Raw genomic sequence first — 114,972 nt, forward strand, 5'->3', positions numbered from 1 at the left:
GGCTCATTCACCGCAACGACAGTCCGAACGGCAAGCGTTATGCCCGCAAGGACTCCAATGGTGCGATCGAGACCGCCTATGGCTTCAATCTGGCACCTTTGCTTGCCCGCGCCGAGGAACTGGCGGGCATGGCCCAGCAGGTCGCCGACGCGCAGCGTGCCCTCAAGCTGATCAAGGAACGGATCACGCTGGCGCGAAGGGACGTGCGCAAATTGATCTCCGCCGGCGTCGAAGACGCAGTGCCTGGCAATTGGCAGCGTATCGAGGCCCTCTACATCGCCACAGTCGCGCGCCTGCGCGTCGCAAAGCAGGCCGATGACCTGGCGGATATCCTCGAAGATCTGGAACTCCTGAGGGACGAATGTGTGAACCTGATGGAAAATCAGCTTAATTTGGTAAAATCCGTCGCCAATGGCGCCGTTATCCGTCAGCACATACAGAATTCAAATACCGAATCCACCAATGAATCTGAACCTCGCTCTGGAAAAGAGCAGGGCGAAAAGTCCAGGCAAGCCAAGAAAGGCCGGCAGCAGCCTGTGAAAGCCTTTGCTCTGTCCATGGTGCTTCGGGCCTGCCCGGAGATCGTTGCCTATGGACCCACGGGCGATATCAGTACCTGGCGGGAACTGATGGCGGCGGCCGTGACAGTTCGCTCGATGCTGGGCGTAAGCCCATCCGCTTACCAGCAGGCCTGTGAAGCGATGGGGCCGGAAAATGCCGCCGCAACAATGGCGGCGATCCTCGAAAGGGCTGGTCATATCTCGTCACCGGGCGGTTATCTTCGGGACCTGACGCGGCGTGCCGAACGCGGCGAGTTTTCACTTGGACCGATGCTGATGGCTCTGTTGCGTGCTCGAGGGACGGCCGTTTCAGTTGCCGCAGGATGACGTGACAAGGAGCCGGCCCGCGAAGCGGATGGTGGATGGAATATCCGTCAAGAATCGCCTGTCGTCAGCTGACAACGCGCTAAAACCTTGAATTTGATCGGCGCATCCGGAAAACCCGACCGAACCGGTGACACAACTTTGGCGGGGGAGGGCGTCGGCAAAAGGTGCGGCTAGAGATCGTCATTTCATTCCTGAGGGTGATGTCGATGATCTTTCTTGCCTTCGCCGCCCCCGGCGCGCCGGCCGGGCTGGAGGTGCTGACGCTGGCGACTCTCGCGGGGTCCTTCGGGCTCGTGGCAGGGGAGGGGGAGCCGATGCCGGTCGGACAGTTGCGGCCACTGGCGCATGTGATTGCGCGGCTGGCCGGTCTTTACGGGCAGACCTTCGTGATGGTGGAGACATCGAAGCCGCAGGAGGTGCTGCGGCTCGGCGGCGGTGGGCGCCTGCTGCTTGCCAATATCACACTCGGGCCGCAGTCCCTTCATTTGCCGTCGCGGCCGCAGTGCATCACCCGCATCGGCTTCGAAGGCGCGGCCTTGCCCGCACAAGGCACAGTGATGCTTCAGCCCTATGATTGCGTGGAGATCGTGCTCTGATACCAAAGATCAGTGATGATGACCCATTCGATGGCCTGGAAACGGACATCCGGGTAGGAGAAACCGCAGAGCGATGCTGTCGCATCGGTCGAGGATTTCGACGCCCTCCGGTGGCCGATTTCCAGGCCACCCCTTCGGGGCCGGTCGCTTTTTGCGTCCGGACTGCGTAAAAACAAATAGATAGAGCATTTCAGGTGCTCCCGTTTTCACCGGAAATGCTCTAGCCGGACGTCAAAATCGATCCGGTCGAGTGGGTCATCATCAATGATCTTTGGTATGAGCGGCGGCGTGCGAGGATTTGAGCGCGTAGAGGGCGCGGGAGCGTTCGAGGTGGACGACCATCGCGGCCTCGGCGGCGTCGGCATCGCGCGCCTCGATCGCCTCAATGATATCGGCGTGCTCGCTGAGGGTCACTTGTTCGCGTTCCGTCCAGATCAGGAGTTCCGTATGGTAGGATTTCAGCCATCCGAGCATGGCGCAACTGACCGCACCGAAGATCGGGTTGCCGGACATCCGGGCAATCTGATGGTGGAACTCCATGTCGATGCGGATGAAATGTTCGGCATCGCCGAGTTTGGCCCGCTGGGCCTCAAGCTGCGCGCGCAGCGCTGCGACCGTTTCCGGCGTTGCCTTGATCGCCGCTTCGCGCACCATGCCGCGTTCGAAGAAGATGCGGGCGCTCTTCAGGTGCTCCAGAGTGTCGGGGGAACCCGACAGCATCAGCGTGGCGGGAAGGTCCATCTGGCGGATGATCGTGTCGGCGGTGATGCGTAGCACGCGGGCGCGTTCGCCCTGCGAGATCTCCACCAGACCCTTGCCGGCCAGCGCCTGCATCGCCTCGCGGATCGCCGGTCGCCCGACAGCGTAGCGCGCCATCAATTCACGCTCGGAGGGCATTTCGTCACCGGCCTTCAGCTCGCCGGAAACGATCATCTGCTTCAGCCGTGCGAAGACCTCGTCGGAGAGCTTCCGCCGGACGATCGGTTTGAGGGATGGGAGCATGGCGGGCCTCGATCGGTTGCGACAGGCCGGCACCTGGGCATAGGCGCCGAGCGGCATACTGCGGCTTATGTCTGATGATTATACCAGCAATCGACCGGCCACAAGCGCAGGTGAGCGAAGATGACGAGCATGGAGATGAGCCGCATCACCTACAGGATCGAAACGCCAGGCCCGGCGGAGGCCATGGCGGCCAAGATCGCCAGCGACCAGTCCACTGGCACCTTCGCCGCCCTTCCCGGCGAGACGGAGGAGTTGAGGGCGCGGATTGCGGCGCGGGTCGCCGATATCCGGCTGCTGCCGCCGGTCGGGCAACCTTCCTTTCCGGGGAAGGGGCCGGTGCGGCGGTCTTTCACCGGGCGGACGTCGATATCGATTTCCCGCTGGATGCCGTCGGCGCGGATCTTTCGGCCCTCATGACGATTGCCATTGGTGGGGTCTTCTCCATCAAGGGGCTGACGGGTATCTGCGTCGTCGACATGCAGTTGCCGCGATGCATTTACGACAGCGCATCCCGGCCCGCAATTCGGCATCATCGGCAGTCTCGCTCTGACAGACGTGTCGGGCCGGCCGATTATCGGCACCATCGTCAAGCCGGCACTCGGCCTTCTGCCGCATGAGACGGGCGACATGGTCGGCGAGCTCATCGAGGCCGGCGTCGATTTCATCAAGGATGATGAAAAGCTGATGCGTCCCGCCTATTCGCCGCTCCACGCACGCATCAAGGCCATCATGCCGAAGATCCTCGATCACGAACAGAAACCGGCAAGAAGGTCATGTACGCGTTCGGCATCAGCCACGCCGACCCGGACGAGATGATGCGCAACCACGACCGCGTGCTTCAGGCCGGCGGCAATTGCACGGTCGTCTCCGGTAGCGTGTCGCCGACCACGGAACGGCAGATCCGCCATGCGCAGGAATCACGGATTTGGCGGCGTGCCGCTCGATCCGCTGGCGCTGTCGCGCACGGATTGCTCGGCGGTGATCGATGCTGCGGTTGAAGCAGGCCTCAGGCATCTGGCGGAGGGGCGCAGTGTGATGCTGTACTCGGCCCTCGGGCCGGCTGCCGATCGGGGCGGGGAACTCGACGCCGCGAGCGGCGGACGCCACAGACTTGGCCGGTCGCTTGGCCGCATTCAGGCCGGCCTCGTGGCCCGCGCCGGTTTGCGGCGTGCGCTGATTGCCGGCGGGGATACGTCGCGCCATGCGCTCGAGAAGATAGGTATAGCCACCCTGACACTGCGCATGCCTTTGCCGCAGACGCCCGGCTCCTCCCTCTGTGTCGCCCTAGGGGCGCGTGCGACGGGTTGGAAATCGCGCTGAAGGGCGGTCAGGTTGGTGGCGACGATTACTTCAGCATGATCCGTTCAGGCAGTATGGCCTGATGGTGCCTGTACAGCATGGTCACATCCGCCTCGGATCAAATAAAAATCTTGAGTGTATTAGAATTGAGATTGCAACGCGAGATAGATTTAGTCATCGCGTTTATATAGGAGCACGTCAGTTAGACTAAAGTTTCTCAAAGGTTGGCAAAATTGAAGTCCTCCCGTGAAGCAGGGCGGAGCTTATTAACGATTCACTATTCTTCGCCTGTTAAATTTTCCGTGAGCGATGATCCGGTGCCACATGCGGGGCAACCACAATCTTCGTCCTTTGCCGACCATCCGGGGGCGGGTGCGGCATGAAATGTTCTCGGAGAGGAATTCCACGCATGTTCGGCAATTGGAAGGCAGACAAAGCACAACTCGCATCGCTTGAAATCATCACTGCAAACGTGATGATCGCCGACAAGGATCTGCAGATCCGCTACATGAATACCGCCGTCAAAGGCCTTTTGCAGGAGGTCGAGGCCGACCTTCGCAAGGAACTGCCGCGCTTCGATATGCAGAAGCTGATCGGCAGCAACATCGACATCTTTCACAAGAACCCGGCCCATCAGCGCGGCATGCTCGCAGCGCTCCGCACGCAGCACCGTGCGTCGATCCGCGTCGGCAAGCACACATTCGACCTGATCGTCACGCCGATCACCAGCGGTGAAAAGATCACCGGTTACGTGGTTGAATGGGCCAATGCCCGCGACCGTCTCGGCAATCTCGATTACCGCAACCAGATGGAAGCGATCTCGCGCGTCCAGGCGATCATCGAATTCACACCGGATGGCCAGGTCGTGACTGCCAACCAGAATTTTCTCGATGCGCTCGGCTATCGGCTGGAAGAGATTGTCGGCAAGAACCACAGCCTGTTCGTCGATCCCGCCTATGCGGCCTCACCTGACTACCGCACCTTCTGGGAAGAGCTTCGTGCCGGCCGCTTCCAGGCCGACGAGTTCATCCGCATCGGCAAGGGCGGCAAACGCGTCGTCATCAACGCGTCCTACAATCCGATCCTGGATGACAAGGGCAAGGTTGCGAAGGTCGTCAAGTTCGCCACCAATGTCACCGAGCGTGTTCATGCGGTCGAGACAATCGGCGATGGTCTCTCGCGCCTCGCCGGCGGCGACCTGACGCTGCGCATCGATCGGCCGTTCGTGACCGAGTTCGAACCGCTGCGCAACAATTTCAACGAAGCGGTCGCCCAGCTTGGCGGAACGCTGTCCGCTGTTGCCCGCGCCATCGGCCAGATCGATTCCGGCACGCAGGAAATCAGCCACGGCGCGCAGGATCTTTCCAAACGCACCGAACAGCAGGCTGCCTCGCTCGAGGAAACAGCCGCTGCGCTCGACGAGATCACGGCCAACGTCAACAATGCCTCGCGGCGTGCCGACGAGGCACGCGGCGCGACGGAAACCGCCAATAACGGCGCGATCCATTCCGGCCGCATCGTGGCCGATGCCGTCGGCGCCATGGCGCGCATTGAGCAGTCGTCCAACCAGATTTCCAACATCATCGGGGTGATCGACGAGATTGCCTTCCAGACCAACCTTCTGGCGCTGAATGCCGGCGTGGAAGCGGCTCGCGCCGGCGAGGCCGGCAAGGGTTTCGCCGTCGTCGCGCAGGAGGTGCGTGAACTCGCACAGCGCTCCGCCCAGGCGGCCAAGGAAATCAAGGACCTGATCCGCAACTCCTCGGACGAGGTGAAGTCGGGTGTCAAGCTCGTCAGCGAGACCGGTGATGCGCTGAAGCTCATCCAGGGCAACATCTCCCTCGTCAATGAACATATGCAGGCCATCGCCAGCTCGGCGCGCGAACAGTCGGTCGGCCTCTCCGAGGTCAACAGCGCCGTCAACCAAATGGACCAGGTGACCCAGCAGAACGCGGCCATGGTGGAAGAGACCAATGCGGCCTCTGCAACTCTTGCGCAGGAAACCGAGACGCTGCGGCAGCTCATCGCCCGCTTCGAACTGTCCGGCACGGCCTCCCAGGCACCGCGGGCCGCCGCTCCGGCGCCTCGTAGCCAGCCGGAACCGCGCTCGGCCGCGCCCGCGCCGCGTCGCGCCGCCATTCCGGCGACCCGTGGCAATACGGCTCTGAAGTCGGACGACTGGCAGGAATTCTGATCCGGCTATCGCAAGAGCGCCTGACGCGCCGCTAAGAGCACCGCGCGCGTCAGGCCATCCAGCCGATCGGCCGTCAGCCGGTTGATCTGCCAGAAGAGTGGAATATCGAGCGGTGCCTCCGCGATCAGTTCCACCAGAGACCCGCTTTGAAGATGCGTTGTAACGAGCGTCTCCGGGTTCATCCCCCACCCCATGCCGGCAAGGCTTGCCTCGACGAAGGCATGCGTCGAGGGGAGGCAATGGGTGGGGCCCGCCATCTCGCGTCCGAACGCCGCCTCCATCCAGCGCGCCTGCAACCGGTCCTTCTGACTGAAGGTGAGACAAGGCGCACGGGCCAGCGCCTCGGCATTCACACCATCCGGAAAATAGCGACGAAGGAAGTCCGGGCTGGCGGTGGCGCGGTAACGCAACTTGCCCAGCGCATGGTGCCGGCAGCCCGGCACGGGCTTTTCCAGGCTGGTCACGGCCGCCAGCACCGCGCCGCGCTGTAGCCATTGCGCCGTATGGTCCTCATCATCGACGGAAAGATGGACAAGGTGAGCGCTGCTTTCGCCGAATGCGGCCAGCGGTACGAGAAACCAGGTCGCTAAGCTATCGGCATTCGCCGCAATCGACACCGTTACGCGATGCTCCGACCCTTCGACACCTCGCAGGGCCGGCAGGCGCTCCATGAGATCGGCCTCCAGAAGACCCACCGTCTCCATATGACGGCATAGCCAGTCGCCGTTTTCGGTCGCCCGGCACGGATTTCCGCGCACGATCAGCACCGTGCCAAGCCTGTCCTCAATCTGCTTGACGCGCTGGGAGACCGCCGAAGGCGTGATGTTGAGAAGACGGGCGGCCTTTTCGAAACTGCCTGTCTCGACGACGGCCGACACGGCGCGCAGGGCGGCATAATCGATCACGGTCTTAGCGTTCCTTCATTGCGATCAGGAAGATTAAGTACCCCAGAGATCGAAGTTGCGATAGTGAGCGAAGATGCGAGCAACGGATGGGGATCAGAATGCCGGTTTTTGCAACGGGCTTTACGATGGGGTTGAGCCTGATCGTGGCCATCGGTGCGCAGAATGCGTTTGTGCTCCGGCAAGGCCTGCGCAACGAGCATGTTCTGGCCGTCTGCCTCGCCTGCGCGCTCTCGGACGCGCTCCTGATCCTGATTGGCGTCACCGCCTTCGGCCGGATCGCGGCCGTCCTGCCCTGGCTCGATCCGGCTATGCGGTATGGCGGGGCGGCCTTTCTCATCTGGTACGGCATCCGCAGCGCTCGATCGGCGATCAGCGGCACTGGCGCTCTTTCGGTTGACGGCGGACAGGCTGCGAGCCTTCGCACCACGCTTTTGACCTGCCTTGCGCTAACCTGGCTCAATCCACATGTCTATCTGGATACGGTCGTCCTGCTCGGCACCTTGTCGACCCGTTTCCCCGGAGCCGAGACCGTTTTCGCTGCCGGGGCGATGTGCGCGTCGCTGGTTTTCTTCTTTGCGCTCGGCTTCGGCGCAAAGCGGCTTCGACCGATCTTTGCCCGACCAACCGCCTGGCGCATCCTCGAAGGCCTGATCGCCCTCGTGATGGTCCTGATCGCGCTGCAACTTCTGCGCGGTGGTTGAGGGTAAAAGCTATAAACGCAGATCCGGCGCTTCCGCTTGGCAATCAGCGATGGGATACCGAACGCCTGATGGGAGAGGGCAGGAGAGGCTGACAGCAAGGCCCGCGATCGGCGGGCGCCGATCGGTTACTGGCGAACGAGTGTCGCTTCGACGAAATGCGACATGTCCGGCCAGGGTGCCGCACGCTCGCGCATGTCCTTGGCCAGTTGCTGCAGCGCGAGATCAAGGCAGTAGACGACCTCTTCCGAGCAGATCGGTGCTGCCGTCGCGCGGGCGAAGAACACCAGCCTTGTCAGCGCCTGAAGCTCCTCGGTCTCGGGGTCGATCGTCGCGCTGTCCGCGAGCTGGGCCGGCTGGCGGGAATGGGTCATTGTGGAAGTCTCCGCTTTCGTTGACTTTCACAATATTCGCAGAAACGGCTTCTGTGGCGTGACATCAGCGTGACACGCCCTTAGATAGAAAACGATTGCACCTCTTTCGACTTGAGTAACTCTCTAAATTAACATCCGCTTTCAGTGTCTTGTCTTCGCGGCCGCGGGAGCAAAAGCATCTCTTCCCACAGGCTGGTGCGGATGAAGCGCCAGCCGGTGGGTTGCGGGTCCCGGTCCTCCGGCCAGCCGGCCAGGGTGGCGACAAGCTCCAGCGCATCGAGGCGCTTTTGATCGACACGGTGATGACGCAGCAGGCGCCGCAATCTTGCGCGCTGCTGATCCTCGACTGTCGTCACGGCGTTGACGATGGCAGCCCATGTCCGGTCCTTGAAGAAGAGGCGTTCTGCAGCGCACAAGAGTTCTGACGCCACGGGCTCATCCAGCCGTCCCTCGGCCACCAGGGCCTCCAGCGTCGCGCTGACATTGACGAGCGGTTCGGTCAGCGGCAGAAAGCCCAGCGCTTCCGGTCCGTGAAGCTGAGCGACGTCGCCGTCGTCGATGCGCCGACCGGCACGGTAGTCCTCGAAGACCCGGCCCACCCCCTGCATGCCGAAGGCCTCGCACTCCACGGCGCGCAGGGCCCCCATGCTGGCTGCACCAATGACGCGAACACCGGCCTCAAGAGCGAAGAGAATTTCCTTGTGCCAGACCGGCGCGGTAAACTCGAAGCCGCCGTCAATGATCCCTATGGCGCTTGCCCCGTCCTCGACAGCGGCGTGCACGTCCCCCTGCAGCACCGGCCCGCGGCAGACGATGCCGGATGGCACGCGCGCGGCAGCATCAGGAAGCGTCGGGCCGGCAAAGAGAATTTTCATCGCCCCGTCACCTCACGCGAACATGGCCTTGGCGAGGGCCCGAGATCCGTATCGCAGGGCGCGCCGGCCTTCCGGATTTTCAAGCGCGGGCATGATGACCTTGGCGACGGCGAAGGGCAGGTCCGCACCGCTCAGGCGAACCGCGATGACCGGCCCGAGCTTGAGGTCGGAAAGGCGCTCGATCAGGCGATCGAATCCACCCTCGAAACCCGGCCGCGCAGGCACCTCATGCGGCACGGCGGCCATGAGCCGAAGCGTCTCGTCAGGCAGCGCGCGCCCGTAGACGGCGGGAAAGGCATCGTCGCGTGCCCCGCCGATAAAGGTGATGCGGGACTGGACCGCCTCCGTCAGCGCACGCATCATGGCCCGGTGCGGCACAGGATGGCAGCCGGCCCCGTAGGTCACATCCACGAAGCGGGCCGTGCCGGATGCCAGCAGTTCGTCGGCCACGAGATAGGCGGTGAAGCAGGGAACGCCGATATCGCTGGTCATGTCAAAGACGCGCAGCGTCATGTCAGCGGCGGCCAGCCGGGAGAGGATAGCGGCAATCCCCGGATCGTCTGCATAGGTTTCGGGGGCAATGCAGCTTGCGGCGCGGCCCGCATGCGGACCGATCTGCCACAGCACCTGCGCGTCGCGTTCGATGCGCTCGTAGACGGCATGGCTGATGGCCTCGTCCAGCGTGTTGCCGGAGGCCAGTCCGTCGGAGGATTGCCAGTAGCGGGCGTCGAGCCGGCTGCGGTCGAGCACGACCGCCTCTTCCGGCAGGTGGATGAGGCTGCCGTCGACAAGGTCGGTCCCCGTGATCCAGTCGATCACCTCATCCGCGGCGGGCGCCGGCCGGTGCGGTGCCAGATACGATGTCAGCAAGAGGAAAGGCTGTCCTTCCGCCGCCAATTCGTCCGGTGATGCCTGGCGGATCGGGCAGTGCGGCGCGCCGGCGACGACCCGTTCCAGCGCCTCCATGACGGCCGATGTGCGGGCGTCCTCATCGGTCTGCCCCTTTCCCTGCGCGACGACGATGGAGCGCGCATTCGGGGTAAGCGCCAGCCAGACAGGCAGACCGATGCGATCAAGGCCTGTCTGGCGGGCAACACGGGTGATGCCGAAAGCGGGGAGCAGGCCGGCGACGCGTCCATAGGTCTCGGCCGGACTGCAGGCCCGATCTCCCCGCATCGGGCTTAATGCGTGTCGAAGACGCCGGCGGCTGCCGGTTCGATCGCGTCGACGGCGACGGCGAAGTTGACGCCCTTCACATAGGCGGCATCGCCGGCGCGCAGGCTGTTGGCTGCCGCCTGGCCGGCTTCGTCCATCGCGGTCACGGTCCCGGCCTTGAGGTCTGCAATATAGACTTTGCTGTCACCCGGTACGCCGATCATGATCACATCTGCCATTTGTGTCTTCCTTTCTCGGGGTTGGGCCGCTTCAAGAGCGGATCAGTTTTCATAGCCGGCCTTTGTGAGGCCTTCACGATAGAGATCCTTTTGCCAGCTTTCGCGGATCGGAACGACGGCAAGCCATTGTGTCAGGGAAAATTGCGGATTTTCCTGCATGTCCTTGCGCCGATACTGATGCGCCTTCTGTTTGTCGCCCGACATGGCGAGCGCGGCGGCAAGGAGACGATAGGCGCAGGAGGCATCGCCCATCCGCTGGACGTAGGCAATGCACGTCTCATAATCTTCGAGGAAGAAACTCGCGCCCGCCGCGCTCCAGAAATATTCGTCCGGCCCAAGCGGGTTGAGCGCAATGGCGCGCTCGATCTTTTCCAGTCCCTCACGCGGCCGAGAGGCATGCACGAGCGTGTCGGCATGGGTGGAGATCGCGTCGGCATAATGCGGGCTCAGTCGTTCGGCGTTCTCGAGCGCTTCCAGGCTCTCGTCCAACTGGCCGAGATAAAGGCGCACGCGGCCGAGCTCCTTGTGGCTTGAGGCAATCTCCGGTCCATGTGCGATGGCGGCAATGGCAGCCTCCTCCGCCTTGCGCAGAAGCTCGGTATCGCCGCGCGCCGTCAGGATCCATTCGCTGGTGAAGGTGCGGGCAAGGCCGCCATAGGCAAAAGCGAAATCCTCCCGCTCCTTCAGCGTATCGCGGAAAGTGCGCCGCGCCGCACGGATCGATGGCAGGGTCAACCGGTTCATTTGCTGCACGCCCATCAGGTAGCGGCGGTAGGCTTGCGGATTGAGCTCGTAGTCCACCCGCGCCGCCTCGTTCCGGGAGAGGGTCGACAGGATCGTGCTGCTGATGGCCTCGGCGAGCCCGCGCCGGCTGTGGGCGAGGTTCGCCTCGGAAATGTCGTAGCGTTCGGCAAAGATGATGCTGTCGGAGGGCACGAAGATGATCTGCATCACCAGACTTTGTTGCGACAGGCGCGTATCGATCACGTAGGTGATGTCGTGCTTGGCGAGCAGCCCCGCCTTGTCGTGGCTCCCGCGAATGCGCTCGGCCGTATAGGGCGCCACCATCGCGAAAGCCCGGAGCGCGCACAGGCAGATGGCGACGTCATCGACCAGCGCGGTGGAGAGGTTAAAATCCCTGTCCGCGGCGGGGTGGCCGGCTGGCGGGAGGAGCGCGACACGTGGCCCGGCGAAGCTCATCGCCTGCCTGGAAAGCGCAGCGGGTGCCGCCTCGCGCGGGGCGGCCGGCACCGACAGCTCGATCTTTGCCGGCGGTGACGGCGGGCTCCCGGCGGCGCCCGTGACGAGATCGCGAACTTCGTTGTCGTCGGGGAAACGGTCGAGAAGAAAATAGGCAGCCTTGCGCAGGCTGAGGAAATCCATGCCGGCAACGGAGGCCGCATTCAACAGGCGGGTCCGGATGATCGCGAGCTGCCGAAGACGCTGGCTTTCCGCCCACCGCTCGATCACGCCGATACCGTCGCAGGCCTCGCGCAGAAAGCCGCGATCACACAGCTCCACAAGAGTCGATGCGCCGACCTCGGTATCATCAAAGGCGTCTAGGTCAGAGGTGAAGGCACCGTCCGCCAGCTTCAGCCGACGACCGTCCGCCACGACGAAGGCACTTGCGAGTTCGGACTGCATGGTCTGGACGCGCGAAAGCATCTTGCGCAAGTTCGTCAGCGCAAGCGCGTGATCATCGACCGTCCAGAGAAAATCAGCCGCATCGTCGCGGCTGATGGCGCCGCCGTCGGAAAGCCGAAGTCTTGCCAAAAGCAGCAGGGCCTTCCGCGGCACGCGCACATCCCGGCCTCCCGTATCGACAAGGCGCAGCTCGCCGAAAGTGAGAAGCCGGTAGGGGCTCACGACAGACGCGGTGCCTCTTCGTGACGAGCATCGGCAGACGGCGCGACATCGTCGGCCATGCCGGACAGGCTCTTCAGAAGACCGAGCAGCTTGGTGCGCACGCGCTGGTCATGAATCCCGAGGATGGCGCGGTTGATGGCGAGGCCTTCGCGCGTGGCAATGAATTCGAGGACGTCGTCGCCAGCGTAGAAGCCGGAGTTGACTTCCTGAACCTGCGGCTGGCTGGTTCCTTCGAAGAAATAGGCGACCGGCACGCCGAGCACTTCAGAGGCCATTTGCAACTTGCTGGCGCTGATGCGATTCGTGCCCTTTTCGTATTTCTGGACCTGCTGGAAAGTGATGCCCAGATGGTCGCCGAGCTTCTCCTGGCTCATGCCGAGCATTGCACGCCGCAGGCGAAGCCTGTTGCCGACGTGGATATCAATGGCATGGGGGGATTTCTTGGTCATCGACACACCGTTTCATGTAAGATTTGTTTGTAGCTCAGTGTTGCGTGAAAAAGCGGCAATCTGCAACGAAAAATCGCGTCAATCCGCAAAACTGATACAGTTTACCCTTGCATTAGCGAAAAGTTGATCATTAAAATTTGACACAAATCAAATTTTGCCGAAACCAACGGGTTGATTGGCTTTTATTGTTGCACATCAATCAAGTGGCGTGACGTTTCTGCCTCCGGCATCACGAATTGTGATCTCATTCCTCGGGGAAATGGCAGGCTATTTGTCGCCCCGACTCACGTTCAACGAGCGCCGGCTTTGTCTGCCGGCACAGGTCCGCTGCCTTCGGACAGCGCGTGGAAAATGCGCAGCCTGGCGGCGGATTGAGGGGGCTCGGGATTTCGCCGGTGAGAAGGACACGCTCGCGCCGTTCCCGGTTGTGGGGCTGTGGGATCGCCGACAGAAGCGCTCGCGTATACGGATGGCGCGGTGTGGCATAGAGCGCTTCGGTCTCTCCGGTTTCCACGATCGAGCCGAGATACATCACCGCGACGCGGGTGGAAACGTGGCGCACGACAGCCAGATCGTGGGCAATGAAGACGTAGGTGAGGTTCAGCTTCTCGCGCAGTTCGTCGAAGAGGTTGACGACCTGCGCCTGCACCGAAACGTCGAGGGCCGACACCGGCTCGTCGGCCACGATCAGTTGCGGTTCGACGGCGAGCGCGCGGGCAATGCCGATGCGCTGGCGCTGGCCGCCGGAAAACTCGTGCGGATAGCGCTCGAGATATTCCCGCCGAAGGCCCACCAGTTCCATCAGTTCCTCCAGCCGTTCATTGACGGCGGCACCTTCGCGGATCTTGTGGACGGTCAGCACCTCGGCCAGCATGTCGCGGATACGGCGGCGCGGATTGAGCGAGGCAGACGGGTCCTGGAAGATCATCTGCATGCGCCGGCGCACAGGCTTCAAGTCCCGCGTCCCCGCCCTGGTGATGTCCTGTCCCTCGAAAGTCAGCGTTCCCCCGGAAATGTCGTAAAGGCGCGTGAGGCAGCGGCCGAGCGTGGACTTGCCGCTACCGGATTCGCCGACAAGGCCAAGCGTTTCGCCGGGACGGACCTCAAGATCGATCCCGTTGACGGCGTGCAGCAGACGGCCGGAACCAGGGCGCAGCGTCTTGCCGACGACGAAGGTCTTGGTGAGGTTCCTGGCGGTGAGGAGGGGGGCCGTCGTCGTGGCGGGGTGCGGGTTGGTCGGGGTCATGCCAGTTCCTCCTGCGGCAGGGCGCGCCGGCGCAGGGCTGGCCGTTCCGCATCGTCCAGCACGCAGAGAGCGGCCTGTTCGCCGGACTTGCGCAGCGGCGGACGATCAGCGCATTCGGGCCGGGTGAAGAGACAACGTGGGGCAAAGCCGCACCCCGGCGGGATGCTCTCCGGCGTTGGCGGCATGCCGGGGATCGAGGTGAGACGCGACAGCCGCTTGCCGGTCAGCGGCGGGATGGAGGCCATCAGGCCCCAGGTGTAGGGATGCAGCGGCGCATCAAAGACGGCCTCGGTCGGCCCGCGCTCGACGATGCGGCCGGCATACATGACCGCCACCTGTTCGGCCACCTCGGCCACCACGCCCATGTCGTGGGTGATGAGAATGATGGCGGAGCCGAAGTCCTTGCGCAGCCGAAGCAGGAGATCGAGCACCTGCGCCTGCACCGTCACGTCGAGCGCCGTCGTCGGCTCGTCGGCGACGAGGAGGGACGGATTGCAGGACAGCGCCATGGCGATCACGGCGCGCTGGCGCATGCCGCCCGAGAGCTGGTGCGGATAGCGGTCCACCGCTTCGCCGGGATTGGAAAGACCCACCTCGCCAAGCAGCTCGATGGCACGCAGCCGGGCAGCGCGGGCGGAGATGGTTTCGTGGGCCCGGATCTGTTCGGCAATCTGCCAGCCGATCGTATAGACCGGTGTCAGCGCCGTCATCGGGTCCTGCGAGATCAGCCCGATCTCCTTGCCGCGGATCGCGCGCATCTTGCTGGCGGGCAAATCGAGGATCGGCTGGCCCTTGAAGGAGACGGCGCCTTCGACGCGCGTCGTCTTGCGATCATGCAGGCCGAGCAGCGACAGCAGCGTCACCGACTTGCCCGAGCCGCTTTCCCCGACGATCGAGAGTATCTCGCCCTCGTGCACGCGGAAGGAAACGTCGCGCACGGCCTGGACCGGCCCGTTGTCGGTCGCGAACGAGACCGAAAGGCCGTTGACATCGAGAAGGATGGGTTTGGTGCTCATCTCAGGCTCCCCGGACGCGTGGATCGATCACAACATAGACGAGATCGACGAGCGCATTGGCGATCACCACGAAAAAGGAAGCGTACATGACGGTTCCGAGGATCATCGGCAGGTCGAGGTTGAGGAGCGCCTGATAGGTGAGGCGTCCGACGCCGTTGAGGCCGAAGACGACCTCTGTCAGCAAGGCAGAGCCGCCCACCAGCACGCCGAAATCGAGGCCGAACATGGTGACGAAGGGGATCAGCGAGGTGCGCAGCGCATGGCGCAGCATGACGCGGGCCGGCGAAAGACCCTTGGCGCGCGCCGTGCGGATGAAATCCTCCTGATAGGCCTCGACCAGATTGGCGCGCAGCACGCGGCCGTAGATGCCGATGTAAAGGGCGGCGAGCGTAAACCACGGAATGACCAGCGTCTTGAACCAGCCGACCGGGTCTTCCGTCAGCGGCTTGTAGCCAAGCGCCGGCACCCAGGAGAAGAAGATCGTGTCGTGGAAGCGACTCTGGCTGATGAGGTTCATGACCTCGCCCAGCCAGTAGACGGGCATGGAGACGCCGATCAGCGCCAGCACCATCAGGCCGCGGTCGATCAGCGTATCGCGCGTCAGCGCCGCCAGCACGCCGACGAAGATCCCGCCGATCACCCACAGCACCGCCGCCCCCGCCACGAGCGACAACGTCACCGGCGCCGCGTCCATCACGGCGGGCACCACGCGCAGGCCGCGATTGACGAAGGAAGCGAGGTCCTGCGTGATGAAGAGGCGCTTCATCATGACGCCGTACTGGATCGGCAGGGGCTGGTCGAAGCCGAATTCCTTGCGCACGGCTTCCACGGTTTCCTGCGCAGCATTGCGTCCGGCGATGCGGGCGGCGGGATCGGAGCCGGGCGTGGCGAAGAAGATCAGGAACACGAGCGCAGAGATGCCGAACATGACGAAAAGCATTTGTCCGAGGCGCTGGAGGATGGCGAAAACCATGGGCTGGACCCTCACACGAGCTTGGTGCGCGGGTCGAGCGCATCGCGCAGGCTGTCGCCGAGCACGTTGAGCGAGAGAACCGTCAGCACGATGGCGATACCCGGCGCGAGCGCCACGGCGGGGCGGGAGTAGAGCAGCGTCTGCCCATCCTGGATGATCGTGCCCCAACTGGCATCCGGCGCCTGCACGCCGATCGACAGGAACGACAGGGAGGATTCGATGATGATGTTGAGCCCCATCATCAGCGGCACGAAGACGATCAGCATGGTCGAAACGTTGGGCAGGATGTCATGCAAGAGGATGCGCCAGGCGGGAATGCCGAGGCCGCGGGCGGCCAGCACGAATTCACTCTCCTTCAATGCCAGTACGCGGCCGCGCACGGGGCGCGCCACGTAGGGCACGTAGATGATGCCGATAATGAAGATGGGCAGCAGCAGGCTGTCGGCACGAATCTCGATCGGGCCGATGACGATGCCCTGCGAGATGAAGACGATGGAGAGGGAAATGGCGAGCAGGTAGACCGGGAAGGCCCAGAGAATGTCGAGGATACGCGAGAGGACCTTGTCGACCCAGCCACCGAAGAAGCCGGCGGAAATGCCGACGATGGCCGCAAGACAGAGGCAGATGGCGGTGGAGGTTGCCGCGATCAGCAGCGAGTTGCGGCCGCCATAGAGAAGGCGGGCGGCCACATCACGGCCCTGCGTATCGGCGCCGAGCAGATATTGCGGGCCCCAGGTCGGGCCGATCGGACTCACGCCAAGGCCGAGGCCTTCCGTCGAGGCCTGCATGACCTTGACGCGCTTGCCATCGACCATGATGCGGGCGCTGAGCGAGGAGCGGAAGGGATCTGTGCCGGACACATAGGATGCATAGAGCGGGGCGCAGAGGCTGGAGAGCACGATGATTGCCAGCATCGCGGCCGCAAGAAGCGTGGGACGGTCGCGCTTGAGGATCCGCCATGCACGCGCCCAGGGGTTGGAGCTCGCGCGGCGGTTTTTGCTGCCGGTCGGCGCGGTTGCCGGAAGGTCTGCGAGCGGTTCAGCGGATGCGGTTGCGTCAGTCATCTCAATCCCGAGAAGCGGTTGCCGGGCGCCGGGCGCGACAGTTGGGGGCATGCCCGAAGCCAGCCGCAAGTGGCGGCTCCGGGCTCTCTGATCGGGGAAGTGCGGGCGGTGGTCCGCTGGCCGTCCGCCTTCCGATGGCGCCGTTGCCGGCGCCCCGGCTTCCCCGGCCTGTCAATCAGAGCCGGGGAAGCCCTTGTCGAAGCATCCGGCTTACTTCACCCAGGACTGGGAGATGAGCCAGCGGTTCTGCTTGTTGAAGACGTAGTTGTCGAGGCGGGCGGAGGTGAAGTTGACGCTTTTCGGCGTGAAGAGCGGAGCAAGCGGTGCCTGCTCCATGAAACCCTTGTCGACATCGGCCCAGAGGGCGTTGGCGGCGTCCGGGTCGGTCAGCGCCAGCGTCATGGCTTCCTTCATCTTGGCGTCCAGATCCTTGTTGCAGTAGCCGGAAATGTTGATGGAGGAATCGCTGCCCGGCACAAAGGACGCGCAGGAGAGCAGCACGTTCAGGAAGTTCGAGGCCGCCGGATAATCCATGTACCATTGCGAGATGCTCATCTGCACCTTGTTGTTGGTGTTCTGGATGTAGGTGAACTGGATGTTCGGCGAGATCGCCTTCATCGAGGCATCATAGCCGAGTTCGCTAAGCAGGCTCTGCAGATAGGTGCCGATGCCGCGCGACACGGCGTTGTCCTCGGCAATGACGGTGACCTTCTGGCCCTTGGTACCGCTTTCCTCAATGAGGGCCTTGGCCTTTTCCATGTCCGGGCCGACCCATTCCGGGCCGGGCTCGGCTGTGTAGCTGCAATCATCCACATGGCCGGGGAAGTCCGGCGGCAGGATCTGGCAGGTCGGCTGGGCCAGCGCTTCGCCGCCGAAGAGGCCGACGAGCGCATCGCGGTCGAGCGCGTAGTTGACGGCCTGGCGCACCTTCACATTGTCGAAGGGCGGCAGATTGGTGTTCATCGGCGCGTACCAGAAGGCGGCCAGCGGATCGATCTTGATCTGCGAGGCATATTTCGAGCCGATCTCCGCGAGGCGGTCGGACGGCGGCGCATCGAACATCCAGTCGATCTGTCCGTTGATGATGGCGTTGATGGTCGCCTCTTCCGTCAGACCGAACTTGTAGACGATCTCGTCCGCATAGCCGTCCGGCTGGGCGTCGACGCTCCACTCCTTGAAGTGCGGATTGCGCTTGATGACCATCTGTTCGTTGGGATTGTAGCTGTCGATGTAATAGGCCCCGGTGCCCGGGATCGGCGTGGTGCCGGCATCGGCCAGCGGCGCATCGGCCGGAAGGATCGAGGCGTGCGGCACGGCGAGCTTGGAGAAGATTTCCGCGTCCGGCGCCGTCAGGTTGATCGTCACGGTGCCGGCTGCCTCGTCGGCGACGACGCCGCCGTCCAGCGTGCAGGTCGCGGCATCCGCGATGCATGCGTCAGCGCCGACGAGGCCGTTGTAGAAGCTGCCCGTCGTCGGACCCTTGACCTTGAAGATGCGCTGGAAGGAGGCGACGACGTCGGCCGGCGTCACATCCTTGCCATTCGAAAACTTGATGCCCTTGCGGATCTTGAAGACATAGGTCTTGCCGTCATTCGTGGCCTGCGGGATCTCTTCGGCGATCGAGGGAACGATCTCGAAGCCGTCCGTACCGCCGGCCTGCTTGAACTTGACGAGACCGTCATAGGTCAACTGGTAGATCTGCCAGAACTGGGCCGTGTAGTTGATCATCGGATCGACGGTGCCGGCGGCCGAGACGGCGGCGAGCGTGATGGTGCCGCCGCGATGCTTGGCCATCAGGTCGGCGCGTTCGTCGGCCAGGGCGCCGCTCGATAGGGCGGTCTGGGCCAGCAGCATGCCGGCGGTGATGAGGCCTGCCCGGCGGGCGAGGCGCTTCAGGCGCATGGTCGTCATGTCTTCGTTTCCCTCTGGTTTCGTGGTTCGGTCTGCGCCCTTTGCGGGCGGCTTCTGGTTATGGGGTGATCAGCCTGCCTTCTCGTCCAGGAAGGCGCCGACCACGGCCATGCAGGCCTCGCGCTCTTCCACATGCGGCATGTGGCTCGACTGTTCGAAGATCGTCCAGCGCACGTCCGGGATCTCGTCGGCAAAGGGCTGCACGCAGGCTTCGGTCGCTTCGTCGAAGCGGCCGGAAATCAGGAGAACCGGCACGTTGATGGTGGAAAGGCGGCCTTCGATGGTCCAGTCCTTCATGGTGCCGATGACGTGGAATTCGTTTGGGCCGTTCATGGTGTGGTAGACGGTCGGATCGCTCGCAATCGCATCGAAGGTCCGCTTGACCTCCGGCGGCATCGGCACGATGCGGCAGACGTGGCGCTCGTTGAAGACATCCGTCGCGGCCATGTATTCGGCGCTGTCGGTGGTGCCGGCCGCCTCATGCTTCAACAGCGTCGCCTGTACGTCTTCCGGCAGTTCGGCGCGCAGGCGGTTGGCTTCGGCTACCCAGGTGCGCAGCGAGGCGGGCGAATTGGCAATCACGAGCGCCTTCAGGCCGGCCGGCTGGTCTACGGCAAATTCCGAACCGAGCATGCCGCCCCAGGACTGGCCGAGTACGCAATAGGCATCGCGAATGCCGAGATGGTCGATGAGATTGTGCATCTCCGCCTTGAAGAAATCGACGGTCCAGAAGTCGCCGCCCTTTTCCGGCAGATGGGTGGACTTGCCGTTGCCGACCTGGTCGTAGTGAATGACGGCGCGGCCCGTGGCGGCAATGTCCTTGAAGCTGTCGACATAGTCGTGCGTGCAGCCTGGACCGCCATGGGCAACGAGAAGCGGCGGCTTGCCGGACGTGAGGTCGCCCGTCACCCGGTACCAGGTCTTGTACTCGCCGTAGGGGGCAAAGCCCTCTGTGATCGTAGTCACGTCACTGTCTCCTTCAGTGTTGTTCACAAACCGCCCTTCAGGCGGCGTTCGTCCCGGCAGATCGCTTCTGCCGTCTCCTCGATGCTCATGCTCCAGTCCATGGCGATGCGGCGCATGCGCTTCCATGCGCCCGCCTCGTCCAGCCCCTCGCTCTGGATGAGCTTCAGCACGGCACGCACCACCACCGGGCGCTGGCGCAGGCGATCTTCCAGCGCGCGGATGTCGTCGGCCTGGCTGCGGGCCATGTCCCAGGCATGGCGGGCGATCAGCAGCGCGCTATAGGCACCGGTCGAGCCGATGGGCTTGAGAAGATGGGCGTTGGAGCCCTGCGCAAGTGCCCATTGCACACGGCCAGGCGCTTCCGTGCCGATCAGCGCGATCATCGGCATCGGCGCATAGCCCGCCGGCCAGGGAAACTGTCCATCATGGCCCATATCCGCATCGAAGAAGACGACATCGGCCGTCGCATGGGCTTCGTCGAGCTGCGGCCAGACCGTGACGACCTCGATATGCAAGAGCTCCAGCTGCCGGCGAAGCGCATCGATGGAGGGGTGGTCTCGATGCAGGATCACGGCACGCGAAAAGATTTGCGAGAGGGGCGCCTTGCGGTTCATTTGATCACCCTCAGGCTCGGAGTGCCAATCACCACCGGACCGACGCGCGGCAGGGAACGAACGAGATAGGGATCAGCATCGATCGGCGCCGCGGCGCTCTCGAAAATATCGAACGCGCCGTCGCGGTCCGAAAGGGCGAGATGCGGCACCAGCGCTGCATGCTGATTGCGGGCGTCGATGGTCAGTGCGCCGAGCGGTGTTTCGAACGCACGCGAGGTCACCACCTTCCGGATCGCCGCCGGCTCGTCCGTGCCCGCATCGACCATGGCGCGGGCGAGCACGGAAACGCCGGTATAGCCCGCCACGAACGCGGCCGACAGGCGCCGCTGCTGGCCGTGCCGCGCCAGCATGCGCGCCTTGAATGCCCGGTTTTCCGGCGTCTCCAGCCGGTGGAAATAGGTGGAGGTGGCGATATGCCCGGCCCGTGCGGCCGGCGAAAGCGTTTCGAGATCGATCTCCGTCAGGTTACAGGCCACCAGCGGCGGCGCCTCCGGTGTCTCGGCCCGGAACGTCCCATAGGCCGCGATGAAGGCCGCTGCGGAGGCGCCCACGAGATTGGTCAGCACGAAACCCGGCTTCAGCGTCGCGATCTCGCGGATCAGGTGATCGACCTCGATGGAGCCGAGCGGCACGAACCGGTCCGACAGCACGCGCCCGCCGTCACCCTCGACCAGTTCCCGCGCAATGCGGCTGACTTCCCAGCCCCAGATGTAGTTCGATCCGACGAAGAAGGCGCGATTGCCGAAACGCGGCTGCACATGGCCGAAGAGGGGCAGCAGATGCTGGTTCGGACAGGGGCCGAGATAGATCACCCGCTCATTGGCTTCATAGCCCTCATAGGGAAAGGCGTACCAGAGCTGTCCGTCGTGACGTTCGACGACCGGCAGAACATCCTTGCGGCTCCACGAGGTGATGCAGCCGATGATGTGTCGACAGCCATCCTGTACTGCCGCCTCCTTGGCCATTTGCGCGTAGCGTTCGGCATGGCCGCCGGGATCGCTGACGCGGGCCTTCAGCAAGAAGGGCAGGGAGGCATCGGCGTTGATCTCGGAAATGGCAGCCATGGCGCCAGCGGCCGCATCGCGCCCGTACGCTGCGTATGAGCCGGTGCTGGAGTAGAGAACCGAAACCGGTACCGTGTCGCGCGCCATGCGAAATCCGACTCCTTGATCCTTGCTCCGGCTGAAAAAACAAAAAGCCCCGAGCCGCTTTTCTAGCGGGTTCGGGGCTCGATTGCCGTCGGCCGGAAGGCCTTATGTATGGGAAAGGCTATGCGATGTCCTCTTTCGCGTCAATCGTCTGCGCTGCCTAAACTCTGGGCAATCAAAGCGAAAGTTCGCCGATAAGACAGGCGCCTGCCGCAGCTTTCAGCGATCTTCGCGACGTGATTGCAGTCGGCGGGCGACTGCGTCCGAAGGCGGTATTCGAGGGCGTCGGTTAGGCGTTTGTTTACCATACTCTCATATTTCTGGACGGGATCATGGAAAGGACCGTTCGCGCGCCGCGCCAGCCGGTCTTCTCCCGCCCAACAGTGGAGCGCGTTGCCGCATGACAACCCTGATTGCCTGGCGCAATCTCGTCCATGAGCCGGTTCGCTTCATCGCGACCCTGATCGGCGTTGTCTTCGCCGTGGTGCTCATGGCGATCCAGATGGGCATGCTGCTTGGATTTTCCGTAACGACCGCCGGACTTGTGGACAATGCGCGCGCCGATATCTGGATGGTGCCGCGCGGCACGACCAATGTGGACCAGGCCTCCCTCCAGCCGCAGCGCAGCGTCTTCCGCGCTCTCAAGACGGAAGGCGTCGAGACCGTCAGCCGGCATATTGTCCGCTTCGTCACCTGGCGGCGCCCGCAGGGGGGGGCCCAGCTCGTGATCATCGTCGGCTTCGATCCGCTGGGCGACCTGGCCAGTCCCTGGAATGTGGTCGAAGGCTCGGTGGCAGATCTTGCCGCGCCGGGCGCCGTCATGATCGATCGGCTCTATGCGGGCAAGCTTGGCGTCTCGCAGATCGGCGACCGGGTGGAGATCAACGGCCGGCGCGCAATCGTTGCCGGCTTTACCGAGGGCGCGCGTACTTTCACCCAGGCGCCCTACGTCTTCACGACCTATAACAACGCCCTGCGCTACACCGACGTGCAGGATGGCGATGCAAGTTATGTGCTGGTCAAGGCCGCGCCGGGCGTCGCCATTAATGATCTCGTTACCCGTCTGCAGGCCGTGGCGCCGGACACGGACGTCATGACCGCCGACGCCTTCGCCGACAAGTCGCGCAATTACTGGATCTTTACGACCGGTGCCGGAACGGCGCTGCTGCTGGGCGCCTCGCTCGGCGCCATCGTCGGCGTGGTCATCCTCGCCCAGACACTCTATGCCGCGACGCTGGAGCGGATCAGCGAATATGCGACACTGTCGGCGATCGGCGCTGGCCACGGCTATCTCAACGCCATCGTGCTGAAGCAGGCCCTCATCTGCGGTGGGGTTGGCTATGCGATCGCGGCGGTGATCGCCAGCGTCGTGGCCTTTCTGGCGCGCAATTCCCCGGCGGCCATCCTGCTCCCACCAACCGCCCTTGTCGGCCTTGGTCTTGCCGCCCTCGTCATGTGCTGCCTGTCCGCCCTCGTTGCGATCCGCAAGCTGATGACGATCGACCCGACGAGTGTGTTCCGATGACCGGTTTCGATCGTGCCATTCGTGTCGAGAACGCCCAGCTCTGGTATGGCAAGGGCGAGACGGGAACGCATGCCCTGCGCGGCGTCTCGCTGGTGGCGCAACCCGGCGAAGTGCTCATGGTGCGCGGTCCCTCGGGCAGCGGCAAGACGACGCTGCTGCAATTGATGGGCGCGCTCAAGGTGCCGGACAAGGGCCGCGTTACCATTTGCGGTGAGACGACCGAAGGTGCCTCCTCGGCCGAGTTGCGGCGCCTGCGTCTGAAGCGCATCGGCTTCGTCTTCCAGTTCTTCAACCTTTTCCCGACTCTCACCGCCTGGGAGAACGTTGCGATCCCGCTCGACATTCGCGGCGTCGATCGGCGCACCGCCGAACGGCAGGCACGCGATCTGCTGGCTGAAGTGGGCCTTGCAGACCGCGCCCACCACAAGCCCGGTCAGCTCTCGGGCGGCCAACGCCAGCGCGTTGCTGTCGCCAGGGCCCTGATGAACGAGCCGGACGTCATCCTCGCGGACGAGCCGACGGCCGCTCTTGACGGGGTGACCGGCGCGCTTGTCGTCGAGGCCTTCCGGCGGCTTGCCCGGGAACAGGATCGCGTCGTCGTGCTCGTCTCGCACGACCAGCGGGTGGAAAATCTGGTGGATCGCTCAATTACCATCGAGGACGGTCTCGTCGTGTCCGAGGCAGGCCCGGTTCATGCCGCGTCTTCGGGCCTCAGCAGGAGTTTGCGTTGATGTTTGCTGCGTCCAGAACCTCGGCAAGTTTCGCCGTCCTCTTTGTCGCAACGGCCACGGCGATTGCCGTCCTGCAGGATGTGCCGGAGCGTCCCTCCGTCACCATCGATCCGGTTGTGACGGGTGCCACGACGCCTGCCAATCCGCTGGTCGCCGCAGCTGAAAGCGAGACGGCGCCGCGCGTCGTGGCTGGCCTTGGTGTTGTCGAACCGAGCAGCGGCGCAACCGATGTCGCGCCCGGCATGGTCGGCGTTCTCGCGGCGGTTCTTGCCGACGAGGGCGACCGGGTGACGCGAGGGCAGGTTCTCGCCCAGCTCTTCAACGACGACCTCAAGGCGCGCGTTGCCCAGGCGGAAGCGACGGTTCAGATCAAGCGCGCACAACTGGCGCTGATCGAAAAAGGACCGCGTCAGCAGCAGATCCTCCAGGCGGAGGCGCAATTGCGTGAGGAGGAAAGCCGGCTGAAACTTCTCGAGGTGCAGTTCCAGCGCCGCCGCTCGCTGTCTGCCCAGGGCGCGGTGTCGCGCGAGACGATGAACCAGGCCTCCAGCGAACTCGCCGCCAGCCGCGAACGACGGGCTTCAGCCCTTGAGGCGGTCAAGATCCTGCGCGACGGTTCGCGTCCCGAAGAGGTGGACGCGGCACGCGGCGAAGTCGCACTCGCCGAAAACCAGCTCGCCGAAGCCCGTGCCGCGCTTGAAAAATCTTACGTCCGGGCGCCCATGGACGGCACCGTGCTGCGCCGCTACCGCGAGCCCGGCGAAGCGATCACGTCTCAGGCGGCAGCCCCCGTCATGCAGATTGCCGATACGGCGCGCCTTATCGTGCGCACCCAGATCGACGAAGCCGATATCGCGGCCCTTGCTATCGGTCAGACGGCCACGATTTCGGCCGCCGCTTTTGGTGCGCGCAAGCTCACCGGCACGGTCGAGCGTATCAGCCCGCGTCTCGGGGCCAAGACGGTTACCGCCGAGGGCCCCACCGAGAAACGTGACACGCGCGTTCTCGACGTCTTGGTCGCCCTGCCGGAAAACATCATCCTGCCCATCAATCTGAGGGTCGATGTTCTGATCGATCTTGCCTCCGCCGCTCCGGTCATCAAACCTGAACTGCGCGGCGCCATCTCCGCCTCTCCGGAAACGCTCGCGCTTCTCCAGGACCTCGATCCGGCGGCCTTGGTGCAGGAAGACACCTGCTCCCCCGACCTTGATCCCGAGACGGCGGCACGCCTTTGCCCGTCCGTCTCCGCCCCGGCGCTCATCGACGAGACGAAAACCGGCGCGATCCCGCGCCGCGACGAATAAAGCGCTCACATCCGGCAGGCTGACTCCTGCAAGATAATCCCAAATAGCCGGGCTTCAAGATTGCCGATTTGTCTCTCCCGCGCCGCGGTCTACTGGAAGAACCGGGCCAGCGTCGCGGCATTGTCGCGGTTGAGGACCGCGAAGTGGTCGACGTCCCAGGCCGGCTGGAGGTCCGGGCGGGCCGAACGGCTGGTCCAGTAGGCTTCGCGCGCCGGGTCAGGCGGTTGATCGCCGCGCCGCACGCGCAGGTAGGCGAGTGGCGTTTCGATCCGCTCAGGTTTGTAGGATTGCGACAGGCGCATATTGTTGGCGACGACGGCGGTGACGCGCTGTTCCTGCTCGGGATCGATCGGCGCGTCCGAGCCAGCGCGGTCGCGTTCGAGGCGCACGATGCGGGCGGCGGTGTGCTTTGCCATGTCCATTGTCCAGAACTCACCGGCCGGCGAGGTGTCGATCATGACGAGACGCTCGACGGCCTCGCCTGTCGCTTCCAGCCGCCGGGTGATCTCGAAGGCGAGGAGGCCGCCGAAGGAATGGCCGACCAGCGCGTAGGGACCTTTTGGCTGCACGCTGCGCATCGCCGCCATATAGTTCTCGACCATGGCATCCAGCGTCTCAGCCACCGCTTCACCCGCATCGAGTCCTGAGGCCTGCAGGCCGTAAACGGCGCGTTTGTCGGTGAGGGCCTCGGCAAGGCCGAGATAGCCGAAAGGCGCCCCGCCGACCGGATGGAAGGCGAAGACCGGCGGGCGATTGGTCGCCTCGCCGGGCCCGTCTCCAAGCTTGATAAGAGGGCCGCCCGTCTTCAGCGCCTTGCCGGAGCGGATGTCGTCGGCGAGCGCCCGCACCGTCTGGGCGCGGTAGAGAGCGCCGACCGGCAGGTCGAGCCCCAGCAGGCGCTTTACGCCGGCACACAGACGCAAAGCCTGCAGCGAGTGGCCGCCGGCGGCGAAGAAATTGTGGTCGATGCCGAGCGTGTCGAAACCGAGAAGCTCGCGCCAGAGGCCGAGCAGCGTGGCATCGAGGTCGTCGCGCGGCGGAGTCGCCGCTTCCGTATCCGTTCCGAAGACAGGAGCGGGAAGGGCGGCGATGTCGAGTTTGCCGTTGACAGTCATTGGCAGGACATCGACGCAGACGAGGGTGGCCGGCAGCATGGCGGCAGGCAGCCGCGCCGCAAGGTAGGAGCGCCAGTCGGCAGGCGTCTCCGCGCTGTCCTCGGTCACGGCATAGGCCACGAGCACGGTCTCGCCCTGTCGTTTCGCGGTGACGACAGCGGCGGAGCGCACCGCGGGATGGCTTCTGAGCGCTGCGGAGACTTCGTCAAGCTCGATGCGATGGCCGCGGATCTTCACCTGTGCGTCGGCGCGGCCGATGAACGCGATGTCGCCATCGGCGGTCCAGCGTGCGAGGTCGCCGGTGCGGTAGAGCCGCTCGCCCGGTGCGCCGAAGGGATCGGGAAGGAAGCGGGATGCGGTCTCTTCCAGCCGGCCGATATAGCCGTCGGCGACACTGTCGCCGCCGATGTAGATTTCGCCTGTGATGCCCGTGGGCACTGGCTCCATCCGCGCATCCAGGATCAATGTCCGGTAGTTGGGCAGGGGCCGGCCGATCGGCAGGACGGGATCCGTTTCGGTTCCGCGAAAACGATAGGCCGTTGCATCGATGACGGTCTCGGAGGGGCCGTACATGTTGAAGAGCGCGACGCCCGGAAGCGCCGCCGCGATGCGACGCGCCACCGCCGTCTGGAATGCCTCGCCGCCCAGCATCAGTTGCCGCAAGGCAAGCCCGGGCGGAATGGGCGCCTCGATGGCGGCATCCAGGAAGGCGGGACTGAAATTCATATGCGTGACGCCATCGCGCGCCAGCAGCCCCCAGAAGTCCGCACCCGAAAGCGTCGCCGGATCGTCGATGACAACAACCGTCGCACCGGACAGCAGCGGCGTGAGGATCTGGCCGATGGAGACGTCGAAGCCGATGGACAGCGTTGCGGCGACGCGGTCGCCGGGGCCGACCGGATCGTGGGCGAGACGCGCCGCGGCAAGGTTGGCCAGCGCAGCATGGCTGACGATGACGCCCTTGGGACGGCCGGTCGAGCCGGATGTGTGGATGATATAGGCGGGATCGGCCGGCGTGACGGCACGCGCGATGGCCGGCTCGTCATCCGGCCCATTATTTGGCCCACTATTCAGCCCACTATTCGGCATGTCTGCGGCGTCGAAAGCGTCCATGTCCAGCATCGCGCAAACGGCCGGATCGATGGCCGGAAGGCGCGGGCGGCTGGCGTGGTCGGTGATCACCACGGCCGGCTTCGCGGTTTCGAACACGCCGGCCATGCGCTCGGCCGGGTTGGCGGGATCGAGCGGCATATAGACGCCAGCGGCCTTCAGCACGGCGAGCGCGATCACCGGTAGCCGCTCGTTGCGCCCAACGATGACCGCGACCGGACGCCCGGCCGCAACGCCGAGGCCGATCAGATGATGGGCGAGGCGGTTCGCCCGCCGGTCGAGGGCCTCGAAGCTCAGGGTGCGATCGCCGTAGATGACGGCGGGCGCTTGCGGTTGCGCAGCGACCTGCCGGGCGAAGAGGGCCGGGACGGCGACGGTTTCGATGGCACGGCGCTCCCCGGTACCGCGTGAGATCATCGCGGCGCGCTCCTCGGCCGGGATCAGCGGCAGGTGGCGGACCGGCGTCTCGGGCGTCTTCAACGCCGCCGTCAGCAGCGTGACGAAGTGCCGGCCAAGCCGCTGGATGGTCGTGCGGTCAAAGATGTCGGTGGCGTAGGTAATGGTGCCAGAATAGCCGGCGGCGGTTTCGCTGAGCACCAGCGTCAGGTCGAATTTCGCCGCCGCTTCCGGCAGGGGCACGGCGTGGGCCGTCAGGCTCCCAAACGCGAAGGTATCCGGCATGGCCGGTTGCAGCGCAACCATGGTCTGGAAGACGGGGTGAAGACCGGGTTGGCGCGGCGGGCTCAGCGCATCCACCAGCTTTTCGAAGGGAAGCGTTGCATGGGCGAAGGCCTCGCTGGCACGGGCCGTCAGCCGCTCAGTCAGCGTCCTGAAGCTGGCCTCGCCGCTCAGATCGGCGCGCAGCACCAGCGTGTTGACGAGAAAGCCGACCATGCCCTCCAGTTCGGGTCGGTCCCGATTGGCGGCAGGCGCGCCGAAGACGATGTCGTCCTGGCCGGACCAGCGGGCCAGAAGCGCGCTCCAGGCGGCTGAGAGCACGAGGAACGGCGTCGTTCCGGCGGCCCGCGCGAAGGCGCCGACGGCGGCGGCCGTTTCCGGTGGCAGGTCGAGCGGCAGGCTGGCGCCGGCGCTGCGGCGCACGGCCGGGCGCGGCCGGTCGAGCGGCAAGTCGAGGGCATCCGGTGCATTGGCAAGCACGCCGCGCCAGTGGACGACTTCCTCTTCGACAGCAGCTTCGGTCAGGGCCTCGCGCTGCCAGAGCGCATAGTCGGCATACTGGATCGGCAGGGGAGTGAGGTTGAACGGCTGGCCGTCATGGGCGGCCTGATAGGCGGCGGAGAGTTCGCGCATCAGGATACTGGCCGAAAGCCCGTCGGAAACGATGTGGTGGGTGACGACGACAAGCAGGTGGGTGTCTGGCGCGAGCGACAGAAGCCGCGCCCGGATCAGGCAGTTCCGTTCAAGGCTGAAGGGACGAAGTGCCTCGGCCTCAATGGCGGCGTGAACGGCTCCGGCATCCGTCACCTCGTCGATGGCCAGCGTCATGCGCCGTTCCGCGTGAACGATCTGCACCGGCGTGCCGTCCACCTCGGCAAAGCCGGTGCGCAGGCTTTCGTGCCGGGCAACGACGGCGTCGAAGGCGGATGACAGCGCCGCCCGGTCGAGCATGCCGGCAAGCCGCAGCACGACGGGAATGTTGTAGGCTGCGCTCATCGGCTCCAGCCGGTCGAGGAACCACAGCCGCTCCTGCTCGAAGGAAAGTGGCAGGGTAGCGGGACGGGGCGCCGCAGGGATCAACCCGGTCGCTGCAGCCGCAGGCACGCCGAGCAGGGCGTCGATACGGGCGGCGAGATCGCCGAGCCGCGGCGTTTCGAACAGCATGCGCAAGGACAGATCGACATGCAGCGTGTCCCGCAGCTTCGAGGCCAGTTGCGTCGCCATCAACGAATGGCCGCCAAGCGCAAAAAAGTGGCTTGCCGTGGTGATCTCGGCCGCGCCGAGCAGGCTGGCGAAAAGGCCGGCGACGAGCACTTCCGTCGGGGTTTCCGGCGCCGCGCCCGCTTGGGCTGCGAAGGCCGGATCGGGCAGGGCCTTCAGGTCAAGCTTGCCGTTTGCCGTCAGCGGCAGTGCATCGAGCACCGTGATGGCGGAGGGGACCATATGGGCGGGCAGCGAAGCTGATAGAAAGCTTGCGAGCGCTTCGCCATCCGGCAGGGCGCCGGGCGCCGGCACGACATAGGCGAGGAGGCGCGGCTCGCCGCCACCGGCGCTGCGGGCGACGACGGCCGCCTGCGCGACGGTCGCATGGCGACGCAGCACCGCCTCGATCTCGCCGAGCTCGATGCGGAAACCGCGGATTTTCACCTGTGCATCGTGGCGACCCAGAAAGCCGAGCGTGCCGTCGCCGTTCCAGGCCGCGCGGTCGCCGGTGCGGTAGAGGCGGCCGAGGTGGGGATGGTCGATGAAGCGTTCGGCCGTCAGATCCGACCGGCCGAGATAGCCGTCCGCAAGGCTCGCCCCGCCGATGAAGAGCTCCCCTTCGAGGCCTGGGCCAACCGGCTGGAGCACGCCATCCAGCACGTGCGCGGTGTAGTTCGGCAAGGGACGGCCGATCGGCAGGGGTCGGCCGGCAAAACGATCGCGCGCCGGGCCGGCTTCGGGAAAGCGCCAGGCCGTCGCGTCGATCGTGGTCTCCGTCGGGCCATACATGTTCCAGACGGGGATGCCGAGCCGGTCGGAGAGCCGCGCGGCAAGCGATGCGGACAGCGGCTCGCCGCCCAGCATCAGTTGTTTCAGCGCGGTCTTTTCCGGCGCATCCGGCAGCACGGCCTCGAACAGCGAGGGCACGGAATTGACATGCGTGACAGCGTGACGGGTGAGGAAATTCCAGAAGGTGGCGGCGGCGATGCCCCGGATGTCGCCGGCCACCACCACGGCAGCGCCGGAGAGCAGAGGGGTCAGCATCTGGCCGAGCGAGACGTCGAACCCGATGGATATGGCGGCCAGAACCCGGTCGCCGGGGCCGATTGGATCGTGATCGAGCCGGGCAAAGGCGAGGTTGACGAGCGCCGTATGGCTGACGGCAACACCCTTGGGCGTGCCGGTGGAGCCGGAGGTGTAGATGACATAGGCGCGCGCGGCCGGGGCGAGGCCGGTGCGGTCGGGCGCGACGGTGGCCGGTCCCGTCAGAGGCCAGCCATCGGCCGCCAGAATGCGACGAGGCTCTGGCGGGAGGAGGCTTTCCTTGGCCACGTCCGTGATGAGGGCGACTGCCCGGGCATCGGCGATCATGCCGGCAAGGCGTTCGGCCGGGTAGGCGGGGTCGAGCGGCAGATAGGTTGCGCCGGCCTTGAGAATGCCGATCAGCGCGGCGATGCCCTCGACGGAGCGGTCCAGACAGACGCCGACCGTGTCGCCGTGTCGGATGCCGGCTTCGATGAGGCGGGCGGCAACGCGGTTCGCGGCCTGATCGAGACCGGCATAGTCGAGGCTGACGGTGTCGGAGACGGCGGCAAGTGCCGTCGGCGTCTCGGCCACCTGCCGCTCGAAAAGATCGGGAAGTGTGAGCGAGGGGATCTCGATCATCCGGCCAGCCGACCAGACGGCGATCGCCGCGCGTTCTGCCGGCTCCAGCCCGTCGATGCTGTCGAGGCGGCGGTCCGGATCGGCAAGGACGGCATCGATGACGTCCGCGAGAACGGTGGCAAAGCCGGCAACGTCCCTGGCTGCAAGAATGGCCGGATCGTGCCCGAAGCCGATCACAATTCCGGCCTGATCCGGTTCTTCATCCACATAGATGCCGAGCGGGGACCGTTCACGCTCGCGGATTGGCGCGGATGAAACGCTGCGCCCGCCAATCTGGACGGCAGTGCGGCGCATGGCGGGCATGATGGTGACGGCGACATCGAAGAGATTGCGGTCCGGCCGCGCATCGAAGGCGCCGGAGGCCGCCAGCGCCCGGCCGATCGTATCGACCGGCAGGCGCTGGTGGCGCAGGTCCGCATCCTGATCGGCGGCCAGCATCGTGATGGCCCGCCTGAGGCTCGTCGTGGCGTCGATCCGGCAGCGCAGAGGCAGGATGCCTGCCAGCATGCCGATCGTATAGCGCGTTGCCGCCTCACGCCGATGCAGGGCCATGCCGAGCGTGAAGTCCTCGCGGCGGTAGCGGCGGGCAAGCGCGATGGCAATGATGGCGAGCAGCACGCGAGGGGTTGTCGTGCCCAAGGCTTTTGCCTGTGCCTCCAGGGCTGCGTGGGTTTCGGCGCCGAGGCGCAGGGGCGCGGCAGGCTCGGCCTCCGGCGCGCTGCTGTCGGCTCGTTCGGCGATGCCAACCGGTGCGAGCCCATTGAGCACGAGTCCATCCAAGACGAGGCCGGGCATCGGCGAGAGCCGCGCTGTCCAGTAGGCAAGGTCGTCGGCGTGTCGGGGCGAGGCGGCATAGGCCTCGTCATCGGCAACGACGCTGCGATAGGTGGAGCGTGGCATGACGGTTTCGGTACCGCTGCCGTCGTCGTTCCCATCTCCGGAAAGCGTGCGATAGGCGGTCAACCAGTGGGCCTGCGCGATGCCGAGCGCCACGCCGTCGGCGATCAGGTGATGGGCGAGCAGCATCATCCGCCAGTGGCTTTCGCCGAGTTTCAGGAGATCGACGCGGAACAATGGCTCATCGCCGAGCGTGAAACCCTTGGCGTGGACGGCCTCGACATGGGCGCGGGCGGCGGCTTCAGGATCCGCCGCCTCCGTGAGGTCGATGAGGCGGAAGGGCGGGCGCCCGGCCGGCTCGATGCGCTGGCGCGGCTCGTCGCGGTCGATGCGCAGGCGCAAGGCCTCGTGCCGCCCGACCATCATGCGCACCGCCTGGCGTGCGAGATCCGGATCGATGGCGCTGCGGAACGTCACGACGGACCCCACCTGATAGGCGGTGGGATCCTCGATCAGGCGCATATCCAGCCAGACGGCGCGCTGGGCGTGGCTGAGGCCGAACCAGTCGGCGGTCTCGGCAGCGGTGTCCTGCGGTGCGGTGCGGGCGGCGGCGGTGTGCTGTGCGGTCATGGCGGTCACGCGGTCTGGGGTTCGGAAAGGCGAAGCGGGCGAAAGACGACGAAAAGACGGGCAAGAAGCAGGCCAAGCCGTAGCAGGCTTGTGGCGATGATCCCCTCCACAAGGCCGCTGACGCCGTGGTCGAGCCGGAAGGCGAGGACGCCGGCGAGCAGCACGGTCGCCACCATGCACCCGACCTGGATCAGCGTCGGCAGCGCCACATCCTTGCGGGCCCGGAGCGCGGCGAAGACGCCATAGCTCATGCCGTCGAGGAAGAGCACCACACCGGTGACCGGCAGCAGCATGGCCAGAAGTGCGGAAAGAGCCGCATCCGGCGTGTAATGCGCCGCGATCGGGCCGGCAAAAAGGACGATCACGGCGCTGATCGGCGCGAGCACGAAGGCAAGGCGGCCGAGATCACGCCACAGGCGCGCGCTCGGTCCATCGGCAGCGGCGGCGCGCATGGAGATGGCGTCGCCGATACCGGCGGCAAGCAGCAGGCCGGGCAGGTTCAGCACCCAGCAGGAGGCAAAGGCGGCGAGCGGGGCCGTGCCCAGCCAGCCTGCAAAGACGGTCAGCCAGACGCCGAGCGCATGCATGCCGGCGGAGGTACTGACGGCGCCAAAGGAGAGCTTCAAGTGATCCCGGCGGTTGCCCGCGGCCTGCACGGGATCGGTGATTTGAGCGGGCCGGAAGGCCCCAGGGCCTTCCATGCGCCTGACCGCAGCCACGAGCGCGATGGCGAGGCCGATGCGCACCATCGTGGTCGCGGTTGCCGAGCCGGCAGCGCCGAGCGCGGGAAGGGGGTCGAAACCGCCGATCAGCAGCGCGTTCAGCCCGGCATTGGCAAGGTTGGCGGCAATCATCCAGCGCGCCACGAGGCCCGCCTTGCCGATGCCTTCGAGGTGCACGGCGGCGGCGAGAGCAATGAGGCCGGCCGGAAGCCCGGCGGCGAGGATGAGGATGACCGTGCCGGCGCGGGCCGAAAGGGATGGTTCCTGTCCGATACCAGCGAGCAGCAGACCGGCGAAGGGCGCCAGTGCGAAGACGACAAGTCCGGCACAAAGGGCGACGAGGCTGGCGCGTTGCCAGACGGCGAGGCGCGCCGCTGCCTGCTCCGGCAGGCGGGCTGCGGCCGTCAGAACGAGGGCTGCATGCAGACCGGAAATGCCAATATCGACGAGCCGGCCGAAGGTGCCGTCGGACAGCGTCGTCGCCGCCAGTTCGCTCGACCCCAGCCGCGCCACCATCAGTGCATCGACGATCGCCATGCCAGCAATGCCGGCGCGCGAGATGATCATCGGCGCGGCCTGCCGGAAGAGACCGGAGGGCGCAGTGTCTGTGACAGGCAATGCTGCTGCAAGGCCATTATCGATCCGTTCAGCCTGTTCGCCCCCCGCCTGCTGCATGCCTCAGGCGGCCTTCGCAGACTCGGACGGCGTTTCTGCCGGTGCTGCGGCCTCGGCGGACCGCACACCGGCAAAGGCGCGCATGACCACCTCGACCACCCCTGCGACGGAGCCCGCCTGGATCATCTGCATGACCGAGACCGGTCGGCCAACCGTCTGTTCGAGGGCTTCGGCAAGTTCGACGGCCATGAGGCTGTCGAGGCCGAGTTCGGAGAGCGGTTTTGCCGGTTCCACCTGCGAGGCCGGCAGGCCGACGACGCGGGCGACGTTCTCGCTGACGATGGTCAGCAGCGCGGCGCGGCGGTCCTCCTCTGCCATGGCGGTGAGGGCCTCGGCCATGGAGTTGCCGCCCTCGGCCATCATCTGCATGCCCTCGGGGATCAGCATGGAGAAGCGGCGGGTGCGAGCGCCCGGCAGGCTCTGGCCAAGACGCAGCAGGTTGAACTGCGCGGCCGAGACGTTTGCTGCGCCGGCAGCGAGGAGACGGCCGAGTTCGGCGAGGATGACGCGGGTCGGTGTCGCCTCCATGCCGGCGCGCTGCTCCAGCATTTCCTCGACCTGCTGGTTGCGGGTGAGGAAGCCGGCGTCCTTGATGGCGCCCCATCCGGTGGCAAGCGCCGGCTGTCCCTCGGCCCGGCGCATTTCCGCCAGCGCATTGAGGAAGGCATTGGCCGCAACATAGGTGCCCTGGCCGGGATTGCCGACCATGACCGAAGAAGAGGAATAGAGCACGAAGGCTTTGAGCGGATCATCTTTCGTCAGCTCGTGCAGGTGCCAGGCGCCGAGCATCTTGGCGGACATGACGCGATGCATGAGATCGCGGTCGACCTTGATGAGCGGCGCATCCTCGATGAGGGCTGCCGAATGCACGATGCCGGTGAGCGGGGCCATGTTCGAGCGGATTTCGGCCAGAACCCGTTCCAGTCCGGCGCGATCGGCGACATCGACCGCGAAGGCGCGCACCGTTGCGCCGGCGGCGCGGATGCGGGCAAGCCCGGCCTGCGCTTCTTCCGTTCGGTCGCCGCGCCGGCTGAGAAGGGCAAGGGAGCGTACGCCGTTCGCCACCAGCCATTCGGCGGTGGAAAGGCCGAAGCCGCCAAGGCCGCCGGTGACGAGCCAGGTGCCGTCGCTGCCGGGAACCGCCGCGCCGGTCGCGACGATCGGCAAGGACTCATGCGGTTCGGCGTCGAGGCCGATGACGAGCTTTCCGACATGGCGGGCCTGCTGCATGGCGCGGAAGGCTTCCTCGGCACGCGAGATGGGCGTCACGATATGCGGCAGAGGGCGCAGCGCACCGGTCTCCAAGGCCGCGACGACCTCGCCGAAGACACGGGCGGCGAGCTTGGGACGTTCGACCAGCAGCGTATCGGCGTCGATGCCGAAGTAGCTGAGATTCTGGCGGAAGGGACGCAGGCCGATGCGGCTGTTGGCGTAAAGGTCGCGCTTGCCGATCTCCAGGAAGCGGCCGAAGGGTTTGAGCACCTGCAGCCCTTTGGTGATGGCTTCGCCGGCGAGCGAGTTCAGCACCACGTCGACGCCCTTGCCGCCTGTCAGACGCAGGACGTCGTCGGCAAATTTCAGCGAGCGGGAGGAGAAGACATGATCGGCGCCCATGGCGGCAACGAGCTTCTGCTTGTCGGCAGCGCCCGCCGTTGCGATCACCGTCGCACCCTTCAGCTTGGCGATCTGCAGGGCGGCGAGCCCGACACCGCCGGCAGCGCCGTGGATCAGCACGGTTTCGCCGGCCTCCAGGCGCGCGAGGTGATCAAGCGCATACCAGGCTGTGACGAAGGCCGTCGGGATGGTGGCGGCCTCGGCGAAGGAGAGCGAGGCGGGGATGAGCGCCGCACTGCCGGCATCGGTTGTCACATGCGTGGCAAAGCAGGACGACGCGAATGCGATGACGCGGTCGCCCGGCTTCAGATGTTTGACGTCGGGGCCGACCTCCACCACTTCGCCGGCACATTCCATGCCGATCGTCGGGCCGGAAAAGCCCTTTTCCACCGCTTCTTCCGGCAGCATGCCCATGGCCCAGAGTACGTCGCGGAAATTGAGGCCGGCGGCGCGGATGCGGATTTCGACCTCGCCGGCGCGCGGCGCGCGGCGGGCGATTTCGCGCAGGTGCAGCGAGTCAAGACCGCCGGACGGCAGGAAATCGAGGCGGAAGGGCCGGGCGGCCGGCTTCTCCGCAAAGCTGGCGATGCGGGTCTGTTCCGCGATGGAGGAGGCGCGGACGCGATGCACGTAGCGGCGGCCATCGACCAGCAGCGTCTCGGTTTCTTCGTCGCGGGCAAGCAGCGCCTCGGCGAGAACGGTTGCGGCGGTGGTATCGTCGGGTGCGGCATGGACGTCGATGAGGCGCATGCCAACGGCGACCTGCTCATTGGCGATGACGCGGGCCGTGCCGGCAATGGTTGCCTGGAACGGATCGAGCGGTCCTGCGCCGCCCGGCGTAACGAAGGCACCGCGCGTGACGATGGTCAGCGTGGGGGCAGGCGCTTCACCGGCGTCTTCCACCGGCCGGAGCTCAATGGCGCGGGACAGGGCGATGGCGGAGAGGCAGCGCATGTCCTGACGGTCGAGGATAGCGGCGAGGTCTTCGCCCGTCTCGGCAAAGCCGGCGAGGTGAATGAATTCGGCAGCGCCGGTTTCGGCCTTCACCAGAGCCGCGAAGGCTTCGTCGGAGAGGTCGGCGGGATCGAGCACGCGGACCTTCACCGTCTGGCCGGCAGCTTCGAGACCAGCGGTCAGGGCCGCAACGAAGGGGCTGTCCGCTTCGGAGGGACCGGTGACGAGCACGCGGGTGGCCGGAGCAGTGGCTGCGACCGGGACGGGCGTTGTTTTGGCGGCAGCGGGTTTGCGGGCGACCAGCAGGGCGAAAGCCGTCTGGGTCTCCCCGGCCAGCGCGCCGTCGCTGATCTCGGTCACGGCCTCGAAGCCGGCCGCTTCCATCTCGGCAACGACCGCCTCCATGGGTCGATGGTCGCGGGCTGGGTCGAGCAGACGGGCGACGCGGCCGGGCCGGGCAACGAGACGGATGGAGATGCCGCCCGCCGTCAGCGCTGCAAAGAGCGCAGCGGCCGGAACGTCGGCGGCGGAGAGTGCGATGTCGAAGCCGGTTTCGGTGAGTGCGTCCGGTGCGATGGCTGCGGTGCGCAGGATGTGGTGGGCGCCGAAGCGGTTGCCGGCGCGGGTGGTGGCCTGTTCGGAGGCATCGACGAAGAGATAGTCGCTCTTCGTCGGCGGCAGCACCGGCAGCACGGAGGCCGTAAGCCCGCCTGTGGCGCCGGCAAGCTCGACCACGCCGATGCCGCGCCCAGCCGGCCAGTCGGCCACGAGACTGCGCAGCGTTTCCGCGACCATGCGGTTGTAGACGAGGCGGAAGGGCGCCGTATCCTCCATGGCTTCAGGCATGGCGATGGCCGGAAAGGCCTCGTTCTCGCCGGTCAACCAGCCGGCCAGCGCACCGCCGGCGCGGCCGAGCGCAACGATCTCCGCGCTGTAGCCGGGGTAGGCGAGCATCAGTTCACGGCGCAGCAGTTCGGGCTCGACATGGCTCGCCTCGCCCGTCCAGGCATAGAGTGGGGCTTCGGCCGTGGCGCTTTTCAGCAGATGGCCATCGGCGGCCGCCATCTCGATAAAGGCGGTGAGCGCGTCGATGCGGTCGGCGGCAATGCCGGCTTCGCGCGCCAGGGTCGCGATGGTGAAGGGCTTCTCGGCTTTTGAAAGGGTCCGCAGCGCCTCGACGGCATAGGCGCCGACAAGCCGATCCAGACCCTCGGCCGGGCCGGCATAATGGGTGGCTCGTGCGGTGGCGTCGAGAACGGCGGCCAGCGCCGGCTGAGCATTGGTGGCAATCTCGTCGGGTGCTGGCAACACGAGTGGCGACGCATGGCGCACCACCCATGCCGGATCCGGGCGCCAGTCCTCGGCGGTGATCGGCAGGCTGGAGGGGCGGAACTCCACTTTCTGGAAGCGGCCATCCGTCATGGTCATGAGCACACGGCCATCCGTGTCGGTGACGATCATGTCGGCAACGCCGGTGCGGGCATTCTCGTGCGTGACGATCACCTGGCAGAAGACGTGGGCCGGCAGCGGCGCGAGGCTGCGGATCCGTCCGACCTGCACGGGGATCGTCGCGCAGTCGCGCGGATCGGTCTGGGCGATCATCGAGATCAGCAGTTGGAGGCAGCTGTCGAAAACGGCCGGATGCGAGCGGTATCCCTCCAGCTTGCCGTCAAGGTCGGGCAGGCGGATTTCGCCGAGACCGATGCGCTCGCCGCTCTCCGGATCCGACATGTTGAGCGAGACAACACCCTGGAAGGCCGGGCCGTAGGCCATGCCGCGTCGCGTGCAGCCCGCGTAGTGGCCCTCGGCGTCGAGGTCGATGGGGAGGCCCGCTGCAATCGCCGCAAGATCAATCCGCTCGTTCTCCTCCTCTGGTTTGTCCGGGCGGCTGATGCGGCCGCGGGCATGGTCGGTCCAAGCGGTCGCGGCCGTGTCGGGACGCGAGCGGATGGCGATGGTGCCGTCGGCGCTGTCCATGGAAACCTGCACGATCGGCTCTGCGCCTTCGCCGAGCACCATCGGCTTCAGGATCTCGAAATTCTCGAAATCGATCGGGCCTTCGCCGGCCGAAAGGGCGGCTGCAAAGGTCAGTTCCATATAGCCCGCAGCCGGGAAGATCGCCGAGCCCTGAACGACATGGTCTAGCAGGTAGCCGGTGTGCACGGCATGCAGCGTATTGGTCCACAGCCCTTCGGTGGCGGGGGTTCGATGGCCGAGCAGCACATGGTCGCGCTGCATGGGCGAGACAGCGTCCGGCAGGTCCCAGCCCCCGCGCCAGTGCACGATACGGTTCCAGGGATAGGCGGGCAGGCGCATCGGTCGGGCAGGGCGGGCGTAGAGCAGGTCGGGCGATCCGCCGCCCGCCGCATGGATGGCGCAGACGGCATTGGTCAGCGTCTCCACCTCCGGTGCCGGCGTCGTATCGCTCGGGCGGCGCAGCGTCTGGAGGGCCGTGATGCCGCTGCGCTCCGTTGTCTTGGCGGTCTGCAGCACATAGTCGCGCAGCACCGGATGCGGGCCGAGTTCCACGAAGACGTCGATCTCGTGTTCGGTGATCGCCTGGCGCACGGCCGCCTCGAAAGCCACGGGGGCGCGGATGTTGCGCCACCAGTAATCGGCGTCCAGCGTCTCGCCGGGCAGCACGTCGCCGGTCACGGTGGAGACGAAGGGGATGGCGCTCTCGCGCGGCGCAAGATCGGCAAGGGCGGCGCGCAGCGGCGCCTCGATGTCGTCCATCGCCGAGGTGTGGAAGGCGTAGTTCAGCGGCAGCATGCGCGCGAAACGGCCTTCGTCCGTCAGCTGATCGCAGAGATCCTGCAGCGCATCGATATCGCCAGCCAGCGTCACGGCCTTGGGCGCGTTGATGGCGGCAAGCTCGATCCAGCCGGCGGCGCGCGATATCGCGGTGCGGGCCTCGTCCGGCGTCATGGCAACGGCGGCCATGCGGCCACGGCCAGCTGTCTTCGCCTGCATCTGGCTGCGGTGATAGATGACCTTGACGGCTTCCTCCCGCGAGAGGGCGCCGGAAACATGGGCAGCGGCAGCCTCGCCGACGCTGTGACCGAAGGTCAGCGTCGGTACGATGCCGGCAGCCTTCAGCGCGGCGGCAAGCGCTACCTGCTGCGCAAAGAGCAGGGGCTGGGCGATCTCTGTTTTGGCGATCTTCACTTCATCCTGCGGCCTGCCCATCATCTCGATCAGCGACCAGCCCGAAAGCGGCGCAAAGAGCGCGTCGATCGCTTCCATCTCGGCACGGAAAACGGCGTTGCCGGCAAGCAACTCGCGGCCCATGCCCCACCATTGCGGGCCATTGCCGGAGAAGACGAAGCCGACGCGGCCGGCGCCGCTGGCGCGCTGCAGGGAAAGGCCGGCGACGGTCTCGCCGGCGAGATGGCGGCGCAGCTTGTCGGCGGCCTCCGCCGGCGTTGCGGCGTCGAGCACCAGACGGTGCTGCTGGCGAGCGCGGCTTCGGGCGGCGGTGGCGCGCCAGGCCTGCCAGTCGGCGGCGGGCAGTGTTTCCAGCGCCTCGGCATGGCGCTCGGCCAGCACGGTGAGGCTTTCGGTGGATTGCGCCGAGAGCATCAGGAGCTTCGTCCAGCCTTCGGCCGGCGTGTCAACTGGCTGCGCGGCAGCGGAGGGAGCGCGGTGTTCGGTCAGGATGCAATGCGCATTGGTACCGCCGAAGCCGAAGGAATTGATGCCGAAGACCAGCGGCTTGTCACTGACCGGGAAGGGCAGGGGCTTGTCGACCACGCTGAGGCGGCCAGCCTCGAAATCGATTTTCGGGTTCGGGGTGTTGAAGTGCAGGTTGGCGGGGATCTGCCGGTTGCGGATGGCGAGCAGCACCTTCGTGAGGCCTGCCATGCCGGCACCGGATTCCAGATGGCCGATGTTCGATTTGACCGAACCGATATGGCAGACGGAACCGTCCTTGCGCGGTGCACCGAGCACGCGGGAGATCGCTCCGCATTCGATCGGATCGCCGGCCGCTGTACCGGTGCCATGGGCCTCGACGTAGAAAACCTCTTCGGGCGTGACGTTGCAATCGGCGTAGATCTGGCGAAGCAGCGCCTCCTGTGCCTCGCCGCTCGGCAGGGCCATGCCCATGGTCTTGCCATCGGAATTGACGCTGGTGCCCTTGATGACCGCGAGGATTTCGTCGCCATCGCGTTCGGCATCGGCGAGCGGCTTCAGGATGACGATGCCGCCGCCCTCGGCGCGCACATAGCCCTTGCCGTCGGCGTCGAAGCTCTTGCAGCGCCCGTCGGGCGAGAGCATGGAGGCCTGTGCAAAGCCGGCGAAGGGGCGCATGCTGGCGAGAATGTTGACGCCGCCGACCAGCGCCATGCCGCAGTCACCCGCGGCGATCGAGCGGCAGGCCTGATGCAGGGCGACAAGGCTGGAGGAGCAGGCCGTGTCGATCGACATGCTCGGGCCATGAAGATCGAAGATGTAGGAGATGCGGTTCGAAGCAATGGAGAGCGCGCTGCCGATATTGGTATAGGCGTCGGGATGGTGGCCGGACAGGGTCGCATAGTCATTGCCGGAAATGCCGACGAAAACGCCGGTGCGGCTGCCGGCGAGATCGGCCGGAACGATCCCGGACGCTTCGAGCGCCTCCCAGGTCAGTTCGAGCAGCAGCCGGTGCTGCGGATCCACCTGACGGGCTTCGCGCGGCGACATGCCGAAGAACTCTGCGTCGAACAGGTCGATCCGGTCGAGAAAACCGCCGGCGCGGGTATAGATGCGGGCCGGCGAATGGCTGTCCTTGAGGTGAAAGCCGAGATCCCAGCGGGTGCCATCGGCCTCGCCGACGCAATCGACGCCGCCAGTCAGGTTTTGCCAGAGCGTGTCGAGATCGGGTGACTTTGGATAGCGGCCGCTGACGCCGATGATGGCGATGGGCATGGGCTGTTGCATGGGGATGGGCGATGCGACGCTATTGGTTGTGGTCGGCGACTTCGCCTTGATGCTGCTGGCCATGCGACGGAACTCCCTCTCGACACGCTGAGCGGCGCCGCGTAAACGCACGCGCCAATCGTGAGGGGAACCATGCCGGTGCCTTTCTCTCGAAAAGGTTCACGGCACCGTGACCGGGGCCACTTTAACGCTGATTGAATCAGCTTTTCCGCATTTATCGTGAACCGGGCGTTACTTCGCCCGCTCCGTCCAACGACAGCGGCATGCTTGCTGAGCCTACAAGCGGATGTCGACAACGGTTTCCAGGCTGCGTCTGCCCTTGCGCAGGGTCATGCTCACCGCTTGCTGTTCGGCCGGGCTCATCCTCCGGAAAATCCGGTCACGACCGTTGCCGGGATGGCCGGCCACATAAAACTGCGTCGTCAACTCCCGCCCGCCATGGATGACGCGCACGTGGATGTGCGGGGTCCGGCCGGGATAGGCGACGGGCTCGATCGTGCGAAAAGCGTAGATGCCCTGCTGGTCCGTCACGTCGAAACCAAAACCCTGGAAACCGTGATCGCGGCGCTTGAAGCTGAAGTCGCCCGTATGGATATATCGGCCACGCGCATCGCATTGCCAGATTTCGACGCGTGCGCCGACAACCGGACGACCGTTGCCGTCAAGAACGCGGCCGGTCAGCATCAGCACCGTTCCCTCTGCCGTGTGATTTCGACCTTGAATGCGCACGAGATCGTTGTCGATGTCCTTCGGCCGCATCGAGGGGATGGGATAGTAGGGGCCTTCGGTCGCTTCCGGCGTGCGCACTGCCGCCATGGCCGGGCGTGCGAGAAGAGCGGCGGCGGGAAGAAGCCCCGCGGCCATCAGAAGTCTGCGACGCGCCAGCGGACCGGCAGCGTCCGTCCCGGCACTGTGCGCGTCCTCTTCGGAAAGGCGGTTCGGCATGGATAGGCATCTCCAGTCAAAACGGGCAATGGCGCGCTGTGATCAAGGTGGTGTCGCCGCTATCCTTTGACAAGCGCCGTCTTCGTCGCACCCGTCGTCTTCGCGTCGATCGCCCCGGTGACGGGACCGGCGGCTGGTTCACCGCGTGCGGATGCAGCCACGCCCGGTCCCGGCAGGCCACGGCCGACGGCGATGTTGAGCGCGACATACTGGAGTGCCAGATTGCGGCGTGCCAGGGCCAGATTGGCTTCGGCCTCTTTCAGCTTGCGATCGGCATCCAATGTTTCGAAAAGCGAGGAGAGGCCCTCGCGCTCGGTGGCGCGTGCCAGCGCCAGAGACTTTCTGGCCCGCTCCACGCGCGTATTGCTGGAGGCCAGCGTCTGCTTCTGCCGGTTATAGGAAACGAGCGCGTTTTCGACGTCCTCGACCGCCTTGAGGATGGCGGCACGCCAGGCGGCTTCCTTTTCCTCGGCCTTAGCCTTGGCGATCTTGACATTGGCGCGCAGGCGCCCGCCGTCGAAGATCGGCAGGCGCAGTTGCGGGCCGAACGACCAGGTCGTCAGGCTGCCATTTTTGGCACTGGTGTTCACATAGGTCGGCGTCACGGAGCCCGAGAGCGTGATCGACGGGAAGAGCTGCGACCAGGCATAGCCGATGTCCGAGACGGCGGCTTCGAAATCCATTTCGGCGCGGCGAATATCCGGCCGGTTGCGCAGGAGGTCGGCCGGTACGCCTGTGTCGGCGCTGAAGGCCGGGGCGGGCTGGGCAGACGCTGTTTCCAGCATCGGAACGAGATCGGCCGCCGGTCGGCCCATCAGCGTCGCGACCCGATGCGCGGATCGACGGAAGCTGGCGTCGTAGAGCGGAATATCGGCAGCGATGGCTTCGCTGGCCTCCTCGGCACGGGAGAGATCGAGATCGGAGGCGAGCCCTTCGTGCAGACGTGCCCGCGTCAGCGCTTCCGTCCGTCTCATCGAGGCGAGCCGTGCTTCGGAAAGGCGTTTCAGGGACTGGTAATAACGGGCATCGACATAGGCGCTCGCCATGTCGGAGATCACGGCGAGACGGGCGACGGCGGCTCCTGCAACGGCGGCCTCCCGCGTGGCGCGGGCAGAGCCGACCTGCGAGCGCACCTCGCCGAAGAGATCGAGCAGCCAGGCGGCGGAAAGGCTTCCACCCGTGCGGGTGACGGTGCCGTCCACCGTGCGCATGGAGCCGTTCTGCCGCTCCGTGACGTGCGAGGCACCGAGCGTCAGCGATGGCAACCCGTCCGCGCCCGCCGCCGTGATGCCGGCGTCGGACGCCCGGATGCGGGCTTCGGCCTGGGCGATGTCGAGATTGCCAAGTGCGGTGTCCGCGATCAGCCGATCGAGCAGGGGATCGCCGAGCCCTCGCCACCACGTTTCCCCATCCGTCGCGCCCTTGCCGGGAATGGCACCTGCCGTTTCCGAATAGGCTGGCGGAAGCGGCGCTGCCTGTCGTTCCGGCACGCGGGGACCGAACGAGCAGCCCGAGAGCAGCGCGACGGTCAAGAGGCAAAGGACGGGCTTCATCATCACGGGTTCCAGGCGGGCGCGCTGCCGGTTGAGGCATGGGTCGATTCGCTGCCGCGAGTATTAGACGGAAGGGAAAAACAATTCGTTAAGCATAACGAGCGCCTCTGCCGAAAGGCGATCAACGTGCGCCGACTTCGATCCTAGGGGCTGGGTCTGGCGCGAAAGGCGAGGGCGCCGGAATGATGGTCGCCGCACTCCAGCACCTGAAGCCTCCAGCGGTGTCCGAGGTCATCCGGGCCGCTGCCGACGAAGTGAGGCTGGAAAATGCCGTCCTTCTCGCGTCGGATCTCGATGCGGCGCGGATCGTCCAGAAAGCCGCGACCGAGTGCCTTGATGAGCGCCTCCTTCAGCGTCCACTGGGTGAAGAAGGCGGCGAGCGCCCCGCTGCCTGCAGCCGCGATGACGGCGCGCTCATAAGGCGTGAAGACCTGACGACCGATGGCAACAATGTCGAGGCCGGTGCGATGTTGCTCCACGTCGATGCCGACACGCAGACCGCGCCCGACGGCAGCCGCGACGCGGTCTCCCGAATGGGAGAGGTTGACGTCGAGATCGGGGTCTGCCGGAAGGAAGGGACGACCGTGGCTGTCACGCTTCAGGACGATCGCCGAGACAGGCAGGCCGGTACTGGTGTGGATGAGGTCGCGCAGAATGAGGCGGCCAAGCAGAAATCGATCGCGATCCTCGGCCCGCAGATAGCGTGAAGCCTCCTGACGCTCGGCGTCTGGCAGGCTCTCGGCGCGTAGGGCGAGGGTGTCTCGAGATTCGGCGGGGCTGGCAATCTTGACTGTGGGGCGCGCATCGGTGTCGTCGTGGCCCATGTCGGTGCCCTTTTCGCGATCGCCGCTCGTCATTCAGAGCTGCTTCCAGATACGCCCGGATGTTCCGCGGACACGTCCCATGCCCGAAGGCGCATGGCGCGGAAGCGGTCGATCTGCTCGGTGGCCGGCCGCTCCGCCGTTGCGGCCATCAGCAGGCTGGTCGATCGCGGCTCGACGAAGCGGGCGCAGACATGTTTGTGGCTCGCGTAGACGGAGGAGAGGGCTGCGCCGATTGAGGCATGCAGGGCCGGATGTCGACGGCCGAGGCTTTCGATCGCCGGCCGCATCATCTTCATCCGTGATACCAGTTGCCTGTGATCGCGCGACAGCACGCCGGAAAAGCCGGTCGGGAAGTAGGGTGCATCCATGGCGACGCGGATGCCGGCATTGTAACGGGCCTCGGGGAAATCCCCGGTCAGCTCGAGAGCCGTGGCGCTCGCCGAGAGGAGGCTCGCGACGAGCGTTCCGGCGCTATCGACCGTGGCGTCGTCCTGATCCTGAACGGCACTCTCCAGCGCTCCGAGCGCGACCACGAGCGACTGGCAAAGTCCGGCAAAGATCTGGTGGCCCCGCACCCAGCGCTGCATCGCGCGTTCGGCCGGCGGGTCGCCCTCTGTCACGGAACGGAAGGTCAGCTCTGTCGGCGTCGTGGCCTGCGTGCCGACCAGAAAGGCGATGGCCGCACGGATGGCATCGGCCATCGCGACGATCCGCTCGGCCGGGACGGTGACCGGGCCGGCGGTGACTTCAGTCTTGAGGATTTGGAGCGTTTGGATCTGGCTGGCCAGAAGGGCCGGTGCAGCGCCCGTCCGACTGCGGCGAATCCGGAAAAAATGATCATGGCTGTCGATGTCGCAGGCCTGTCCCGTGTCGATCATGAAGTCGATGCGACCTGTTTCGATAGCGGCAGCGCTGGGCATCAGGGCCTTCAGCGCCGGGAGCGTGCGGCGGAACTGCATATGGGAGGCGGCAATATCTGCCGCACAGTCAGCGCGCAGGGTGGCAGGGATCGCGGCGCAGAAGGCCGTCCGCCCCGGCAGGTCCTCCGGCATCGGCATGTCCGCGTAGGCAATGGATTTGCGTGCGGCTTCGAGCGGTGATGGTGACCGGTGACGCCCGGGCGCAGGCGTGGATGACGCCGTCTTCCCCGTATCGCACGGCGCTGCCAGAATTTCCGGGTCAATCTTCGCCTTCAAGAGCCCATCTCTCTGTTGACGCGTCTGTCCGGCTGCGATGCGGGACGTGGTCTGCTGAAACTGCTGTCGTCGATCGAGCGTGCGCGTGGACACGGTTGGGTTGATACCCAAGGTCGTGTATGACGGGTTTGAATTAAGGTTGTCTAAATTTCATGACTTTGCGTGCAATCAGCAGCAAAAAGGCGGTCTGCACTTCAACGTGCGTCTTCGGAAATGCTCGCGCTCAGTCATCGGCGATCCGTGGTCCGGTAGAATGTCCAAATATACTTACTGACATCTGAATGACGTCCCGAATTGGCCTGAAACCCCTGATTTCGCCCACAATCGGGGCATTTCGCGCCCTTTCCGTTTCGGTCCGAACATCTTGTGTCGCGCCTTTTCAGGCGGACGTGATCCTATTGGGACAACCGGATTTACGCAATTTCAATGCGCGTCTTCTTAGTGTTCGGCTGCACCCGGTGCGAAAAGAAGGTCAGTGCGCATGTTTAAGAAGATCCTTGGGATCATTGACTGGTTCGTTCCCAACGCACCGCTTCTGGAGCGGTCCGAGCTCAGTGTTGCGCGCAACTTTGTCTTCACGCACCTGATCGGGCCACTGTTTTCCCAGGCCATCAGCATCTACCTCTACCGTGCCGTGGCAAATCCGGGCATCCCATTCTGGATCATCATGATCAGCATCTGCAGCTTCTGGGCGCTGCCTTTCGTATTCCGCGCGACCAACAATCTGCGCGTCTCGGCGCTGCTGTCGGTCCAGCTGCTGACGTTCACCTCGCTGTTCGGCGCCTTCTTCTATGGCGGTGTCAGTTCGCCCTTCCTTCCCTGGCTGCTCGTCGCCCTGCTGCTCGGCTTCTTTTACCTGTCCGATCGCCCGCTCTTCGTCGTGTGCCTGTTCGGCGCCAACTTCCTGACGATGACCACGGCCTATTTTGCCGTCGGTTTTCCGGAGACGGTGCCGATCGATCAGCTCGCTGCGGTGGGCTGGATCTCCATTCTGTCGGCCACGGTCTACATGTCGTGGATGGCCGTCTACTACGCCAACGTTCTGTCGATGCGCTCGGTTGTCGAGCGTGAGACGGAGTTGCACGGACGGATGACGGAAAAGTTGCAGGAGGCGATGAAGCTTGCCGAGGCCGCCAACAACGCCAAGTCGATTTTCCTCGCCAAGATGAGCCATGAGTTCCGCACGCCGCTCAATGCCGTCATCGGCTACAGCGAGCTTTTGATCGAGATGATCGAGCCGGAAGACCGGGGCAAGACCAACTGGCAGGACCTCAACCGCATCAACTCGGCCGGAAAACATCTTCTGTCGCTGGTCAACGATGTCCTCGACCTTTCGAAGATCGAAGCGGACAAGATCGAGATCATCGAAAGCCCGTTCGATGTGGATGGTTTTTGCGATCAGGTCGTTGCCACGGCGACACCGCTCATGAAGGCCAATGGCAACAGTTTCGTCGTGCAGCGGCCTTCCCGCCTCGGCACTATCGTCGGCGACGAGACGAAGTTGCGGCAGGTGATTTTCAATCTCCTGAGCAATGCCGCCAAGTTTACCAAGGGTGGAACCGTATCCTTCGTGGCACGCCAGCGCAGCATCGGCGTCAGCGACTGGATCGAGATGCAGGTGATCGATACGGGCATCGGTATCGCCAAGGAAGACCTTCCGAAACTCTTCCAGAATTTCCAGCAGGCTTCCGCCATGACCTCCGCCAAATATGGCGGTACGGGTCTTGGGCTTGCCATCAGCCAGAAGCTTTGCGCTCTGATGGGTGCCAATATCACCGTCGATAGCGAAGTTGGTCGTGGTACATCTTTTACGGTCCGCATTCCCGTCAATGCGGCACGGATCACGCCCGTCGATATTGACGAGCCATACCGTCCCTCACCTCTCTCTGTCGCCTTGGCCTAACCAATGAGAAACGAGAACCTAATGTCTTCGGCCCTGCAGCAGCCCTCCACCGTATCCGAACCGACGGCGATCCTCGAGACGAAACCCCGTCTGTTGATCGTTGACGACGTGGCCGACAATCGCACCATCCTCACGCGCCGCTTCGAACGGCGTGGCTTCGAGGTGCGCGAGGCGGATGGCGGCATGTCGGCGCTCGCTCTGATCGACAGCGAACCCTTCGATATGGTGCTTCTCGACGTGATGATGCCGGAAATCGACGGCCTCGAAGTGCTGAAGCGTATCCGGTTGCGCTTCTCGCCGGTCGAACTGCCCGTCATCATGGTCACGGCGAAGAGCCAGAGCGAAGACATCGTCGGTGCCCTGGAACTGCAGGCCAATGACTATGTGACGAAGCCGGTGGATTTTGCGATTGCGCTGGCCCGCGTGACCATTCAGCTCGACCGCAAACGGGTCTCGGATGCTCTGCGTGTCGCCAATGAGCGACTGGAAGAGCGCGTCGAAGAGCGCACGATGGAACTGATGCAGATCAATCGCAAGCTCGAAGGCGAGATCGTGCAGCGCCAGCGCTCCGAAGCTGCCACGCGCTACATGGCGCTGCATGATGCGCTGACTGGTCTGGCCAACCGTGTTCTTTTCCGCGATCGTCTGGCCGAGGCGCTTGATCAGTCGGCGGTCCAGAATGGCGGGATCGCCATTCTCTTCATCGATCTTGACGGGTTCAAGAGCGTCAACGACACACTCGGCCATAGCATTGGCGACATGCTGCTCAAGTCGGTTGCCGCTGATTTCCAGGCGTTGATGGGCGAACACGATCTCATCGCCCGGCTTGGCGGCGACGAGTTCGCTATCCTCCATCATTGCGATGAGGCATTGTCGGGCGTCATTCAGATTGCAGAGAAAATCATCGCCGCCGCCGCGCGCCAGCGCACCATCGAGGGTCACGCCGTCACGGTCGGTGCCAGCGTCGGCATCGTCACCAGCTTCGAGCAGGGTGAGGAGCCGGAAAATCTGCTGAAGAATGCCGATCTTGCCATGTATCGTGCCAAGGCGGACGGCCGTGGAACCTATCGCATCTTCAATCCCGAGATGGACGCCAAGGCCCAGGCCCGGCGGCTTCTGGAACTCGATATGCGAACGGCCTTCGTCAATGGGCAGTACGAGGTGTTCTACCAGCCGCTGATCTCCATGGAGCATCACCGCGTTGCGGGCTTCGAAGCCCTTATGCGCTGGAACCATCCGGAACGCGGCCCGGTTTCGCCCGGCGAATTCATCCCGATTGCCGAAGAGACCGGCATGATCGTCCAACTCGGCGACTGGGTGCTGCGCGAGGCCTGCCGCCAGGCGGTTCGCTGGCCCGACCATGTGCGCATCGCGGTCAACGTCTCGACCGTCCAGTTCGTGCGCGGCAATGTGGTTGCGAGCGTCATGGGCGCGTTGGCGCAATCCGGCCTGCCGGCCCATCGCCTTGAGGTGGAAATCACCGAATCCGTTCTTCTGGAGAAAACCGAGCAAAACATCGAAATCCTCGAGCAGTTGCGCGCGCTCGGTGTACGCATCGCCATGGATGATTTCGGCACGGGCTATTCGAGCCTTGGCTATCTGCGCCGGTTCCGCTTCGACAAGATCAAGATCGACCAGTCCTTCATTCGCGACATCGCCAAGGACGTGGAAAGCAGCGCGATCGTCAACGCCATCACGCGCCTCGGCGTCAGCTTCGGTATTTCCACCACGGCCGAGGGTGTCGAGACGCAGGAGCAACTGCTGCGTCTTGCCGCCGAGGGATGCCACGAAGTGCAGGGCTGGCTGTTCAGCAAGGCCATCTCTGCCAGCGAGGTGCTCGACATCCTGCAACTGCCGGAGGGAACCATTGTCGAGGAATGCCGGCGCCGGCTGACGGCCTGACAGTCCGGTTATGGACCTCCGACGTTGAATGGCATCAAAGGCGGTGTTCCCGAACCGGAGCGCCGCCTTTATCTTATTTCGCCATTTTTCTTGGAGGAGTGCGTGACTGCGGCGCCGCTGCGTATCAGAAGCGGAAGGTGAGGCCTGCGCCGATGACGGCGGGGTCAAGCTTCACGTCGGCGGACACGGGAGCTCCGCCCAGGCTGCCGGTGGCTTTGGTGCGCAGATAGCTCTTCTTGAAGTCCAGGTAGACGCCCCACTTCTCGGTCACCATGTAGTCGAAGCCGACTTGGATGGCCGCGCCGATGGCCGGCTTGACCTTGACGTTGGACATTGCGCCGTCCTTGTTGTCGAAGACGAACATGAAAAGCGGGCCCGCGCCGACATAGGGCTGGAATTTTCCAAAATCGGTAAAGCGGTACTGGGCGGTCAGGGTGGAGGGGCCGTAGGTCATTCCGCCGAGGCGACCGAGGCCAGCGAGCACGCCCTCGCCATAGATGTCGATGGTCGGGGGATAGCCGCCCGTGAAGGATATGGCGAGCTTCGGTGTGAAATTGTAGCCGAATTCGATCGTGCCGGTCGTGTGGTTCTTCAGGCGAATGCTGCCGCCACTCACCGGCGCGCCACCGGCGGTGATATCGGCGCCCTCGCTCGGCATGATCGTTGCGGGTCCGAGGCGCAGGAAGAAGTTCGAGTCGTCGGCCCGGGCAATGGCTGGTAGAGCTGAAGACGACGTCATTAGCAATACAAGCAGGCCAGTGGTCTTTGCCACACGCTTCATTTGTCTGATCCCTTAATTCGGCCTATGCCGCAAGCGTGGCGGACGCCCATATTCATGGCTCATCACTAAACGATTACATGGTTAATTCCTGGTAAATTTTGCCGCCAACAAATCCGGGAAATCGGCCTTCCCCCTGTTTTCGCCACGAAAAAAGGTCGCCGGCAGCAGGCGCCGGCGACCTCGGGTAGAGTGCTTTGTTTGCGGAGCAATCAAGCCGCGATCGAGGCGACCTTGCCGGCTGCGGCGTTGATTTCTTCCAGATCCTCGCGGGCGGCGGCGACAGCTTCGCGCAGAATGCCGACAGCCTTGCGGATATTGCCCTCCGTATGACCGGCCATGACCTGCATGCGGAAGCGGGCCGCACCCTTGGCGACGGCGGGGTATTCCACGAGGTTGGAAAGAAGGCCGAGCTCGGGAATACGGCGGCTGACGAGGCGGGAGAGCGCTTCCGAGCCCATCTTGACCGCGACGATGGCCGACGGGTCGCCGTAGTATTCAAAGCCGTTTTCGGTCAGCGTGTTGCGCAGCAGGTGGACATTGTCCATCAGCGACTTGCGAAGCTGCCGGCCTTCCTCGGACTGGATGATGTCGAGCGCCTTGGTGACGACAGCCGCCTGCATGGGCGAAAGGGCATTCGAGAAGGTCGTCGACGGGCTGTAGAAGCGCAGATACTCCTTCAGCGCGCGGGTGCGGCACGCCACGAAGCCGCCGTTCGATGCAAAGGTCTTCGAGAAGCTGCCCATCACAAGATCGACCTTGCCGAGCATGTTCTGGATGCCGATATGGCCGGTACCATCGCCGAGCGCACCGAAGTCATGGGCGACGTCAACGACAAGACGCGCGCCAAACTCATTGCACAGGTCCTGCATCGCCACGATGTCCGGCGTGTCGGAGTCCATGGAGAACAGGCCTTCGGTGATGACGAGAATGCCGTTCTCGGTATCACGCGCACGGATCGACGCCAGCTTTTCGCGGCAATGAGCGAGATCCAGATGGCGGAACTGGTAGATATTGCGGGTGGCGGCATTGGCGCCTTCCTGCAGGCAGACATGCGAGAGCATGTCCATGACGATATGGTCCGACGAGCGAACGAGCCCCTTGATCACGCCGTAGCCGGCAGCCCAGCCGGTCGGGTAGAGGATCGCCTCTTCCATCTTCAGGGACTCGGCCAGTCGGCGCTCCAGCGCGACGGACAGGTTGGTGTTGCCGACAAGCGCAGAGGAGCCGGCGGAATGGACGCCGTAGACCTTGATGGTCTCGATCGCGGTTTCCTTGATCGCCGGATGCGAGGACATGCTCAGATAGTCCTGCGAGGCGAAATTGACGCCTTCGATGCCGTTGCCGCGGTCGTCTGCGGCCTTGCAGACCGTTCCGGGCCCGGCTTCCGTCGAGCGCGAGAACGGCCACAGGCCATTTTCGCGGCGGTTGTTCTGCCAGGCGTAGAATGCATCGCCGCGGGTGGCGAGGTCCGGGCCGGTCTGTACGCGATAGTCACGCATGCTGCCGGTCAGCGCGGTGGAAATCTTGCTGTTAAACGGATCGTAGCTCATCGTTGCCCTGTTTTCGCACTTGTTGTTGTGGTTTTGACCTTGCAGGGGGATGATCGGGACACCCGTTTAAGGTGAGGTTAAAGCGCTTTCCTCCGTGTTCTCTTATATTTAACAGCCCCTTTTCGATCTCGGTAAATTGTGTCGCAATTTCCATGGGCGGTTCGGTTAGATTTCGTTAACCATGTCTGGCTAAGTTGATGGCAGATATTTGTTTCGAAGGGTCATTGCCATGTCTATCGTTCGTGTCATCGCGCGGCTTCCGGGTCTGGGACGTCTCGCCCTCAGCCTGGCCGCGGGCCTCGCCATCGGCGCGGTTTGTGGCCCGACGGCTGCAGCGGCGCAGGACACGTTTTCCTGGTCCGGCTTTTATATCGGTGGCGTCGCCGGCTATAACTGGAACGATGACCTGACGTCGGAATACATCACGGCAACCGGCGCGGCCCGCGGAATCACCTTCCCTTACGATCCGGAGGGCGGCAGTATCGGTCTCAAGGCAGGCATCAACTTCGAGGCGGGTTCCTTCGTCTACGGCGTGGAAGGCGATTTCGAGCGCACGAATATCAAGGGCACGTTCATCGACCGCATCGAGAACATCGGCCGCGGCGACGACACCTATGACTGGCAGGCTTCGCTGCGTGCCCGCATGGGCATCTCTATGGACCGCTTCATGGTCTACGGTACAGGCGGCGTGGCCGTGGCGCGCATCGAAAACAAGTATACGCTCGTTCCCTTCGGGATTTCCGAGAACTTCAAGGACACGCATACCGGCTGGACCGCCGGCGCCGGTGTTGACTATGCCATCACCGACAATCTGATCGCGGGCCTCGAATACCGGTTCACCAAATTCGAGAAGTTCTCCAACGTCTCGACAGTCGCATTCCCGGGCCTCACCGGCACGCAGGAGCCGACCTCCAACGCGCTGCGTTTTTCGCTGAGCTACAAGTTCTGACCACTGCGTCATAGTGACCGCAAGGCGCTGCCGCCCCCCCGGCGGCGCTTTGTTAATGTCTTTTCAAGGGACGCCTGCGACACTCCGGCTTGAAAACGCTGCTACGCTGACGGAATCGAGACGCATGGCGACCCTTCATACCCTTTCTCTCCGCCTTGATCGCCTGGTCGATTGGTTCATCCCGCCGGAAATCGCTGCGGATCGCGTTATGCGTAAGCAGACGCGCATGTTCCTGATCAGCCACCTGCTCGGACCCTTTCTCGGCAATACGGTGCCGCTGGCGCTCTATATCTTCGATCCGCATCCGCAGTGGGATATCGCTGTCCTTGCAGCCTCGATCACCGGCTTCTGGATCTTCCCCTTCGTTCTGAAGGCGCACGGGCACTATAACCGGCTGGCGCTGATTTCCGTACAGAACCTGCTCTTCTGCATTCTGTGGAGCTGCTACTGGTATGGCGGCGTGACCTCGCCGACGCTTCCCTGGGTGCTGACGATCCCGCTTCTGGCCTTCTTCTATATCGGCGAGACGCCGCAACTGCGTGCACCCATGCTCGGCATGTTTGCCGTCAACATGGTCGTCTTCGGTCTCAGCATGTATCTGCTGCCCGCGCCCGGCCACGGCATTCCGACAGCGGAGTTGCAGGGCCTCGGGATCATCTCGACCACGGCCGCCGCACTTTATGTCGCCATGATGGCCATCTACTACGCACGCGCGCTCGCCTCGCAGGCCGAGCTGGAAGCGGTGATGCGCCACCACATCACCACGGCGCGCAACCTGCGCCAGGCGGCCTTCGAGGCGGAACGCGCCAATCGCGCCAAGTCCGAGTTCCTCGCCAAGATGAGCCACGAATTGCGCACGCCCCTCAATGCGGTGATCGGTTACAGCCAGATCCTGATCGAGGATGCCGAAGACAGCGGACAGGTTGATGACGTCGTCGACCTCGAACGTATCCATGCTGCCGGTCAGCATCTGCTACGCCTCGTCAACAACGTGCTCGACCTCTCCAAGATCGAGGCCGGCCACATGCAGCTCTACTGCCAGGAATTCAATCTTGGCGAGATGATTGCCGATGCGGTCCGCGAGGTCACCCCGGCGGCCGGCGCCAATGGCAACACGCTGGACGTGAGCATCGCGCCCGACCTTCAGATAATCCTCGGTGACGAGCTCAAGCTGCGCAATGCCGTGACCAACCTGCTGCAGAACGCGGCAAAATTTACCTCAAACGGCCGGATCTCGGTCCTCGCGCGCCGCCTGACGGGTGCCGCCGAGGATCTCATCGAAATCCGCGTGCAGGATACCGGGATCGGCATGGAGAAGGCCGAGATCGCGGTGCTGTTCGAAAAGTTTGCCGTGGTCAACGACCACAGCTCGACCAAATACGGTGGCACCGGCGTCGGTCTGGCTTTGACGCGCCAACTCTGCCGCCTGATGAATGGCGACGTAACGGTGACGAGCGAGCCCGGCGTGGGCAGCTGTTTCACCATCGTCGTGCCGGCCAATGTCTCGGCCGCATTGCAGCCGGTCAACGAATTGCAAAGGACGCTTGCCATCGCGCGCGCCATGGATCCGCTCGTCGAAGCGGACAGGGCCGCCGGCAGCGGAGCGGAAAAGGAGCCCAAATGGGCATGAGCACCATGGCAAAAATCCTGATTGTCGAAGACAATGAGATGAACAGGGACATGCTGACCCGTCGCCTGCAGCGCCACGGCTACGAAATCTGTGTCGCAATCGATGGCGCCAGCGGCATCGAAGCGGCCGAGCGGGAAATGCCCGACCTCATCCTGATGGATGTGGCGCTGGGGGCGATGGATGGGTGGGAAGCCACCACGCACATCAAGGCCAATCCGCGCACGGCCGACATTCCGGTCATCACCCTGACGGCCCATGCCCTGTCGAGCGATCGGCAGAAGAGCCTGGAGGTCGGCTGCGTGGATTTCGACACCAAGCCGGTCGATATCCAGCGTCTGCTGGGCAAGATCCAGACGCACATCGTGCGCAGCCCCGCCCATCATTAAGGCTGGTTGCCGAAAATCCTGACATGCCTGGGGCGGACGCCGTTGCGTGCGCCCTTTCGTGCGTTGCCGCGATCGGCTCGCATCGCATCATCGCGTCTTGCCCCTGTATCGAAATGAGACCGGATGGCGCGAACCGCCCCGCGCATGCCTCCGTATGCCGAGTTTCCTACCGGATTGCGTAAAACTAGCGCATTGGTCTAGGTCAAATATTAAGGCTGCTACTTTACCGAGGATTCCGACATTTCATTTAAAACACAATCCAAGATGAGGCGCACAGAGCGAGGCAGCCGTGACCCTGGCAGTTCAGTTGAAATCCGACCCCCGCAATGCCCTCGGTCTTTTCCGCGACAGGCTGACGACTGCACACTCGCGTATCGAGACGGTCTTTCTTGAAGGCGGCGAGACCCTTGTTTCGGTCATGGAACTCGTCCAGGGCATGATCGGAACGCTGGACCGGATCAGCAAGACGCTGGACAAGGATGACGGTCCCGACACGATCAGCGGCATGAACCGGGCGATCAGCGATCTCGGCAGCCTGCCGAGCGCGGCGAGTGCGCGCCAGCAATCCTTCATCGATATTGCCGCAGCCTGCGGCGGCGCCATCGTTCATGTCGGCGACATGCGGGAGACATTCCGCTATCTCAAGGTCTTCGCCACGACGGTGAAGATCACGGGTGCCGGTCTTGCCGAATTCGCCGAGTTCGCTGAAGAAATCCGCAGCCGCATCATGTCGGGTGCGGAGGAGATTGACCGGTTCTCGACCGAACTTGACCACATGCGCAAAGAGCTCGAGAGCGCACGCAACCTCTCCGGCGGCATCATCGCCGAATTCGGGACGACGGTTCCCGCGCTCGCCGCCAATCTGTCGAAGAATGCGGTCCGCATGAAGGCCGAATACGATGCCATGGCGCGCCTTGCCCGCGAGGTGAAAACCGTTGCCGGCGATGTTCAGGCCAAGATTGCACAGACCCTCTCGGCCTTGCAGATCGGCGACATCACCCGTCAGCGCATCGAACACATGCAAACCAGCTTCGACCTGCTGGACCGTTTCCTCGACGAAGAGGAGGGCAGGGCCCTGACGGCCGGCGAACGCGCCAACCTCTCGGCTGCCGTCACGCATCTCGTCGATGCGCAGATCGAGCAGACGCTGGCGGATTTCCGCGAAAAATGCGCCCGCATTTCAGCCACCATCTCGTCCTTCAGCGCTGATGCGGCAAGGATCCTTGCCCTTCGCGCGGATCTGTCGGCCTCGCGCTCGGGTGAGGACGGCGGAACGCTTGCGCAGATGGAGCGCGATCTTGCGGCTGCCCTCGACCTGACGCAGCGCGTCGATGAGCGCAGCAGCGAATCGACCCGCCTTGCCCAGTCGGTCGCCGGTTCGGTGCGCGCCTTGATCGCCTCCATCGAAACGATCCGCTCCATCAAGATCGACATCCACTACATGGCGCTCAATTCCAACCTGCGCTGCTCGCGGCTTGGGGACGAGGGACGCTCGGTCAACGTCGTCAGTGCGGAACTGCGGACCTTCGCCGGCCGGCTGGAGGAGCCGGCCGATGCGGTGGTGGCCAGCATGCACAACATTTCCGAGGCCGCCGACAACCTCGCCGTTGTGCGCAGCGGCGCCCTGTCGAGCCTTGCCGGGCCGCTGGAGACAACCCGGCTTGCCATCGGCGAGGCCGCAACTGCCATTGATGAGTGTTTCCAGGCGCTGGACGAGCAAGGCAATGCCGTGTTCGGGCGGATCTCCGCTGCGGTCCGTTCGCTTGATTTCGAGCGTGAACTGGGCTCTGCGCTGGCGGCCTGCTCTGACCTTTCCGCGGAAATGGCAGGGAATGCGCCGTGCGAACCCTGCGGCGCCTATGCCGAGGTGCTGGGTAGCCGCATTCACGCTATCTACACGATGATCGAGGAGCGCGAGATCCATCTGCGCTTCCTGCCAGGGCCGCCCGCCGCGGACGCGCCCGCTGGTGCGCCGGCATCGCACAGCGACGATGATTTTCTGGATGATGCGCTTTTCTAAGCGGTCAACGGTGATCGAATGCTCGCTGCCTTCACAAAAATTTTCGCTGCGCATGCGAAAAGTGGTAGTCGCGAAACGGCACGAATCTCTCTAGAAGACCGTTCGGTAACGGGCGCATGAGGGCGCCCGGATGAGGGATGACATGGGGACTGTTGCATGAAAGTCGTCCACCTTCATGAACCTGACCGCTTTCATCCGGCTCTGCGCGAGTGGATGACGGAAAAGTCACTGCTGATTCAGCAGTTGGCGGAAGCAAAGGCTGCAGTTGACGGCGAGAGTGTCGTTTCTCAACAGTTGTCGCTCTCCAGTCTGGCTTGGCGATTTGCCGAAATTGAACGGGTCTCGCAGCAGGTTGCCAGGGCGATCGCGCCAGTGGAGCCCCTTGCCCGCCAGCGTGCCGTCAAGGTGATCGAGGACTGCACCGGTGTGCTGCGCCTCATGCGGCTTTGCGCCTGACAATCTCTGATCAGAATTGGCCCGTTGCCGCTGCCATTCCGGCATAGGCTGCCAGCACGATCGCCGTCACGCGGGCGCGCATGACGATATACCATTTTGGCTGATCGCCGTTGCGGTGGATGGCACAGTCAAGCCCGAAAAGCGCCAGAAGGCACGCAACCTGCACCAGCATTGCCACGGAGGTCCTTGCGGGAACGGCGATCACCGCGAAGACAATGAGGGCAATGATGCTGCTCATGGCGAGAAGCAGGACGGACTGACGTTCGGACCAGTGCGCCGCCGTCCAGATCGTGCCTGCCATGAAGGCGGCAATCACGGCACCGTAGCCGAGAAAGACCCGCAGCGCGCCGTCCACCGGCAGTCCGGCGAAAACAGCGAGCAATGCGAGCCAGAAGGGCAGGGCGCCGAGATAGGTGAGGCGGACTGTCAGCGACTTGTCACGGAACATCGACACCTCGGCCTTCGAGCCCGTAAAGCCCGCGTCGGGTCGACGGGAATGGCTCGGCACGATCTTTCAATCCGGCGCGCAGGGAAGAGGCGCTTGCTCGACGGGTCGGGCGAAGCGACACGAGGCCTTCAGAAGCGATCGGACGTGGCTTGTTTCTGCGTGATGTCGCAGTCTGAGACATAAAGAGATCCTGAGCGTCAGATCGATCTTTACGGGCGATGGCTGACGCTGGATCTGTCTTCCTGTTCTTTTTCAACGCGAGCTGGCGATTGCCGCCCGCGTGCCGGTGTGCCTACCGGGTATGGCGGCCGGCGGCCAGGCGGTTGGCCTGCGTCCGCGCGCCGCCATGCTGGGGCAGCCTATTCGGCGGCGACCATCTGAAGGTCTGCATTGCTGCCTGTTTCGGCGGACTGCGACCGGTTCGCCAAATAGATAAGACAGCTTGTGCGCAACAGCGATGCAAAATTCGAAACGCTGCCATTGATCTCCAGTGCCTCGTCATGCAGCAGCGACAAGAAGCGCGATGTCGACAAGCCCTGGCTTGCGGACATCTCGTCGATCAGCGTCCAGAACGCCGATTCGAGCTGGATGCTGGTGGAATGGCCGTCAATCCGGACAGAACGGTTGACGGGGCGATAGCGCTGCGGATCCTGACCCGCAAAGACCTCACACATGGCATTCTCCTCCGTTTTTCTTGTTTGGCAAAGTATGGGACCAGACCTGCCATTGGTCAAATCGTCCCTTCGTCTCTGGCCTACGGAGACGTCGCGACTGCGGATGGGCCGATCCTCAGAAATTTTGTCTGCGGTAACGGGCTGCTACCAGCCGCGCCCGAATCCGCAGCACATTTGCTCCCATGCGGGCACATTCGAACCTGCAACGGTAATGGAGGAAAAGACGTGGCAAAGGCCATACACAGCATGATCCGTGTGCTCGAGGAAGCGCGATCGGTGGACTTCTACCAGAAGGCCTTCGGGCTCGAGGTCGCTGACCGGCTGGACTTCGAGACGTTCACGCTCGTCTATATGAGCAACAGCGAAAGCGAATTCGAGCTGGAACTGACGGTCAACAAGGGCCGCACCGAGCCCTACGCGCTCGGCGACGGCTACGGTCACTTCGCGGTTTCGGTGGACGATCTCGACGCCGAACATGCGCGTGTCACCGATCTCGGCCTGACGGTCGGCAAGATCGTCGAGTTCAACCGCGACGGTGGCCTGCTGGCGCGGTTTTTCTTCATGACCGATCCGGACGGATACAAGATCGAGGTGCTGCAGCGGCACGGTCGCTTCAAGTGACCCGAGGACGTCGCGTCCGGGGCTGGAGATCCTGGGCGCGACGACGCGAAGACGTGGACGGCGCGGTCGATGAATTGCGCCGCATTGGCCGGTCGGAACCTTCGCAGTCCCGGCCCGCCGCTTACGCCATCAAGGAGGAGGAACGACGATGGTCACCATTCACCAGGGAAAACAAGGTCACGAAGCAAAGGCCGGCCTATCCCGCCGCGAGCTTCTGAAGCGCGGCACGATCGGCGCAGCGCTCGTCATTTCCGGTAAGGCGGTACTCTGTCCCGCCAACGCCTGGGCGCTCGAAACGACGGCGCTCAAGCCCGACACCATGGCGACGCTTATCCAGCTCGCCCGGGACATTTACCCGCATGACACTCTCGCCGACCGCTTCTACGCAATCGCCGTAAAAGGACAGGACACGCGTGCGGGGAAAGACGCTGCCCATAAGGCGCTGATCGAAGACGGCATTGCCGATCTCGACAGGCGGGCCGCCCCTGGCGGCTATCGCGGCCTTGGCTGGGAAGACCAGCGCGTTGCCCATCTTCGGGACATCGAAAAGACGCCCTTCTTCCAGGCCGTGCGCGGCGATCTCGTCGTCTCGCTCTACAACCAGAAAGAGATATGGCCGATCTTCGGTTACGAAGGCGAGAGCTATTCCAAGGGCGGATACATCGAACGCGGCTTCAACGACATCGAATGGCTGTGACGGTGATCTGATCGCAGGACCGCGGACGACGGCGAGGAGGCCGCGCCCGCATGTCCAGTCACGCCACTTCAAGCGACCCATGCGGAGGAAAACATGGCAGCTCCCTATGATCTCAAGGACGACAGTGTCGTCGTCATCATCGGTTCGGGCGCCGGCGGCGGTACGCTCGGCAACGAACTCGCACAGAAGGGCATCGACGTCGTCGTGCTCGAAGCCGGCAAGCGGATCGAATATGACGAGTTCATCAACGACGAGTGGGACAGCTTTGCCCAGCTCGCCTGGCTCGACCATCGGACGACGGGCGGCGGCTGGCGCGTTTCGAAGGACTTTCCCAATCTGCCGGCCTGGATCGTCAAGGCCGTCGGCGGCACCACGACGCACTGGGCCGGCGCCTCGCTGCGCTTTCAGGAGCACGAGTTCAAGACGCTGACCCATTACGGCAAGGTGGAAGGCGCCAATCTTCTCGACTGGCCGATCACGCTGGCCGAACTCGAACCCTACTACGCCCGGGCCGAAGACAAGATGGGCGTGACGCGCACCAATGGCATCGAGGGCCTGCCGGGCAACAACAATTTCAAGATTCTGAAGGCCGGTGCCGACAAGCTCGGCTACAAGGAATGCCACACCGGCAACATGGCGATCAACTCCGCCGATCGCGACGACCGGATGAGCTGTCAGCAGACCGGTTTCTGCTTCCAGGGCTGCAAGTGGGGCGCCAAGTGGTCGACGCTTTACACGGAAATCCCGAAGGGCGAGGCGACCGGGAAGCTGGAAGTCAGGCCGCAGTCCCATGTCATCAGGATCGAGCATGACACGAGCGGCAAGGTGACGGGCGTCGTCTATGCCGACAAGGATGGCAAGATCCACGAGCAGAAGGCCCGCATCGTCGCGGTCGCCGGCAACTCCATCGAAAGCCCGCGCCTGCTGCTCAACTCCGCCTCTTCCATGTTCCCGGACGGTCTTGCCAATTCTTCCGGACAGGTCGGCAAGAACTACATGCGTCACACGACCGGATCGGTCTATGCCGTCTTCGAAAAGCCGGTGCATATGTATCGTGGCACCACCATGGCCGGCATCATCCGGGACGAGGCGCGGCACGATCCCTCGCGCGGCTTTGTCGGCGGCTATGAACTGGAAACGCTCTCGCTCGGCCTGCCCTTCATGGCGGCCTTCCTCGATCCGGGCGGCTGGGGCCGTTCCTTCACCTCGGCGCTCGACAATTACGCCAACATGGCGGGCATGTGGATCGTCGGCGAGGACATGCCGCAGGAGCAGAACGCGGTGAAGCTGCATGCGGAACTGAAGGACCAGTACGGCATGCCGGTCCCGGATGTCTGGTTCACCGACCACGCCAATGACGATGCGATGCGCAACCATGCCTACAAGCAGGGCGAAGCGCTCTATGCCGCCGTCGGCGCGATCCGTAGTTTCCCCACGCCGCCCTATCCCTCCACCCACAATCTCGGCACTAACCGGATGAGCGAGAAGGCCAAGGACGGCGTCGTCAACAAGTGGGGCCAGACGCACGACATCAAGAACCTCTTCGTCTCCGATGGTAGCCAGTTCACCACCGGCGGCGCCGAAAACCCGACGCTGACCATCGTCTCGCTGGCGATCCGCCAGGCGGAATACATTGCCAAGGAGATGTCGTCCGGTTCGATCTGAGCGGCGGCGGTTCCGCCGCGAACGATCCTCCCCGACCGCCCGCCGGGCGGTTGGAGACCGCGCGGCTGCAACCGTCACACATGGTTGCAGTCGTCACCTCTGGCCGGCTCCCGCCGGCCAGCTTTTTGTCGGTCTTGCTGGGTGTTCGAGCGGCTTGTCAGCCTGCGGCGGCTTTCAGATTGCCGGTCAGGCGCCGCACCGTATCAAGCGTCGCCCGCGCATCCGGCTCCGGCATGCCGATCGCCTCGCCAATGCAGCGCATCACTTCTTCCGATTGGCCCTTCAGCGCCTCGCCGGCTGGTGTCAGCGAGATATCGACGCGGCGCTCGTCGTCTTCGCGCCTCGTCTTCTTCACGAGGCCCATGGCCGTCAAGCGCTTCAGGAGCGGCGTCACCGTTCCCGTGTCGAGGCCGAGGCGATCGGTGATCTGTGTCACCTGCAGGCTGCCTTCGCGCCACAGCAGGCGCATCACCAGAAACTGCGGATAGGTGAGACCCAGCGGTTCCAGAACCTGACGATAGACACGGCCGAAGGCCTGCTCTGCCTTGTAAACGGCAAAGCACAGCATGTCTTCCAGCGGCAGGGCGTCGAGGTCTCGCGGTGTCGTCATGCAGTCATGATAGATTGTGCAAAATATGATTGCAAGCCATTGACGGAAGAGGTATGTCGCGTTAAGTTGCGTACAACAAAATATTAAACAACAAATATGCGGCAGCGGTTTACTCCGCTCGCCTGTCAGTCACCCCACGAGCACCACAAGGAGAAGACCTATGTCAGTTGATGCAAAATATAAGACCTCGGCCACGGCAAGCGGCGGCGGTCGTGATGGCAAGACGATTCTCACGGACAACACGATGGCGCTCGACCTCGTCGTGCCGAAGGAACTCGGCGGCCCCGGCGGCGATGGCGCCAACCCCGAAAAGCTCTTCGCGCTCGGCTATTCCGCCTGCTTCCTCGGCGCCATGCGCGTCGGTGCGCAGCAGCTGAAGACCAAGGTTCCGGACGGCACGACCGTGACCGCCACCATCGGCATTGGTCCGCGCTCGGAAGGCGGCTTCGGCATCACCGCAGCGCTCGACGTCTACCTGCCGGGCATGCCGGAAGACGAAGCCAAGAAGCTGATGGACGTCACCCACGGCATCTGCCCCTATTCCAACGCCATCAAGGCCAGCGTCGACGTGGAAACCACCACCCGCAGCTGAGACTTCCGTTTCGAGATGGAACGCATATGCGCCGGCCGCCCTTAGAAGCGGCCGGTGTTTTGTTTTGGATGACGAATCTTCATGTTGCACTTCGCTTATGGCCGACGATGAAGACAGCGCACGACTGGTTTTGCCCTGATGCGCGGCACGTGGCGCGTTGCGCGAAGGCGACGTGGATTTCGCTTTGGAAATTCCGCGTCTGAAGCAGGCTTATCGCGAGGGAATGGCAAGCGGCCCTGGTCGCGTCATTTGCATGGATGTGTTGCTGGCGGAACTGAACGCACAAGCCCTGTGGTGGACTGATCCCGCAATCTACCCCACCCTCAACGCAGGCCCGTCACACGGATGGGCGAGCAGGTCTTCGAGTTCCGCATCGAGATGCAGGACCGAGATCGAGGCGCCGGCCATGTCGATCGAGGTGCAGTAGTGGCCGATCCAGTTGGCGGCGATCGTCACGGATTTGGCGGAAAGCCGTTCCTCGATGCGGCGGTAGAGGATGAACAGCTCCATCATGGGCGTCGAGCCGAAGGAATTGACGAGCACGGCAACGCGGTCACCGGCGCCGGGCCGCATTTCGGCGAAAATCTTGTCCATGACCATATCGACGATCTCGTCGGCGGATGTCAGGGCCTCGCGCAGCACGCCGGGTTCGCCGTGAATGCCGATGCCGATCTCCATGTCATCCGGGCCGATCTCGAAATTGTAGCGCCGGGTCTGGGGAAGCGAGCAGGGTTCGAGCGCGACGCCAAGGGTGAAGGTGCGTTCGTTGCAACGTCGCGTGATGGTCGCACAGGTCTCGAGGTCAAGGCCGCGATCGGCCGCGGCTCCGGCGATCTTGAAGGCGAAGACGTTGCCGGCCACACCGCGGCGTCCTTCGCGGTCCTCTCGGTTGGCAGAGGCGATGTCATCCGTGGTGATGACGGTGCGGACGGGAATGCCGGCCTCGGTGGCGATCTCGGCGGCCATGTCGAAGTTCATCACGTCGCCGTGGTAGTTGCCGTAGACGAAGAGCACGCCGGCGCCGCGATCCACCGCCTTGACGCATTCGAAGATCGGATCGGGGGGCGGGGAGGAAAACACGTTGCCGACAGCGACCGCATCGGCAAGCCCTTTTCCAACATAGCCGAAGAAGCAGGGTTCGTGGCCTGAGCCACCGCCGATGACGATGCCGACCTTGCCGTCGCGCGGCCCGTCCTTTGCGACAAGGGCGCGCGGATAGCCGGGCAGGGGCGTCATGTGGGAGCGATAGGCGGCGATGGCGCCTGCCATCATCTCCTCGATCACATCCTGCGGGTCGTTGATGAATTTCTTGACCTGTTCGCGTTGCGTGAAGGCCTGAGCCTCGGCACGCGGGCGCGGCGAGAGCTTGGCGTCGATGTCGCCGACGCCATCGGCCCTGAGGATGCCGCGCGCCGTCACCGCATCCGTCACAAGCACGGAAATCAACTGGCCGCGCAGCGCCGCGAGAATGGCCGGCACCTTGTCCGTGCCGCCGGCAATGCCGATCCGGGTCGGGATCGCCTTCATCTGCTCGAAGCCCATGCCGATGACGCGATCGTCGAGCGGCCCAGCCACCCGCCGGCCCCGCTCGTCGATGAAATGGCCCGTCAGCGTGCCCACGGCCTTGTTGGCGAGGTAATGCTGCAAGGTGCCCGGTTCATCCAAGAGGCCGCTCTGGTGGACGGTCGAGTTGGGACGCAGCGAGGCGATGGAGAAGATGATCTTGTTGGCGGTGGTGAGGCGCTGAAGCTGCGTGCGCAGCATCGTCTCGTCCTCCAGCATTTGCCGCACGGCGGGCGAGGAGACGACGATGGGCGCGAGAATGTTTTCGCAGTGCCCGCCGACCGCTTCGGCAAAGGTCCAGGCGCATTGCTGCGGCGTCGAATTCAACGTTGCGGCGGTGCCGCCGGTCGCCTGGAGCACGGTGACGTCCTGCAGCCCGGTGAGTTTCAGTCGTTCGCCGACGGCCAGCGTCGTGCGGCCCCAGACGACGGCGAGCCGGTCGCCGGAACGGATGAGCTTTTCCAGCACCTGCGCCCCCACCGCGCCCAGCCGGTCGATCAGCGCCTCCCCGTCGTCCCGGGTCGGCGCGACGATACAGTCATGCAGGCCGAAATGGCGCTTCAACTCCTGTGCGAGGTGCAGCGAGGCAAGCCGGGCGGGGTCGAGCGTGATCTGGATGATGCCGCGTTCGCGGGCATCGGCAAGGTAGGCGTTCACCGTGGCGCGGGAAATGCCCATGGTGCTGGCGATGTCACCCTGGGTGAGGCCTTCCTCGTAATAGAGCCAGCAGGCCCAGACATAGGGGTCCGCTCCGAAGCGGAGCGGAATGTCCATGACGGCGCTGGCGCCGTTCTCCGCGGGCTTTTCCCGTGCCATGCTGCCGTCCATTCGCTGTCTTCGCGGCCGCCGTTTCCCAAGAGAAACGGAAGGCACGGATTACCCCTTGCTCGCGGAACCGGGTCCGCGTGCGCTGCACCATTGTCACCTATGGGGTCAAATGCCGACGGGCGGAAGGCTTATCCGCCCGATCGCTTTATGAGCGAGCCAGAAAATCGCATATCTCCCCGACGATGATGGCTGCCGAGGCCGCGCCCGGATCCATATGGCCGAGCGAGCGTTCGCCGAGCCTGGAAGAGCGGCCCTTGCTGGCGACCATGGTCTTTGTGGCTTCTGCGCCCTCTTCGGCCGCCTTGCGGGCAGCCGCCAGCACCTCGGACAGCGGCTTGCCGGCCTCGCGTGCCTGTTCCACGGCAATCGCCGCTGGCTTCCAGGCGTCGATCATGGTCTTGTCGCCAAGCTCGGCCTTGCCGCGTTCCGCGACGCCCCGGGCCATGGCCTCGATGACGGAGGGCGCTTCGTCGATCGCGACCGTCTCCTTGCCCTTGAACGCCGCGCCGGCGCGCAGGAAGGCGGTGGCATAAAGCGGGCCGGAGGACGCGCCGACGGCATTGAGGAAGGATTTCGCCGCGGTGTTGAACACATCCGTCGGCGTTGCCGGCTCGGAGGTGTCGAGTGCCTTCACGATGGCGCCGAAACCCTGCTCCATGGCAATGCCATGGTCGGCATCGCCGATATGGCCATCGAGCTCGCACAGATGGTTGCGCTCGCCCTCGATGCGGGTGGCGATCTGGCGGAACATGGCCGTGAAGTCTTTTGCGGTCAGTTGCATGCCCGTTTCCTCACTTCACCTGGAACATTGCGCAGTCGCAGGGATGGTCGAGCATCTCGGTCAGTTCGTCATCGAGATGCAGGATGGTGATCGAGGCACCGGCCATTTCGAGCGAGGAGCAATAGGTGCCGACCCAGGTCTTGTGGGTCTCGATGCCCTTTTCGGCGAGGCGCTGGCTGACGCGGCGGTTGATGATGTAGAGTTCCATGAGCGGCGTGGAGCCCAGCGAATTGACGAGCACGGCCACCTTGTCGCCGGACTTGGCTTCAAGTTCGGCAAAGATGCGGTCCATGATGTTGTCGACGATCTCGTCGGCCGTGCCGAGCTTTTCGCGCACGATGCCTGGCTCGCCATGGATACCCATGCCGACCTCCATCTCGTCGTCGCCCATCTCGAAGTTCCACTTGCGCGTCTGCGGCAGCGAGCAGGCGGAGGTGGCGACGCCGACGGTGAAGGTGCGGTCATTGGTCTTGCGGGCAATGCGCTCGCATTCGTCGATCGACATCATCTTGTCGGCGGCAGCACCGGTCAGCTTGAAGACGAAGAAGTTACCGGCAACGCCGCGGCGTTTCTCGCGCTGATCGCGGGGCGCCGAGGCCACGTCGTCGGTGGTCAGCACCGTACGCACATGGATGTCGTCGAGCGCCATCATTTCGGACGCCATGTCGAAGTTCATGACGTCGCCGGCATAGTTGCCGTAGAGATAGAGTACGCCAGCACCGCCATCGACGGCCCGCGTGCAGGACATGATCGGGTCCGGTGGCGGCGAGGCGAAGACGTTGCCGACGGCGCAGGCATCGGCAAGCCCCTTGCCGACAAAGCCGACGAAGGTCGGCTCGTGGCCGGAGCCGCCGCCGACGACGATGCCGACCTTGCCCTGACGCGGCCCGTTCTTCGCGACAATGGCGCGCGGATTGTCCTCGACATAGGTGAGGATATCGCCATGGGCGGCGAGAATGCCGTCCACCATTTCATCGACGGCCTTTGCGCCGTCATTGATGATCTTCTTGGTCTGCATCGGGACCCTCCCTTCCGTGCTGTCGCCGGTTCGTCCCTGGATTGTGGCTGCGGGGCGGACGGCGGTCAAACTGAATAATCCTTTGTCAACCAGCCTTTACCGGCTGCGTCCTCATGAAATCCATCACCTGGTCGAAGGAGCGGATGCCGGCATCCGAGCCAAGTCCGGTTGCAACGAGCGCGGCGGATGCCTGCGCGAAGGAAAGCCGCGTTTCAAGATCCATGCCGTGGTGGAGCGCGACGATATAGCCGGCATCGAAGCTGTCTCCGCAGCCCGTCGTATCCACGACGTCGATCACATAGGCCGGCTTCGTCAGCCGATTGCCGGCCTGGTCGGCATAGAAGGCACCGTCGGCGCCGAGCGTGAAGACGCAGGCGTTCACGCCTTTGTCGAGGAAGAAGCGGGCCGCATCCTCGACAGTCGACTGGCCGGACATGGCGCAGGCTTCCTCGATCGAGGGCATGAAATAGTCGATATAGGGCAGCAGCGGATCGACCAGCGTGATGGTCTCGGCGGTTGCGGCAATGAGGTCAAAGGTCACCGTGCGGCCGCGCTTCTTGGCTTCTGCCAGGAGTTTGCGGCTCGGCTCGCCGTCGAGCTTCTTCAGCAGGCCCGTGCCGCCGAGATGGATGATCGGCGGCGCAAGCACCGTGTCGAGCGCGCTGTCCGGCACGTCGAAGTGATCGGAGGCGCCGCGCTGGTGGAGCGCCGGACGCTCGCCGTTGCGGCGGATGTTGAGGATGGTGGCGGACGAGGGCACGCCGGCGAGGCGCTGCATGCCCGAGGTGTCGATGCCGAACTTCTGCATGGTCGAGAGCATGAAGTCGGCCTTCTCGTCGTCGCCAACAGCGCCGACGGCGAGGCAGTTCAGCCCCATCTTGGCGATGTCGACCACCGTGCCGCCGGCCGTGCCGGCGACCGTCAGGCGGATTTCCTCGATGAAATCGACCCGGCCCCCCGGCGGGATGGCGTCGACGGGGCGGCCCAGCACATCGAGAATGTAAAGTCCGATCACGGACACATCATGCATGGTGTCTTCCTCCTTCAGGCGGCCTCTTTCACGCAGCATGGCCGGTCACGTCAGCCACGCGCACGCCGTCGCGGTAGAGGCTGACATGGGCAGGGTCGATGCCAATATGGGCGGGTGCGCCGACGGCGACCGGCGGCCTTCCGTTGGTCTTCGCCTTGACCGTCGCGCCGCCCACGTCGAGGGTGACGATGAAGCGGCCGGCGATCGTCACGTTCATGTCGCGCACCACGGCGGGCACGCTGCCGGGTCGGGGTGCGACCAGCACATCCACATGCTCCGGGCGCACGCCGATGCGATAGTCGCCCTTCGGCAGGCCGGTGGCGCTCGCCGTCAGCGGGAGCGAGGAGAGCGGCGTCTTTACCGTTGCGCCCGACAGTTCGGCCGGCGGGAAGTTCATGCCGGGATTGCCGAGGAACCAGCCGGCGAACTCGGTGGCCGGCGTCTCGTAGAGCGCCGACGGCGTGTCATATTGCAGGATCTTGCCGTCCTTCATCAGCGCGACATTGTCGGCCAGCGTCATCGCTTCCGTCTGGTCGTGGGTGACGTAGACGATGGTCTGGCGCAGGCGCTGGGTGACGAGCTTGAAGGCGCGGATGAGGAGGAGTTTTGCGTGCACCTCCACATTTGTGGTCGGCTCGTCGAAGAGCACGATGTCAGAGCGGCGCGCAACGGCGCGGCCCACGGCCACCTTCTGGCGGCTGCCGGCATCGAGGTCGCCGATGAAGAGCTTGCGCTTGTCGCGCATGTCGAGAACGTCGAGCACCTCGTCAATGCGGCGGGCACGCTCGGCCGAGGACAGGGACTTGTCCTGCTCCAGCGGCAGCGCGAGGTTCTCTTCCACCGAGAGCGTCTGGTACATGACGGGGTACTGGAACACCATGCCGACATTGCGCTTGCGCGGCGGCAGGTTTGCCATATCCCTGTCGTCGAAGAGAATGCGGCCGGAGGTCGGCTTTTCGAGCCCGACGATCATGCGCATCAGCGTGGTCTTGCCGCAGCCGGAGGGGCCGAGCAGGCAGGTGACCTGGCCATCGGCGAAGGTAGCATTCATTTGCTTGATCGCGGTGAAGGTGCCGAAGGTCTTGGTCAGGTTTTCGATGACGATGCTTGCCATGGTCCTCTCCTTACGCCTGCGCGGCCGGCGTACAGCGGCCGAGGAAACGGCCGGTGTCGCGGTCGAAGACCATCACGTCTTCGGGGCGAAGGCTGACGGTGACGGTGCTGTCGATGGCGGGCGCGGTGACGTTGGAGGCCGGATAGGCCGACGTCAGCTGCGTGCCGTCGCAATCGGCATAGAGCACGATCTCAGAGCCGAGATGCTCGACGATGGCGACACGGCCGGAGCGGCCTTCCGTTCTGCCGACCGTGACATGTTCCGGCCGAATGCCGAGTATGACGGCCGGCGCCTTCACATCCTGCGGCAGGCGGAAGGCGAACCCCGCGACGCTCACCGTGCCGCTGCGCGTTGGAACGTCGACGATGTTGGCGCGTGGGAAGCCGACGATGTCGAGGCTGCGCACGTGCTGCGGCTGGAGATAGAGGTCGATGGCCGGCGCATGTTCCACGATCCGGCCCTTCTCCAGCACGACGATGGACTGGGCGAGCGTGAGGGCCTCCAGCGAATCCGAGGTCGCATAGAGGAAGGTCGTCTTCAACTCCTCGCACAGCTGCTTCAACTCGTCCATCAGCCGTTCGCGCAGCTTGTAGTCAAGGCCGACGAGCGGATCGTCCAGCACGAAGACCTTGGCGTCCTTCATCAGGCCGCGGGCGACGGCGACGCGCTGCTTTTCGCCACCCGAAAGCTGGTCCGGTGTCTTTTTCATCAGATGCGTGATCGACAGCATGCCGGCCGTCGCATCCACCTTGCGGGCGATCTCCTCGCGCGGTGCGCCGGAGAGGTTCAGCGGGTAGGCAATGTTGTCATAGACGCTCATATGCGGGTAGAGCGCGAAGCTCTGCGGCACATAACCGATGTTGCGCTCCGACGGCGGCGCATGGGTGATGTCGCGGCCTGCCAGCAGGATCTGACCGCCATCGGTCTGTTCGAGGCCGACCAGAAGGCGGAACAGAACGGACTTACCGGCCTTCGGCGGGCCGCAGACCACGGTGAACGAGCCTTCGCCCACCGAGAGCGTCACCTGGTCCAGCGCGGTCTTGCCGCGAAAGGCCTTGCTGACGGAGAGAAATTCCACGGCATGCATGTCAGCGTCCAATCTGTGCGAAAATGGGGGCGAGCAGGATGCCGATGCCGAACATCAGCGCCACGACGCAAAGCAGGATGACGATGCGCAGCAGGCTGCGGACGACCGAGAGATCGCGCGGCACATTGCCGACCGCGATCTGTACCAGCGTGGCGCAGACGAGGATCGACAATCCGACCCGGTAGACCATGACCGACCATTGCTGGGCGACCAGCACGATGCCGATCAGGATCAGCGCCATAAGGATGGCCTCGAGGCGATCGATGAAGCCGGGCTTTGCCACGATCTCATCGACGGCGTTGGTCTCGGAGGCTCCGTTGTCTTGAGACGCCATGTTACACCTCCCCGCGCACGGTGCCGAAGGTCATGCCGACCAGCAGGTACTTCTGGAAGAAGTAGATGAAGAGCACGGGCGGCAGGATGTAGATGGAAGTCAGCGCCGAGATGAAGGTCCAGTTGAGACCCCCGTCAGAATAGGCGCCGACGGCGAGTGCGTAGGGGATGTTTTGCGTCGAGACGCCCCCGATGATGAAATTGAACAGGAACTCGTTCCACACAAAGATGATGTTGAAGATGAAGGCGGCGATCAGCCCCGGCTTCACCTGCGGCAGCACCACGCGAAAGATGATGTGCAGCCAGGAGCCGCCATTAACGCGCCCGGTCTCGTCGAAGCGCGTCGAAACGCCGTCGAGGAAGCCCTTCAGGATCCAGACCGAGAAGGGGATCGAGAACATCGCGTAGAAGAGGATCATCGCCAGGTGATTGTCCTTCCAGCCGAATGCCACGTACATGAGGTAGACCGGCAGGATGACGGCGGGGCCGGGCAGCATGCGGATGGAAAGCAGCAGGAACATCAGGAAGTCCGTGCCCTTCGGCTTGAACCGCGAGAAGCAGAAGGCGGCAAGGAAGGACACAAAGACGGCAATGACGACGGCCGTCACCGACAGGATGATGGAATTTCCGAGCTGCAACAGGAAGCCGCGATTGTTGACGAAGAGGTCGACGTAATTGTCGAGCGTCGGCGTGAAGATCAGCTTCGGCGGCGTGGCGAGAATGTCGCTGCGCGTCTTGAAGGACGACAGGATGATCCAGGCGACCGGCGAGAAGAAGATGAGCGACACGATCCACAGCACGACATGGTAGAGGCGGGCGCGAAGGGTCTCGGACATGTCAGCGTCCTTTCCGGCGGCGGTTGAGGATGAAGATGAACATGGAGGTCATCGCGATCGAGATAAGCAGCAGCAGCACCGAATAGGCTGACGACCAGCCCATGTTGAAGCTCTCGAAGCTCTGCTTGTTGAGCTCGACAGCGACGAGGCGCGTCGTTTGGCCGGGACCGCCCTTGGTCATGGGAATAATGAGATCGAGTGTCTTGAAGCTATCGATGGTGCGAAGCAGGATGCCGAGCATCAGGATGAACTTGCCGTGGTGCCAGATGACCAGCGACACGCGCTTCGGCCAGGAGAGGCGATCGATCTCGGCCGCCTCCAGCTCGGCCTTCGGCACGGAGCCCAGCGCCGCGAGCGTCATCAGCGTCATGAAGGGCGTCCACATCCAGCAGTCGACGGCCAGCACCGCCCAGAAGGCGATCTGCGGATTGCCGAGGAAGTCGATCGTGCCCGTCGGCGACATCCATCCGACCAGCGCGTTCAGCACGCCGAAGGTCGGGTCGTAGATGAAGCGGAAGAAGGTGCCGGTGGCGACAGGCGTCAACACCATCGGTGTGAAGAGAAGCGTCAGCGCGAGGCGTCGCCCCGGCATGTCCTTGGAGCCCCAGAAGAGGAAGCCCAAGAGGATACCAAGCGTGGTCTGGACCAGCACCCCGACACCGACGAAGGTGAAGGTACGGCCGAGATCGCCCCAGATGCCGTTGCGGTTGCGGAAGATGTCCTGGAAATTCCGGAATCCGAAGAACTCGGGCGGCATGCCGCTGAGCAGCGAGAACTTGTGGAAGGACAGGCCCAGAAGCCACAGCGTCGGGATCGTGTTGAACACGATGAAGAAGGCGAGCACCGGCGCCAGCAGCGCGAAAATGATGACGCGACGATTGTCCTTGAAGGCGGACTGGCCGGGTGATGACGCCATTGTCTTCCATCCGTCTTGGCATCGCCGCCGGGACAACCCCCGGTCAGGCCGATGCGATCACATCTCGTTCCGAACCGATGCCGGCCGGCGCGGATAAGGACAGGCGAGGGCGCAGTTCGGCCTTTCGCCCCGGCAAGGGCGGCTCGAACGCGACGTCGCTGTCTTGAAAGGAGCGGCGACCCCTGGTGGGGTGGGAGGGCCGCCGCCGGGAGAGCCCTTCGCGATCTCCGCCGCCCGGTTTCCGGATGGCGGGGACCGCGTGGGGCAACGCGTCAGAGGCTCGTCGAGCTGCAGGCGTCGGACGGGGCGGTGGCCGCCGTGCCGTCGTCGTAGAGGATCTGCTGCTGCTGGCAGGCGATATAATCGAGCGCCTGCTTGGCCGAGGCCGTCGTGCCGGTCATGTAGGAGGTGAAGCCCTCCTGCTGGACCGCCAGCATTTCCGAGTAGCGCGGGTGGTGCCAGAAGTCGCGCGAGCGGCCCGTTTCCAGCATGAACTTGTAGGCGCGGTTCCACGGATTGATCGTGTCGAAATCCGGGCTGGAAAGCGTCGCCTTGTCGGTGGGGTTGCCACCGCGCTTGGCAAATTCCAGCGTGGTTTCCGGCAGGTACCACCAGTTCATGAAGTCGATGGCGACACGCATCTTGGCATCGTCGTTGAAGGCGTTGATAACCCAGGGCTGCCCGCCCATGCAGTAGACGCGCTTGGCTTCAGCGCCCTTGCCGAACTTCGGCGGCGGCACGACGAGAACCTTGTCCTTGTTCTCCGGCGTGATCATGGCGAGGCCGACGGCGGCCCACTGCAGGCAGGTCGCGACCTTGCCCTGCGTCCACACGTCGATTTCCTCGGCGATGCCGAAGTTCGTCGCGCCCGGCGGCATGTACTTCAGCCAGGACTTATAGAGTTCCATGGCCTGCGCATTGGCGTCGGTGTTGAGGATGCCCTCGACCTGGCCGGTCTTCGGATCCCAGATGTCGCCGCCGCGGCTCCACATGATCGACAGAAGCGGGCAGGTGCAGAAGTCATAGACGCGGCTGTACTGCCAGGCCGCACCCCACAGGCCCTGATCCGGGCGCGTGAAGAACTCCATGATCTTCTCGTAGGTTTCGGCGTCGAGTTCTTCATATTCCTCGAAGGTCGAGGGCAGCTTCATGCCGTATTTGGCCTGGAAGGCCGCTTGCTCGTTGGGATCCTCGACGAGGTCCTTGCGCACGTAGAGCGCCTTGGTGTCGCCTTCCTGCGGCAGGCCCCAGATGTCTTCGCTGCCGTCGGGATACTTCATGTAGGTATTGACGACAGTGTCGGAGTACCAGTCGAGCTGCAGGTTCTTGTTCTTGGCGATGATGTCGTTGAGCTTCAGGATCCAGCCGGGCTTGGCGAGCGCGCCCAGCCACTGGCTGTCCGAAATGATGATGTTGTATTCCTGGCTCTTGGTGGCGAGCGAGGTGGCGGCCTTCTGGAAGAGGTCGGCAAACGGCGCCTCGGCGAAACCGAAGGTGACGTCGTAGCCGTATTTTTCCTTCACGTAGTCGGCAAACATCGGCGACATCTTCACACCCAGCGAAGACGGCAGCCAGCCGGCGATGCCGAGAATGTTCATGTCGATCTTCTGGCCGGCCAGCGGATGGCTTTCCTGGGCCTTCAGGCGATTGATGAAGGGGGCCGAAAACGCGCCCGTCAGGCCGGCCACCGCCGCGCCCTTCAAAATGGTTCTGCGCGGCACGACAAAACGCGTGCCGGTCTTTCCACCGGAATCTGCAGTCATGGGGATCTCCTCCGAAATACCGCCCACGGCTCCTCCCGCGGCGGCGATGTGTGACCTCTCAGGTTCCTCAACCGGTCACTTTGACATTTGTTGATCAGTCGTCGTATTTTGTCAATACGAACTCGTGACGTCGTGAAGATTTCTTGTTTTGCAGTGCGTTATGAGGTTGCGGTGCGGGATGAGCGTCTGGGGGAGTCATGGCGAAACGCCACCGCGCTGGCGTTTGCGCGAGGGTCAGGCCATATCGGGAGGCAACCGTTGTGCCCATGTCTACGCGAGGCGTTCCTATCGCAGCGTCAGGCCGCCATCGATCGTGATGATCTCGCCCGTCGTGAAGCTCGACGCGTCCGAGGCGAGGTAGACGGTGGCGCCGATGAGTTCGTCGACGTCGCCGATGCGGCCCTGGACGGCGCCCTTTTCCCAATACTGGTTGACGACGTCAGGGTGTTCCTTCGAGACCTGGTCGGTCAGTTCGGTGCGGATGTAGCCCGGCGCGATGGCGTTGACGCGGATGTTGTGCTCGGCCCATTCGGTCGCGAGTGCCTTGGTCAGCATGTGCACGCCGGCTTTCGAGACATTGTAGGCGGCGTGGCGGAAGGGCCAGTTGACAATCCGGCCGGACATGGAGCCGATGGTAATGATCGACCCCGTCCGGCGGCTGATCATGTGGCGCCCGACATCGCGTGACATCAGGAAGACGCCGTCGAGGTTGGTGGCCATGGTCTTGCGCCAGCTGTCGAGCGGATAATCCTCGGCATTGCCGGGGTAGATGATGCCGGCATTGTTGACGAGAATATCGATCTGCCCGAAGGCGGTGATGGTTTCGGCAGTCAGTCGCGCGACATCCGCTTCGTTCGACACATCCGCCTTTATGGCGATGGCGCGTCCGCCGATTGCCTCGATCTCCTTGACGACCTCGGCCGCCCGATCGGCGGCCTGCGCGTAGTTGACGACCACGGCCGCGCCTTCCTCGGCAAGGCCGATGGCCAGCGCCTTGCCGATGCCGCGCGCGGCTCCGGTAACGATCGCAACGCGTCCAGTCAGGTCGAACCGGTTCTTATTCGTGGCCTGCGCCATATTATCCTCCCTCGATTGTCTTGGTTTTGTGGACGGCAGCGCCCCTCAGGCCGCCGTCTTTGCCTTCAGCACGTCCCTGACGAGATGTTCGGCGGTGCGCACGGCCTGGGCGACGATGGTCAGCGACGGGTTGAAGCCGGTCGAACTCGGCAGGAAGGAGGCGTCGACGACATAGAGATTGTCGACGTCCCAGACCCGACAGTTCGTGTCGAGCACCGAGGTTGCGGGATCCTTGCCGAAACGGGCCGTGCCGCACTGGTGCATGGCGACCGTGATGTCCATCTTCTGCGTGATGATCAGCGGATAGCCGATCGAGCGCATCAGCTTGCCCCAATGGGTCACGAGGTCGCCATGGGACTTCAAGTTGTTCGGCGTGTAGCTGACGCGGATCTTGCCGTCGGTGTCGAGCGTCACCCGGTTGTTGGGGTCCGGCAGGTCTTCCGACATGATCCACCAGTCGAGTGAGCGGGTGGTGAACCAGTCCATCAGGAAACGCGGCGCCCATTTGAGGTTCGCCGTCAGCATGCCGCCCTGCAGCTTGCCAAGGCCCTGCACGTTGCCCATCGGATAGGGCTTCACGGAATTGGCAAGGTAAAAGTCGTTGATGCACAGCGACTTCTGGAATTTGACGGTGTTGCGGCGCAGCGGGTTGATCGCCATCATCGCGGTGTTGTTATGGGCCATGTAGTTGCGGCCCAACTGGTCGGACATATTGTTGCCGAGCCCGCGTTTGTGCTTGTCATTGGCCGAGCGCAAGAGCAGGGCCGTCGAGTTGATCGCGCCGGCGGATGAGATGAAGAGGTCGCCGTCAATGGTGCGCCTCTGGCCGCCCTGGGTCACCTCGATCGCCACCACGCGCTTGCCGGATGGGTCCGTCAAGAGACGTTCGACCTTGGTGTCGAGCACGAGATCGACACGCCCGGTCTTCAGGGCAGGACCGACAAGGCGCACTTCGGAATCGTTCTTGGCGCCGAGCTTGCAGGCAAAGCCATCGCAGGTGGCGCAGCGGACGCAGGCGCCGCCATCATGGCGGTCGATAGCGATCGGAAGCGGGAACGGGCGAAGGCCCTTTTTGCGAAGCTTCTCGGCAACAGCCTCGATTTCCGGCTCATGGCCGATGGCCGGGTAGGGCATGGGGCCGGAGCGCGGCGGCTCGATCGGGTCCGTGCCGGCCGTCCCGTGGGTGCCCATCAGCCGTTCCGCAACATCGTAATAGGGCGCGAATTCCGCATAGGAGACCGGCCAGGCGGGCGCGACACCGTCCTCGTGCTGCAACTCCTCGAAATCCTGGGTGCGGAAGCGCACCGTCGCGGCGCCGAAGAATTTCGAATTGCCACCAACATAGTAGTAGGTCGACGGATTGAACTCCTTGCCGGAGCGGTCGCGCCAGGTCTCCCTCGTCGTGTATTTCTTGTCGTGGAAGACCGCCTTCACCGACCAGTTGTCGGCTTCGCGCGGCAGATAGTTCCCGCGCTCGATCATGAGAATCCGCGCCCCGGTGTCAGCAAGGCGGTTCGCCATCGCCCCGCCGCCGACGCCCGCACCGATGATCACCACGTCATATTGCCTGTCGATTTCCTGCATCGTCGTTCCTCCTCCCGGTGAGGGGCGGGCACAGGCGGGCAATCCGCGCGGCCGGCTGGTCTCGTCGGTCGATCCTCATTTCCTTGGCGCCGGAAGCCGGCGCCCTCCTCATCGAATGTCCGGCGCTCCCCGGAAGCGGCGTCACATCACCGCGCCGACCTGCCAGGGTACGAATTCATTGTCGCCGTAACCCAGTTCCTCGCTGACTGTCTGGCGTCCCGAAGCTGTTTCGAGGATACGCGCAAAGATGCGTTCTCCCAGTTCCTCGATCGTTTCGCTGCCCGTCACCACCGTCCCGCAGTCGAGGTCCATGTCCTCTTCCATGTGGCGAAACATTTCGGAATTGGTGGCGAGCTTCAGCGACGGCGCCGGCTTGAAGCCCGCGACCGAACCCCGTCCGGTTGTAAAGCAGATGATGTTGCAGCCGCCGGCAACCTGTCCCGTCACGGCGACGGGGTCGTAGCCGGGCGTATCCATGAAGACGAGACCCTTGGCGGTAACTTTCTCGGAATATTCGTAGACCGCTTCCAGCGTCGTGTTGCCGCCCTTGGCGACGGCGCCGAGCGACTTTTCGAGGATGGTTGTGAGACCCCCTGCCTTGTTGCCGTGCGAGGGGTTGTTGTCCATCTCGGCATTGTTGCGGGTCGTGTAGTCGCGCCACCAGTCGATGCGGTCGAGCAGTTTCTGGGCGACCTCGGGCCGCGCGGCGCGGCGGGTGAGCAGATGTTCGGCGCCGTAGATCTCGGGCGTTTCGGAGAGCACGACGGTGCCGCCATGGCGCACGATGAGATCCGCTGCATGACCGAGTGCCGGGTTGGCGGAAATGCCGGAATAGCCATCGGAGCCGCCGCATTCCAGCGCAACGACGATGCCCGATGCATCCTGCTTTGTGCGCTCTGCCTTTCCGACGATCGGCATCATCTTCTCGACCGCCTCGATGCCGGCGGCGATGGTCTTGCGCGTGCCGCCGGTGGCCTGGATGGTCAGCGTATGGAGCCGGTCGCTTTCGGCCAGCCCCTCGCGCTCCATCAGCGCCGGGATCTGGTTGGTCTCGCAGCCGAGGCCGATCATCAGCACGCCGCCGACATTCGGATGCGTTGCATAGCCCGCGATGGTGCGCGTCAGGTAATCGTAGCCTTCGCCCTTGGTGTTGAGCGCGCAGCCGCCGCCATGGGTGAGCGCGATGACGCCATCGACGCCCGGATAGCGATCCATCACGCCAGGGGCGGAGAAATGCGCGCAGACCGCGCGCGACACAGAGGCGGAACAGTTGACCGAGGAAATGACGACGATGAAATTGCGCGTGCCGATGCGTCCGTCCGGGCGCCTGTAGCCCATGAAAGTCGCCCGCTCTTCAGGCGCGAGAAGATTGACGGGTTTCGCATCCACGCAAAAGGCGTAATCACGGCCAAATTCCCCGACCGTGAGGTTGTGGACATGCACGTGGTCGCCGGCGGGAATGTCCTGCGTGGCGAAGCCGATGATCTGGCCGTACTTCATCACCGCCTCGCCCCTGGCGATCGATTTCAGCGCGATCTTATGACCGCGCGGGATCATGCGCAGGGGCGTGACCCCGTCGATGGCACCGGTTTCGCCAGGGCGAATGGCCGCGCGCGCCACGGCCACATTGTCGGCCGGGTTGAGCAGAATGATCGGAGAAATCGTCGGCGTTGCCGGGGAGGGAAGGCTCGTTGCGTCTGCGCTCATGATGGTACTTTCTCCGTCTCCTCGAGGAAGATGCCTTCCCGGCGGGCAATCAGCCCTGCCATGACCTCGAAGGAGGTTTCCAGATGGATGCGCATGGCCAGTTCCGCCTGATCCGGCTTGCCGCGTTTGACGGCCTCAACGATCTGTCGATGCTGCTCCGTCACGCTCTCGAGATGGCCGGGGATCGGCGAGGAGAGCTGGCGCATGCGATCGAGATCGACCTTGGCCATCGAAATGAATTTCCAGATCCGGTTGAGGCCGGAGCGGCGGGCAATGGCGCTGTGCAGCGCATCGTCCGTGTCGATATAGGTCGTGTGCGCCTTGCGCGCGACGATGGCATCCATGCGCGCGATGATCGCATCGAGCTCTGCGGAACTGGCGGGGTCATCATTTTCCGCGGCCCGCCGCACGCTTTCGACCTCCAGCGCCCGGCGGATGAGAAAGCCCTCCTCGGCACTGCGGACCGAAATGCGGCTCACATAGGTTCCCGAATGCGGGATGACGTTGACGAGGCCCTCGTCCGCAAGCTTCTGGACAGCCTCGCGCACCGGCGTGCGGGACATGCCGGTGGCCGCGCAGATCTCCTTCTCTACGATCGCAGAGCCCGGAGCCATCTCCAGCATCAGGATCGAGCGGCGAAGCATCTCATATATTTGTTGCGCCTTTTGGGCCGGCTTTTCATCCATTGCTGCACCCCTTCACGGAGAGAATTGGCACAATCCGGGAGAATTTGCAAGGTGGAGGGCCGGCAGATTGACAAACTGATATATTGGTTGCAGGGTGCGAGCCAAGAAGAAGGGCGCCGCCGGGGAGTGGCGGTCGGCCTGACGAGGAGAATAAGAATGCGATCGACCCTGCGGCGCGCCGCTGAAGGAGTGCCCCGGTGAGCCTCATCAACTATCTTACCCGAATCGAGTTCGGCGAAGGCGAAATTTCACGGCTCCCGACCTTTCTGGCCGAGCTGGGCGTCAAGCGGCCTTTGATCGCCACTGATCGTGGTCTTGTGGCAACCGGCGTCGTTGCCCGCATCCTCGACCTCGTGCCGGATGCCGTGGTCTTTGACGGCACGCCGGCCAATCCGACCGAAGAGGCGGTGATGGAAGCGCATGCCGTCTACCTCGGCGGAGACTGCGACGGCATTGTCGGCATCGGCGGCGGTTCGTCCCTCGATCTCGCCAAGGCGGTCCGCATCCTCACGGGCCATCCGGCACCGCTTGGCCAATACGCGGCCGTCAACGGCGGCGTGAAGCTGATCCACAACCGCATCTGTCCCCTCATCGCGGTGCCGACGACCTCCGGCACCGGCTCGGAGGTCGGCCGCGCCGCCGTCATCATCACTGCCGATGGCCGCAAGCTCGGGCTGCTCTCGCCCTACAATCTGCCGACCATCGCGCTTTGTGACCCGGAGCTGACCTACGGCCTTCCGCCGAAGCTGACGGCGGCAACGGGCATGGATGCCATTTCGCATTGCCTCGAAACCTATATGGCGCCGGCCTTCAACCCGCCGGCCGAGGCCATCGCCCTCCATGGCCTCGATTGCGGGCTCTCCGCCATTGAGAAGGCGACCGCCGACGGAACGGACAAGGTAGCACGGCGCGACATGATGGTCTGTGCACTGGAAGGCGCCATGGCCTTCCAGAAGGGTCTTGGTGCCGTACACGCGCTGACGCACCCACTCGGCGCCATTCGGTCGCTCAACCTGCATCACGGAACACTGAACGCCGTGCTGATGCCCGAAGTGCTGCGGTTCAACCGCCCGGTGATCGGTGGGAAGTGGGATGTGCTGGCGGCGCGCATGGGCGGCGAACCGGATGGGGTGATCGCGGCGCTGAACCAGCGGATCGGGATGCCCTCCGGCCTTGCCGAGATGGGTGTGACCGAGGCGATGATGGAAGAGGTGTCACATGCGGCGCTGAAGGACCATTGCCACGCCACCAATCCGCGTCTCGCCACGCAGGAAGACTATCTTGAGATCCTTCGCCGCTCCGCCTGAGTGGGGGAGCCGGCTGCGGGGCGGCACGCGCCGCTCCTTTCGATGCCGCTGACATGCAGGACAGGACGACGACTGCCATGACCATTACCGCCACGACACCGCGCCCGATCGGCAAGACGGGCCTTTCGATCACCGCGCTGGGCTTCGGCACGGCGCCGCTGGGTGGCCTTTATGCCGACGTGCCGACGAGCCAGGCCGTGGAGGTCATCGAAGCGGCCTGGAATGCCGGCATCCGCTATTTCGATACGGCCCCCATGTATGGCCTGACGCGGGCCGAACATCTGATGGGCCAAGTGCTGCGCGCGCATGAGGGCGAATTTGCCCTGTCCACAAAAGTTGGACGCCTGATGACCAACCAGCGCGCCGGGCGCGAACTTCCGCCCGAACCGCCGAAAAATCCGCTCGATCCCGGCTGGTGGAACGGCCTTCCGTTCCGCGAGGTCTTCGACTACAGCTACGACGCCATCATGCGCAGCTATGACGACAGTCAGCAGCGGCTCGGCATGCGCAAGATCGACCTTCTCTACGTGCATGATATCGGCCGCGTGACGCATGCCGACCTGCACGACCATCACTGGGATCAGCTGACCAAGGGTGGCGGGTTCCGGGCGCTTCAGGAGCTGAAAGCCGCCGGCGACATCAAGGGCTTCGGTCTTGGGGTCAACGAATGGGAAGCCATCCGCGACGCTCTGGAGGAAACCGACCTCGATTGCTGCATGCTGGCCGGGCGCTATTCTCTGCTCGATCGCGATGCTGCTGATACGTTCCTGCCCTTGGCACAAAAGCGCGGTGTCTCGCTGGCGCTCGGTGGCGTCTACAATTCCGGCATTCTCGCCGCGCCGAAAGGCGGGAGGCGCAAGTTCAACTATGCCGATGCCGACCCGGTCGTGGTGGCCAAGGTCGAAGCCCTGCGGAACGTTTGCGACACGTACGATGTCCCGCTTGCCGCCGCCGCCATCCGTTTCCCCATGCGCCATCCGGCCGTGACGGCCGTCGTGATCGGTGCCAAGACGGCAAGCCAGTTGCGCCAGAATGTCGAATGGTTCGACACGCCGCTGCCCGAAGCGATCTGGGCCGATCTCGACGCTGCGCTCGCTTCCGTTCGTGCCTGACCGCAAGACCCTCCTCACAAGACCCCCAAGGAACCGACCATGCTGAAAAACATCAATCCCCTGCTGACGGGCCCGCTGCTCGCCATTCTCGCCGACATGGGCCACGGCGACGAGATCGTCATCGCCGACGCCAATTTCCCTGCCGATGCCGTGGCGCAGCGCCTCATCCAGATGCCCGGCATTTCCGCGACCGAGGTTCAGGAAGCCATCCTCTCGGTCTTCCCGCTCGATGATTTCGTCGATCAACCGACGGCCGTGATGCGTGTGCCGGAAGGCAATGGCCGAGCGCCGGTCTACGATGAATTCGATGCGATCTCGGCCGCCGCCGAGGGCAAGACCATTGGCCTCGAACTCATCGACCGCTTCGCCTTCTATGATCGTTCCAAGGAGGCCTATGCGGTCGTTTCCACCGGCGAGCGCCGTCTCTATGCCAATATCATCCTCAAGAAGGGCGTCATCCGCGCCTGATCGGTGTGCGGCCGGTACCCTTCCGGCCGCCCTTGCCCCCTTTCAAACCGGAGAAAACCGATGCTGGACGCCCATCAGCACTTCTGGACCGTGGAACGTGACGACTATGGCTGGCTGACGCCGGACCTCAAGCCGCTGTTTCGCGATTTCGGTCCGACCGATCTTGCGCCCCTGATGCGCCAGGCCGGTATCAACCGGACGATCCTCGTCCAGGCGGCCGAGACGGAAGCCGAGACCGATTATTGTCTGCGTCTTGCCCGGGAGACCGATTTCGTGGCCGGCGTCGTCGGCTGGCTCGACATGCTCTCGGACAGCTTTGTCTCCCGGCTCGATTACTATCAGGCCCAGCCGAAATGGATCGGACTGCGCCCCATGCTCCAGGGGCATGACCCCGCCATGATCGCCGATCCCGCCTTCCGCGCCGCGCTGTCGGAAGTTGCGCGCCGCGACATTCCCTTCGACATCCTGACCTTCCCGCGCCATCTGCCGGCCATCCGGGAGGCGCTCGCTGCTACGCCGGGCCTGCGCGGCATCATCGATCACATCTCCAAGCCTGACATGACAAATCCCGACATGGGTGACTGGGCCAGCCACATGTCGGCGATCGGCGCCCTGCCAAATATTTTCTGCAAGATCTCCGGTCTCGTGACGGAAGCCGGCGCCGACTGGACGATTGATCGGATCCGCCCCTTTGTCCGCCATGTCGCGGGTGCCTTCGGCCCCGATCGCCTCGTTTTCGGCACGGACTGGCCCGTCTCCACCCTCGCAGCCACCCACGAAGAGGTCGTTGATCTCGCAAAGAACCTGCTCGGCGAACTCTTCGGCCCCGAGGACCTGGCGAAGATTTTCGAGGCAAACGCGGTGCGCTTCTATAAGCTGCCGGCCTGACGCTCTGCTGGAGGAACGGAAAGGTAGCCGGTACGGATCGACTACCTGCCGGTCTCCTGCCCGCCATCTTTCAAAAGGCGCAGTTCGTTAGAGCGCGTACCACTTGGGCCAGCACGTCCGAGGCAAGTTTGGCTGGATGCACGGCGTCGTTGACGTACGGCTTGAAGTTCCTTTGCATTTTTCATATTTTGATATCAAAGCTATCAAGTGAATTGAGGTGCTATCGATGCCGGCAGTCACCATTCGCAACCTTTCGGACGAGACCCATCGTGCTCTGCGGGTGCGCGCTGCCCATCATGGCCGGAGTACCGAAGCCGAGATCCGTGAGATTCTTGAGGCCGCTGTGCGTCCTCCCGAGCGTATCAAGCTCGGATCTGTGCTGACGGCCATTGGTCGCGAGGCCGAACTGTCCGAAAGCGACGTTGACGCCCTGCAGAAGAGCCGCGACAAGACGGCTGCCGTACCGATGACGTTCGGATGATCTTGCTTGACACCAACGTCATCTCCGAGCCTTGGAAACCGGTTCCCGAGCAGGCGGTGATTGCGTGGCTGGACGCACAAGTTCTCGAAACGCTTTTCATATCCGCAATAGCGATTGCCGAACTTCGTTTTGGGATCGCTGCCATGCCTTCCGGGAAACGGCAGACGATCCTTCGCGACCGCCTTGAAAGCGAAGTTCTGCCGTACTTTTCAGGGCGCATTCTCTCCTTTGATCTCGCCAGTTCTCAGTTTTACTCGGACCTCATGGCGCGCGCCCGAGCTTCTGGGAAAGCGATCGGGACAGCGGATGGCTACATTGCAGCCACGGCGGCGGCAAATGGCCTCGCGATCGCAACGCGCGACACCAGCCCGTTCGAGGCCGCCGGCTTGAGGGTGATCAATCCCTGGCCGAGAGGATGAAAGTGCGCGCGTCAGGACCACACATCAATTGTCATCAAGGGCTGGGCTCAGATTCCGCGTCGACCTTGCTTGAACACGGCTCATGATCATGGCCCCTGAGGGAAGCCAACCCTTCCGCCATTTTAATGGCAGCAGCGACGCCATCGATCACGGGAAGGCCAAACTGCTGCTCAAGGTCATTTGCGCGTCCGGTCAAGCCGCCTGATCCAAGCAGAATTGCTTTCGCACCGTCCTGGTCGACTGCTGCGCGCACCGCAGACAGGATAAGCCTCTCCGTATCGCTGTCTCCGCCCGCGGCTGCAGCGACACCCACACCTGCTGCTCGAACCGTGCAAATATCGGCAGCCCCGTAGCGAGCCAGCAAACGGTGGATGCCGGGCACGGCGGCGTGGACCGTGGTGATGATGGAGAACCGCGCCCCCATGGTGCGCGCCGCAGCAATCCCCGCCTCGCAGGTCCCCACGACCGGAACGCCCGTCATGGCGCGGGTTTCAAACAGCGCGATATCGTCAAAGCAGGCAAAGACATAGGCGTCATAGCGATTGTTGAGCGTGTGGCGCACGAGGTCCAGCACTCGGGGCTCGGCGGCGTGGCGATGCGCCACAGTCTCGATGGAAAATGGCCCTTCCGCCGGGTTCACAACGGATACCGAGGTCTGTGGCGTGACGATTGCTTCTGCAACTTTTCGCACGCGTTGCGTGACTGTCGGATTGGTGTTGGGGTTGATCACGAGGAGGCGCCGTTGCGGAGCCCTCTTTTTGGAGAACGCGAGGCTGTTCATCACCGACCCGCCAGAATGTTTGGAAGCCACAAAACGATACCGGGGAAGAACATCAAGACGATAGCAAAGACCATCATGATGACCACGTAGGGGACAGCCCCCTTGATCACCTCGCTGTAGGGGCCGCCGTCGATGCGCACTCCCTGCACAACGAACAGGTTCATGCCGACGGGCGGGGTGATCAGCGCCACCTCGCACATGATGACGATAAAGATGCCGAACCAGACCGGATCTATGCCGGCGGCAATCACGATCGGGATGACGATCGGCACCGTCAGAACCAGCATCGACATGGCGTCCATGAAGGTGCCGAGCACCATGTAGAATACCAGCAGAACGAAGAGCAAAGCGATCTGGCTCAGATCGAAGGATGCGATCCATTGTGTCATGGCCTGCGCGGCGCCAGTCATGGAAATCGTGACATTGAGCAACAGGGCGCAGACCAGCACGATCATCACCATCCCACTGGTTTTGGCAGCCTGGATCGAGCAATTCGCCAGCAGCTCGAAAGTGAGGCGACCGTTGAGCCCGACGAAGAGCAATGCGATGACGACGCCAATGGCCGCCGATTCTGTGGGCGTTGCCAGACCGCCATAGATCGAGCCCATGACGACGCCGAAGATGATGAAGGGCGGGATCAGGTGTTTGCCGAGTGCCAGCTTTTGGCGGAGCGGCATGTCGATCAGATCTTTCGCCTCCGCTCCCGCCTTGCCGTGAAACAGGAAGATATAGACGGAGAAGCAGAGCGCCATCAGGATGCCAGGCACCACGCCAGCGGCAAAGAGTTGGCCAACAGACGTATTGGCCAGCGACCCGTAGACCAAAAGGTTGACGCTCGGCGGAATGAGGATGCCGAGTGTGCCACCGGCAGCCAGGGAGCCAAGCGATGGCTGCATAGGATATTTGTATTGCTGCAACGCCGGCAGTGCAATGGTGCCGACAGTGGCCGCAGTTGCGACCGACGACCCGGAGGTTGCGGAAAACAGCGTGCAGGTTGCGATATTGGTGTGAAGCAGTCCACCTGGCAGCCGGGCAAGCCAGACCGCAAGCGCATCGAACATCCGGTCGGCAATGCCGCCCCGCAGGAGCAATTCCCCCAGCATCATGAACAGCGGGATGGCGAGCATGGACGGGCTGTTGAGACTTGACCAGATGACGCCGCCCATCATGTCGACGAGTGGCATGCCATACATGAGGTAGCCACCCAGCGCGCCGACGGCAATGATTGCTACAGCGACAGGAAAACTCAGAAACATCAGGACCAGCATGGCCGTGAAGCCGATGCCCACAACAGCGATGCTCATTGCTTTGCTCCTTCGCGCTTCTTGAGGTCTTCGAGTTCGGCCTGAAGTTCTTGCTGGGCGGAGACCGGGCCGAAGTGTCGGTTGAGCATCTGCCACTCGCCGCGCGCCATCAGCATCGCGGCCCTGCTGGCAAAGACGAGTGCGGCAAGGGGGAAGGTCGCCATGGCGACGAGCCATATGGTCTGCGGATAGATCAGCGGTGTCGCCCAGGGTGTCTGGGCGATCGACCGGTAGGTCTGGGTATCGATCACCGTATCGACGGTGAAGTAGAAGAAATATCCTGCCAGGAGTGCGATGGTGATCGCCGATAGGCCGTTCAGAACGGCTTGAGCCGCTTTCGGCATCATCGCCGTCAACTGGTTGATGCGGATATGGGAGTTCTCCACGAGCGCCACGGTGAAGGCGAGCGGGGCGGCAATGGCAATCGCGTAGCCGCCCAACTCATCGATCCCTCCCAGCGAATAGGAGAAGAACTTTCGCAGCAGTGTCTCGGCCGTAATGGCGAGAGACAGAAGGATCATCATGACCCCGAATGTTATGCCGAGTATGCGTGCATAGGTCTGCATGGGTTCTTCTCCATAGCCGGTCAATCGTGTCAGAGGCCGAGTTCTACGCCGACCGACTTCTTCCATTCCGCTTCGCAATCGGGAGCGACGGCGTTGCACTGCTTGGCCCAGGTCGGCAGAGAGACCTCGCCAACAGCAGCAGCGACGGTCTTGAGATCGGCTTCGGAGACCGCAGCCTCGACAAGTTTGTACGGCTTGCCGCGTTCGCACGGCGTCTGCCCGGTATTGCAGCGCATGGCGTCTTCGTAGAGCTCCTTGGAAAAGGCCCAGATCTCGGTGTTGAGTTCGCCGATTGCGGCAGTCAGTTTCTCCTGCTGCTCGGGCGTGAACTTGTTCCAACTGTTCAGGTTGATGGCGTAGCCGTTGACCGCAAGCTGCAGGGCGACCGGCAGAACCGTGGTTGTGGCCTCAGGCCAGCCGCCTGAGTTTGCCGAGGCCGGGCCGGTGATGGCGCAATCGACCACGCCGCGTGAAAGGGACTGTTGCACCTCGCCGAATGGCATGGAGATGCCCGTGGCGCCAAGTTTGGCGACAAAGTTTGCAGCACTCTGGTCGCCGACGCGGACCTTCATGCCCTTGAGGTCGGCCAGGCCTTTGACTTCAGGCTTGCAGAAGATGACCTGCGGACCAGCCGGCCACACGCCCAGAAGTTTGGCGTTGAACTGGCTTTCCAGCCGGGTGCTGACATAGCCGCTGAATGCGTCGATATGTTTCTTGCCGGCCTCGAAGCTGGTGTTCAAGCCAACGAGATCGAGACCCAAGACGGAGGGTTCGTCACGGCTGACCTGGGGACCGCGGATCGAAACGATGTCGAACAGGCCCGACTTCAGAATGCGCAGCCCATCGGTATCGGGAATGCCGGCGACGTCAACGGGCAGGTACTCGACCTTGATATCGAGCCCGGTCTTCTCGGCCAGCGCCGCGAAGAATGGCTGTTCCTTCTGCTGGGCGATGAGACCCGATCCTGAGGGCTGCCCCAACACGCGCAGCGTGATGGTTTCGGCCTGTGCCGCACAGAACAACGAGGTGGAAAGCAACAAGGAACTCGCCAGGGTGATCATGAAGCGGTTGAGCATGCGATTATCCTTTCTTGGCCAAGAGGCACGGTGTTCAGAAATTCAAATTCACACTTTCGGACGCGACCGACTTCGGGGAGACATCGACGTTGCCAGTGCATGAAATTCCAGCAGTCCGTTCCCCAGCGTCTTAGGCGCCTTTCAGTGCCGATATGGAATGCAGATTTCATGCCATATTGAGTGAAACCAAAGTTTCACATTTTTGAACAGTCACTTAGTCCTAGAATGCCGCGCATACGTTCGTGAAACGGGATTTTCTTCAGATTAAATAATGGGCCGATCTTTTCATGATCGTGCACAAAAGCCGCTCACAGCTCTTCGAGGCTATCGTTCAACACTTCGATGCCACGGAGCCGGTTGCGCCCCGAAACGCCGGAGATTTCGATACAGCGGGTTGTGATGAGATGGCACAGGGCCATAACCGATACGTGGTTGAACAAGGGGCCGGGAGCGAGCGTGTGGCATCGGAAATGCCAGGTGGCGCTGGAGAGAAAAGCGACCCCTTCGTCCGTCACGTAGAGCAGTCTCGCCTTGGACTTTTCAATCTGCCCGAGGACAAGGTCCATACGGGCAATGCGCCGACGCAGGCCGAAGACGATCACCACATCGTCTTCGGCAAGGCTTACAAGGTGCTCGCCAAGGGTCTGGCCACCGGCGGGAATGGCGACGATGTTCTCCACAACCTGTGTCAGTTGCCACTGCAAATAGCTTGCGAAGGGATGACTGGCGCGAAAGCCCACCACCCAGACCTTGCGCGCCTGGAGAATTGCAGAGGCCGCAGATGAGATCTGACTGTCCGATATGGCGAGGAAGGTCGCTTCAAGGTTGGCAACGCCCTGCGCCACATGCGCTGCAACCGACTGTTCAGCGCCGGCATCCGCCGCCGTGGTCAGGAACAGCCGAGAACCGGTCTGCTTTTCCGCTCGCGCGTGGCGCCGCGCTTCATCATAGTTCTCATAGCCAAGGCGCTGGACAAAGCGCGAGACGGTCGCCTTGGACACATGGGCAAGGGCCGCTAATTCCTGTGCCGAATAACTTGCCAGTTCGCCGGGAAAATCGCAGACAAATTCGCCCAGGCGTCGTTCAGCTGGATGGAGGCGCGGCAAGATCTGGCGAACTCGGGTCAGAAACGATTGCTCTTTTGTGCGCACAGCTGATCCCATGAAATTGGAGTTTCACGGCTCTGGTTGTGATGCGCTTGGATCGAGATGGCAAGTAGGTCAGTGTCGACAACTGCCGCTATCCTGGAAAACCGGAAGGTCGCTCAGATTTCTTGCCGCTGCGCTCCAAGTCGAAATGATCTTGAATGAGATCAGCGGCATGCGCGGCAGGAGCGAGGGCCGTTGGAGCAGTCGGCCGTGACGCGAATGGCCTCGCTTTCGTCAGCACCGCCGCCGCGTCATCGCGTGCGACCACCCTGAGTGCGGCACTGAGGGGGGCGTCGCTGAGCAGCCAGGCGGCGGCTTCTGCATCGAAAGGCTGCATCGTCCGCTTTCGATCGACCTCTCGACTGCGTGTCCTGTCACCTGCAAGCCGTTGCCTTGGTTCGGATTATTGATTTGCGCCGAGAACTCACGCCATTCCCTCGATCCCGGATGAGCCATCAGCGGAGGCCACCGAACCGGCTTTCTCAGCGCTGCCCGTCATCACCGATGACGGACTGCTTCTCAAGCCCGCCGACACGGGCGTTGGGTCTGCCGCTGGTGCCCATGACGAGGGCGAAGAGGATTTCGTCAGGCCGCGGCGCGTCCTGAATGCCGATCTCCATGCTGTTGAAGTGGCTGCGGACGTAGCAGGCATGGATGTAGTGCACGGGCACCATCAGGCGATACCCAGAAGCGGCGACCGCCTTGTTGGCCGGCACGAGGGCCTTTGGCTGATCGAGGACCGCGCGCATGGCCCAGCCGCCGGCCTCGTGCCACACGGCGCCGTGCTCGATTTCGCCATTCACCCCGACGATCGCTGCCTTTCCGTAGACTTCGATCTGCGCCTTGCCGCCGAGCGCATCAACGAGTTCGTTCGCAAGCTCCGTTCCGAGGCTGCGCAGCTCGGCCATGAAAGGCATGAGATCGTCCACATAGACGCCGGCGAACGGATTTTTCACCACGGCTGCTGCGGACGCCATGCGCAACGGGGTCTGCGGGGCGGGGCCCATCTCGTGATAAATGGTCTCGATCGTCAGGCTTTTCTTGCGGATTTTAATCTGCGACATGCTCTTCTTCCGTGCGTCATGGGGTGGGGGCCAGTTGCGTGGTGTAGCTGACGGCAAAGGATTCGGCGATCGCAAGCACGGCGGCATGAATGGGACCTGCGGTCAGGCTCGGCATGACGGATGCATCGACCACGTGAATATTGTCGAGCGCGCGAAGGCGCAGCCTATCATCGACAACAGCGCCCTCGTCCTTGCCCATGCGGCAGGTGCCGCAGGGATGGTGATGGGTGATGACGGCATGGGCGATGAAGTCGTCGATTTCCGCCCGCGTCGTCATGCGCGCTGGCAGCAGTTCCTCCGCGCGCCACCCGTCGAGATGTGGATGGTGACCGATGGTACGGGCAGCCTCGAGCGCCTGGCGAAACAAGGCGCGATCCTGTTCTGTCTGCAGGTAGCAGGGATCGATGACGAGCCGGTCGGAAAGATCGGGGCCGCTGATCCGGATGGTGCCGCGGCTGGTGGGATGGGTGACGCCGAACAGGAGCGAGAAGGCGCCGCCGGGCGCGGGTGCGACGAAGCGTTCCGAGACGATAGGGGCCACGCCGCAACCAACGACGATATCCGGTTTGCCCGTCTCTGCAAAACTGCCGGCGCGCATATAGGCCATGGATTCGGAGTGCTGGAGGCGTGAGGGCGGCAGGGGCCGGCGCGTGGCATAGAGATTGCCGGCGCCAAGCAGGTGATCCTGAAGATTGCGGCCGATCTCGCCGATATTGATCAGACAGGGCACGCCGGCATCCGTGAGGACGGCTTCGGGGCCAATGCCGGAGCGCATGAGCAGGGCCGGGCTTTCGAGAGCCCCCGCGCACAGAATAATCTGATCGCCGGTCACGGTTGTCGGTCCGGAAGGGCCGAGGAGGTCCAACGTCCGCGCGACATGGCCTTCGAGCCTGATCTTCAGCACCTGATGCCCGGTGAGGATTGTCAGATTGGGTCGCGCCCGTACCGAAGGCGTCAGCCAGGCGTCCGCTACGGTAACGCGTCGGCCATCGCGGATGTTCAGCGAATTCGGCGTCACGCCGATCATGCGGCCGCTGTTGTGGCCGGCAAGACGCTCCAGCCCGAGGGCGGCGCCGGCCTCCATGAAGGCGGTTGCGACCGGGCTCACCTCGTCGGATGGCAGGTAGACCGGCATCGGACCTGCGGCGCCGTGGATGCCGTCGCCGCCGAGCGGATGGCTCTCGTTGGCCATGAAAAAAGGAAGAAGCCCCTCCCAACTCCAGCGCGGATTGCCGGTCGCATCGGCCCAGGCGGCGAAGTCGTCCGGATGGCCGCGCATATATCCCATGGCATGCAGGCAGCTCGAACCACCGACGACCTTGCCGCGCGCCCAGTGATGCGCGCGCCCGGCGGTGCCGGCCTGTGGTTCGGTCACGTAATCCCGGTCATAGCTCCGGCCCTGCAGCGCGGGCCAGGCGGCGGGCTTCCAGATGTCGGGGTCTTCCGGCTCGGTTCCGGCTTCGATCAGGATGACCCGGCAGCTGGAATCCGCGCTGAGGCGTGCCGCGAGCAGCGCCCCGGCCGAGCCGCCTCCGACAATGACCACATCATGGCCGGAATTGCTCGTCCGCTCCATCTTGTTCATTTCAATCCTCCTGAAGACCGCCTCGCGAACTGTGCAGGGCGTTGCCAGTAAGGTGCCGTCAGGCGCCTTGCTCCATCGCGGCCTTCGCGGCGGCTTTCGCGCGTACCAGGTGGCGATGGGCTGCCTTGCGGGCGGCCTTCTCGTCGCCGGCCGCGATGGCCTCGTAGATCTGCGTCATTTCGACAAGGCTGCTCTGCGCGCGACCCTCGAGCGACATGGAGCGTCCGCGGAAAAAGCTGATCCGGGCCAGCAGTCCACGATGCACTTCCTCGATGATCGGATTTCCGCAATTGGCCAGGATGATGGCATAGAACTCGGCCGCCGCCATGACCCGTGCATAGCTGTCATCGCTTGAGGCTGCCTCGCGAAATGCGATCAGCGACGCCTCGAGGGCGGCGAGCTTTTCCTTGGTGATCAGCTTGGCGCAGCGCCCTGCCGCCTCGATTTCTAGAAGTTCGCGCACTTCGTAGATCGCGGTCGCCTCTTCCCATGTCAGCGTCGGCATGGAAGGGCCGCGGTTCGGAATGATCTCGATCAGCCGTTCCGCCTCTAGACTGCGCAGCGCCTCTCTCAGCGATGGCCGGCTGACACCGAGTTCGGCGCAGAGCTGGCTTTCGACGAGGCGCGCACCGGGCTGGAACAGGCCCGAAAAGATTGCCTGCCGCAGTTTCTCGACGGTCTCCTGCTGCACGGTTCGAGGTGAAATCCGCAGATTCAGAACCGGCTTCATGCATGGGCCTCGCTGGCGTTTCGATGGTGTTCTTGCGTGTATTTCTAATCTGTACTCGCCTTAATGTCATTTTGCAAGATTGAAAGAATGTCTGACAATCTGGTTGACGCCCATGGGAAAGTGTGGTCCTTTTTGCCCAACAAAACAAACAAGGGGAGCGTTAGATGGGGGCGGATTTGCCTTACCGACGACTCGCGTCACGACGGATCGACATCGGTCGAACCGTGCTGAATATCCGGGAAGAGGGCGAGGGCCCGCTGATGCTGTTCCTGCACGGCATCACCGCCAACTCCGCCGTTTTCGCGCCGCTGATGGCGGATTTTTCGAGCCGCTTCCGCACGGTCGCGGTCGACCAGCGCGGTCACGGCCTCAGCGACAAGCCGCAGGCTGGTTACGAGGCCGACGACTACGCAGAAGACATCGCCGCGCTGATCCGAACCCTCGATCGCGGGCCGGCGATCCTGATCGGTCATTCGCTCGGTTCGCGCAATTCGGTCACGGCCGCGGCCCGTCATCCGGCCTTGGTGCGCTCGGTGGTCGCCATCGATTTCACGCCGTTCATCGAGCCCGAGGTCTTCGATGCACTGGAAGCGCGTGTCAACGCCGGCGATCAGGCATTCGAAAGCCTGGAGGCCGTCGAGGCCTATCTTGCCCGGCGCTATCCCAACATTCCAGAAGGGGCGATCCGCACGCGCGCGGCCAGCGGCTACGAGCGAGGCGCCGACGGCTACCGCCCATTAGCATCGCCCTCCGCCATGGCCCAGACCGCAAATGGTCTGCGTGCCGATCTTTCGCCCGCCTACCGGGCGGTGACGCGGCCCGTGCTTCTCGTAAGGGGTGGCGAGAGCAAGCTCGTCTCCACTGATGCGCTCGCCAAGACCAGTGCCCTGAGGCCCGACATGCCGGTCGTCGTCGTTCCCGGCGCCGACCACTATGTCAACGAGGTGTCGCCCGACGTCACCTCACGCGCAATCACCAATTTCATCGACGCTTGAGATAGACGGAAAACGTGACATGACCAACATCAACAAAAGCTCCACGCGGTCGCGCCGCGCCGAAGTTGCAGGCGGCGGCTTTGCCGGCCTGACCGCCGCAATTGCCCTGCGCCAGAACGGCTGGGACGTGCGTCTGCACGAAAGAAGCAATGAACTGCGCGCCTTCGGGGCCGGTATCTATCTCTGGCACAACGGCTTGCGGGTGCTGGAAGGTGTCGGCGCCTTGAACGAGGTGCTGGAGGGCTCGCACACCCCGCCGACCTACGAGACCTGGATGCACAACAAGTCCGTCTCGAAGGAGACCTTCAAGGGTCTGCCCTGGCGCGTCATGACGCGCAGCCATTTGCACAATGCGCTGGTGAACCGGGCCAAGGCGGTGGGCGTCGAGATCGCCGTCAATTCCGAGGCCGTCGCCGCGGATCCGGCGGGCCGGCTGACATTGCAGACGGGCGAGGTCATCGAAGCGGACCTGATCGTCGGCGCCGACGGCGTCGGTTCGAAGGTGCGCGATTCCATCGGTTTCCAGCAGGAGCGCTGGGGCTCGAAGGACGGCATCATCCGGCTGATCGTGCCGCGCAAGAAGGCGGAGCTCGGCCATGGCGAATGGGACAACACCATCGACATGTGGAACTTCTGGCCGCGGGTCCAGCGCATCCTCTATTCGCCCTGCAACGAGAACGAGCTTTATCTCGGCCTGATGGCACCGTCCGACGATCCGCGCGGATCGCGCGTGCCGCTCGATCTCGAGGTCTGGGTGGAGATGTTCCCGTTCCTGGAGCCGTGCCTTGTCGAGGCCGCGAAACTCCAGAGCGCCCGCTACGATCGCTACGAGACGACCAAGCTCGATCGCTGGACCGCCGGCAAGGTTGCGCTGGTGGGCGATGCCGCGCATGCCATGTGCCCGGCGCTGGCGCAGGGTGCGGGCTGCGCCATGGTCAATGCCTTCAGCCTTGCCCAAGACGTTGCCGCCGAAGGCTCCGTCGAGGATGCCCTGCTCGCGTGGGAAAGGCGCATCCGCCCGATCACGGACCGCACGCAGCAGATCTCCGCCGATTACGCGGCCAACCGGTCGCTTTCCAAGGGCAACATGTTCACGCCCGAAGCGCTCGAAGCCGCCCGCTACGACCCCATCAACCGCGTCTATTCCTGGCCCCAGTAAGGTCCTCAAAACACATGCGCGGCCAGATCCAGTCATCCACCTCGTGAGGAGATCGAGATGAATTATTCCAGACAGGTTGAACAAGATTACGAGGTGCGGGGATGGTTCTCCTCCGTGCAGGAAATCTGCCATGACGGTGGCGCGCCGGGCGACAGCCTCCTGCGCGTCGCCACCGGCGTCATCATCCGCAATCCCTTCGCGGGCAAGTTCGTCAGCGATCTCAGCCCGCTGACAAATCCGAGTGCCGCGATCGGCCATGCGCTCGGGCAGCGCGCGGTCGCGCTTCTGGGCGGACGGCCGGTCGAAAGCTACGGCAAGGGCGGCATTGCGGGCACGGCCGGCGAGCAGGAGCATGTCGTTGCCTGCATCACCACCACCTTCGGCAACCCGCTGCGCGAGCAGGTGGGGGGCGGGGATGCCTGGATATCCTCCGTCAGCAAAGTGGCAGCCGCCGGGACCTCCATCGATATTCCGCTGGCGCACAAGGACGAGCTTTACATCCGCTCGCATTACGACGCGATCACCTTCTGCGTGCCGGATGGACCGCGTCCCGACGAAATCCTGATCTGTGTCGCCGTAGCCAGCGGTCCGCGCGTGCATCAGCGCGTCGGCGGCAAGACCGTCGCGGACCTCGTGGCTTCCACCTGAGCCGTCCCGAAACAAAGGAACACATTCATGCCTCTCAATATCAAAGACCTGAAGATCACCTCCTCGGATTTCGAGCCGCTCGGTCGTCTGCGCGACGAACATGCCGGCGACAAAGGCAACGTGCTGCCGAAGCTCACCGTCAGCGGCGTTCCGGCCGGCACCAAGGAGTTGGCCGTGATCTGCCACGACCCGGATGCGCCGCTCGCCAACGGGTTCACGCACTGGACCGTCTACGGGATCGATCCGACCGCCACCGACCTCTCTGACGCGCAGGAGAAATACCGCGTCGGTCCGAATGGCGGCGGTGACAAGCAGTATTACGGACCGCAGCCGCCGGCCGGTCACGGCATCCATCACTACTACTTCTGGGTCTACGCCCTCGACACCCATGTCGAGGGAGCGCCGACGCGCGAGGAGTTCCTCGCGGCCTATGCCGGGAACATCATCGAGCAGAACCGGATCGTCGGTCTTTACGAGAACAGGTGAACAGGAACGCCGCGGCGCCGGTCACAACGATAAAAATCGGGGTCGGCACTGCGGCAGACTGGGGGAACAACAATGACAGACAAGACACAGAGCCGACAGACGGTTTTCGAAGAACTGGTCATGGCCACCAAGGTCCTCATCAATGAAGGGATCATGGACACGTTCGGCCATATCAGCGCCCGCGACCCGGATGATCCGAACGGCTTCTTCATGGCGTCCAAGCTGGCGCCGAGCCACATCACCGTCGCGGACATGCAGCGCTTCAATCTCGACGGCGAGACGACCGACAACCGGCCGTCCTATCTCGAGCGCTACATCCACAGCGAAATCTACAAGGTCCGGCCGGATGTGCAGTGCGTGCTGCATACCCATTCGCCCGCCGTGCTGCCCTATTGCTTCGTCGACCAGCCGCTGCGGCCCGTCACCCACATGGGCGGCTTCATGGGCGAGTCCGTTCCCGTCTATGAAATCCGCGACACCCATGGCGATGCGACGGATCTGTTCGGCGGAAGCCCCGCCGTCTGCGCCGAAATCGCCAAGGTCCTCGGCGATCAGGCAGTGGTCCTCATGGCGCGCCACGGCGTGGTCAATGTCGGCGACTCCGTCCGCCAAGTCGTCTTCCGCGCCTTCTATCTGGAGCAGGAAGCCGCCGCGCTCACCGCGGGCCTGCGGATCGGCAATGTCAAGTACCTGACGCCCGGCGAGGTGGTCGCCGCCGGCAAGCTCGTCGGCGCCCAGATCGACCGCGGCTGGGACCACTGGACGCGCCGTCTGGAGCAGGCGGGACTGGCCTGAGGCCTGCAGCCATTTGACGAGCGCCCGGACCCGTCCGGGCGTCGCATGGGGGTGCCCCGGCCGATCGAGGTCGTTTCGCGGGCGCCGCAACGTCAAGCAAAGCGGTGATGCCGATGCAGAACGCACAAAGCTACGATTACGTTATCGTCGGAGCCGGCTCGGCCGGCTGTGTCCTGGCGAACCGGTTGAGCGCGGATCCGCGCTGCTCGGTGCTGCTGCTCGAGGCCGGCGGTTGGGATCGCGATCCGATGATCCACATTCCCCTCGGTTGGGGAAAGATTCTCACGGAACGTCGCCATGACTGGATGTATTTCTGCGAGCCGGAAGACAATGTCGGTGGCCGCCGGGTGGAATGCGCCCGCGGCAAGGTGATCGGCGGCTCGTCTTCGACCAATGCCATGGCCTATGTGCGCGGCAATCGCGGCGACTACGATCGCTGGGCTGCGAGCGGCCTGACCGAATGGTCCTTCGAAAAGGTGCTGCCCTATTTCCGCAAACAGGAGACGTGGGAGGGCGGCGCAAGCCATTTCCGGGGCGGTTCCGGTCCCGTCAACACGCAGTTCTGCAAATACAAGGATCCGCTGATCGAGGCTTTTGCTGAGGCCAGTGTCCAGGCGGGCTATCCGCAGACCCGTGACTACAATGGCGAACAGCAGGAGGGTTTCGGCCGCCTTCAGATGACCATTTCAAAGGGACGGCGCGCGTCGACCGCCTCCGCTTATCTGAAGCCCGCGCTGAAGCGGCCCAACCTGACGGTGCTGACGGGTGCGATGGCGACGGAAGTGGTGCTGCAGGGCAGCCGTGCCACGGGCCTGCGCTTTCGTCACCAGGGCAGCGAGCGCATGGTGAGCGCCCGGCGCGAGGTCGTGCTGTCCGGTGGCGTGATCAACACGCCGCAACTCTTGATGCTGTCGGGCATTGGTGATCCGCAAGAGTTGTCCGCGCACGGCATCGCAACGAAGATCGGTCTTCCGGCGGTCGGCAAGAACCTTCAGGACCATGTTTCGGTCATCCTGATGTATCGCCGCCGCCAGCCCGGCCCCTTCTTCAAGAAGATGCGGGCCGACAGGATCGGTCTCGATTTCGCCAAGACCTACCTGACAGGGCGCGGCTTTTCCGGGGACGTGCCCGGTGGTGTCGTCGCCTTCCTGAAAAGCGGCGCGGATCGGCCGCTGCCGGATGTGCAGCTGCTCTTCACCGCCGCGCCGCTCGCCGCCTGGCCGTATTTCAAGCCGTTCAAGCAGCCTTTCGCCGATGGCTTTGCCACCCGCATCGTCGCCACGCAGCCGGAAAGCCGCGGCCTGATCAAGCTTGCATCGGCTGATCCGCAGGCAGCACCGCTCATCCACCAGAACTTTCTGGCCTCGCCCCGGGATTGGGAGTCGCTGCGCGCCGGTGTCCGCGTCGCCCGCACGCTTGCCGCCCAGCCGTCCATGCAGCCCTTCGTTGCGGCTGAATTCCTGCCCGGCCCTCAAAGCCAGAGTGACGCGCAGATCGATGATCACATCCGCAAGACCTCCATCACCGTGCATCACCCGGCAGGCACCTGCCGCATGGGCGCGGATGCTGCTTCGGTGGTCGACCCCGAACTGCGCGTGCGCGGTGTCGCCGGTCTCCGGGTCGTCGATGCCTCGGTCATGCCTGACCTTGTCTGCGGCAACATCAATGCCGCCGTCATCATGATTGCCGAAAAGGCTGCCGATCTCATCGCGGCCTCGACAGAGAACAGGGAAGCAGCCTGATGTTCAAGCACATCGCCGTCATCGGATTGGGGACCATGGGTCCTGGGATGGTCGCCCGGCTGGCGCGGGGCGGGGTCAATGTCACCGCCTATGACGTGGCAGCCAGCGCCATCGAGCGCGCCCGCGCGGCCTTCGCCGTCGCCGAAACAGTGCTCGATTCGCTCGGCATCGCCGCGCCCGCGAGCGGCGCTGGCACCGTCCGCTTCACGGAAGATCTGGCGGACGCGGTTTCAGGCGCCGATCTCGTGATCGAGAACGTGCCCGAGAAGATCGAGATCAAGGCGGAGGTCTACCGCAAGATCGATGCGCTGATCGGCGCTGACATCATCGTTGCCTCCGATACCTCGGGCATTCCGATCACGCACCTGCAGGCACATCTTTCCCATCCGGCCCGCATGGTCGGCATGCACTGGTCAAACCCGCCGCATATCATTCCGATGATCGAGGTCATCGGCGGCGAGAAGACGGCTCCCGGCACGGTCAAGACCATGGGCGATTTCATCCGCGCGCTCGGCCTGTTGCCGGTCTTCATCAAGAAGGACGTACCCGGCTTCGTGGAAAACCGCGTGCTCTACGCGCTGCTGCGCGAGGTCGTTGATCTCGTTGAGCGCGGGGTCATCGAGCCGGAGGATATCGACACCTGCGTATCCTGGGGGATCGGCTACAAGCTCGCAGTGGTCGGGCCGATGGCCCTCCTCGATATGGCGGGCCTCGACATCTACAATTCCGTCGCCAGCCATCTCAATGCCGATCTTTGCGACCGGAAGGATGTTGCGCCGCTGGTGGCGAGCAAGATTGCCGAAGGCACCCTCGGCATCAAGTCGGGCAGCGGCGTTTATTCCTACACGCCCGAGCGGATCGCTGGTCTTCAGAAGGATCGCGCGCAAAAGCTCGTTGCCATCCGCCGCATTCTCGAAGGCGGTGCATGATCATGGCGGCGCACGACACAGCCCGTCTCAAGACGGCCGAGAACCCCAACGCTCACACACCCGCTGCGCCCTCGCGCTTGAGCGGTTGGTTGAACACGGTTCTCGGCATTGCCTTGCTGGCCGTGGTCGCCGTTAATGTGCTGAATGCGGCGAGCCGCTACCTGCTGGGCATCGCGCCGCTGGGTGCGGATGAACTCATGGTCTATGTGCTGATCTGGTCGGTGATGCTGGCCTCGATCCTGTCGCTGGCGGCACGTTCGCACATCAACGTCAATCTGCTGCCGTCCTATGCCGGCGGGCGCCTGCGCCACGTCTTGCATATGGTTCACGATGCTGCGGCCGTGTTCGCCGGTGCCTATGCCAGCTATGCGTCCTGGCTGTTCATCGGGCGCATCTCGCGCCTTGGCGTCAAGAGCATGGGTCTCGGCTTGCCGATGACCGTGCCGCATGGCGCGCTCCTCATCGGCTTTGCCGGCCTGACCCTGATAGGCGCCGTCATGCTGGTCCGTGACACCGTCGCCTTCGTGCGGAATACGCCGCATGCGCAGGTGACGCCATGATCTGGTCACTCGTCGCCCTGCCGCTGATGCTGCTCGCGCTCGGTACGCCGGTCTTTCTGGTGTTCCTCGTCGGCGTCGCCGTGACCATGATGTTCGTGCTGCCGATGCCGGCCGTGGCCCTGCAGCAGGTGCTGTTCGGCGGCCTCGACAACTACGCGCTGCTGGCCATTCCCTTCTTCGTCTTCGCGGGCGAACTGATGGGCGGGTCCGGCATCGCGCAACGCCTGATCGCCTGGGCCATGGCCATGGCGGGACGCGTACCCGGCAGTCTCGGCGTCGCCACCGTTGGCGCGTCCACCGCCATCGGTGCCATCAGCGGCTCCAGCGTCGCGACCGTCGCGGCACTCGGCAAGACCCTCTACCCCAAGCTGATCGCGGCCGGTTACAGCCGGGAGCGCGCCAGCGGCCTGCTCGCCTCCAGCGGTGCGATCGACATCGTCATTCCACCCAGCATCGCCATGATCCTCTATTGCCTGGCGGCCGAACAATCGATCCCGAAACTCTTCATGGCAGGCGTTCTGCCCGGCCTTTTGATGGCAGTCATGATGGGCGGCTTCGTGATGATCGCCGCGAGGCGGGAAGGCGTTGCAAGCGGTCCGCGCTTCGACGGAAAGCTTGCCTTGAAAGCCACGCGCGAGGCCGTGTGGGCTTTGCTGATGCCGGTCTTTGTGCTCGGCGGCATCTATTACGGTCTGTTTTCACCGACGGAGGCGGGCGGTTTTGCCTGCGTCTATGCCATCGTCGTCGCGCTCTTCGTCTATCGCACGATGACGCTGGCAGACATCGTGCGTGCCGCCGGCAATTCGGCGATGCTGTCGGGCCAAATCCTGATCATCGTCGCGGCGGCCGGGGTGATCACCTGGATGATCACCACTCAGGGCATCCCGCAGGCCATTATCGGCTGGATCAACACGCTTCAGCTCAGCGCTGTCACGTTCCTGCTCGCGGTCAACATCGTCCTGCTGGTCATCGGCTGCTTTCTCGATCCGACCTCGGCCATCCTCGTCTTTGCCCCCCTGCTGGTTCCGATCGCGGTTTCGCTGGGCATCGACCCCATCCATTTCGGCATCGTCATGACCGTCAACCTCGCCATCGGCATGTTCACGCCACCGTTCGGGCTGAACATCTTCGTGGCCCAGTCGGTCACCGGCCTTCCGGCCCATGTCCTTTACCGCGGCGTCGCGCCCTTCGTGGCCGTGCTTCTGCTCGCGCTTCTCATCATCACCTATGTGCCGGCACTTTCGCTGATGCTCGGTTCCACGCTCTAGAAAAGAGGGAAACATCATGCTTACGAAGTTTTTCAAGGTCGCGGCGCTGAGCACGGCGCTTGTCTTCGCGCCGATGGTTTCGGCGTCGGCACAGACGACGATGAAACTCGCCACGGCGACCATCAACGACGTCCAGCATGAGTGGCAGAAGGTCTTTGCCCGCGAGTTGGAGGCGAGGGCGCCCGGCGCCGTGAAAACCGAGATCTATCCGGCCAGCCAGCTCGGCGCGATCCCGCGCATGGCCGAAGGCGTGCTGCTCGGCACTATCGAGGCCTTCACGACGCCCACCTCCTTCATGACCAATGTCGATCCGCGCTTCCAGGCGTTCGACGTGCCGGGTCTCTTCAAGACACCGGATGACGTGAAGGCCGCGATCCACGATCCGGAATATCGCCAGCACATGGAGGAGATGTTCCTCGACAAGGGCCTTCGCGTCATCGGCGCGATCTACAACAGCCCCACGGTGGTCTTCACCAAGAAGGATGTGACGACGCTCGAAGGCCTGCGCGGCCTGAAGATTCGCACCTTCGCCTCGCCGCTGCAGATCAAGCCCATGGAACTGCTCGGCGCTACGCCGCTCCCGCTGGCTCTGACCGAAGTCATCCCGCAGCTCGAATCCGGCGGCCTCGACGGCATGCTGGTCGGCGTGCCGATCCTCACGGCGTTCAAATATTACGATGTCGGAAAGAACATTCTCGATCTGCGCTTCGCCGAGATCGTTTCGGTGACCGTGGTCAACGAGGACTGGTTCCAGTCGCAGACCGATGCGGTGAAGACTGCCATTATCGAAGCCGGGCGCGCCGCCGAAACGGAGGTGTTTCCGTGGGGCGTCGCCAATGTCGAGAAGACCTACAAGGTCTGGACCGACAATGGCGGCAAGGTCAACGAACTGTCGCCAGCCGAGCAGCAGACGATGAATGCCGACTTCGCCAAGCTGGCGGCAGATCTTCTTGCAGCCGAGCCCGAGGTGAAGGCCGAGTACGACCGGATGCGGACCCTCGTCGATGCCAAGGGGGTGAAATGAGCAAGCCACTCACCCCGGCCTCATCGGCAGGCGAGCCGCTTGCCTTCGGCCCGGCAGGTCAACTGCCGAGCCGGCGGCTTGCCCGACTTGAGACCGAGGTCGAAGCGCGTCTCGTAGGTGTGGCCTTCCACGCCGCACCAGGCGCGCTCCACGGGCAGGGCCTCGCCAGCCGTATTCATCGCCGCCCAGGTGCCGCTGTGCGTGTTCACGTGAAGACCGAGACTTGCGGTTTCGCCGGGTGCAACACGGGCGAGGTCGGTCGCGAACCAGTGGGCGATCTCGGCCTGGCAGAGGATGGGCGCAGCACCGTCATTGCGGACATCGAGTGCGACCGCCACCAGGCCGTCCGTTTCAACGGTTTTTGCAGCCACAGCCGGGCTGGCCGTCAAGAGCATGACCATCGCAGTGAAAACCATGGGTGACTTCATCAAGGGAAACTCCTGAGCAGATCATTGCCAATAAAAACAAGAATAATAATGCATACAAATGGGAACTCAACAAGAAATCGGGAGCTTAAAATGTCAAAATTCTTCGGTAAGAGCATGATTGCTACACTATTTGTAGCATTGATGAGTGGCGCGACTTTCGCGGCTGAAGTGAAGTCCATTGCCATTCTGACGCCGGAAGAAGGAACCGACTTCGGTTGGAACCAGCAGGGCGTCGACGCCGCAAAGGCCGCCGCCGAGGCCGCCGGTATCGAAGTCGTCGTCGCTTCGGGTCTCGGATATGGCGATGTGCGTCCCGCGATGCGCGAAGTCGCGGCCGATGGCGCAAGCCTGATCATCGCGCATGCCAGCGGCTATGCGACGGCTGCGCCTGAGATTGCCGCCGAGACCAACATTCCGGTGGCGATCGTCGACAGTCCGAATGCGCTGAAGAAAGGTCTCGTCGCCGACTACACGCTAAGTGGCCATCAGGGCGCCTATCTCGCCGGCCGCATGGCCGCCAAGATGAGCAAGGCCAAGCATGTCGGCATCGTCGTCTCGGGCGAACCGCCGTCGTGGAACTCGCAGTCCGCGGGCTTCGCGGAAGGCGTGAAGGCGGAGAACAAGGATGTCAAAATCACCTACGCGGTGATCGGGCCGGCAGCCTACAGTGATGCGGCCGGCGGCCGTCGAGTCACGGAAAGCGTGATCGCGTCGGGTGCCGATATCATCTTCGGTCAGGGCAACGGCTCCAGCTTCGGCATGCTGCAGGCCGTCGAAACGGCCAAGACACCCGATGGCGGCAAGGTTCTCTTCATCGACGTCATCGGCGACAAGACCTCGGTGGCGAAGGAGCACCTGCTGACCTCCGTGGTCTGGGATATCACGCCGGTCTACACGGCCATGATCAACGACCTCAAGGACGATACGTTCGGCACGAAGCGCTACGCGATCGGTCTTGCCGACAACTCGGTCAAGCTGATCAAGACGGCGCAGATTCCGGACGACGTGTGGAACGACATCCAGAAGGTCCGCGAGCAGATCGTTTCGGGCGAGATCAAGGTCGAGCCGGTCTTCGAGGCGACGGCGGTGCGCGGCCTCATGACCGACGTCTCCGCAGCGGCCCAGTAAGCGATGCGTCACGTCCGGGAGGGCGGCTGCGTCCTCCCGGGCGGATATCACTCTCAAAGGAAGGAAGCCGCCATGGGCACGCAGGCGCCAACGCCGATCGTCACGCTCGACGCCGTGACGAAGCGCTTTCCCGGCATCATCGCCAATGACAAGGTCGATCTCGAGATCCGGGCGGGCGAGGTGCATGTTCTGCTGGGCGAGAATGGCGCCGGCAAGTCGACCCTGATCGGCATGCTCTCCGGCTTGCAGCAGCCCGACGATGGCCGCATCCTGATCGACGGCGTCGCGACGAGCATCCGTTCGCCCAGCCACGCTCTCTCGCTCGGTATCGGAACGGTGTTCCAGCACAACATGCTGGTACCGACGCTGACCGTTGGGGAAAATCTCGCGCTGGGCGGGCGCTGGTGGCAAAGGCCGAAGCTTGCCGAGATTGCGGAGCGAGTGGCGGCGGTCGCCGGACCCTTGGGCATCAAGATTAATCTGGATGCACGCGTCAGCGAACTGTCGCTCGGGGAACAGCAGCAGGTCGAGATCGTCCGTGCGCTGCTGCGCGACAGCCGGCTGCTCATCCTCGACGAAGCGACCTCGATGCTCACGCCGCATGGCGTGACCGAACTGGGCGCTCTGATGCGCCGACTGGTGGAACGCGGCTTCGCCGTGGTGTTCATCACGCACAAGCTCAGCGAAGCTGCTGATTTCGGCGATCGTGTCTCCGTTCTGAAGCTCGGCCGCAAGGTTGGCGAGATCACGCCGGAGCGCTTGCGGGCGATTGATCGCGATGCGCTGGTGGCGGAGATCGTTGGCATGATGTTCGGCCGACAGGCCGGCGAGGAGGCGGTGTCCATTCCGCCGCGTGCCGACAATGACGAGCGGCTGCTGGAGGTTTCCGGCCTTGAGATCGCGCCAAGCGGTGACACGCCGGGCCTTCATGGCATCTCATTCGATATTGGACATGGCGAAATTCTCGGCGTGGCGGGTATTGACGGAAATGGACAGAAACAATTGGCCGAGGCCCTGGCTGGCCAGCGCGCAACCGCCGGCGGCCGCATACGCCTCGGACAACAGGCCTTGGACGGCCTTACCGTCGGTGCTCGCCGAAAGCATGGACTGCGGTACCTGACGGACGACCGGCTGGGGGAAGGCACCGTCGGTGCATTCCCGGTGTCGATCAATTTCTTCCTCAAACAGATCGGCGAACCGCCCTTCTGGCGCAGCGGCATCGAACGGTCAGGCGAGATCGTGGCGCGCGGCGGCGACCTCGTCCGTCAATATGATGTGCGCACTCCGAGCCTTGCGACGCCGATCGGCCGGCTGTCCGGAGGCAATATCCAGAAGGTGCTGATCGCCCGCGAACTCGCAGACGGTGCGCGCGCCGTCATCTTCAACAAGCCGACCTACGGGCTCGACCTCGCGAACAGCCTCGCGACGCGGCAGCGCATTCGCGACATCGCCAGCGAGGGCATGGCCGTCCTCCTCATCTCCACCGATCTCGAGGAGCTTCTGAGCATGTGCCACCGCATCGCGGTCATCTCCGAAGGCAGGCTGGTCGGCATTGTCGACAACACGCCCGGAGCCGGAGAACGCGTCGGGCGCCTGATGATCGGACTTGCAGCATGACACACGACGTTTCCTCCGCTCCCGCCGCTGGCCTCGACGTCTCGGCTGCCCAGGTCGCCCGCAGCGCCCTCATCCGCCGTCTGGCGACCACCATCGGCCCCATCCTCATCTCGCTCGTCCTTGCCGGGTGCCTTCTGCTTGCGCTCGGCGTCAATCCGCTCAGCTATTACGGTTTCGTCGTCCAGCGTGGCGTCCTGTCGGGTCTGGGGCTGCAGCAGACGCTGACACGCATGGCGCCGCTGCTGTTCATCGCCTCCGGCCTGATCGTCGCCTTCCGCGCCGGCATGTGGAATCTCGGGGGTGACGGCCAGTTCCTGCTTGGCGCCGTGATCGCGGCAGCCAGCGTCACGCCGATGGTCCAGGTGTTGCCGGTCTGGCTGGCGCTTCTGGCGGCCAGCCTGCTTTCCATCCTTGTCGCCGTCTTTTGGTCGCTTTTGCCGGCCCTGCTGAGGGCATACCAGGGCGTCAACGAGATCATTACCACGCTGATGATGTCCTTTCTGGGCGTTTCGCTGGCCAACGTGCTGGTGAAGCTCATGTTTCTCGATCCGGGCACGACCGTGCCGCAGACCCGCACGCTTGCCGTCGAGGATCGCCTGCCGCGGCTTTTCGACACGACGGTCACCAGCGGTCTCGTCTTCGGGCTGATGGCCATCATCATCGTGCATCTCATGATGACGCGCACGGCCTTCGGCCTGAAACTGCGCATGGTTGGCGCCAATCCGCGCGCGGCCATTCATGCCGGTCTCAATGTGCCGTTGCTGACGGTTGCGGTCTTCGCCCTGTCTGCGGGCCTCATCGGCCTCGGCGGCGCGGTTGATATCCTTGGCATCCAGGGCAATGTGCGCGCCGACTGGAACCCGGCCTACGGCCTTGCGGTCATTCCGGTGGTCTTTCTCGCTCGGATGAATGGTTTTGCAGCCATCGCCTTCGTCTTTCTCCTGTCCGTCCTGGAGATCGGCGGCGAAAGCGCGGCGCGCAAGCTTGGCGTTCCCCACTACTTCACCCTGGTGCTGATTTCGATCGTGCTGCTGACGCTCGCTGTCGCCGAGTACATCGACCATCGCTTCAACCAAGCAAGGAAGGCCTGAACCATGACGGGTTTGTTCAGCGATACGTTCCTCGCGGCGCTGCTCTTCGGTGCCGTGACAGCGGCCATTCCGCTGCTTCTCGCTGGCCTCGGCGAGCAGATGTCGGAAAAGGCCGGCGTCTTGAACATCGGCATCGAGGGCATGATGATTGCCGGCGCCTATGTCGGCTTCGTGTGCGCCTTCTATTCCGGTTCCCTCTGGGTCGGCTTTCTGGCGGGCGCGGCGGGCGGCATGGTAGTGGCGGCGCTGATGTCGCTTCTGTGCGTGCGGCTAGGATTGAACCAGATCGTGATCGGCATCGCCTTGACGCTGGGACTGGAAGGCCTGACGGCGCTGCTCTACCACTTCCAGTTCTCGCGCAGTTATCCGCGCCTGCCGGCCGCCGAAACCCTGGCAGTTCCGCTTCTCAGCGACATTCCGCTTTTCGGGCCTGCGCTCTTTCGCCATCACCTCATCGTCTATCTCGCCGTGGCCATGGTTGGCGTGATGGCGTGGCTTTACCGTCGCACCCAGTTCGGCCTCAACCTTCAGGCGGCCGGCGACAAGCCGGCAGCGCTCGATGTCGCCGGTATCGATGTCATCCGCACCCGTACCGTTGCGGTCCTGTTTAGCGGCGGGATGGCGGGGCTTGGCGGCGCCTATCTCTCGAATGTCGGCGCCGGTCTGTTCATCCCCTTCATCACCAATGGCGCCGGCTTCCTCGGCATCGTTCTGGCCATGCTGGCGCGGGGACGGCCGATCTGGGTGCTGATCGGGGCCATGATCTTTGGCGGCTGCCTGTCGATGACGACGGCCGCCCAGGTGGCCGGGGTCAACGTGCCGATCGACGTCATCCAGATGCTGCCCTTCCTGGCCGTCATGGCAATGCTCGTCCTGTTCGGGCGGCGTGCGAGCCTGCCGGCGGCCCTCGGCATTCCCTACGAGCGCGGCGCGCGCTGAACTTCCACAAAGGAGAGAAGGCATGACGGATACCAAGGTATATCTTCTGGACGGCGGCTCCCTCGTTCTCGACGGCTTTCACGTCTTCTGGAACCGGGGACCGGGCGGCGAGGTTCGCTTCCCCGTCTATTCGATCCTCATCGAGCATGCAGAAGGCCGCTTCCTGATCGATACGGGCTTCGACTACGACCATGTCATGAAGGTTCTGCCCTTCGAAAAGCCGATCCAGTCGAAGGATCAGACGATCCCCGGCGCACTCGGTCTGCTCGGACTGGAGCCCAAGGACATCGATCTGGTCGTCAATTCGCATTTCCATTTCGACCATTGCGGTGGAAACAAGTACTTCCCGCATGCAAAGAAGATCTGCCACAAGACCGAGGTGGCGCAGGCCTGTAACCCGCAACCCTTCGAGCATCTCGGCTATTCCGACCTCAGTTTTTCCGCCGAGGCGGCGGAAGCGCGCGGCGCGACGGATCAGCTTCTGGCCGGCACGACCCGGCAAAACTCGACCTTCGAAGGCGTGGAAGGCGACATCGATCTGGCCAAGGGCGTGAAACTGATCGCGACACCCGGCCACTCGATCGGGCACTACAGTCTCCTCGTGGAATTTCAGACGCGCCGCCCGATCCTCTTCACCATCGACGCCGCCTATACGCAAAAGAGTCTGGAAACGCTGTGCCAGGCGGCCTTCCACATCGATCCGGTCGCGGGCGTTCAATCCATGCGGCGGGTCAAGGCGCTCGCGGAGGAACATGATGCCGAGCTGATGTTCTCCCACGACATGGAGAACTTCCTCTCCTACCGCACCGGCACCCAATTTTACGGCTGAGGAGTGAACCCATGCGCTATGCCGATACGGCACCTCCCGTCATCACGCTGACGTCGGGACCGGTCAACGCCTATCCCGATGTGCTTCGAGCGCTGGGGCGGACCGTGCTTTACGATTACGATCCGGCCTTCCAGGCCTTTTACGAGAAGGTCGTGGAAAAGACGCAGGCCGCGATGCGCCTGTCGACCCGGCCGGTGATCCTGCAGGGAGAGCCGGTGCTCGGGCTTGAGGCCGCCGCCGCCTCGCTCATTACGCACGAAGATACCGTGCTCAACCTTGCCTCCGGCGTCTACGGCAAGGGCTTCGGCTACTGGGCGGCCCGCTACACGAAAAAACTTCTCGAAATCGAAACGGCCTATAATGATGCGATCGATCCGCAAGCGGTGCGGGAGATGCTCAAGAAGCATCCCGAGATCAGCATTGTCTGCGTCTGCCATCACGACACGCCCTCAGGCACGATCAATCCCGTCGACGAGATCGGCAAGGTGGTTGCCGACCACGGCGCCTATCTAATCGTCGATGCCGTGTCGTCCTTCGGCGGCATGCGCACGCATCCTGAGGACTGCCATGCCGATATCTACATCACCGGACCCAACAAGTGCCTTGGCGCGCCTCCAGGCCTCACCATGGCGGGTATCAGCGACCGCGCCTGGGAAAAGATGAAGCGCAATCCGGCCGCGCCCCGCGCCTCTATGCTCTCCATCCTCGATTGGGAACATGCCTGGTCTCGCAGCGAGCCCTTTCCCTTCACGCCCTCCGTGGCGGAAATGAACGGGCTCGATGCGGCGCTGGATCTCTATCTCGCCGAAGGGCCGGAAGCGGTCTGGGCACGTCATGCGCTGACGGCCAAAGCAACGCGCGCCGGGCTCCGTGCCATGGGTCTCGACATCTGGGCCGCGCGCGACGAGATCGCCTCGCCCACGACGACGGCGCTGAAAATCCCCGGCGGCGTCGATGAAGCGCAGTTCCGGTCCGAGGCGCGGGCCCGTTATGGCGTCGTCTTCTCGTCCGGCCGTGGGGAGACGCTTGGCAAGCTCACGCGCATCGGCCACATGGGGCCGACCGCCCAGCCCATCTATTCGATCGCCGCTTTGGCGGCGGTGGCGGGAGCGATGAGCGCTTGCGGCGTCAAGACCGATGCCGGCGCTGCCATCGCGGCCGCAATCGCCATCATCGACCAGAATTGACGAAGATCCGAACACGAAGGAAGAATGCAATGAGCGCAAGACTTTCAGGACGAACCGCCTTGGTGACCGGCGCGGCACAGGGCATCGGCAAGGCGATCGCTGCGCGGCTGGCCGCGGATGGGGCAAACGTCATCGTCAGCGACGTCAATGCCGACGGCGCCAAGGCCGCCGCGGCGTCGATTGGCTCCGGCGCCATCGCGATCGCGGCCGACATCTCGGACGCAGCGGCCGTTTCGGCACTTTTCGCAGAGATAAGCGAGCGGTTTGGTGCCTGCGACGTGGTCGTCAACAACGCCTCGATCGTGCCCTTCATCGCCTGGGACGATGTCGATCTTGCCCACTGGCAGAAGATCATCGACGTCAACCTGACCGGCACGTTCCTGGTCTCGAAGGCGGCCACCGACCAGATGCGCGCCAAGGGCCGAGCCGGGCGCATCGTCTCGATCGCGTCCAACACCTTCTTCGCTGGAACGCCAAACATGGCGGCCTATGTGGCGGCGAAGGGTGGTGTCATCGGATTGACGCGGGCCATGGCGACAGAACTCGGCAAGTACGGCATCACCGCGAACGCCATCACGCCGGGGCTCATCGAAAGCGATGGCGTCAAGGATAGTCCGCATAACAATGCCTTCGATTTCGTCGAGATGTTGCAGGCCGTGAAGGGCAGGGGCCAGCCTGAACACATCGCCGATGTCGTTGCCTTTCTGGCCTCCGACGACGCGCGGTGGATTACCGGCCAGACCATCAACGTCGATGCCGGCATGGTCCGCTATTGACAAGCACGGCGCGGCTCGTGCGTGTCGGGCGTCTTTCACCGGCAAGCTCGACGACGGCTGCGTCTTGGACCGGTGATCTGTTTGCCCCGCGCGCAGCACTGGGCGAGGCGCGGCCGGCGACCTTCTGGTGTCGCCGACGCTCCCGCATGACGACGATCGTTCCATAATAATGCCTATGCCGCAAATGTCATCGCCGCGGGCAGGCTCTGGCATGCTGACCGAGAGCCCTTCCCCATGCGGCTCCTTCGGCCGCACGAAGAACTGGCCATGGCCAGACGTTACCAGCCATAGGTGAAGGTGGCACCGCTGCCGCCGTTGCCGTTCTGGATGACGTTGGCGTCGGTATTGCGGCCGTACTGGAAGATGCCATAGGCATTGCCATCGCCATTTTGCTGGAGTGTTGCCGAATGGCCGTCGCCCCTTTGGCGGATGATGCCGAGATTGCCACGACCTTTTTGGGTCAGGCCAGCGGCATTGGAGCGGCCAAGCTGGCGGATATCGCCGTTCTTGATGCCACGGTAGAGGGAATAGGCTTGGACGCCGGTGGACCAGAGGTTGGCTTCCTCGGCATTGCGCGGCCCGATATTGAAGGAGATGCTGCCGCCGGCCTGCGCCGGTCCGGCAAGCGCGAGGGGGCCAAGGCCGCCGGCGAGAAGCGTGATCGTCAGGATTTTGAGCGTGGTGCGGGTCATCATCTTTTCCCTCTTGCGACCTTGATGGCCATGATCGGAACATCGCATGTCCCGCCTGAATGGCGCCGGAACCGAGTGTTCAGCCGGCATTCAGCCGCCGGCTCAGGAGAGCGGTAACGAAAAAGGGACGCCGTTTGCGGACGTCCCTGTTGAGGCCATGGTCGTGTCGAGGATAGCTCAGACGCCCGACTTCGCCGTGCAGCGGAAGGTTTTTCCCGCAAGCTCGCCCTCGAGCACGGCGCTGTAGGCGCTGCCTTTCGCATCGACCGAAACGGATGCCAGCGGAGCGCTCTGGCCGGCACCAGTCTCGAAGGCGCCGCCCTGGCTGACGGTGGAGCTTCCGCCGCCGCCGGACTTTTCAATGCGGAAGGAATAGGTTCCGCCGGCCGTGCGATCGGCATGGACAAGCGCGTCCAGCGTCACCATGCCCGCCTGTTTCGTGGCCCGTATTTCGCACGGCCCTGCTGCATCCGTCCGGCCCTGCGTCGACATGGCGGCAAGGGTTCCGACGGGCACGAGGCACAGCATGGACAGCATGATCAGGTGACGTTTCTGCGTAGCACTCTTCAGCATGGCTCATGGCTCCCGGATCTGTTGGTGCGGACCTTACCTGCGCGCCTTGCGAGCTCAGTCGCAGACCTGCACGAAGGCGGCGACATTGCCATTGCCGCCCTGGCTGACATTGGCATCGCAGCCCCGGCCGACCTGCACACCGGCGGCGATGTTGCCATTGCCGTCCTGGGTCAGGATCGTCGTGTGGTTGGAGCCGAACTGGCCGATGCCCGCGACGTTGCGATTACCGGTCTGGTAGGTCGCCCCGTAATTGTTGCGACCTTCCTGGCCGATGGCCGAGAGGTTGTGGCGGCCGTACTGGCGGCTGACGCTTCGGTTGTAGCTGCCGTTCTGGTAGGTGCGGATCCGGTTGCTATAGCCTTCCTGGGCGCCGCCGCCCGAATTCGACCAGCCATACTGCTCGATGCGCACGTCATTGGCCATGGCAGGGGCGGCGCTGGTGATGCCGACGAGGGCGACAAGGGCGGTTGCGATGAAGGACGTGCGGTTCATGACGATGTCTCCTCAGCGGCACTGGCCGCGGTTGATTGAACGTCTCCCTTTTAGGACCTTGCTTTGGAATGGAAGCTGAAGGGTGTGTTCAGTCGCGGTTCAGGCAACGACCGCATCGCCTCCCGCAAAGAAAAAACGCATGACGCGGGGGCGCGTCATGCGTTGAAGAAAGCCCGCGCGGACTTTTATTCGCCGTTCAAAGGCGCTCTGTCTATTTGTTTTACAGCGGAAATTCGTTGGCGAGCGTAACATGGTGATGAATGCGGCCGACAAAGAATTCCGCGAGCACGGATTCCGTCGCGGCGCGGGCTTCGGTGCGCACGGGGCTGGCAAGGGCCTCCTCGACGGCGATGAGATCCGGGTAGTTGATGGCGAGGATCATCGGAAATTCGGGTGCGCCATCGTCGCGTGCTTCGGCGAAGGAGACGCGCACATCCGTAGCCTTCGGGAACTGCTTCCATTTCGGCAGGATGCGCTCGATCACCGCCTGGCGGAAGGCTTCTGTCTTGCCCTCCTTCACGGTGCCTTCGAAGAGTGCGTAGCGGGTGATCATGAGAAGTGCTCCTTGTTCGGTCCCCGGAAGAATTCCATCAGTGCGGCCTGGTCCTCGCCGCCGAGGCCGGCGGCCGTCAGCATGCGGTGGATTTCGGCGCAGGCCGCCGTCAGCGGCATGGCGGTGTTGGTGCGGCGGGCGAGATCCTGCGCGCCGTTGAGGTCCTTCACCATGTTGTCGATGCGCCCCGTTCGGCGATAATCCTTCGTCACGAAGCGCGGCATGTATTCCTGCAGGATGGCGCTGTCGGCGCGCCCGCCCTTCAGCGCCTGAGGGATCTTGGCGGCATCGACGCCCGCATCGAGCGCCAGTTGCGTGGCTTCGGCGACGGCGAGGAAGCCGAGGCCGCACAGAACCTGATTGATGAGCTTGGTGGTTTGCCCCGCCCCGACCGGGCCCATATGGGTGTAGTTGCTGGCGACGTGGCGCAGCACCGTGTGGGCGTCCGCGACATCCTCGGCAGCGCCGCCCGCCATCAGCGTGAGCTGGCCGATCAGTGCCTTCGGCGCCCCGCCGGAGAGCGGGCTGTCCACCCAGCGCAATCCCTTTTCGGCGGCCTCGGCCGCAAGGTCCTTCGTCGCATCGGGGTCGATGGAGGACATGTCGATGATGAGGGTACCGGCCTTCGCGCCCGCTGCTACGCCACCTTCGCCGAACACCGCCTTGCGGACGATGGCAGGTGCGTTGAGGCTGAGGATGACGTAGTCGCTCACCGCCGCCGCCTCGGCGGCGGAGGTCGCTTCCTGCGCACCCTTCTCGACCAGAACGGCGCGTTTTGCCGGGTCGGGGTCGAAGACCGTCAGGTGATTTCCGGTTTCGGCAAGGCGGGTGCCGATGGCACCGCCCATGGCGCCGGCGCCGATGAGCGCGACCCTGTTCGTCATGACTGTCTCTCCTCAAGCTTCTGCGCGATCGCCGCGACGATCGTTTCCAGCGGTGCATCGATATCGACGGTGATCGCCCCCTCCTCCGCGCCCGGCGGTTCGAGCGCGGCGAACTGGCTGTCGATCAGCGTGGTCGGCATGAAGTGCCCGGTGCGCGCGCCCATGCGCCGGGCAATGAGTTCGCGGCTTCCCGACAGATGGACGAAGGTCACAGGTGCGCCGGCCTCCACACGGATGTGGTCGCGATAGGCGCGTTTAAGGGCCGAGCAGCCGAGTAGAAGATTGCTTTCGGCAGCGCCCAGCCTTTGGCCGACCAGTGTCAGCCAAGGCCAGCGGTCGGCGTCATCGAGCGGTTCGCCGCGTCGCATTTTGTCGATATTGGTCTCAGGGTGCAGGTCGTCGCCATCGACGTAGGTCGCGCCAAGGCGTGTCGCGAGCGCAGCGCCGACGGCCGATTTGCCGCAGCCGGCAACGCCCATCAGCACGACGCGCAGGATGGAGGAAGAGCCAGCCATCACAGCGACGCCGTGATGCCGCCATCGACGAACAGCACATGGCCGTTGACGAAGGAGGAGGCGCCGGACGCCAGGAAGATGCAGGCGCCGACGAGTTCGTCGACATTGCCCCAGCGTCCAGCCGGCGTCCGCTTTTCCAGCCAGGTGGTGAAGGCCGGGTCGGAGACCAGCGCCGCATTCAGCGGGGTATCGAAATAGCCGGGTGCGATGGCGTTGCATTGCAGTCCGTATTTCGCCCAGTCGGTCGCCATGCCCTTGGTGAGGTTCGCAACGGCGCCCTTCGTGGCGGTGTACGGCGCGATGCCGGGGCGGGCGAGTGCCGTCTGGACACTGGCGATGTTGATGATCTTTCCGGCGCGGCGTGCGATCATGTGGCGGGCGACGGCCTGGCCCACATTGAACACGCTGGAGACATTGGTGCGCATCAGCCGTTCGAAGGCGTCGGCCGGGAAATCCTCGAGCGGCGTTCGGTGCTGCATGCCGGCATTGTTGACGAGGATGTCGATGGCGCCGGTTTCCGCCTCGAAGCGATCGACGGCGTCGCGGGCGGCGGCGTGGTCGGTTGCGTCAAAAGCGAGCGTGTGGGCTGCGCCCGTTTCCGCTGCCGCGGCGGCAAGCTTCGTTTCGTCGCGCCCGTTGAGGATGATCTCGGCGCCGGCAGCGGCCATGCCCTTGGCGAGTGCGAGGCCAATGCCCTGCGAGGAGCCGGTGACGAGCGCGCGTTTGCCGGTGAGGTCGAAGAGGGTGATGCTCATTGTATCAAGTCTCTGTTGGTCGGAACTGCGAACGTAGAGCGTTCGGCAGCTTCAGGCGAAGGCGATCTGCGTCTTCATCGATTGCGTCTTGTCCGATGCGATTTCGAAGGCGCGCTGCGCCTCGGCGAGTGGCAGCGTGTGGGTGATCAGCGGTTTGACGTCGATCAGCCCGCCCTGCATCAGCTTTACCGCCACAGCAAATTCCTCGTGAAAGCGGAAGGAGCCGCGCAGGTCGAGTTCCTTGGCGGTGATCGCCATCATCGGAAGTGTCATCTCGCCGCCGAGGCCGAGTTGGACGATCACGCCGCGCGGCTTCAGAGCCTGAATGCCCGCCACCAGCGCGGGCTGGGCGCCTGAGCATTCGTAGAGCACATCGAAGGTGCCTTTATTGGCGGCGTAGGGCGCAAGTCCGTCCCTGTCCTTCGAAAGGTCGATCGTGTGGTCGGCGCCGACGGCACGCGCAAAACCGAGCGCGCGTTCGGAGAGGTCGGCCGCGACGATCTCCGCCGCCCCTGCCCTGCGCGCTGCGAGAATCGAGAGCGTGCCGATCGGGCCGCAGCCGGTGACCAGCACCCGCTTGCCCAGCATCTCGCCGGCGCGGCGCGTGGCATGCAGGGTGACGGAAAGCGGTTCGGCCATGGCCGCCTCGCCGGCCGAAAGGCCCTCGGCCTTCACGCACTGGCTGGCCTTGGCGACGAGGCGCTCCCGAAAGGCGCCCTGAATATGCGGGAAGGGCATGGCCGAACCGTAGAATCGCATGTTGAAGCAATGGTTCGGCAGGCCCTTCAGGCAGGAATCGCAGGCGCCGCAGGGACGCGAGGGCGAGACGGCGACGAGATCGCCGATGGCGAGATCCGCAACCCCCTCCCCCAGCGCCGCGACCTGACCGGCGACCTCGTGTCCCAAGATCATCGGCTCCTTCAGCCGCACCGTGCCGAAGCCGCCGTGATTGTAATAATGCAGGTCCGAGCCGCAGATGCCGCCGGCGGCAAGGCGAATTTCCACCTCGCCCGGCCCGGGCGCTTCCGCCGGGCGATCTTCGAGGCGCAGGTCTTTCGCGGCGTGGATGACGATCGTCTTCATGGCGAAATCC

The 114,972-nt window shown here is 63.9% G+C and carries 100 protein-coding genes and 1 pseudogene; 42 read left to right on the forward strand and 59 right to left on the reverse strand.

Annotated elements, in window-relative coordinates; genetic code table 11:
- Nucleotides 1-887: plasmid replication protein RepC (gene repC, locus F3H41_RS18265; protein WP_149740126.1), on the forward strand; the 887-nt coding region annotated here is incomplete at its 5' end.
- Between the two features lie 206 nt (nt 888-1,093).
- A complete protein-coding gene (locus F3H41_RS18270; protein ID WP_149740127.1) occupies nt 1,094-1,483 on the forward strand; it encodes a hypothetical protein in 390 nt (129 codons plus the stop codon).
- Between the two features lie 261 nt (nt 1,484-1,744).
- Here F3H41_RS18270 and F3H41_RS18275 read toward each other — a convergent pair whose 3' ends face one another.
- A complete protein-coding gene (locus tag F3H41_RS18275) occupies nt 1,745-2,485 on the reverse strand; it encodes a transcriptional regulator NanR (RefSeq protein WP_149740128.1) in 741 nt (246 codons plus the stop codon).
- A gap of 135 nt (nt 2,486-2,620) precedes the next feature.
- On the opposite strand from F3H41_RS18275, the pseudogene F3H41_RS18280 reads away from it, so the two are divergent.
- Both F3H41_RS18280 and F3H41_RS18290 read left to right on the forward strand, forming a co-directional pair.
- Nucleotides 2,621-3,867: pseudogene (locus F3H41_RS18280) on the forward strand (RuBisCO large subunit C-terminal-like domain-containing protein).
- A gap of 326 nt (nt 3,868-4,193) precedes the next feature.
- On the forward strand, nt 4,194-5,978 hold the full coding sequence (locus F3H41_RS18290) for a methyl-accepting chemotaxis protein (RefSeq protein WP_149740130.1): 1,785 nt from the start codon (nt 4,194-4,196) through the stop codon (nt 5,976-5,978).
- Between the two features lie 5 nt (nt 5,979-5,983).
- Here the strand turns inward: F3H41_RS18290 and F3H41_RS18295 are convergent, their stop codons facing one another.
- Entirely contained in the window at nt 5,984-6,883 is a 900-nt protein-coding gene (locus F3H41_RS18295) for a LysR family transcriptional regulator ArgP (RefSeq protein WP_149740131.1), read from the reverse strand.
- Between the two features lie 92 nt (nt 6,884-6,975).
- On the opposite strand from F3H41_RS18295, the gene F3H41_RS18300 reads away from it, so the two are divergent.
- Complete coding sequence (locus tag F3H41_RS18300) at nt 6,976-7,584, forward strand: LysE/ArgO family amino acid transporter (RefSeq protein ID WP_149740239.1); 609 nt, start codon at nt 6,976-6,978, stop codon at nt 7,582-7,584.
- A 125-nt stretch (nt 7,585-7,709) separates the two neighbouring features.
- Here F3H41_RS18300 and F3H41_RS18305 read toward each other — a convergent pair whose 3' ends face one another.
- From F3H41_RS18305 to F3H41_RS18370, 14 genes are all read right to left on the reverse strand, one after another.
- On the reverse strand, nt 7,710-7,955 hold the full coding sequence (locus tag F3H41_RS18305; protein WP_149740132.1) for a hypothetical protein: 246 nt from the start codon (nt 7,953-7,955) through the stop codon (nt 7,710-7,712).
- Nucleotides 7,956-8,083: 128 nt separating this feature from the next.
- A complete protein-coding gene (locus tag F3H41_RS18310; protein WP_149740133.1) occupies nt 8,084-8,830 on the reverse strand; it encodes a TfuA-like protein in 747 nt (248 codons plus the stop codon).
- A gap of 12 nt (nt 8,831-8,842) precedes the next feature.
- Entirely contained in the window at nt 8,843-10,006 is a 1,164-nt protein-coding gene (locus F3H41_RS18315; RefSeq protein ID WP_149740134.1) for a YcaO-like family protein, read from the reverse strand.
- Nucleotides 10,007-10,011: 5 nt separating this feature from the next.
- Entirely contained in the window at nt 10,012-10,224 is a 213-nt protein-coding gene (locus F3H41_RS18320; protein WP_149740135.1) for a hypothetical protein, read from the reverse strand.
- Between the two features lie 42 nt (nt 10,225-10,266).
- A complete protein-coding gene (locus F3H41_RS18325; protein WP_149740136.1) occupies nt 10,267-12,021 on the reverse strand; it encodes a tetratricopeptide repeat protein in 1,755 nt (584 codons plus the stop codon).
- Between the two features lie 65 nt (nt 12,022-12,086).
- Entirely contained in the window at nt 12,087-12,545 is a 459-nt protein-coding gene (locus F3H41_RS18330; protein WP_149740137.1) for a helix-turn-helix transcriptional regulator, read from the reverse strand.
- A 238-nt stretch (nt 12,546-12,783) separates the two neighbouring features.
- Nucleotides 12,784-13,785: a dipeptide ABC transporter ATP-binding protein gene (locus tag F3H41_RS18335; RefSeq protein ID WP_149740138.1), complete on the reverse strand. Its 1,002-nt coding sequence runs from the start codon at nt 13,783-13,785 to the stop codon at nt 12,784-12,786.
- Nucleotides 13,782-14,801 carry an ABC transporter ATP-binding protein gene (locus F3H41_RS18340; RefSeq protein WP_149740139.1) on the reverse strand — a complete coding sequence of 340 codons (1,020 nt, stop codon included), beginning with the start codon at nt 14,799-14,801 and terminating at the stop codon, nt 13,782-13,784. Before F3H41_RS18340 ends, F3H41_RS18335 begins: the two co-directional genes overlap by 4 nt.
- 1 nt (nt 14,802) lies before the next feature.
- Nucleotides 14,803-15,774, reverse strand: coding sequence for an ABC transporter permease (locus F3H41_RS18345; protein ID WP_149740140.1), 972 nt, complete (start codon nt 15,772-15,774; stop codon nt 14,803-14,805).
- A gap of 11 nt (nt 15,775-15,785) precedes the next feature.
- A complete protein-coding gene (locus F3H41_RS18350; protein WP_149740141.1) occupies nt 15,786-16,838 on the reverse strand; it encodes an ABC transporter permease in 1,053 nt (350 codons plus the stop codon).
- A 210-nt stretch (nt 16,839-17,048) separates the two neighbouring features.
- Nucleotides 17,049-18,749 carry an ABC transporter substrate-binding protein gene (locus F3H41_RS18355; protein WP_244616271.1) on the reverse strand — a complete coding sequence of 567 codons (1,701 nt, stop codon included), beginning with the start codon at nt 18,747-18,749 and terminating at the stop codon, nt 17,049-17,051.
- Between the two features lie 69 nt (nt 18,750-18,818).
- The gene (locus F3H41_RS18360; RefSeq protein WP_244616272.1) at nt 18,819-19,715 is read right to left on the reverse strand and encodes a proline iminopeptidase-family hydrolase; all 897 of its coding nucleotides are present in this window, start codon (nt 19,713-19,715) and stop codon (nt 18,819-18,821) included.
- Between the two features lie 23 nt (nt 19,716-19,738).
- On the reverse strand, nt 19,739-20,329 hold the full coding sequence (locus F3H41_RS18365) for an ANTAR domain-containing protein (RefSeq protein ID WP_149740143.1): 591 nt from the start codon (nt 20,327-20,329) through the stop codon (nt 19,739-19,741).
- Complete coding sequence (locus F3H41_RS18370; RefSeq protein ID WP_149740144.1) at nt 20,326-21,480, reverse strand: transporter substrate-binding protein; 1,155 nt, start codon at nt 21,478-21,480, stop codon at nt 20,326-20,328. Before F3H41_RS18370 ends, F3H41_RS18365 begins: the two co-directional genes overlap by 4 nt.
- A gap of 397 nt (nt 21,481-21,877) precedes the next feature.
- Between F3H41_RS18370 and F3H41_RS18375 the strand changes: the two genes are divergently transcribed.
- Genes F3H41_RS18375 through F3H41_RS18385 form a run of 3 tightly spaced genes read left to right on the forward strand, consistent with a single transcriptional unit; the run spans nt 21,878 to nt 25,037 of the window.
- Nucleotides 21,878-23,002 carry an ABC transporter permease gene (locus tag F3H41_RS18375; RefSeq protein WP_149740145.1) on the forward strand — a complete coding sequence of 375 codons (1,125 nt, stop codon included), beginning with the start codon at nt 21,878-21,880 and terminating at the stop codon, nt 23,000-23,002.
- Entirely contained in the window at nt 22,999-23,733 is a 735-nt protein-coding gene (locus F3H41_RS18380; protein WP_149740146.1) for an ABC transporter ATP-binding protein, read from the forward strand. The genes F3H41_RS18375 and F3H41_RS18380 overlap by 4 nt, the downstream gene beginning before the upstream one ends.
- Entirely contained in the window at nt 23,733-25,037 is a 1,305-nt protein-coding gene (locus F3H41_RS18385) for an HlyD family efflux transporter periplasmic adaptor subunit (protein ID WP_149740147.1), read from the forward strand. The genes F3H41_RS18380 and F3H41_RS18385 overlap by 1 nt, the downstream gene beginning before the upstream one ends.
- A gap of 89 nt (nt 25,038-25,126) precedes the next feature.
- Here F3H41_RS18385 and F3H41_RS18390 read toward each other — a convergent pair whose 3' ends face one another.
- The 7 genes from F3H41_RS18390 to F3H41_RS18420 form a co-directional block, all read right to left on the reverse strand.
- The gene (locus F3H41_RS18390; protein WP_149740148.1) at nt 25,127-32,275 is read right to left on the reverse strand and encodes a non-ribosomal peptide synthetase; all 7,149 of its coding nucleotides are present in this window, start codon (nt 32,273-32,275) and stop codon (nt 25,127-25,129) included.
- Nucleotides 32,276-32,280: 5 nt separating this feature from the next.
- Nucleotides 32,281-33,672 carry an MATE family efflux transporter gene (locus tag F3H41_RS18395; RefSeq protein WP_149740149.1) on the reverse strand — a complete coding sequence of 464 codons (1,392 nt, stop codon included), beginning with the start codon at nt 33,670-33,672 and terminating at the stop codon, nt 32,281-32,283.
- Between the two features lie 3 nt (nt 33,673-33,675).
- Entirely contained in the window at nt 33,676-41,223 is a 7,548-nt protein-coding gene (locus tag F3H41_RS18400) for a type I polyketide synthase (protein ID WP_149740150.1), read from the reverse strand.
- A 213-nt stretch (nt 41,224-41,436) separates the two neighbouring features.
- Complete coding sequence (locus F3H41_RS18405; protein ID WP_244616273.1) at nt 41,437-42,105, reverse strand: protocatechuate 3,4-dioxygenase; 669 nt, start codon at nt 42,103-42,105, stop codon at nt 41,437-41,439.
- Between the two features lie 59 nt (nt 42,106-42,164).
- Nucleotides 42,165-43,661 carry an efflux transporter outer membrane subunit gene (locus F3H41_RS18410; RefSeq protein ID WP_149740151.1) on the reverse strand — a complete coding sequence of 499 codons (1,497 nt, stop codon included), beginning with the start codon at nt 43,659-43,661 and terminating at the stop codon, nt 42,165-42,167.
- 140 nt (nt 43,662-43,801) lie between these two features.
- On the reverse strand, nt 43,802-44,515 hold the full coding sequence (locus F3H41_RS18415; protein ID WP_149740152.1) for a 4'-phosphopantetheinyl transferase superfamily protein: 714 nt from the start codon (nt 44,513-44,515) through the stop codon (nt 43,802-43,804).
- Nucleotides 44,512-45,534 (reverse strand): hypothetical protein, encoded by a 1,023-nt coding sequence (locus F3H41_RS18420; RefSeq protein WP_149740153.1) that lies wholly within the window; start codon nt 45,532-45,534, stop codon nt 44,512-44,514. The genes F3H41_RS18415 and F3H41_RS18420 overlap by 4 nt, the downstream gene beginning before the upstream one ends.
- Nucleotides 45,535-46,159: 625 nt before the next feature.
- Between F3H41_RS18420 and F3H41_RS18425 the strand changes: the two genes are divergently transcribed.
- Both F3H41_RS18425 and F3H41_RS18430 read left to right on the forward strand, forming a co-directional pair.
- The gene (locus F3H41_RS18425) at nt 46,160-47,581 is read left to right on the forward strand and encodes an ATP-binding protein (RefSeq protein ID WP_149740154.1); all 1,422 of its coding nucleotides are present in this window, start codon (nt 46,160-46,162) and stop codon (nt 47,579-47,581) included.
- Nucleotides 47,582-47,602: 21 nt separating this feature from the next.
- Nucleotides 47,603-49,483, forward strand: coding sequence for an EAL domain-containing protein (locus tag F3H41_RS18430; RefSeq protein WP_149740155.1), 1,881 nt, complete (start codon nt 47,603-47,605; stop codon nt 49,481-49,483).
- A 124-nt stretch (nt 49,484-49,607) separates the two neighbouring features.
- Here the strand turns inward: F3H41_RS18430 and F3H41_RS18435 are convergent, their stop codons facing one another.
- Together F3H41_RS18435 and F3H41_RS18440 are read right to left on the reverse strand one after the other, a co-directional pair.
- Nucleotides 49,608-50,264: an OmpW family outer membrane protein gene (locus tag F3H41_RS18435; protein ID WP_149740156.1), complete on the reverse strand. Its 657-nt coding sequence runs from the start codon at nt 50,262-50,264 to the stop codon at nt 49,608-49,610.
- A 209-nt stretch (nt 50,265-50,473) separates the two neighbouring features.
- Nucleotides 50,474-51,814: an aminotransferase class I/II-fold pyridoxal phosphate-dependent enzyme gene (locus F3H41_RS18440; RefSeq protein ID WP_210246677.1), complete on the reverse strand. Its 1,341-nt coding sequence runs from the start codon at nt 51,812-51,814 to the stop codon at nt 50,474-50,476.
- Nucleotides 51,815-52,043: 229 nt separating this feature from the next.
- Here F3H41_RS18440 and F3H41_RS18445 point away from each other — a divergent pair, with 229 nt between their 5' ends.
- The 5 genes from F3H41_RS18445 (at nt 52,044) to F3H41_RS18465 (ending at nt 57,255) form a co-directional block, all read left to right on the forward strand.
- On the forward strand, nt 52,044-52,763 hold the full coding sequence (locus tag F3H41_RS18445) for an outer membrane protein (protein WP_149740157.1): 720 nt from the start codon (nt 52,044-52,046) through the stop codon (nt 52,761-52,763).
- 208 nt (nt 52,764-52,971) lie between these two features.
- Entirely contained in the window at nt 52,972-54,393 is a 1,422-nt protein-coding gene (locus F3H41_RS18450) for a HAMP domain-containing sensor histidine kinase (RefSeq protein ID WP_188129533.1), read from the forward strand.
- Between the two features lie 5 nt (nt 54,394-54,398).
- On the forward strand, nt 54,399-54,779 hold the full coding sequence (locus F3H41_RS18455) for a response regulator (RefSeq protein ID WP_149740243.1): 381 nt from the start codon (nt 54,399-54,401) through the stop codon (nt 54,777-54,779).
- Between the two features lie 289 nt (nt 54,780-55,068).
- On the forward strand, nt 55,069-56,799 hold the full coding sequence (locus F3H41_RS18460; protein ID WP_149740159.1) for a chemotaxis protein: 1,731 nt from the start codon (nt 55,069-55,071) through the stop codon (nt 56,797-56,799).
- A gap of 156 nt (nt 56,800-56,955) precedes the next feature.
- Nucleotides 56,956-57,255 carry a hypothetical protein gene (locus F3H41_RS18465; RefSeq protein WP_149740160.1) on the forward strand — a complete coding sequence of 100 codons (300 nt, stop codon included), beginning with the start codon at nt 56,956-56,958 and terminating at the stop codon, nt 57,253-57,255.
- Nucleotides 57,256-57,265: 10 nt separating this feature from the next.
- On the opposite strand, the gene F3H41_RS18470 is transcribed toward F3H41_RS18465, so the two are convergent.
- Nucleotides 57,266-57,763, reverse strand: coding sequence for a DUF3429 domain-containing protein (locus tag F3H41_RS18470; protein WP_149740161.1), 498 nt, complete (start codon nt 57,761-57,763; stop codon nt 57,266-57,268).
- A gap of 299 nt (nt 57,764-58,062) precedes the next feature.
- Complete coding sequence (locus tag F3H41_RS18475) at nt 58,063-58,377, reverse strand: ribbon-helix-helix domain-containing protein (protein WP_149740162.1); 315 nt, start codon at nt 58,375-58,377, stop codon at nt 58,063-58,065.
- A gap of 225 nt (nt 58,378-58,602) precedes the next feature.
- Between F3H41_RS18475 and F3H41_RS18480 the strand changes: the two genes are divergently transcribed.
- The 3 genes from F3H41_RS18480 to F3H41_RS18490 all read left to right on the forward strand — a co-directional run bounded on the left by F3H41_RS18480 (nt 58,603) and on the right by F3H41_RS18490 (nt 61,360).
- Nucleotides 58,603-58,998 (forward strand): VOC family protein, encoded by a 396-nt coding sequence (locus F3H41_RS18480; RefSeq protein WP_149740163.1) that lies wholly within the window; start codon nt 58,603-58,605, stop codon nt 58,996-58,998.
- Nucleotides 58,999-59,146: 148 nt separating this feature from the next.
- Complete coding sequence (locus F3H41_RS18485) at nt 59,147-59,695, forward strand: gluconate 2-dehydrogenase subunit 3 family protein (protein ID WP_149740164.1); 549 nt, start codon at nt 59,147-59,149, stop codon at nt 59,693-59,695.
- A 93-nt stretch (nt 59,696-59,788) separates the two neighbouring features.
- On the forward strand, nt 59,789-61,360 hold the full coding sequence (locus F3H41_RS18490) for a GMC family oxidoreductase (protein WP_149740165.1): 1,572 nt from the start codon (nt 59,789-59,791) through the stop codon (nt 61,358-61,360).
- 157 nt (nt 61,361-61,517) lie between these two features.
- Here the strand turns inward: F3H41_RS18490 and F3H41_RS18495 are convergent, their stop codons facing one another.
- The gene (locus F3H41_RS18495) at nt 61,518-61,970 is read right to left on the reverse strand and encodes a MarR family transcriptional regulator (RefSeq protein ID WP_149740166.1); all 453 of its coding nucleotides are present in this window, start codon (nt 61,968-61,970) and stop codon (nt 61,518-61,520) included.
- A gap of 160 nt (nt 61,971-62,130) precedes the next feature.
- Here F3H41_RS18495 and F3H41_RS18500 point away from each other — a divergent pair, with 160 nt between their 5' ends.
- Nucleotides 62,131-62,562, forward strand: coding sequence for an organic hydroperoxide resistance protein (locus tag F3H41_RS18500; protein WP_149740167.1), 432 nt, complete (start codon nt 62,131-62,133; stop codon nt 62,560-62,562).
- 312 nt (nt 62,563-62,874) lie between these two features.
- Here F3H41_RS18500 and F3H41_RS18505 read toward each other — a convergent pair whose 3' ends face one another.
- The 14 genes from F3H41_RS18505 to F3H41_RS18570 form a co-directional block, all read right to left on the reverse strand.
- Nucleotides 62,875-64,941: a bifunctional sugar-binding transcriptional regulator/dihydroxyacetone kinase subunit DhaK gene (locus tag F3H41_RS18505; RefSeq protein ID WP_149740168.1), complete on the reverse strand. Its 2,067-nt coding sequence runs from the start codon at nt 64,939-64,941 to the stop codon at nt 62,875-62,877.
- Nucleotides 64,942-65,098: 157 nt separating this feature from the next.
- Nucleotides 65,099-65,734: a dihydroxyacetone kinase subunit DhaL gene (gene dhaL, locus F3H41_RS18510; RefSeq protein WP_149740169.1), complete on the reverse strand. Its 636-nt coding sequence runs from the start codon at nt 65,732-65,734 to the stop codon at nt 65,099-65,101.
- Nucleotides 65,735-65,744: 10 nt separating this feature from the next.
- Nucleotides 65,745-66,752: a dihydroxyacetone kinase subunit DhaK gene (locus F3H41_RS18515; RefSeq protein ID WP_149740170.1), complete on the reverse strand. Its 1,008-nt coding sequence runs from the start codon at nt 66,750-66,752 to the stop codon at nt 65,745-65,747.
- A gap of 85 nt (nt 66,753-66,837) precedes the next feature.
- Nucleotides 66,838-67,782, reverse strand: a complete 945-nt coding sequence (locus tag F3H41_RS18520) for a sugar kinase (protein ID WP_149740171.1) — start codon at nt 67,780-67,782, stop codon at nt 66,838-66,840.
- A 28-nt stretch (nt 67,783-67,810) separates the two neighbouring features.
- Nucleotides 67,811-68,896 carry an ABC transporter ATP-binding protein gene (locus F3H41_RS18525; RefSeq protein ID WP_149740172.1) on the reverse strand — a complete coding sequence of 362 codons (1,086 nt, stop codon included), beginning with the start codon at nt 68,894-68,896 and terminating at the stop codon, nt 67,811-67,813.
- A 10-nt stretch (nt 68,897-68,906) separates the two neighbouring features.
- On the reverse strand, nt 68,907-69,983 hold the full coding sequence (locus F3H41_RS18530) for an ABC transporter ATP-binding protein (protein ID WP_149740173.1): 1,077 nt from the start codon (nt 69,981-69,983) through the stop codon (nt 68,907-68,909).
- 1 nt (nt 69,984) lies between these two features.
- On the reverse strand, nt 69,985-70,317 hold the full coding sequence (locus tag F3H41_RS18535; RefSeq protein ID WP_149740174.1) for a hypothetical protein: 333 nt from the start codon (nt 70,315-70,317) through the stop codon (nt 69,985-69,987).
- A 1-nt stretch (nt 70,318) separates the two neighbouring features.
- Nucleotides 70,319-71,152: a carbohydrate ABC transporter permease gene (locus tag F3H41_RS18540; RefSeq protein ID WP_149740175.1), complete on the reverse strand. Its 834-nt coding sequence runs from the start codon at nt 71,150-71,152 to the stop codon at nt 70,319-70,321.
- Between the two features lies 1 nt (nt 71,153).
- Nucleotides 71,154-72,068: a sugar ABC transporter permease gene (locus F3H41_RS18545; protein WP_149740176.1), complete on the reverse strand. Its 915-nt coding sequence runs from the start codon at nt 72,066-72,068 to the stop codon at nt 71,154-71,156.
- 272 nt (nt 72,069-72,340) lie between these two features.
- Nucleotides 72,341-73,831: an extracellular solute-binding protein gene (locus F3H41_RS18550; protein ID WP_149740177.1), complete on the reverse strand. Its 1,491-nt coding sequence runs from the start codon at nt 73,829-73,831 to the stop codon at nt 72,341-72,343.
- A gap of 285 nt (nt 73,832-74,116) precedes the next feature.
- Nucleotides 74,117-74,908, reverse strand: a complete 792-nt coding sequence (locus F3H41_RS18555; RefSeq protein WP_149740178.1) for a 3-oxoacyl-ACP reductase family protein — start codon at nt 74,906-74,908, stop codon at nt 74,117-74,119.
- A gap of 45 nt (nt 74,909-74,953) precedes the next feature.
- A complete protein-coding gene (locus tag F3H41_RS18560; protein ID WP_149740179.1) occupies nt 74,954-76,492 on the reverse strand; it encodes a GMC family oxidoreductase in 1,539 nt (512 codons plus the stop codon).
- A 141-nt stretch (nt 76,493-76,633) separates the two neighbouring features.
- Nucleotides 76,634-78,199 (reverse strand): altronate dehydratase family protein, encoded by a 1,566-nt coding sequence (locus tag F3H41_RS18565; RefSeq protein WP_149740180.1) that lies wholly within the window; start codon nt 78,197-78,199, stop codon nt 76,634-76,636.
- Complete coding sequence (locus tag F3H41_RS18570; protein WP_149740181.1) at nt 78,196-78,885, reverse strand: GntR family transcriptional regulator; 690 nt, start codon at nt 78,883-78,885, stop codon at nt 78,196-78,198. Before F3H41_RS18570 ends, F3H41_RS18565 begins: the two co-directional genes overlap by 4 nt.
- A 197-nt stretch (nt 78,886-79,082) precedes the next feature.
- On the opposite strand from F3H41_RS18570, the gene F3H41_RS18575 reads away from it, so the two are divergent.
- The 6 genes from F3H41_RS18575 to F3H41_RS18600 all read left to right on the forward strand — a co-directional run bounded on the left by F3H41_RS18575 (nt 79,083) and on the right by F3H41_RS18600 (nt 83,560).
- Entirely contained in the window at nt 79,083-80,192 is a 1,110-nt protein-coding gene (locus tag F3H41_RS18575) for an iron-containing alcohol dehydrogenase (RefSeq protein WP_149740182.1), read from the forward strand.
- Nucleotides 80,193-80,269: 77 nt separating this feature from the next.
- A complete protein-coding gene (locus tag F3H41_RS18580; RefSeq protein ID WP_149740183.1) occupies nt 80,270-81,304 on the forward strand; it encodes an aldo/keto reductase in 1,035 nt (344 codons plus the stop codon).
- A gap of 39 nt (nt 81,305-81,343) precedes the next feature.
- On the forward strand, nt 81,344-81,772 hold the full coding sequence (locus F3H41_RS18585; RefSeq protein ID WP_149740184.1) for an RbsD/FucU domain-containing protein: 429 nt from the start codon (nt 81,344-81,346) through the stop codon (nt 81,770-81,772).
- A 60-nt stretch (nt 81,773-81,832) separates the two neighbouring features.
- The gene (locus F3H41_RS18590) at nt 81,833-82,660 is read left to right on the forward strand and encodes an amidohydrolase family protein (RefSeq protein ID WP_149740185.1); all 828 of its coding nucleotides are present in this window, start codon (nt 81,833-81,835) and stop codon (nt 82,658-82,660) included.
- Between the two features lie 226 nt (nt 82,661-82,886).
- Entirely contained in the window at nt 82,887-83,141 is a 255-nt protein-coding gene (locus F3H41_RS18595; protein ID WP_149740186.1) for a plasmid stabilization protein, read from the forward strand.
- Nucleotides 83,138-83,560, forward strand: a complete 423-nt coding sequence (locus tag F3H41_RS18600) for a type II toxin-antitoxin system VapC family toxin (RefSeq protein ID WP_149740187.1) — start codon at nt 83,138-83,140, stop codon at nt 83,558-83,560. Before F3H41_RS18595 ends, F3H41_RS18600 begins: the two co-directional genes overlap by 4 nt.
- 34 nt (nt 83,561-83,594) lie before the next feature.
- On the opposite strand, the gene F3H41_RS18605 is transcribed toward F3H41_RS18600, so the two are convergent.
- The 8 genes from F3H41_RS18605 to F3H41_RS18640 all read right to left on the reverse strand — a co-directional run bounded on the left by F3H41_RS18605 (nt 83,595) and on the right by F3H41_RS18640 (nt 91,814).
- On the reverse strand, nt 83,595-84,341 hold the full coding sequence (locus tag F3H41_RS18605) for an aspartate/glutamate racemase family protein (RefSeq protein ID WP_149740188.1): 747 nt from the start codon (nt 84,339-84,341) through the stop codon (nt 83,595-83,597).
- Nucleotides 84,341-85,645: a TRAP transporter large permease gene (locus F3H41_RS18610; RefSeq protein WP_149740189.1), complete on the reverse strand. Its 1,305-nt coding sequence runs from the start codon at nt 85,643-85,645 to the stop codon at nt 84,341-84,343. The genes F3H41_RS18605 and F3H41_RS18610 overlap by 1 nt, the downstream gene beginning before the upstream one ends.
- Nucleotides 85,642-86,211: a TRAP transporter small permease gene (locus F3H41_RS18615; protein WP_149740190.1), complete on the reverse strand. Its 570-nt coding sequence runs from the start codon at nt 86,209-86,211 to the stop codon at nt 85,642-85,644. Before F3H41_RS18615 ends, F3H41_RS18610 begins: the two co-directional genes overlap by 4 nt.
- 29 nt (nt 86,212-86,240) lie before the next feature.
- Nucleotides 86,241-87,287, reverse strand: a complete 1,047-nt coding sequence (locus F3H41_RS18620) for a TRAP transporter substrate-binding protein (RefSeq protein WP_149740191.1) — start codon at nt 87,285-87,287, stop codon at nt 86,241-86,243.
- Nucleotides 87,288-87,595: 308 nt separating this feature from the next.
- Nucleotides 87,596-88,438 (reverse strand): MurR/RpiR family transcriptional regulator, encoded by an 843-nt coding sequence (locus F3H41_RS18625; RefSeq protein ID WP_149740244.1) that lies wholly within the window; start codon nt 88,436-88,438, stop codon nt 87,596-87,598.
- A 479-nt stretch (nt 88,439-88,917) separates the two neighbouring features.
- A complete protein-coding gene (locus F3H41_RS18630) occupies nt 88,918-89,499 on the reverse strand; it encodes an amino acid synthesis family protein (RefSeq protein WP_149740192.1) in 582 nt (193 codons plus the stop codon).
- A gap of 16 nt (nt 89,500-89,515) precedes the next feature.
- Nucleotides 89,516-91,084 (reverse strand): GMC family oxidoreductase, encoded by a 1,569-nt coding sequence (locus tag F3H41_RS18635; protein ID WP_149740193.1) that lies wholly within the window; start codon nt 91,082-91,084, stop codon nt 89,516-89,518.
- Nucleotides 91,085-91,142: 58 nt separating this feature from the next.
- Nucleotides 91,143-91,814: a GntR family transcriptional regulator gene (locus tag F3H41_RS18640; protein WP_149740194.1), complete on the reverse strand. Its 672-nt coding sequence runs from the start codon at nt 91,812-91,814 to the stop codon at nt 91,143-91,145.
- A gap of 224 nt (nt 91,815-92,038) precedes the next feature.
- On the opposite strand from F3H41_RS18640, the gene F3H41_RS18645 reads away from it, so the two are divergent.
- The 10 genes from F3H41_RS18645 to F3H41_RS18690 all read left to right on the forward strand — a co-directional run bounded on the left by F3H41_RS18645 (nt 92,039) and on the right by F3H41_RS18690 (nt 101,420).
- A complete protein-coding gene (locus F3H41_RS18645; protein ID WP_280177053.1) occupies nt 92,039-92,809 on the forward strand; it encodes an alpha/beta hydrolase in 771 nt (256 codons plus the stop codon).
- Between the two features lie 19 nt (nt 92,810-92,828).
- Nucleotides 92,829-93,968, forward strand: a complete 1,140-nt coding sequence (locus F3H41_RS18650) for an NAD(P)/FAD-dependent oxidoreductase (protein ID WP_149740196.1) — start codon at nt 92,829-92,831, stop codon at nt 93,966-93,968.
- 57 nt (nt 93,969-94,025) lie between these two features.
- Nucleotides 94,026-94,616, forward strand: coding sequence for an amino acid synthesis family protein (locus F3H41_RS18655; RefSeq protein ID WP_149740197.1), 591 nt, complete (start codon nt 94,026-94,028; stop codon nt 94,614-94,616).
- 27 nt (nt 94,617-94,643) lie between these two features.
- Complete coding sequence (locus tag F3H41_RS18660) at nt 94,644-95,102, forward strand: YbhB/YbcL family Raf kinase inhibitor-like protein (protein ID WP_149740198.1); 459 nt, start codon at nt 94,644-94,646, stop codon at nt 95,100-95,102.
- Nucleotides 95,103-95,174: 72 nt separating this feature from the next.
- Nucleotides 95,175-95,897 carry a class II aldolase/adducin family protein gene (locus tag F3H41_RS18665; protein ID WP_149740199.1) on the forward strand — a complete coding sequence of 241 codons (723 nt, stop codon included), beginning with the start codon at nt 95,175-95,177 and terminating at the stop codon, nt 95,895-95,897.
- Between the two features lie 113 nt (nt 95,898-96,010).
- On the forward strand, nt 96,011-97,639 hold the full coding sequence (locus F3H41_RS18670) for a choline dehydrogenase (RefSeq protein ID WP_149740200.1): 1,629 nt from the start codon (nt 96,011-96,013) through the stop codon (nt 97,637-97,639).
- Nucleotides 97,639-98,568, forward strand: a complete 930-nt coding sequence (gene fhmpcd1 / locus F3H41_RS18675) for a 5-formyl-3-hydroxy-2-methylpyridine 4-carboxylate 5-dehydrogenase (protein WP_149740201.1) — start codon at nt 97,639-97,641, stop codon at nt 98,566-98,568. The genes F3H41_RS18670 and fhmpcd1 overlap by 1 nt, the downstream gene beginning before the upstream one ends.
- Nucleotides 98,569-98,570: 2 nt before the next feature.
- Nucleotides 98,571-99,128, forward strand: coding sequence for a TRAP transporter small permease (locus F3H41_RS18680; protein ID WP_149740202.1), 558 nt, complete (start codon nt 98,571-98,573; stop codon nt 99,126-99,128).
- Nucleotides 99,125-100,396, forward strand: a complete 1,272-nt coding sequence (locus F3H41_RS18685) for a TRAP transporter large permease (RefSeq protein WP_149740203.1) — start codon at nt 99,125-99,127, stop codon at nt 100,394-100,396. Before F3H41_RS18680 ends, F3H41_RS18685 begins: the two co-directional genes overlap by 4 nt.
- Before the next feature lie 16 nt (nt 100,397-100,412).
- On the forward strand, nt 100,413-101,420 hold the full coding sequence (locus F3H41_RS18690; RefSeq protein ID WP_149740204.1) for a TRAP transporter substrate-binding protein: 1,008 nt from the start codon (nt 100,413-100,415) through the stop codon (nt 101,418-101,420).
- Nucleotides 101,421-101,440: 20 nt separating this feature from the next.
- Here F3H41_RS18690 and F3H41_RS18695 read toward each other — a convergent pair whose 3' ends face one another.
- Entirely contained in the window at nt 101,441-101,848 is a 408-nt protein-coding gene (locus F3H41_RS18695) for a hypothetical protein (protein WP_149740205.1), read from the reverse strand.
- Nucleotides 101,849-101,938: 90 nt separating this feature from the next.
- Here F3H41_RS18695 and F3H41_RS18700 point away from each other — a divergent pair, with 90 nt between their 5' ends.
- The 7 genes from F3H41_RS18700 (at nt 101,939) to F3H41_RS18730 (ending at nt 109,415) form a co-directional block, all read left to right on the forward strand.
- Complete coding sequence (locus F3H41_RS18700) at nt 101,939-102,976, forward strand: BMP family protein (RefSeq protein WP_149740206.1); 1,038 nt, start codon at nt 101,939-101,941, stop codon at nt 102,974-102,976.
- A gap of 72 nt (nt 102,977-103,048) precedes the next feature.
- Nucleotides 103,049-104,593 (forward strand): ABC transporter ATP-binding protein, encoded by a 1,545-nt coding sequence (locus F3H41_RS18705; protein WP_149740207.1) that lies wholly within the window; start codon nt 103,049-103,051, stop codon nt 104,591-104,593.
- Entirely contained in the window at nt 104,590-105,684 is a 1,095-nt protein-coding gene (locus tag F3H41_RS18710; RefSeq protein ID WP_149740208.1) for an ABC transporter permease, read from the forward strand. The genes F3H41_RS18705 and F3H41_RS18710 overlap by 4 nt, the downstream gene beginning before the upstream one ends.
- A 3-nt stretch (nt 105,685-105,687) precedes the next feature.
- Nucleotides 105,688-106,623 (forward strand): ABC transporter permease, encoded by a 936-nt coding sequence (locus tag F3H41_RS18715; RefSeq protein ID WP_149740209.1) that lies wholly within the window; start codon nt 105,688-105,690, stop codon nt 106,621-106,623.
- Nucleotides 106,624-106,645: 22 nt separating this feature from the next.
- Nucleotides 106,646-107,452 (forward strand): N-acyl homoserine lactonase family protein, encoded by an 807-nt coding sequence (locus F3H41_RS18720; protein WP_149740210.1) that lies wholly within the window; start codon nt 106,646-106,648, stop codon nt 107,450-107,452.
- A gap of 11 nt (nt 107,453-107,463) precedes the next feature.
- Nucleotides 107,464-108,639, forward strand: a complete 1,176-nt coding sequence (locus tag F3H41_RS18725) for an alanine--glyoxylate aminotransferase family protein (RefSeq protein ID WP_149740211.1) — start codon at nt 107,464-107,466, stop codon at nt 108,637-108,639.
- A 29-nt stretch (nt 108,640-108,668) separates the two neighbouring features.
- Nucleotides 108,669-109,415: an SDR family NAD(P)-dependent oxidoreductase gene (locus tag F3H41_RS18730; RefSeq protein WP_149740212.1), complete on the forward strand. Its 747-nt coding sequence runs from the start codon at nt 108,669-108,671 to the stop codon at nt 109,413-109,415.
- Nucleotides 109,416-109,693: 278 nt separating this feature from the next.
- Here F3H41_RS18730 and F3H41_RS18735 read toward each other — a convergent pair whose 3' ends face one another.
- The 8 genes from F3H41_RS18735 to F3H41_RS18770 all read right to left on the reverse strand — a co-directional run bounded on the left by F3H41_RS18735 (nt 109,694) and on the right by F3H41_RS18770 (nt 114,962).
- The gene (locus F3H41_RS18735; protein ID WP_149740213.1) at nt 109,694-110,107 is read right to left on the reverse strand and encodes a curlin; all 414 of its coding nucleotides are present in this window, start codon (nt 110,105-110,107) and stop codon (nt 109,694-109,696) included.
- Nucleotides 110,108-110,284: 177 nt separating this feature from the next.
- Entirely contained in the window at nt 110,285-110,680 is a 396-nt protein-coding gene (gene csgH / locus F3H41_RS18740; RefSeq protein ID WP_149740214.1) for a curli-like amyloid fiber formation chaperone CsgH, read from the reverse strand.
- 54 nt (nt 110,681-110,734) lie between these two features.
- Nucleotides 110,735-111,172, reverse strand: a complete 438-nt coding sequence (locus F3H41_RS18745) for a curlin (RefSeq protein ID WP_149740215.1) — start codon at nt 111,170-111,172, stop codon at nt 110,735-110,737.
- Between the two features lie 220 nt (nt 111,173-111,392).
- Nucleotides 111,393-111,725 (reverse strand): hypothetical protein, encoded by a 333-nt coding sequence (locus tag F3H41_RS18750; protein WP_149740216.1) that lies wholly within the window; start codon nt 111,723-111,725, stop codon nt 111,393-111,395.
- Nucleotides 111,722-112,609: an NAD(P)-dependent oxidoreductase gene (locus tag F3H41_RS18755; RefSeq protein ID WP_149740217.1), complete on the reverse strand. Its 888-nt coding sequence runs from the start codon at nt 112,607-112,609 to the stop codon at nt 111,722-111,724. Before F3H41_RS18755 ends, F3H41_RS18750 begins: the two co-directional genes overlap by 4 nt.
- Entirely contained in the window at nt 112,606-113,124 is a 519-nt protein-coding gene (locus F3H41_RS18760; RefSeq protein ID WP_244616275.1) for a gluconokinase, read from the reverse strand. Before F3H41_RS18760 ends, F3H41_RS18755 begins: the two co-directional genes overlap by 4 nt.
- Nucleotides 113,124-113,879: an SDR family oxidoreductase gene (locus tag F3H41_RS18765; RefSeq protein WP_149740218.1), complete on the reverse strand. Its 756-nt coding sequence runs from the start codon at nt 113,877-113,879 to the stop codon at nt 113,124-113,126. Before F3H41_RS18765 ends, F3H41_RS18760 begins: the two co-directional genes overlap by 1 nt.
- Before the next feature lie 51 nt (nt 113,880-113,930).
- Entirely contained in the window at nt 113,931-114,962 is a 1,032-nt protein-coding gene (locus F3H41_RS18770) for an L-idonate 5-dehydrogenase (RefSeq protein ID WP_149740219.1), read from the reverse strand.
- Between the last annotated feature and the right edge of the window lie 10 nt (nt 114,963-114,972).

Source organism: Rhizobium sp. RU20A (assembly GCF_900155885.1).
Lineage (GTDB): Bacteria > Pseudomonadota > Alphaproteobacteria > Rhizobiales > Rhizobiaceae > RU20A.

What these genes read in the sequence shown, in the direction of transcription:
- F3H41_RS18270 (WP_149740127.1), top strand. Translation starts at nt 1,094, where the DNA reads ATGATCTTTCTTGCCTTCGCCGCCCCCGGCGCGCCGGCCGGGCTGGAG.
- F3H41_RS18275 (WP_149740128.1), bottom strand. Translation starts at nt 2,485, where the DNA reads ATGCTCCCATCCCTCAAACCGATCGTCCGGCGGAAGCTCTCCGACGAG.
- F3H41_RS18290 (WP_149740130.1), top strand. Translation starts at nt 4,194, where the DNA reads ATGTTCGGCAATTGGAAGGCAGACAAAGCACAACTCGCATCGCTTGAA.
- F3H41_RS18305 (WP_149740132.1), bottom strand. Translation starts at nt 7,955, where the DNA reads ATGACCCATTCCCGCCAGCCGGCCCAGCTCGCGGACAGCGCGACGATC.
- F3H41_RS18310 (WP_149740133.1), bottom strand. Translation starts at nt 8,830, where the DNA reads ATGAAAATTCTCTTTGCCGGCCCGACGCTTCCTGATGCTGCCGCGCGC.
- F3H41_RS18315 (WP_149740134.1), bottom strand. Translation starts at nt 10,006, where the DNA reads ATGCGGGGAGATCGGGCCTGCAGTCCGGCCGAGACCTATGGACGCGTC.
- F3H41_RS18320 (WP_149740135.1), bottom strand. Translation starts at nt 10,224, where the DNA reads ATGGCAGATGTGATCATGATCGGCGTACCGGGTGACAGCAAAGTCTAT.
- F3H41_RS18335 (WP_149740138.1), bottom strand. Translation starts at nt 13,785, where the DNA reads ATGACCCCGACCAACCCGCACCCCGCCACGACGACGGCCCCCCTCCTC.
- F3H41_RS18340 (WP_149740139.1), bottom strand. Translation starts at nt 14,801, where the DNA reads ATGAGCACCAAACCCATCCTTCTCGATGTCAACGGCCTTTCGGTCTCG.
- F3H41_RS18345 (WP_149740140.1), bottom strand. Translation starts at nt 15,774, where the DNA reads ATGGTTTTCGCCATCCTCCAGCGCCTCGGACAAATGCTTTTCGTCATG.
- F3H41_RS18350 (WP_149740141.1), bottom strand. Translation starts at nt 16,838, where the DNA reads ATGACTGACGCAACCGCATCCGCTGAACCGCTCGCAGACCTTCCGGCA.
- F3H41_RS18355 (WP_244616271.1), bottom strand. Translation starts at nt 18,749, where the DNA reads ATGACGACCATGCGCCTGAAGCGCCTCGCCCGCCGGGCAGGCCTCATC.
- F3H41_RS18365 (WP_149740143.1), bottom strand. Translation starts at nt 20,329, where the DNA reads ATGAACCGCAAGGCGCCCCTCTCGCAAATCTTTTCGCGTGCCGTGATC.
- F3H41_RS18370 (WP_149740144.1), bottom strand. Translation starts at nt 21,480, where the DNA reads ATGGCGCGCGACACGGTACCGGTTTCGGTTCTCTACTCCAGCACCGGC.
- F3H41_RS18375 (WP_149740145.1), top strand. Translation starts at nt 21,878, where the DNA reads ATGACAACCCTGATTGCCTGGCGCAATCTCGTCCATGAGCCGGTTCGC.
- F3H41_RS18380 (WP_149740146.1), top strand. Translation starts at nt 22,999, where the DNA reads ATGACCGGTTTCGATCGTGCCATTCGTGTCGAGAACGCCCAGCTCTGG.
- F3H41_RS18385 (WP_149740147.1), top strand. Translation starts at nt 23,733, where the DNA reads ATGTTTGCTGCGTCCAGAACCTCGGCAAGTTTCGCCGTCCTCTTTGTC.
- F3H41_RS18390 (WP_149740148.1), bottom strand. Translation starts at nt 32,275, where the DNA reads ATGACCGCACAGCACACCGCCGCCGCCCGCACCGCACCGCAGGACACC.
- F3H41_RS18395 (WP_149740149.1), bottom strand. Translation starts at nt 33,672, where the DNA reads ATGCAGCAGGCGGGGGGCGAACAGGCTGAACGGATCGATAATGGCCTT.
- F3H41_RS18400 (WP_149740150.1), bottom strand. Translation starts at nt 41,223, where the DNA reads ATGGCCAGCAGCATCAAGGCGAAGTCGCCGACCACAACCAATAGCGTC.
- F3H41_RS18405 (WP_244616273.1), bottom strand. Translation starts at nt 42,105, where the DNA reads ATGCCGAACCGCCTTTCCGAAGAGGACGCGCACAGTGCCGGGACGGAC.
- F3H41_RS18410 (WP_149740151.1), bottom strand. Translation starts at nt 43,661, where the DNA reads ATGATGAAGCCCGTCCTTTGCCTCTTGACCGTCGCGCTGCTCTCGGGC.
- F3H41_RS18415 (WP_149740152.1), bottom strand. Translation starts at nt 44,515, where the DNA reads ATGACGAGCGGCGATCGCGAAAAGGGCACCGACATGGGCCACGACGAC.
- F3H41_RS18420 (WP_149740153.1), bottom strand. Translation starts at nt 45,534, where the DNA reads ATGCCGGAGGACCTGCCGGGGCGGACGGCCTTCTGCGCCGCGATCCCT.
- F3H41_RS18425 (WP_149740154.1), top strand. Translation starts at nt 46,160, where the DNA reads ATGTTTAAGAAGATCCTTGGGATCATTGACTGGTTCGTTCCCAACGCA.
- F3H41_RS18430 (WP_149740155.1), top strand. Translation starts at nt 47,603, where the DNA reads ATGTCTTCGGCCCTGCAGCAGCCCTCCACCGTATCCGAACCGACGGCG.
- F3H41_RS18435 (WP_149740156.1), bottom strand. Translation starts at nt 50,264, where the DNA reads ATGAAGCGTGTGGCAAAGACCACTGGCCTGCTTGTATTGCTAATGACG.
- F3H41_RS18440 (WP_210246677.1), bottom strand. Translation starts at nt 51,814, where the DNA reads ATGAGCTACGATCCGTTTAACAGCAAGATTTCCACCGCGCTGACCGGC.
- F3H41_RS18445 (WP_149740157.1), top strand. Translation starts at nt 52,044, where the DNA reads ATGTCTATCGTTCGTGTCATCGCGCGGCTTCCGGGTCTGGGACGTCTC.
- F3H41_RS18450 (WP_188129533.1), top strand. Translation starts at nt 52,972, where the DNA reads ATGCGTAAGCAGACGCGCATGTTCCTGATCAGCCACCTGCTCGGACCC.
- F3H41_RS18455 (WP_149740243.1), top strand. Translation starts at nt 54,399, where the DNA reads ATGGCAAAAATCCTGATTGTCGAAGACAATGAGATGAACAGGGACATG.
- F3H41_RS18465 (WP_149740160.1), top strand. Translation starts at nt 56,956, where the DNA reads ATGAAAGTCGTCCACCTTCATGAACCTGACCGCTTTCATCCGGCTCTG.
- F3H41_RS18475 (WP_149740162.1), bottom strand. Translation starts at nt 58,377, where the DNA reads ATGTGTGAGGTCTTTGCGGGTCAGGATCCGCAGCGCTATCGCCCCGTC.
- F3H41_RS18485 (WP_149740164.1), top strand. Translation starts at nt 59,147, where the DNA reads ATGGTCACCATTCACCAGGGAAAACAAGGTCACGAAGCAAAGGCCGGC.
- F3H41_RS18490 (WP_149740165.1), top strand. Translation starts at nt 59,789, where the DNA reads ATGGCAGCTCCCTATGATCTCAAGGACGACAGTGTCGTCGTCATCATC.
- F3H41_RS18495 (WP_149740166.1), bottom strand. Translation starts at nt 61,970, where the DNA reads ATGACGACACCGCGAGACCTCGACGCCCTGCCGCTGGAAGACATGCTG.
- F3H41_RS18500 (WP_149740167.1), top strand. Translation starts at nt 62,131, where the DNA reads ATGTCAGTTGATGCAAAATATAAGACCTCGGCCACGGCAAGCGGCGGC.
- F3H41_RS18505 (WP_149740168.1), bottom strand. Translation starts at nt 64,941, where the DNA reads ATGGCACGGGAAAAGCCCGCGGAGAACGGCGCCAGCGCCGTCATGGAC.
- dhaL (WP_149740169.1), bottom strand. Translation starts at nt 65,734, where the DNA reads ATGCAACTGACCGCAAAAGACTTCACGGCCATGTTCCGCCAGATCGCC.
- F3H41_RS18515 (WP_149740170.1), bottom strand. Translation starts at nt 66,752, where the DNA reads ATGCAGACCAAGAAGATCATCAATGACGGCGCAAAGGCCGTCGATGAA.
- F3H41_RS18520 (WP_149740171.1), bottom strand. Translation starts at nt 67,782, where the DNA reads ATGCATGATGTGTCCGTGATCGGACTTTACATTCTCGATGTGCTGGGC.
- F3H41_RS18525 (WP_149740172.1), bottom strand. Translation starts at nt 68,896, where the DNA reads ATGGCAAGCATCGTCATCGAAAACCTGACCAAGACCTTCGGCACCTTC.
- F3H41_RS18530 (WP_149740173.1), bottom strand. Translation starts at nt 69,983, where the DNA reads ATGCATGCCGTGGAATTTCTCTCCGTCAGCAAGGCCTTTCGCGGCAAG.
- F3H41_RS18535 (WP_149740174.1), bottom strand. Translation starts at nt 70,317, where the DNA reads ATGGCGTCTCAAGACAACGGAGCCTCCGAGACCAACGCCGTCGATGAG.
- F3H41_RS18540 (WP_149740175.1), bottom strand. Translation starts at nt 71,152, where the DNA reads ATGTCCGAGACCCTTCGCGCCCGCCTCTACCATGTCGTGCTGTGGATC.
- F3H41_RS18545 (WP_149740176.1), bottom strand. Translation starts at nt 72,068, where the DNA reads ATGGCGTCATCACCCGGCCAGTCCGCCTTCAAGGACAATCGTCGCGTC.
- F3H41_RS18550 (WP_149740177.1), bottom strand. Translation starts at nt 73,831, where the DNA reads ATGACTGCAGATTCCGGTGGAAAGACCGGCACGCGTTTTGTCGTGCCG.
- F3H41_RS18555 (WP_149740178.1), bottom strand. Translation starts at nt 74,908, where the DNA reads ATGGCGCAGGCCACGAATAAGAACCGGTTCGACCTGACTGGACGCGTT.
- F3H41_RS18560 (WP_149740179.1), bottom strand. Translation starts at nt 76,492, where the DNA reads ATGCAGGAAATCGACAGGCAATATGACGTGGTGATCATCGGTGCGGGC.
- F3H41_RS18565 (WP_149740180.1), bottom strand. Translation starts at nt 78,199, where the DNA reads ATGAGCGCAGACGCAACGAGCCTTCCCTCCCCGGCAACGCCGACGATT.
- F3H41_RS18570 (WP_149740181.1), bottom strand. Translation starts at nt 78,885, where the DNA reads ATGGATGAAAAGCCGGCCCAAAAGGCGCAACAAATATATGAGATGCTT.
- F3H41_RS18580 (WP_149740183.1), top strand. Translation starts at nt 80,270, where the DNA reads ATGACCATTACCGCCACGACACCGCGCCCGATCGGCAAGACGGGCCTT.
- F3H41_RS18585 (WP_149740184.1), top strand. Translation starts at nt 81,344, where the DNA reads ATGCTGAAAAACATCAATCCCCTGCTGACGGGCCCGCTGCTCGCCATT.
- F3H41_RS18590 (WP_149740185.1), top strand. Translation starts at nt 81,833, where the DNA reads ATGCTGGACGCCCATCAGCACTTCTGGACCGTGGAACGTGACGACTAT.
- F3H41_RS18595 (WP_149740186.1), top strand. Translation starts at nt 82,887, where the DNA reads ATGCCGGCAGTCACCATTCGCAACCTTTCGGACGAGACCCATCGTGCT.
- F3H41_RS18600 (WP_149740187.1), top strand. Translation starts at nt 83,138, where the DNA reads ATGATCTTGCTTGACACCAACGTCATCTCCGAGCCTTGGAAACCGGTT.
- F3H41_RS18605 (WP_149740188.1), bottom strand. Translation starts at nt 84,341, where the DNA reads ATGAACAGCCTCGCGTTCTCCAAAAAGAGGGCTCCGCAACGGCGCCTC.
- F3H41_RS18610 (WP_149740189.1), bottom strand. Translation starts at nt 85,645, where the DNA reads ATGAGCATCGCTGTTGTGGGCATCGGCTTCACGGCCATGCTGGTCCTG.
- F3H41_RS18615 (WP_149740190.1), bottom strand. Translation starts at nt 86,211, where the DNA reads ATGCAGACCTATGCACGCATACTCGGCATAACATTCGGGGTCATGATG.
- F3H41_RS18620 (WP_149740191.1), bottom strand. Translation starts at nt 87,287, where the DNA reads ATGCTCAACCGCTTCATGATCACCCTGGCGAGTTCCTTGTTGCTTTCC.
- F3H41_RS18630 (WP_149740192.1), bottom strand. Translation starts at nt 89,499, where the DNA reads ATGTCGCAGATTAAAATCCGCAAGAAAAGCCTGACGATCGAGACCATT.
- F3H41_RS18635 (WP_149740193.1), bottom strand. Translation starts at nt 91,084, where the DNA reads ATGAACAAGATGGAGCGGACGAGCAATTCCGGCCATGATGTGGTCATT.
- F3H41_RS18640 (WP_149740194.1), bottom strand. Translation starts at nt 91,814, where the DNA reads ATGAAGCCGGTTCTGAATCTGCGGATTTCACCTCGAACCGTGCAGCAG.
- F3H41_RS18650 (WP_149740196.1), top strand. Translation starts at nt 92,829, where the DNA reads ATGACCAACATCAACAAAAGCTCCACGCGGTCGCGCCGCGCCGAAGTT.
- F3H41_RS18655 (WP_149740197.1), top strand. Translation starts at nt 94,026, where the DNA reads ATGAATTATTCCAGACAGGTTGAACAAGATTACGAGGTGCGGGGATGG.
- F3H41_RS18660 (WP_149740198.1), top strand. Translation starts at nt 94,644, where the DNA reads ATGCCTCTCAATATCAAAGACCTGAAGATCACCTCCTCGGATTTCGAG.
- F3H41_RS18665 (WP_149740199.1), top strand. Translation starts at nt 95,175, where the DNA reads ATGACAGACAAGACACAGAGCCGACAGACGGTTTTCGAAGAACTGGTC.
- F3H41_RS18670 (WP_149740200.1), top strand. Translation starts at nt 96,011, where the DNA reads ATGCAGAACGCACAAAGCTACGATTACGTTATCGTCGGAGCCGGCTCG.
- fhmpcd1 (WP_149740201.1), top strand. Translation starts at nt 97,639, where the DNA reads ATGTTCAAGCACATCGCCGTCATCGGATTGGGGACCATGGGTCCTGGG.
- F3H41_RS18680 (WP_149740202.1), top strand. Translation starts at nt 98,571, where the DNA reads ATGGCGGCGCACGACACAGCCCGTCTCAAGACGGCCGAGAACCCCAAC.
- F3H41_RS18685 (WP_149740203.1), top strand. Translation starts at nt 99,125, where the DNA reads ATGATCTGGTCACTCGTCGCCCTGCCGCTGATGCTGCTCGCGCTCGGT.
- F3H41_RS18690 (WP_149740204.1), top strand. Translation starts at nt 100,413, where the DNA reads ATGCTTACGAAGTTTTTCAAGGTCGCGGCGCTGAGCACGGCGCTTGTC.
- F3H41_RS18695 (WP_149740205.1), bottom strand. Translation starts at nt 101,848, where the DNA reads ATGAAGTCACCCATGGTTTTCACTGCGATGGTCATGCTCTTGACGGCC.
- F3H41_RS18700 (WP_149740206.1), top strand. Translation starts at nt 101,939, where the DNA reads ATGTCAAAATTCTTCGGTAAGAGCATGATTGCTACACTATTTGTAGCA.
- F3H41_RS18705 (WP_149740207.1), top strand. Translation starts at nt 103,049, where the DNA reads ATGGGCACGCAGGCGCCAACGCCGATCGTCACGCTCGACGCCGTGACG.
- F3H41_RS18710 (WP_149740208.1), top strand. Translation starts at nt 104,590, where the DNA reads ATGACACACGACGTTTCCTCCGCTCCCGCCGCTGGCCTCGACGTCTCG.
- F3H41_RS18715 (WP_149740209.1), top strand. Translation starts at nt 105,688, where the DNA reads ATGACGGGTTTGTTCAGCGATACGTTCCTCGCGGCGCTGCTCTTCGGT.
- F3H41_RS18720 (WP_149740210.1), top strand. Translation starts at nt 106,646, where the DNA reads ATGACGGATACCAAGGTATATCTTCTGGACGGCGGCTCCCTCGTTCTC.
- F3H41_RS18725 (WP_149740211.1), top strand. Translation starts at nt 107,464, where the DNA reads ATGCGCTATGCCGATACGGCACCTCCCGTCATCACGCTGACGTCGGGA.
- F3H41_RS18730 (WP_149740212.1), top strand. Translation starts at nt 108,669, where the DNA reads ATGAGCGCAAGACTTTCAGGACGAACCGCCTTGGTGACCGGCGCGGCA.
- F3H41_RS18735 (WP_149740213.1), bottom strand. Translation starts at nt 110,107, where the DNA reads ATGACCCGCACCACGCTCAAAATCCTGACGATCACGCTTCTCGCCGGC.
- csgH (WP_149740214.1), bottom strand. Translation starts at nt 110,680, where the DNA reads ATGCTGAAGAGTGCTACGCAGAAACGTCACCTGATCATGCTGTCCATG.
- F3H41_RS18745 (WP_149740215.1), bottom strand. Translation starts at nt 111,172, where the DNA reads ATGAACCGCACGTCCTTCATCGCAACCGCCCTTGTCGCCCTCGTCGGC.
- F3H41_RS18750 (WP_149740216.1), bottom strand. Translation starts at nt 111,725, where the DNA reads ATGATCACCCGCTACGCACTCTTCGAAGGCACCGTGAAGGAGGGCAAG.
- F3H41_RS18755 (WP_149740217.1), bottom strand. Translation starts at nt 112,609, where the DNA reads ATGACGAACAGGGTCGCGCTCATCGGCGCCGGCGCCATGGGCGGTGCC.
- F3H41_RS18760 (WP_244616275.1), bottom strand. Translation starts at nt 113,124, where the DNA reads ATGGCTGGCTCTTCCTCCATCCTGCGCGTCGTGCTGATGGGCGTTGCC.
- F3H41_RS18765 (WP_149740218.1), bottom strand. Translation starts at nt 113,879, where the DNA reads ATGAGCATCACCCTCTTCGACCTCACCGGCAAACGCGCGCTCGTCACC.
- F3H41_RS18770 (WP_149740219.1), bottom strand. Translation starts at nt 114,962, where the DNA reads ATGAAGACGATCGTCATCCACGCCGCGAAAGACCTGCGCCTCGAAGAT.